100 protein-coding genes, 1 tRNA gene and 2 pseudogenes (2 of these 103 cut by a window edge) are annotated in these 115,343 nt (G+C 42.1%); 53 read left to right on the top strand and 50 right to left on the bottom strand.

Going from position 1 to position 115,343, the window contains the following annotated elements; genetic code table 11:
• From BWD47_RS11605 to BWD47_RS11620, 4 genes and pseudogenes are all read left to right on the top strand, one after another.
• A protein-coding gene (locus tag BWD47_RS11605; protein ID WP_075594018.1) for a hypothetical protein crosses the window boundary here: on the top strand, positions 1–600 show its 3' portion. The gene continues 288 nt to the left of window position 1, outside the view; the window shows 600 of its 888 coding nt (coding positions 289–888); its start codon lies off the left edge, out of view; its stop codon occupies positions 598–600.
• On the top strand, positions 593–1,921 hold the full coding sequence (qatC, locus tag BWD47_RS11610) for a Qat anti-phage system QueC-like protein QatC (protein WP_075594019.1): 1,329 nt from the start codon (positions 593–595) through the stop codon (positions 1,919–1,921). The genes BWD47_RS11605 and qatC overlap by 8 nt, the downstream gene beginning before the upstream one ends.
• The gene (gene qatD / locus BWD47_RS11615) at positions 1,918–2,649 is read left to right on the top strand and encodes a Qat anti-phage system TatD family nuclease QatD (protein ID WP_016708224.1); all 732 of its coding nucleotides are present in this window, start codon (positions 1,918–1,920) and stop codon (positions 2,647–2,649) included. Before qatC ends, qatD begins: the two co-directional genes overlap by 4 nt.
• A 51-nt stretch (positions 2,650–2,700) precedes the next feature.
• Positions 2,701–3,262: pseudogene (locus BWD47_RS11620) on the top strand (manganese efflux pump MntP family protein).
• A 1-nt stretch (position 3,263) separates the two neighbouring features.
• Here the strand turns inward: BWD47_RS11620 and BWD47_RS20260 are convergent.
• The 7 genes from BWD47_RS20260 to BWD47_RS11655 all read right to left on the bottom strand — a co-directional run bounded on the left by BWD47_RS20260 (position 3,264) and on the right by BWD47_RS11655 (position 11,323).
• The gene (locus BWD47_RS20260; protein ID WP_062566147.1) at positions 3,264–3,482 is read right to left on the bottom strand and encodes a GDCCVxC domain-containing (seleno)protein; all 219 of its coding nucleotides are present in this window, start codon (positions 3,480–3,482) and stop codon (positions 3,264–3,266) included.
• Positions 3,470–3,859 (bottom strand): organomercurial transporter MerC, encoded by a 390-nt coding sequence (merC, locus tag BWD47_RS11630; RefSeq protein WP_016708222.1) that lies wholly within the window; start codon positions 3,857–3,859, stop codon positions 3,470–3,472. Before merC ends, BWD47_RS20260 begins: the two co-directional genes overlap by 13 nt.
• A 60-nt stretch (positions 3,860–3,919) precedes the next feature.
• Positions 3,920–4,297, bottom strand: coding sequence for a MerR family transcriptional regulator (locus tag BWD47_RS11635; protein ID WP_075594020.1), 378 nt, complete (start codon positions 4,295–4,297; stop codon positions 3,920–3,922).
• A 238-nt stretch (positions 4,298–4,535) separates the two neighbouring features.
• Complete coding sequence (locus BWD47_RS11640) at positions 4,536–5,000, bottom strand: hypothetical protein (protein WP_075594021.1); 465 nt, start codon at positions 4,998–5,000, stop codon at positions 4,536–4,538.
• A complete protein-coding gene (locus BWD47_RS11645) occupies positions 4,997–7,081 on the bottom strand; it encodes a hypothetical protein (RefSeq protein ID WP_075594022.1) in 2,085 nt (694 codons plus the stop codon). Before BWD47_RS11645 ends, BWD47_RS11640 begins: the two co-directional genes overlap by 4 nt.
• The gene (locus BWD47_RS11650; protein WP_075594023.1) at positions 7,078–9,849 is read right to left on the bottom strand and encodes a hypothetical protein; all 2,772 of its coding nucleotides are present in this window, start codon (positions 9,847–9,849) and stop codon (positions 7,078–7,080) included. The genes BWD47_RS11645 and BWD47_RS11650 overlap by 4 nt, the downstream gene beginning before the upstream one ends.
• Positions 9,833–11,323, bottom strand: a complete 1,491-nt coding sequence (locus BWD47_RS11655) for a site-specific integrase (protein ID WP_075594024.1) — start codon at positions 11,321–11,323, stop codon at positions 9,833–9,835. Before BWD47_RS11655 ends, BWD47_RS11650 begins: the two co-directional genes overlap by 17 nt.
• Before the next feature lie 85 nt (positions 11,324–11,408).
• Between BWD47_RS11655 and BWD47_RS11660 the strand changes: the two are divergent.
• From BWD47_RS11660 to BWD47_RS11670, 3 genes and pseudogenes are all read left to right on the top strand, one after another.
• A pseudogene (locus BWD47_RS11660) lies at positions 11,409–11,666 on the top strand (PhoH family protein); the annotation flags it as partial.
• Between the two features lie 62 nt (positions 11,667–11,728).
• A complete protein-coding gene (locus BWD47_RS11665) occupies positions 11,729–15,169 on the top strand; it encodes a PAS domain-containing hybrid sensor histidine kinase/response regulator (RefSeq protein WP_065979679.1) in 3,441 nt (1,146 codons plus the stop codon).
• Positions 15,138–16,055, top strand: a complete 918-nt coding sequence (locus BWD47_RS11670; RefSeq protein WP_074988935.1) for a diguanylate cyclase — start codon at positions 15,138–15,140, stop codon at positions 16,053–16,055. The genes BWD47_RS11665 and BWD47_RS11670 overlap by 32 nt, the downstream gene beginning before the upstream one ends.
• Positions 16,056–16,091: 36 nt before the next feature.
• Here BWD47_RS11670 and BWD47_RS11675 read toward each other — a convergent pair whose 3' ends face one another.
• Complete coding sequence (locus tag BWD47_RS11675) at positions 16,092–16,475, bottom strand: DUF3192 domain-containing protein (protein ID WP_036966020.1); 384 nt, start codon at positions 16,473–16,475, stop codon at positions 16,092–16,094.
• Positions 16,476–16,636: 161 nt separating this feature from the next.
• Positions 16,637–17,581, bottom strand: a complete 945-nt coding sequence (locus BWD47_RS11680; protein ID WP_065979680.1) for a D-2-hydroxyacid dehydrogenase — start codon at positions 17,579–17,581, stop codon at positions 16,637–16,639.
• Between the two features lie 92 nt (positions 17,582–17,673).
• On the opposite strand from BWD47_RS11680, the gene zntR reads away from it, so the two are divergent.
• The 4 genes from zntR (at position 17,674) to BWD47_RS11700 (ending at position 21,094) form a co-directional block, all read left to right on the top strand.
• Positions 17,674–18,087 (top strand): Zn(2+)-responsive transcriptional regulator, encoded by a 414-nt coding sequence (zntR, locus tag BWD47_RS11685; protein WP_083202809.1) that lies wholly within the window; start codon positions 17,674–17,676, stop codon positions 18,085–18,087.
• On the top strand, positions 18,071–19,402 hold the full coding sequence (locus BWD47_RS11690) for an SO_0444 family Cu/Zn efflux transporter (RefSeq protein ID WP_083633664.1): 1,332 nt from the start codon (positions 18,071–18,073) through the stop codon (positions 19,400–19,402). The genes zntR and BWD47_RS11690 overlap by 17 nt, the downstream gene beginning before the upstream one ends.
• A 153-nt stretch (positions 19,403–19,555) precedes the next feature.
• Positions 19,556–20,686: a 1-acyl-sn-glycerol-3-phosphate acyltransferase gene (locus BWD47_RS11695; RefSeq protein WP_074988933.1), complete on the top strand. Its 1,131-nt coding sequence runs from the start codon at positions 19,556–19,558 to the stop codon at positions 20,684–20,686.
• A 162-nt stretch (positions 20,687–20,848) separates the two neighbouring features.
• On the top strand, positions 20,849–21,094 hold the full coding sequence (locus BWD47_RS11700; RefSeq protein ID WP_036966031.1) for a DUF1289 domain-containing protein: 246 nt from the start codon (positions 20,849–20,851) through the stop codon (positions 21,092–21,094).
• Here BWD47_RS11700 and BWD47_RS11705 read toward each other — a convergent pair.
• Entirely contained in the window at positions 21,091–21,792 is a 702-nt protein-coding gene (locus BWD47_RS11705; RefSeq protein WP_230235931.1) for a transporter substrate-binding domain-containing protein, read from the bottom strand. The genes BWD47_RS11700 and BWD47_RS11705 overlap by 4 nt on opposite strands.
• A 134-nt stretch (positions 21,793–21,926) precedes the next feature.
• On the opposite strand from BWD47_RS11705, the gene BWD47_RS11710 reads away from it, so the two are divergent.
• The 3 genes from BWD47_RS11710 to BWD47_RS11720 are packed head-to-tail and all read left to right on the top strand — an operon-like array spanning position 21,927 to position 27,076.
• A complete protein-coding gene (locus BWD47_RS11710; RefSeq protein ID WP_036966037.1) occupies positions 21,927–22,127 on the top strand; it encodes a DUF3283 family protein in 201 nt (66 codons plus the stop codon).
• A 2-nt stretch (positions 22,128–22,129) separates the two neighbouring features.
• The gene (locus tag BWD47_RS11715) at positions 22,130–22,555 is read left to right on the top strand and encodes a GNAT family N-acetyltransferase (RefSeq protein ID WP_036966040.1); all 426 of its coding nucleotides are present in this window, start codon (positions 22,130–22,132) and stop codon (positions 22,553–22,555) included.
• A 15-nt stretch (positions 22,556–22,570) separates the two neighbouring features.
• Positions 22,571–27,076, top strand: coding sequence for an EAL domain-containing protein (locus BWD47_RS11720; protein ID WP_075594026.1), 4,506 nt, complete (start codon positions 22,571–22,573; stop codon positions 27,074–27,076).
• Positions 27,077–27,111: 35 nt separating this feature from the next.
• Here BWD47_RS11720 and BWD47_RS11725 read toward each other — a convergent pair whose 3' ends face one another.
• Both BWD47_RS11725 and BWD47_RS11730 read right to left on the bottom strand, forming a co-directional pair.
• Positions 27,112–28,059, bottom strand: coding sequence for an ion transporter (locus tag BWD47_RS11725; RefSeq protein ID WP_036966045.1), 948 nt, complete (start codon positions 28,057–28,059; stop codon positions 27,112–27,114).
• Between the two features lie 15 nt (positions 28,060–28,074).
• The gene (locus tag BWD47_RS11730) at positions 28,075–30,744 is read right to left on the bottom strand and encodes a bifunctional acetate--CoA ligase family protein/GNAT family N-acetyltransferase (RefSeq protein WP_074988931.1); all 2,670 of its coding nucleotides are present in this window, start codon (positions 30,742–30,744) and stop codon (positions 28,075–28,077) included.
• Positions 30,745–30,890: 146 nt separating this feature from the next.
• Between BWD47_RS11730 and BWD47_RS11735 the strand changes: the two genes are divergently transcribed.
• Entirely contained in the window at positions 30,891–31,607 is a 717-nt protein-coding gene (locus tag BWD47_RS11735; protein WP_065979686.1) for an SIMPL domain-containing protein, read from the top strand.
• On the opposite strand, the gene BWD47_RS11740 is transcribed toward BWD47_RS11735, so the two are convergent.
• The 9 genes from BWD47_RS11740 to BWD47_RS11780 form a co-directional block, all read right to left on the bottom strand.
• The gene (locus BWD47_RS11740) at positions 31,596–32,852 is read right to left on the bottom strand and encodes a lipopolysaccharide biosynthesis protein (protein WP_036966054.1); all 1,257 of its coding nucleotides are present in this window, start codon (positions 32,850–32,852) and stop codon (positions 31,596–31,598) included. The two genes, BWD47_RS11735 and BWD47_RS11740, sit on opposite strands and share 12 nt — an antisense overlap.
• Position 32,853: 1 nt before the next feature.
• Complete coding sequence (locus BWD47_RS11745) at positions 32,854–33,540, bottom strand: hypothetical protein (protein WP_075594027.1); 687 nt, start codon at positions 33,538–33,540, stop codon at positions 32,854–32,856.
• A 99-nt stretch (positions 33,541–33,639) separates the two neighbouring features.
• On the bottom strand, positions 33,640–35,475 hold the full coding sequence (locus BWD47_RS11750) for a DUF885 family protein (RefSeq protein ID WP_075594028.1): 1,836 nt from the start codon (positions 35,473–35,475) through the stop codon (positions 33,640–33,642).
• Positions 35,476–35,518: 43 nt separating this feature from the next.
• Positions 35,519–36,655 (bottom strand): radical SAM family heme chaperone HemW, encoded by a 1,137-nt coding sequence (gene hemW / locus BWD47_RS11755; protein ID WP_036966064.1) that lies wholly within the window; start codon positions 36,653–36,655, stop codon positions 35,519–35,521.
• Entirely contained in the window at positions 36,652–37,251 is a 600-nt protein-coding gene (locus BWD47_RS11760; protein WP_065979689.1) for an XTP/dITP diphosphatase, read from the bottom strand. Before BWD47_RS11760 ends, hemW begins: the two co-directional genes overlap by 4 nt.
• Positions 37,252–37,258: 7 nt before the next feature.
• The gene (locus BWD47_RS11765; RefSeq protein ID WP_065979690.1) at positions 37,259–37,699 is read right to left on the bottom strand and encodes a DUF4426 domain-containing protein; all 441 of its coding nucleotides are present in this window, start codon (positions 37,697–37,699) and stop codon (positions 37,259–37,261) included.
• Positions 37,700–37,755: 56 nt separating this feature from the next.
• Positions 37,756–38,289, bottom strand: coding sequence for a YggT family protein (locus tag BWD47_RS11770; protein WP_036966072.1), 534 nt, complete (start codon positions 38,287–38,289; stop codon positions 37,756–37,758).
• A 24-nt stretch (positions 38,290–38,313) separates the two neighbouring features.
• On the bottom strand, positions 38,314–39,135 hold the full coding sequence (proC, locus tag BWD47_RS11775; RefSeq protein ID WP_036966075.1) for a pyrroline-5-carboxylate reductase: 822 nt from the start codon (positions 39,133–39,135) through the stop codon (positions 38,314–38,316).
• Positions 39,136–39,152: 17 nt separating this feature from the next.
• The gene (locus BWD47_RS11780; RefSeq protein ID WP_065979691.1) at positions 39,153–39,866 is read right to left on the bottom strand and encodes a YggS family pyridoxal phosphate-dependent enzyme; all 714 of its coding nucleotides are present in this window, start codon (positions 39,864–39,866) and stop codon (positions 39,153–39,155) included.
• A 2-nt stretch (positions 39,867–39,868) separates the two neighbouring features.
• Here BWD47_RS11780 and BWD47_RS11785 point away from each other — a divergent pair, with 2 nt between their 5' ends.
• The 3 genes from BWD47_RS11785 to BWD47_RS11795 are packed head-to-tail and all read left to right on the top strand — an operon-like array spanning position 39,869 to position 42,929.
• A complete protein-coding gene (locus BWD47_RS11785) occupies positions 39,869–40,909 on the top strand; it encodes a type IV pilus twitching motility protein PilT (protein WP_036966081.1) in 1,041 nt (346 codons plus the stop codon).
• A 14-nt stretch (positions 40,910–40,923) separates the two neighbouring features.
• The gene (locus tag BWD47_RS11790; RefSeq protein WP_036966084.1) at positions 40,924–42,057 is read left to right on the top strand and encodes a PilT/PilU family type 4a pilus ATPase; all 1,134 of its coding nucleotides are present in this window, start codon (positions 40,924–40,926) and stop codon (positions 42,055–42,057) included.
• Positions 42,057–42,929, top strand: a complete 873-nt coding sequence (locus BWD47_RS11795; protein ID WP_065979692.1) for a hypothetical protein — start codon at positions 42,057–42,059, stop codon at positions 42,927–42,929. Before BWD47_RS11790 ends, BWD47_RS11795 begins: the two co-directional genes overlap by 1 nt.
• On the opposite strand, the gene ruvX is transcribed toward BWD47_RS11795, so the two are convergent.
• From ruvX to BWD47_RS11825, 6 genes are all read right to left on the bottom strand, one after another.
• A complete protein-coding gene (ruvX, locus tag BWD47_RS11800) occupies positions 42,926–43,375 on the bottom strand; it encodes a Holliday junction resolvase RuvX (RefSeq protein WP_075594029.1) in 450 nt (149 codons plus the stop codon). The genes BWD47_RS11795 and ruvX overlap by 4 nt on opposite strands.
• Positions 43,376–43,402: 27 nt before the next feature.
• The gene (locus BWD47_RS11805; RefSeq protein WP_036966093.1) at positions 43,403–43,960 is read right to left on the bottom strand and encodes a YqgE/AlgH family protein; all 558 of its coding nucleotides are present in this window, start codon (positions 43,958–43,960) and stop codon (positions 43,403–43,405) included.
• Between the two features lie 25 nt (positions 43,961–43,985).
• Positions 43,986–44,939: a glutathione synthase gene (gene gshB, locus BWD47_RS11810; protein WP_075594030.1), complete on the bottom strand. Its 954-nt coding sequence runs from the start codon at positions 44,937–44,939 to the stop codon at positions 43,986–43,988.
• Between the two features lie 69 nt (positions 44,940–45,008).
• Positions 45,009–45,743: a 16S rRNA (uracil(1498)-N(3))-methyltransferase gene (rsmE, locus tag BWD47_RS11815; RefSeq protein ID WP_036966098.1), complete on the bottom strand. Its 735-nt coding sequence runs from the start codon at positions 45,741–45,743 to the stop codon at positions 45,009–45,011.
• 59 nt (positions 45,744–45,802) lie between these two features.
• Positions 45,803–46,267 (bottom strand): hypothetical protein, encoded by a 465-nt coding sequence (locus tag BWD47_RS11820; protein ID WP_036966101.1) that lies wholly within the window; start codon positions 46,265–46,267, stop codon positions 45,803–45,805.
• Positions 46,268–46,295: 28 nt separating this feature from the next.
• Positions 46,296–47,189, bottom strand: a complete 894-nt coding sequence (locus tag BWD47_RS11825; RefSeq protein ID WP_075594031.1) for a hypothetical protein — start codon at positions 47,187–47,189, stop codon at positions 46,296–46,298.
• A 73-nt stretch (positions 47,190–47,262) separates the two neighbouring features.
• On the opposite strand from BWD47_RS11825, the gene glnE reads away from it, so the two are divergent.
• Positions 47,263–50,055 carry a bifunctional [glutamate--ammonia ligase]-adenylyl-L-tyrosine phosphorylase/[glutamate--ammonia-ligase] adenylyltransferase gene (gene glnE / locus BWD47_RS11830; protein WP_075594032.1) on the top strand — a complete coding sequence of 931 codons (2,793 nt, stop codon included), beginning with the start codon at positions 47,263–47,265 and terminating at the stop codon, positions 50,053–50,055.
• Here glnE and BWD47_RS11835 read toward each other — a convergent pair.
• The 3 genes from BWD47_RS11835 to tolC form a co-directional block, all read right to left on the bottom strand.
• Entirely contained in the window at positions 50,044–50,619 is a 576-nt protein-coding gene (locus tag BWD47_RS11835) for a TcpQ domain-containing protein (RefSeq protein ID WP_036966110.1), read from the bottom strand. The genes glnE and BWD47_RS11835 overlap by 12 nt on opposite strands.
• A gap of 59 nt (positions 50,620–50,678) precedes the next feature.
• Positions 50,679–51,605, bottom strand: a complete 927-nt coding sequence (lpxL, locus tag BWD47_RS11840) for an LpxL/LpxP family Kdo(2)-lipid IV(A) lauroyl/palmitoleoyl acyltransferase (RefSeq protein ID WP_075594033.1) — start codon at positions 51,603–51,605, stop codon at positions 50,679–50,681.
• Between the two features lie 107 nt (positions 51,606–51,712).
• On the bottom strand, positions 51,713–53,053 hold the full coding sequence (gene tolC, locus BWD47_RS11845) for an outer membrane channel protein TolC (protein WP_036966116.1): 1,341 nt from the start codon (positions 53,051–53,053) through the stop codon (positions 51,713–51,715).
• 151 nt (positions 53,054–53,204) lie between these two features.
• Here tolC and BWD47_RS11850 point away from each other — a divergent pair, with 151 nt between their 5' ends.
• The 10 genes from BWD47_RS11850 (at position 53,205) to BWD47_RS11895 (ending at position 63,636) form a co-directional block, all read left to right on the top strand.
• On the top strand, positions 53,205–53,837 hold the full coding sequence (locus BWD47_RS11850) for an NUDIX domain-containing protein (RefSeq protein WP_075594034.1): 633 nt from the start codon (positions 53,205–53,207) through the stop codon (positions 53,835–53,837).
• 15 nt (positions 53,838–53,852) lie between these two features.
• Complete coding sequence (locus BWD47_RS11855) at positions 53,853–54,311, top strand: DUF1249 domain-containing protein (RefSeq protein WP_036966122.1); 459 nt, start codon at positions 53,853–53,855, stop codon at positions 54,309–54,311.
• A complete protein-coding gene (locus BWD47_RS11860) occupies positions 54,298–55,080 on the top strand; it encodes a metallophosphoesterase (protein ID WP_074988928.1) in 783 nt (260 codons plus the stop codon). The genes BWD47_RS11855 and BWD47_RS11860 overlap by 14 nt, the downstream gene beginning before the upstream one ends.
• The gene (locus BWD47_RS11865; protein WP_036966129.1) at positions 55,065–55,625 is read left to right on the top strand and encodes a YqiA/YcfP family alpha/beta fold hydrolase; all 561 of its coding nucleotides are present in this window, start codon (positions 55,065–55,067) and stop codon (positions 55,623–55,625) included. Before BWD47_RS11860 ends, BWD47_RS11865 begins: the two co-directional genes overlap by 16 nt.
• A 33-nt stretch (positions 55,626–55,658) precedes the next feature.
• Entirely contained in the window at positions 55,659–57,548 is a 1,890-nt protein-coding gene (gene parE / locus BWD47_RS11870; RefSeq protein ID WP_036966132.1) for a DNA topoisomerase IV subunit B, read from the top strand.
• Positions 57,549–57,597: 49 nt separating this feature from the next.
• Entirely contained in the window at positions 57,598–58,698 is a 1,101-nt protein-coding gene (locus BWD47_RS11875; protein WP_036966136.1) for a sorbosone dehydrogenase family protein, read from the top strand.
• A 10-nt stretch (positions 58,699–58,708) separates the two neighbouring features.
• Positions 58,709–61,006, top strand: coding sequence for a DNA topoisomerase IV subunit A (gene parC / locus BWD47_RS11880; RefSeq protein WP_036966139.1), 2,298 nt, complete (start codon positions 58,709–58,711; stop codon positions 61,004–61,006).
• A 140-nt stretch (positions 61,007–61,146) separates the two neighbouring features.
• The gene (locus BWD47_RS11885) at positions 61,147–61,860 is read left to right on the top strand and encodes a 1-acylglycerol-3-phosphate O-acyltransferase (RefSeq protein WP_036966142.1); all 714 of its coding nucleotides are present in this window, start codon (positions 61,147–61,149) and stop codon (positions 61,858–61,860) included.
• A complete protein-coding gene (rraB, locus tag BWD47_RS11890) occupies positions 61,860–62,195 on the top strand; it encodes a ribonuclease E inhibitor RraB (RefSeq protein ID WP_036966145.1) in 336 nt (111 codons plus the stop codon). The genes BWD47_RS11885 and rraB overlap by 1 nt, the downstream gene beginning before the upstream one ends.
• Before the next feature lie 223 nt (positions 62,196–62,418).
• The gene (locus BWD47_RS11895) at positions 62,419–63,636 is read left to right on the top strand and encodes an HD-GYP domain-containing protein (RefSeq protein ID WP_075594035.1); all 1,218 of its coding nucleotides are present in this window, start codon (positions 62,419–62,421) and stop codon (positions 63,634–63,636) included.
• Here the strand turns inward: BWD47_RS11895 and BWD47_RS11900 are convergent.
• Complete coding sequence (locus BWD47_RS11900) at positions 63,596–63,919, bottom strand: hypothetical protein (protein WP_036966150.1); 324 nt, start codon at positions 63,917–63,919, stop codon at positions 63,596–63,598. The two genes, BWD47_RS11895 and BWD47_RS11900, sit on opposite strands and share 41 nt — an antisense overlap.
• 334 nt (positions 63,920–64,253) lie before the next feature.
• On the opposite strand from BWD47_RS11900, the gene BWD47_RS11905 reads away from it, so the two are divergent.
• Positions 64,254–65,531, top strand: a complete 1,278-nt coding sequence (locus BWD47_RS11905) for an outer membrane protein transport protein (RefSeq protein ID WP_065979699.1) — start codon at positions 64,254–64,256, stop codon at positions 65,529–65,531.
• A gap of 127 nt (positions 65,532–65,658) precedes the next feature.
• Here BWD47_RS11905 and BWD47_RS11910 read toward each other — a convergent pair whose 3' ends face one another.
• From BWD47_RS11910 to pepA, 3 genes are all read right to left on the bottom strand, one after another.
• Positions 65,659–68,514: a valine--tRNA ligase gene (locus tag BWD47_RS11910; protein ID WP_065979700.1), complete on the bottom strand. Its 2,856-nt coding sequence runs from the start codon at positions 68,512–68,514 to the stop codon at positions 65,659–65,661.
• A 23-nt stretch (positions 68,515–68,537) separates the two neighbouring features.
• Positions 68,538–68,984, bottom strand: a complete 447-nt coding sequence (locus tag BWD47_RS11915; protein ID WP_036966161.1) for a DNA polymerase III subunit chi — start codon at positions 68,982–68,984, stop codon at positions 68,538–68,540.
• Between the two features lie 126 nt (positions 68,985–69,110).
• Positions 69,111–70,625 carry a leucyl aminopeptidase gene (pepA, locus tag BWD47_RS11920; RefSeq protein WP_036966165.1) on the bottom strand — a complete coding sequence of 505 codons (1,515 nt, stop codon included), beginning with the start codon at positions 70,623–70,625 and terminating at the stop codon, positions 69,111–69,113.
• Positions 70,626–70,947: 322 nt separating this feature from the next.
• Here pepA and lptF point away from each other — a divergent pair, with 322 nt between their 5' ends.
• The gene (lptF, locus tag BWD47_RS11925) at positions 70,948–72,060 is read left to right on the top strand and encodes an LPS export ABC transporter permease LptF (RefSeq protein WP_036966168.1); all 1,113 of its coding nucleotides are present in this window, start codon (positions 70,948–70,950) and stop codon (positions 72,058–72,060) included.
• Positions 72,057–73,124, top strand: coding sequence for an LPS export ABC transporter permease LptG (lptG, locus tag BWD47_RS11930; protein WP_075594036.1), 1,068 nt, complete (start codon positions 72,057–72,059; stop codon positions 73,122–73,124). Before lptF ends, lptG begins: the two co-directional genes overlap by 4 nt.
• 115 nt (positions 73,125–73,239) lie before the next feature.
• Here the strand turns inward: lptG and BWD47_RS11935 are convergent, their stop codons facing one another.
• On the bottom strand, positions 73,240–73,740 hold the full coding sequence (locus BWD47_RS11935; protein ID WP_036966174.1) for an RDD family protein: 501 nt from the start codon (positions 73,738–73,740) through the stop codon (positions 73,240–73,242).
• Positions 73,741–73,880: 140 nt separating this feature from the next.
• Between BWD47_RS11935 and BWD47_RS11940 the strand changes: the two genes are divergently transcribed.
• The 5 genes from BWD47_RS11940 to BWD47_RS11965 all read left to right on the top strand — a co-directional run bounded on the left by BWD47_RS11940 (position 73,881) and on the right by BWD47_RS11965 (position 79,939).
• Complete coding sequence (locus BWD47_RS11940; RefSeq protein WP_065979701.1) at positions 73,881–75,539, top strand: acyl-CoA dehydrogenase family protein; 1,659 nt, start codon at positions 73,881–73,883, stop codon at positions 75,537–75,539.
• Positions 75,540–75,709: 170 nt separating this feature from the next.
• Positions 75,710–75,794 (top strand) — tRNA-Leu (locus BWD47_RS11945).
• Positions 75,795–76,295: 501 nt separating this feature from the next.
• Positions 76,296–78,467: a bifunctional diguanylate cyclase/phosphodiesterase gene (locus tag BWD47_RS11955; RefSeq protein ID WP_075594038.1), complete on the top strand. Its 2,172-nt coding sequence runs from the start codon at positions 76,296–76,298 to the stop codon at positions 78,465–78,467.
• A 46-nt stretch (positions 78,468–78,513) separates the two neighbouring features.
• Positions 78,514–79,521 (top strand): fatty acid desaturase, encoded by a 1,008-nt coding sequence (locus BWD47_RS11960; protein ID WP_075594039.1) that lies wholly within the window; start codon positions 78,514–78,516, stop codon positions 79,519–79,521.
• Between the two features lies 1 nt (position 79,522).
• Positions 79,523–79,939 carry a GFA family protein gene (locus BWD47_RS11965; RefSeq protein WP_075594040.1) on the top strand — a complete coding sequence of 139 codons (417 nt, stop codon included), beginning with the start codon at positions 79,523–79,525 and terminating at the stop codon, positions 79,937–79,939.
• A 9-nt stretch (positions 79,940–79,948) separates the two neighbouring features.
• On the opposite strand, the gene BWD47_RS11970 is transcribed toward BWD47_RS11965, so the two are convergent.
• From BWD47_RS11970 to rhlP, 3 genes are all read right to left on the bottom strand, one after another.
• Positions 79,949–81,166, bottom strand: a complete 1,218-nt coding sequence (locus tag BWD47_RS11970; protein ID WP_075594041.1) for an MFS transporter — start codon at positions 81,164–81,166, stop codon at positions 79,949–79,951.
• Positions 81,167–81,262: 96 nt separating this feature from the next.
• A complete protein-coding gene (locus BWD47_RS11975; RefSeq protein WP_075594042.1) occupies positions 81,263–83,323 on the bottom strand; it encodes a TonB-dependent receptor in 2,061 nt (686 codons plus the stop codon).
• A gap of 76 nt (positions 83,324–83,399) precedes the next feature.
• Positions 83,400–84,218 carry a rhombotarget lipoprotein gene (gene rhlP, locus BWD47_RS11980; protein ID WP_075594043.1) on the bottom strand — a complete coding sequence of 273 codons (819 nt, stop codon included), beginning with the start codon at positions 84,216–84,218 and terminating at the stop codon, positions 83,400–83,402.
• Positions 84,219–84,478: 260 nt separating this feature from the next.
• Between rhlP and BWD47_RS11985 the strand changes: the two genes are divergently transcribed.
• From BWD47_RS11985 to BWD47_RS11995, 3 genes are all read left to right on the top strand, one after another.
• Positions 84,479–84,913 (top strand): hypothetical protein, encoded by a 435-nt coding sequence (locus tag BWD47_RS11985; RefSeq protein WP_036966195.1) that lies wholly within the window; start codon positions 84,479–84,481, stop codon positions 84,911–84,913.
• Positions 84,914–85,011: 98 nt separating this feature from the next.
• Entirely contained in the window at positions 85,012–85,332 is a 321-nt protein-coding gene (locus BWD47_RS11990) for a hypothetical protein (protein WP_065979708.1), read from the top strand.
• 18 nt (positions 85,333–85,350) lie between these two features.
• On the top strand, positions 85,351–86,424 hold the full coding sequence (locus tag BWD47_RS11995) for an endonuclease/exonuclease/phosphatase family protein (RefSeq protein ID WP_075594044.1): 1,074 nt from the start codon (positions 85,351–85,353) through the stop codon (positions 86,422–86,424).
• A 30-nt stretch (positions 86,425–86,454) separates the two neighbouring features.
• On the opposite strand, the gene BWD47_RS12000 is transcribed toward BWD47_RS11995, so the two are convergent.
• A complete protein-coding gene (locus BWD47_RS12000; RefSeq protein WP_036966205.1) occupies positions 86,455–87,831 on the bottom strand; it encodes an NAD-dependent succinate-semialdehyde dehydrogenase in 1,377 nt (458 codons plus the stop codon).
• Between the two features lie 168 nt (positions 87,832–87,999).
• On the opposite strand from BWD47_RS12000, the gene BWD47_RS12005 reads away from it, so the two are divergent.
• From BWD47_RS12005 to BWD47_RS12015, 3 genes are read left to right on the top strand one after another with little or no spacing between them, the layout of a single operon-like run.
• On the top strand, positions 88,000–89,037 hold the full coding sequence (locus BWD47_RS12005; protein WP_075594045.1) for a nitronate monooxygenase family protein: 1,038 nt from the start codon (positions 88,000–88,002) through the stop codon (positions 89,035–89,037).
• Positions 89,025–89,600, top strand: a complete 576-nt coding sequence (locus BWD47_RS12010) for a Crp/Fnr family transcriptional regulator (protein ID WP_256719365.1) — start codon at positions 89,025–89,027, stop codon at positions 89,598–89,600. Before BWD47_RS12005 ends, BWD47_RS12010 begins: the two co-directional genes overlap by 13 nt.
• Before the next feature lie 49 nt (positions 89,601–89,649).
• Positions 89,650–90,144 (top strand): YgjV family protein, encoded by a 495-nt coding sequence (locus BWD47_RS12015; RefSeq protein WP_075594047.1) that lies wholly within the window; start codon positions 89,650–89,652, stop codon positions 90,142–90,144.
• Positions 90,145–90,204: 60 nt separating this feature from the next.
• Here the strand turns inward: BWD47_RS12015 and BWD47_RS12020 are convergent, their stop codons facing one another.
• Complete coding sequence (locus BWD47_RS12020) at positions 90,205–90,717, bottom strand: NUDIX hydrolase (protein ID WP_036966217.1); 513 nt, start codon at positions 90,715–90,717, stop codon at positions 90,205–90,207.
• 220 nt (positions 90,718–90,937) lie between these two features.
• On the opposite strand from BWD47_RS12020, the gene BWD47_RS12025 reads away from it, so the two are divergent.
• From BWD47_RS12025 to BWD47_RS12045, 5 genes are read left to right on the top strand one after another with little or no spacing between them, the layout of a single operon-like run.
• Positions 90,938–92,278, top strand: a complete 1,341-nt coding sequence (locus BWD47_RS12025) for a sigma-54 dependent transcriptional regulator (RefSeq protein ID WP_065979713.1) — start codon at positions 90,938–90,940, stop codon at positions 92,276–92,278.
• A gap of 13 nt (positions 92,279–92,291) precedes the next feature.
• Positions 92,292–92,501 carry a histidine kinase gene (locus tag BWD47_RS12030; protein WP_036966223.1) on the top strand — a complete coding sequence of 70 codons (210 nt, stop codon included), beginning with the start codon at positions 92,292–92,294 and terminating at the stop codon, positions 92,499–92,501.
• A 22-nt stretch (positions 92,502–92,523) separates the two neighbouring features.
• Positions 92,524–94,002 carry an ATP-binding protein gene (locus tag BWD47_RS12035; protein ID WP_036966226.1) on the top strand — a complete coding sequence of 493 codons (1,479 nt, stop codon included), beginning with the start codon at positions 92,524–92,526 and terminating at the stop codon, positions 94,000–94,002.
• Positions 94,003–94,464: a response regulator gene (locus BWD47_RS12040; protein ID WP_036966232.1), complete on the top strand. Its 462-nt coding sequence runs from the start codon at positions 94,003–94,005 to the stop codon at positions 94,462–94,464.
• Positions 94,465–94,474: 10 nt separating this feature from the next.
• Positions 94,475–96,442 (top strand): response regulator, encoded by a 1,968-nt coding sequence (locus BWD47_RS12045; protein WP_065979714.1) that lies wholly within the window; start codon positions 94,475–94,477, stop codon positions 96,440–96,442.
• Here BWD47_RS12045 and BWD47_RS12050 read toward each other — a convergent pair.
• The 3 genes from BWD47_RS12050 to BWD47_RS12060 are packed head-to-tail and all read right to left on the bottom strand — an operon-like array spanning position 96,429 to position 100,141.
• Entirely contained in the window at positions 96,429–97,433 is a 1,005-nt protein-coding gene (locus BWD47_RS12050; RefSeq protein ID WP_036966238.1) for a LacI family DNA-binding transcriptional regulator, read from the bottom strand. The genes BWD47_RS12045 and BWD47_RS12050 overlap by 14 nt on opposite strands.
• Before the next feature lie 23 nt (positions 97,434–97,456).
• Positions 97,457–98,788: a glycoside-pentoside-hexuronide (GPH):cation symporter gene (locus BWD47_RS12055; RefSeq protein WP_036966243.1), complete on the bottom strand. Its 1,332-nt coding sequence runs from the start codon at positions 98,786–98,788 to the stop codon at positions 97,457–97,459.
• Between the two features lie 18 nt (positions 98,789–98,806).
• On the bottom strand, positions 98,807–100,141 hold the full coding sequence (locus tag BWD47_RS12060; protein ID WP_083633665.1) for a GH1 family beta-glucosidase: 1,335 nt from the start codon (positions 100,139–100,141) through the stop codon (positions 98,807–98,809).
• Between the two features lie 234 nt (positions 100,142–100,375).
• On the opposite strand from BWD47_RS12060, the gene BWD47_RS12065 reads away from it, so the two are divergent.
• Genes BWD47_RS12065 through BWD47_RS12075 form a run of 3 tightly spaced genes read left to right on the top strand, consistent with a single transcriptional unit; the run spans position 100,376 to position 105,191 of the window.
• Positions 100,376–101,641 (top strand): sugar MFS transporter, encoded by a 1,266-nt coding sequence (locus BWD47_RS12065; protein ID WP_074988914.1) that lies wholly within the window; start codon positions 100,376–100,378, stop codon positions 101,639–101,641.
• An 11-nt stretch (positions 101,642–101,652) separates the two neighbouring features.
• Positions 101,653–104,169: an exo 1,3/1,4-beta-D-glucan glucohydrolase gene (locus tag BWD47_RS12070; RefSeq protein WP_036966252.1), complete on the top strand. Its 2,517-nt coding sequence runs from the start codon at positions 101,653–101,655 to the stop codon at positions 104,167–104,169.
• Positions 104,160–105,191 (top strand): family 16 glycosylhydrolase, encoded by a 1,032-nt coding sequence (locus BWD47_RS12075; protein WP_075594049.1) that lies wholly within the window; start codon positions 104,160–104,162, stop codon positions 105,189–105,191. Before BWD47_RS12070 ends, BWD47_RS12075 begins: the two co-directional genes overlap by 10 nt.
• A gap of 65 nt (positions 105,192–105,256) precedes the next feature.
• Here BWD47_RS12075 and BWD47_RS12080 read toward each other — a convergent pair whose 3' ends face one another.
• From BWD47_RS12080 to BWD47_RS12095, 4 genes are all read right to left on the bottom strand, one after another.
• Positions 105,257–106,267: a cupin-like domain-containing protein gene (locus tag BWD47_RS12080; protein ID WP_036966259.1), complete on the bottom strand. Its 1,011-nt coding sequence runs from the start codon at positions 106,265–106,267 to the stop codon at positions 105,257–105,259.
• Complete coding sequence (locus tag BWD47_RS12085) at positions 106,267–106,992, bottom strand: SapC family protein (protein ID WP_074988912.1); 726 nt, start codon at positions 106,990–106,992, stop codon at positions 106,267–106,269. The genes BWD47_RS12080 and BWD47_RS12085 overlap by 1 nt, the downstream gene beginning before the upstream one ends.
• Before the next feature lie 20 nt (positions 106,993–107,012).
• Positions 107,013–108,554 carry a tryptophan halogenase family protein gene (locus BWD47_RS12090; protein ID WP_075594050.1) on the bottom strand — a complete coding sequence of 514 codons (1,542 nt, stop codon included), beginning with the start codon at positions 108,552–108,554 and terminating at the stop codon, positions 107,013–107,015.
• A gap of 90 nt (positions 108,555–108,644) precedes the next feature.
• Positions 108,645–111,593 carry a TonB-dependent receptor gene (locus tag BWD47_RS12095; protein WP_075594051.1) on the bottom strand — a complete coding sequence of 983 codons (2,949 nt, stop codon included), beginning with the start codon at positions 111,591–111,593 and terminating at the stop codon, positions 108,645–108,647.
• A 317-nt stretch (positions 111,594–111,910) separates the two neighbouring features.
• On the opposite strand from BWD47_RS12095, the gene BWD47_RS12100 reads away from it, so the two are divergent.
• Positions 111,911–112,522 (top strand): fumarylacetoacetate hydrolase family protein, encoded by a 612-nt coding sequence (locus BWD47_RS12100; protein ID WP_075594052.1) that lies wholly within the window; start codon positions 111,911–111,913, stop codon positions 112,520–112,522.
• Here the strand turns inward: BWD47_RS12100 and BWD47_RS12105 are convergent.
• The 3 genes from BWD47_RS12105 to BWD47_RS12115 all read right to left on the bottom strand — a co-directional run bounded on the left by BWD47_RS12105 (position 112,485) and on the right by BWD47_RS12115 (position 115,029).
• Positions 112,485–113,399 (bottom strand): hypothetical protein, encoded by a 915-nt coding sequence (locus BWD47_RS12105; RefSeq protein WP_083422886.1) that lies wholly within the window; start codon positions 113,397–113,399, stop codon positions 112,485–112,487. The two genes, BWD47_RS12100 and BWD47_RS12105, sit on opposite strands and share 38 nt — an antisense overlap.
• A gap of 136 nt (positions 113,400–113,535) precedes the next feature.
• The gene (locus BWD47_RS12110; protein ID WP_075594053.1) at positions 113,536–114,588 is read right to left on the bottom strand and encodes an aldo/keto reductase; all 1,053 of its coding nucleotides are present in this window, start codon (positions 114,586–114,588) and stop codon (positions 113,536–113,538) included.
• A gap of 12 nt (positions 114,589–114,600) precedes the next feature.
• Positions 114,601–115,029 (bottom strand): thioesterase family protein, encoded by a 429-nt coding sequence (locus tag BWD47_RS12115; RefSeq protein ID WP_036966275.1) that lies wholly within the window; start codon positions 115,027–115,029, stop codon positions 114,601–114,603.
• Positions 115,030–115,180: 151 nt separating this feature from the next.
• On the opposite strand from BWD47_RS12115, the gene BWD47_RS12120 reads away from it, so the two are divergent.
• Positions 115,181–115,343: the 5' portion of a hypothetical protein gene (locus tag BWD47_RS12120; RefSeq protein WP_075594054.1), read on the top strand. It continues 44 nt past the right edge of the window; only the first 163 of its 207 coding nucleotides appear in the window; the start codon lies at positions 115,181–115,183; its stop codon lies off the right edge, out of view.

The following is a 115,343-nucleotide window of genomic DNA, read 5'->3' on the forward strand; positions in this document are numbered from 1 at the left end:
ACTTCGGATCTAAGGCGTTCATTAAAAAGTTACTCTAGAAAAGGCTCTGGTGGAGGTAAGAGTACTAGCCGGAGACTAGCAAGCGGCATAACTGCTGGTTCTGGATTGCTTGGTTTCATGCGTGGCGACACAGTAACGGTTAATAATCAAAGCTTATCATTAGGTGATCTAACTGGGCTATCGACTGACCAAGCAATTGACAAAATTGCTAGCCATTTAGCGCCTCATAATGCCGATTCGGATGCTGTAAGAGTTGCGTTGGATTACGCACTAGAGGAAGCATTACCCGATACTGAAGAGTTTGATCCTAACAGTTTTACCGACGAAGTTATCCAAGAAGCCATAGGTTGTTATTTAACAGATCTTATATTTCAGGATGTGGTTGAAGGCATGGGCAGAGCTTGGTTTCATGTAGAGCCAGCAAGCAAGCATCATCAAATGGAAGTTGAATTAAGGGAATTAATAAAAGTGATCACACAAGAACAGTTAGACAAAGTAACTAATGGCAACCCCAGTACTATCAGTAAGGAAAATATTACTAAAATTCAAGCCGATGCTATTGCCATGACAGTTGATGAGTGGGAGAGCTTTGATGACTAATTTTTATTTTAATCATGACCCAGCTAACTTGCCTGATTTTTCTAATGATTGTCATCCTGTCCAGATGTTCCATACGCATCAAAATGACATCACTAAGCACAGCTTAGTGTCAAAACAACTACTACAAACAGTTCGTGATTTGGGATTGAATGTAGATGCTGATGCAATAGATCTGATAACAATTGCAACCGCTGTTACCGCCGCTGATACATTTGAATTGAGGGATAATGCAGAAAATGCATGGGCTAGAAAAATGCATTTACATGTTCCTGTTACCGATGAGGATATGTGGAATACTGTTGAGCCTGAACTAAGTTCTTTGCTCAACTTTCTAACGGGCGATCAATGGCAGTTTACTTTTGAAAAAACAACTATGCCGATGCCGACTCCTAAAACAAGTGAGCAAGCGAAAGCAAAATCATTAATTGGACTCAACTCAGTCTGCCTTTTTTCAGGAGGTCTTGATAGCGCAGTTGGTGCAATTGACATTTTAAACGGAGAGTCAGCCTTAAAACCGCTTTTGGTTAGTCACGCTTATCGTGGTGATGGCGCAAAACAGGAAGATATTAAGCATTTATTGTCCCCGCCATTCGGCGAATTGTCCTATTCAATGTCTCCTCATATTATCAAGCAGTTAGAAGGTAAAACTGACATTAGCATGAGGGGAAGAAGCTTCAACTTCCTAGCTATGGCGGTACTTGGTATATCAGCCTTAAGAAATGCTAATTGCGATAGCAGTATTGAAACTATTGTCGTCCCTGAGAATGGCTATATTTCTATAAATCCACCGCTTACCAGAAGACGGATTGGTAGCCATAGTACTAGAACTACTCATCCTAATTTTCTAAGCAGGCTTGAATCTTTGCTTAGAGACACTGGGTTTCATGTCAAATTTGTAAACTCCTATCAATTCAAAACTAAAGGTGAAATGTTAGCGGAATGTGTTGATCAAGACGCAATTAGAAAAGCAGTTCCTCTGAGTGTTTCTTGTAGTCATTGGCACAGAGAGCATAAACAGTGTGGGCATTGTGTACCTTGCCTTATTCGAAGAGCGTCAGTTTTTCATGCTGGTTTTACACAAGATGCGCCATACAAGACAAAGCGGTTGAGAGGTCTTATTAAAGAAAAAGATACTCGCGATGATCTCCAAGCGGTTCAAACTGCCATTATCCGGTTGAAACAGACTGACAATTATCGTTCTTGGCTTCGAAAGTCAGGACCAATACCACAAGATAAAGATATACGAGAAAAACTAGAATCAACTATTAAGCGAGGATTAGCAGAGGTTGAATTATTTCTCCAAGCGGATAAATCATCATGATGGATCTTCATTGCCATGTTGATTTATATCCAGATCATAAAGAGGTATTGAACGACATAAAAAGCAGTAATTATTACGTGCTATCAGTAACTACGGTGCCTTCAGCTTTTGAAGGTACTGTTCAGTTAACAAGTGGCATAAAACACTGTAAAACGGCTTTGGGGCTTCACCCTCAACTTGCTCATTTAAGGAAAAATGAACTACCTCTATTCGATAAGCTAGTTGATAGAACTAGATATATTGGAGAAATTGGGCTGGATGGCTCAAAAGGTTATGCTGATTACTTTGATGATCAATTAGAGGTTTTCACGCATATTTTGAAAAAATGTGAAGACTTTGATAACAAAATACTAACTATCCATAGTCTTAATGCGACAGGTGAAGTACTTGAACAACTTAAGTTATACCCCAATGCTGGTACTTCTATTCTTCATTGGTTTTTAGGTACTAAGAAGCAAGTTCTAGAAGCCGTCGAGCTAGGCTGTTTCTTTTCTATTGGGCCAGCCATGCTTACTTCAGCCAGAGCTAAAAAAGTAATATCGTGGATACCTCAAGATAGGATTTTACTCGAAACTGATGGCCCTTTCGCCAAAGTGGCGGGGAATATTCTGTTTCCTTCAAGTGTTGGCACTGTTACTGAATATCTGGCTGAAATTTGGTGTAAAAATAAGGCTTCGATAATTGAGCAACTGTCAGCAAACCTTAGGTGTTTAACATCAGTCAAGTAACTAATTATACGTCACGTAATCTTATAACAATTTTATTCAGGTTTAATCGATTTGTTTGAAGTATTTGTATTAGCTATAGCACTCAGTATGGACGTGTTTGCAGTATCCATAGGCTTAGGTTCTAAAAAAGTAGCAAATGCTGAAAAACTCTTTATTAAAGCCGTTGCTTATTTTGGATTTTTCCAAGGCTTTATACCTCTTTTAGGCTATTACAGCGGTAAAGGATGATCATCTTGGATTGAAGATTATGCACCTTGGATAGCTTTTATTTTGCTATTATTTATCGGTGGCAAAAATGATTTATGAGTCCCAATCTGAAGGAATTGAAGAAGATATTGCTAATGTTACTCATCGTGTGCTATTTGTTCTTGCTATTGCCGCCAGTATTGATGCAATGGCGGCAGGTTATGCAATCACATTGCTTGAGGTAGACATAGCCGTAGCTTGCTTGATAATAGGCGTCACGACGTTTGCCTTTAGCTAGATTGGTGTGAATATCGGCGAAAGAAGTGGCGTATGGCTGGAGTCTAAAGCTGAACTATTTGGTGGTTTAGTGTTAATCGCAATCGCATTTAAGATATTACTTGGTTGGCACAGAACCACCGAATACTAGGCTACTTACCTGAGCAACATGCATTGCCTTCTTGAATAGGAGGACACTTAACTGTTCCATAAGAGCAGTAAACGCAACAATCACCTTTGAACGGTTTAAGTAGTGCTTTACAGCTTTCGCATTCGTAATACCATTGGCAAGCGTTTGTAGGCATGGTTTCAACTTTGCTAAATCCACATTCAGGGCAAGTTATCTTAGATTTTAATTCTATACCTTGCATACTGGTTCCTTAATGGGCTTAACAATATCTAAAATAGACATTACGACCATCCAAATGATCCCAAAGTAAAATAAGTAAGTGCTCCAGTCGTATTGCCATAAAGGATAAAGGGTCAGCAATACTGCAATTGGGCCAATGACACTTAAAATGCCTCTTAATGACTCTCGATGTTGATACCAATTATAGAAATTAACTAACAACGCTAGTGAAGCAAATAATGGCAATAAGGTGTTCACCGCTATCCCTTCAAAATGTGAAAGAAAACCTAACCCAAGAGCAGATGCCAATGAGCCGAGCGCAGGAAAACATGCTGTGCAACTAAGGGCGGCTAGCCAAACGCCACCAGAACCTACTTTATCTAGAATTTTATTGATCATAACTATCTACCTCAATTTTTAAGGTAGTATAAACTCCGTACATAAGTACGGGGTCAATAGCTATTTAAGTGAATTTATTACCGGGCAGGATTGAGGGTCTTGATTGGCCTTGCAAGAATCTGTCATATCTTGAATTACTTTCTCTAACCGCTGTAAATCAGCAATTTTATTACGGATGAGATTAAGTTTTTGCAATCCCATCGATTCTATATCAGCGCAACTGCCACTTTGTGACATCAGTGATTCAATTTCTTTCAGCGTAAACCCTAATGCTTTAGCTTTCAGAATAAATTTGAGTTGATTAGCGTGTGTCTCGTCATACTTTCGATAACCTGATTCGGGTTTTGGAGGCTGCTCTATTAAACCTTGGCGCTCATAAAAGCGGATCGTTTCAACATTGATATCTAAATCTTTTGCCAGTTTTCCAATGGTTCTCATAAACATACTCTTTAGAAGCAGAGACATCATTATACAATTAATGCGGATTGCCTAAACTCAATTTTATTGCATGAACGGGGTCGCTAAGCGTCCGCTTTGTAGAATTAAGTTCACATATCCAGATCACTCTGACCGTCTCTTGTTCGCTCTTGCTGCCTGTCAGGTGAAGTCTAAGCCTAATCAACAAAACTGTAAGATGAGATATGAGCTACTACATCTAATCTTGTTAACACCAAATCTATTGTTTCGTTGAAACTAATTCAATAATTTCACCAGTAGACGTATCCACTCTTATTTCTGTATGTTGCCCTGAGTGCTGAAGTTGATTTTTTAAATCAGCATTAATCAGTTTGAGCTTATCTATTTCAGCGTACATTTCTTGTAATCGCACCAGTAGCTTTTCAAAATCCTTATCGATTTCCTTAGGGTCAATCTCGTTTTTTTGCTTTTCTTTTGCTAACTTTATTTTCAGTTCTGCGACCTTGGCTCTAAGCTCTTTAATTAGTTCGTCCTTCTTCTTTTCTTCCCAAGCTAATTCAGCTTCTTCAATCTCACCTCTTAAATTTACCCACTTTTCCTCCACTTTTGATAAGTTTGAGGTATTCCTTTTGGCTCGTTTAGCAACAGCATTTTTGGTTATTTTGCTGCCATCAGATTTCATCTCATCAAATGCACGTTTGATATCATCGTATGCGCTACTCATGCTTGTTCTCCTTGGTTTGTATGCGCTTTGCCTTCATCTAATACATAGTCAGCTGCTGCTATATTATTTTTCCAGTGAATAGCAAATAGCTCGTAATCTTCTTGCTCTTCTGTGGTTGATGCTGCATATGCCTCTAGTTTCTGGGTCGCATCTTTTTTTATCACTTGCCAATTGACCTTGTGGCGTTTGGTAATGATTTTGCTACCACAATACACACAGCCACTAGGGATTCCTGCTCCTTTTATCTTGCAAGCTTCTCCCGCAGTGCAGTACCCCGTAGGCAAGCCACGTATGTTTTTAATATTTTTGACGAGAAATTTTTTCAGTTCTTCAATTGAACTGAAATGGATCTGCTTAATCACAGTCGAATCTTTACTTTGACTATCAGTAATACCTATTATCAGATCTTTAGATGTTTTATTAATTTGCTCACCAGCACCACCTTTAAGTGATTGTGACTCGGCTTCATCTATTAACTCTTCTGCAACACGGTCAATTAAAATCTCATTAAACTCTTCAGTAGTTTTAATTAAAGTTGTTGAGGCCAAAAATGCTCTTCGAGTATAAACAAACGTCATTAGGCTAGTTAAATGTTTAAATTGATATCTAATATCATCAAGCTCACCTAATTTATTGGCAATGACAAAGTAGGCCAACGTATGTCGAAACATGTGAGCGGTTAATCTAAACGTATCGCCTTCTTCGTATGGGACACCTCTATTCTCTCCTCTAACTTCTTTGTAGTTAGATTCAAGGCGTTCAAGCTCTGCTATATCATCATCGTCTAGAGTTAAGTCAAAAAGCTCAATGTTTTCACTGTTTTTAACCTCAAATTTTGTGAATCGCCCAGCATCGCTAAAACTAACACTACAGTTACTATGTGAAACCCCGAAAAGACGGTTTCTTTCTAACCCTTCTTTCAAATTGTGTGCTTGACTACTTGTTATATTGGCTCTGCATGAAGAAAGTACAGCTTTTGCCCTTTCTTGCATACCGATCACATATTTTTCGTAAATACCAACACACTCATGTACTTCAGCGTTTGAAAACCATTCCATCTCAACCTTACTGTTGTCGGTTTTGGTCATAATTGCCGTAATGTAATAAATATCATCTTTGTAATTGGCACAGCCAACCTTGCATGTAAGTACTTCGTTATATCTCATACCTGTATAGGCCAAGATATTAATGTATGTGGCTAATTTTAAATCTTCTAATTCTTCGGATAATTGAATGAATTCCTCTTCATTGGGTAAGTTTCTTACATGTTTTTCTATTAGCTCACCTGTACTCATTTTGGGCGGTGGTTCAACGGAGCCTTCATGTAAACTATCTATTAAGCGTGCATTTAATTCTAGCCATCGTTCTATCTTATCCTTAGAGTTTTCAACTATTTTTTCTGCAAACTTCAGAATTTTTTTCATTACTTTAGTAGGAATGACAGGGTGCGAATAAGTGACTGGTCTCGGATGGTGTAACTCGTTTAGTTGGTTAAGCACATCAATAAAAACACTACACACCTTAGGGCCAAAAAGACGAAAGCTTCGCTGCACGTCAAATAGTTTAGTAAATGAGTGTGATTGTCTGTAAATAGCTATTTTCCCGACTTCATATAAATAGTCTTTTATGAGATTCCTAACAACTAAGTCAGATTTGAACTCCAACTCATGAAATGAGTGATAACCTCTTTGTCTTAAGAAGGCTGCAATTAAATTTAGATACGTTACATCATTTTGAAGTGTAGAGATTTTTAGAGGTTTACCTCCTACAACATCACCATGTGTGAGTTTAATTAGTGAATAAATTCGAATTTGATATGCTAATTCATCAACACCTTTAAAATTCACATTTCTTTGCGTTTCTTCATAGCTTATCCAAGTGTCATCGCCAAAGTGAATAGTGCCATGTTTAGCAATATTCAATGCTCTGTTTTCCCACAAAGCAATCGAATTAAAAGCGCTAGTATCATCAACTTTAAAATCTTCTAACACCTGAACCAAAGGTTTTATAGTGATTTGACCTGTATGTGTTTTTACAACAGCGATATCAAGTAGTTTTGTTTTAGTTATCTCTTTGGTCATAGCAAGCCTGTGTTTTTCCAATGAGGATGAATACCCTCTGTTCTCAATAATTCTTTTCCATCAATCACAGCTTGAGCATTAAGCTTGGCAATATCAGTTAATATTTCGTTAACTCTATTTTTCAACTGCTCTATGTTTTCCAGTTGCTCTGTTACAGAGTCAAATGTTGCGGCTGAGTTTTCCATATCAGCAACAACAAAATCCCGGTATGACAAAAGTTTCCAAACATGCAATGCGTCAGCAACACAGCGATAGAACGGACACCACAAGCATGCGTTAAAGTCGGCACATGCATGCTCGTTTGTATCTCGCTGGTCTAATAATTTCCTGTTTTGTGATTCGAATGCCACTACTGCGGATTTATCTTTTGAGTTAATGCATGTGCCATTCGGGACTTTTTTACCGTCTTCTGGTGGAGTCTGCAAAATGATTACTTTGTCGGTAACATCGCGAACAAAATAGTCTGCCATTGTTTTTGTCGCTCTGTTGATTGTCATTGCAACATCTTTGTTATCTTGCATTAAATAATGACGCAAGAACGTTTCATAAGAGTGCTTGCCAGCTTTTTGATACCACTTAAATTCTTTGGCAACTTTTCGGTAAATGTAGTTAAGCCCTGATTTTCTGATCTTTTGCGAATTAAATACGATATCACACCCAAGCTCAGTCAATATCCTATCTATAGTGGTCTTGAAACGTGATGCTGTTAATAATTGAATCTTTACTTCTCCAATACTATTTACTTTGGGAAAAACAAAAATTCTTTTTGATAGGTTCTCAATAGAAGGGCGGTAAATAGACGTAAGTTTAGTCGCAGCCTTAATATCAAATATTACTGGTTCGACAACGTCGCCGTATAAGACGCCTTCTTTTTCTAGATCTTCGGCTTGAATTTCAAATTTATGCCATTGTGTTTGATAATTAGCTCGGCGTTTAAATAAACGAAGAGCAGGAGTTTTACTTGAATGTAATGGCGTGTTAAAGAAAAATAAGTCGTCAGTATCAAGCTCTAGCGTAGGAGTTGAATTCCAACCAGTTTTCAATATGACTTTTGCTGCATAAAGTGTAACTTTGTCTTTAATTGTGAGTAAGGTCTCAGAAAGCCCTTTTTCTATGTAATATGCTAATTCTACTACTTCTCTATATGAGTAGAGCTTATCTTGATTCTGAGAGAGTTGCTCTTGATGTTGTGCAGTTAATTCGGTGTTGACCGGAAAGCTTTTAATAGTATCTAGACCATAAAACGATAGTAATTTGTCGATAGCGCTCTGATATTGATTACCAACAAAAACCGACAAGTCGCCTTGTTTTGATTTTAGTTGAATTGCCTCTCTTATAGCCTTTAGTATCTCACAGTTATTTTCAACAAAAGCATGAACCCCATGACTGGCAATAAGCTTCATTTGTTCATCTGTTAATGATGATGCATTTTCTTTCAATGCTCTAGCCATACTACCTATGTAACCTTTGAGAGTGACGATACCTATGCTCTCGCCATCAATTCGCTTTGTAAAAACTTTATGGTATTCGACTAGGTTTTGATAAAATTTATAGGCATTGTCATATACCCACTCATGCTTCTGCCATTCGGTAGTGTCACTTTCTTTAAGGTAATAGCCCAATGAGTAGGGTAATAAACTTTCCTTTGCGATTTTTTCACCCGTAACAAAGTGGTAAAGGTCCAATGCAGCGTTTAGTAGCAGTAAAAACTGCTGGTTATTTTGAGTTTCTTCTTGGTAATGCTTATAAAGGTATTTAAATCCCTGAAGGCCATTTTCTGCAAACCCTTGAATTCCACGCTCACTAAGCAGCTTAATTATTGGTGATGCTACGCTACCAGCACTATTCAACCACCTTGGAAATGATAAAGTTGAGGATCTAACTCTTGTTGTATTAGCTTCCGAAGCGCTTGCTATCTGATTTTTCAAAAAAGCATCAACTTCATTGCCAAATTTGGATGATATGCTTTGTGCATACCCTATTACTTCGGCTTCAGTTTTAAATTGATTGACTCTAGCTTTACCCCACACATCGGGTAGTATAAATTTTAAAAAAGTACGGAAGTTGTGATTGCATATAAATGATGAAACGAATTCCCTATCCTGTAATGTTGCCAATAATGGCAGTTTGACGCGTTCAGTATTCTTAAAAGTATCATGTAGACAAAGATTTATAATAGCTGTCGCAGTTTTGAGGATATTGTCCCTAATAGAAGAATCTTTGAGGCTTAATTCTGGAAGGACGAGATAGTCCAGATATTTATTTAGTAATTTACGAATCTCTTTTACTTGATGGAATTCAAGTTCGAATAATTTAGTTATGTCGATTGAAGTAGCCCCATTTACTAGCCTAAAAGGAGCGTTGATAGCGTTATCATAAAAATGAAACTTAGCTAAGTTTTCTAAGGCTTCTTCTATACGAGTAGCATAACTAGGTAGCTTGACATCATTTATTTCATTAATGCAAAAGTATTCCAGTTCTTGCCAAATTTCAAAGTCTGATAGAGCATTTAATCCCGAAGTTTGAATTGATGTCGCAGTATCTGTACTAACCTTATTAAGGGCTAGAGGAAGAGTGTGTTGTAAACTGACACAAGCATTCCGCAAGCGACTCATTGAAATAGCAGTGTCGTCATCTGCGCTAATATTGTTTTCTTTGTCATATGCCCTGTTAAATAAAACGTCTAACTGTTTGGCTAGAACAATTGAATGAGGTTTAAATCTAGCAGGAATACGATTGGACTTCCGCGTTTTAACTTGCTGCTGCATCTTCAGCCTCACGCATCAGTAATTCGTCAACATCACCGTAGATATCTTTCACCCACTCTGACATTGCTCCGTATGCATCCACTGCTACACTTTTGGCAAAGTCGATGTAACGTTTGGTTGTTTTAAAACTTTCGTGACTCATCAAGGTCATTAGTGTCTGTCTGATGGAACTCTCCGATTCACCTTTGTCAATTAGGTATTTAGCGACATAAGTAGCAAAGGTAGCGCGTAAGTCATGGAATGTGCGTAATAGTATTTCTAATCCCTGCTTCCTTTGTTCTTTTCTAACTATGGAAATAGTATTCCCCGGTGTATCTTCGCTTATCCGCGATCCTGAACTATTCATAAACAAAGGAAGCGGATGTTCACTATTGTCCATACCATGATTAGTCTCATGTTTGGTACGTCGCTTCATATTTTGAATTGTCAAAGTGTGATTGTACAAAAGCTTCATTAGAACTCGCGCTATTGTTAATCTCACTGGCTTATGTCCTTTTCGTACAATGTTCAATTTTGGAATACGTTTCTCGTTTTCTTTTTCATCAGGATCAAAAAGGTCTTTCTGGTCGATGGCTGAAATCTCAAAAGAACGAAGTCCACCTAGCAAAGCACATTGCAAATAAAGTTTATAAGTCTCTTTTTGAGCTGTATTCGTCTCCAGTAACTGTTTAAGTTCTTTTGGAGAATATGGTTGTAGACCTTTGTCTGGTGAGTCTTCTTTTTGTTTCAATGTATTTGGAATGCTCAAATTACTGACCCATTTCCATAAGCCCCCAGAACGATTGTTGCTGGTAGGTAATTGAAACAACGAACTGACACCTGATTTAGCTTTTGTTTTAATACGTACCTGTTTATATTCGAGCGAAAAAGGGAGGCTATCTATAGCCCCGCGTTTATGACTCCATATATAGAATGCTTTAACCGCTCTAATTCGTTCTTGAGCACTGTTAAAGCTTATGCGTTTAGACTTATCTTTGGTTTCGATTCTTTCACACAAATGCTCGTGATATCTCCACACAGGTAACCTAGAAATCTCATCATCTACAGACTGTTTCGAAAGTGGCGCGGCTATTACTTCAAAATAGGATGCACCATCTTTATCCAACCAATCTAAGAAAGCTTTTAAGTGCTTAGCTATACTGCGAACAGACTTAACATCTAATGGCTTTCCCGGTTGGCTGGCATGATAAGCGTCACTAAAAGCCTCATTGTCTATTTGATTCTTTTTGAGACTGAAATGACCTTCAAAGCGGTGCATTAAAAATAAGTTCATTTCTTGGCATTCTGTGAAGCGAGTCGGGTGATATAGCACTGGAAAATTAGGTTCTATTTTATCGTGCCTATATGAGTGAGTTCTGATGCCTTTTTCAGTCTTAATAGGTTGCCCTGATTTATCGAGGTGAAAAGACATTCCTTTTCCAAAGTTGACTGATGTTTTAATTATTTTAGTTTTTGTTGTATTTCGAAGTATCATTTTCGTTCACCTTTGATTCTTAGCTAGAGTATGTGTGTAAAAACTTTTTTGTTCAAGTTTATTAAGGGTATGATAGTATTATATCAATTCGGGGGTGATATTAGATGAAAGTCAAAATTTAACCGCCTCTCAATTGAAGACCATAATCACCCGCTGCGGTGAGGGCACGAAGTTAATTTGCTCAGGAAACTTAGCGCAAATCGATAGTAACTATTTAACCCCTGTTACCTCAGGTTTAACCTATATTGTTGAACGATTTAAAAATTTTGAAGGAAGTGCAACCGTTAACTTGAATGGTGTTGTTCGTAGTCGCTTGGCAAGCTTCGCTGAAGAAAATTTATAACTTGCCAGTGAATCTTTGCCTCGTTAATCTAGGTGTTACCGAGGCAAGGTACTTAAAATCGAGTGAATTTTTTACCACTAAAGCATTATTATCGTTCTCTGGCCGTGGCGCTTATTGTGCCATTGCTGGTGGCGTTTATTCTGTGTTTACACTTATATAATCTAAAGCTAGAACGCTCACAAGAAAGCCGACAAAGTAGTTTTAATAATATCTCTGCTCAGCTTGGTCATGCAATGCATGCGGCTGATGGATTGATTGATACGATGTTTAAGTTGTATGAGCAACCACTATCATATGACTTCGACCCCAACTGGGCCCGCAATGTAAATCAGTTTGATCACTACTATTATCAACCCATAAAGGGAGGAGTGGGTGAAATTGTGGGGCAAGGTAAATTTGCATCCACTGCCTTTGCTCTTACTCAGTGGCGTCAAGTGCTTGCATTAGGGCCCTCGTTCAACACAACGCTGGCATTGATTCAATCGTTGCAAGGTGTTGCCTATGTTAACGAACAGGGTTTTGTTTATATAAAGCGCCGTTCAACAGCTGAAAGTGAATTGCTGACGAGTGTGTTGGATAATAAATTTAGACCGTCGCGTTTAAATGATAAAGCGCTGGCCTCAAGTGCTGTTATTACTGTTAATGGCCACGCGTACTTTGCAATAGGAAAAAGACGAGCGTTACAAAGCGACGACTACATCATTTTAATTTATGACTTAGAGGCAATCTCTAAGTGGTTAATGAAAATTGCCCCGAGTAACGGCGAATATATTTTCATTAATCAAGATAACCAAGTAATAGCCAGCTCAAGTAAAATATTAAAAACAGCGATTAATGCCGATGATTATTGGCCCGAAAGTGAGATAAACAAAAACACAAAAAGTCACAGTCACTTAGTGCAACCATCGTCTGATTTACCAATTTATACCCGTTACTTTGAATCTCAAAAAGCACTCAGTGGGCCTGTCCGCTACGACATGTTTATAGAATTTGTGTTCTTAAGTGTTTTTTTAGTCATGATGTTCAGCGCGGTATTTTGGTTGAGTCAGCGCATATTTGTAAAGCCAATGACTCACTTGATGAATTACCTAGAAAAACATGATGAAGGCCAACATACACTGGTAAATTATCGTATTCCTGCTGATTGGCAACCTTGGTTTAGCCGAGTTAAGCGGGTTTTTACCCGTAATGAAGAGCTTGTTCAATCATTGCAAGAGGCGAACAAAGCGCTTGATTCACAAGTGCAAGTTAAATCAAAACAATTGCGCCGCAGTATTGATGCCAAAGAACGTCATTTAGCCTTACTGAACACCATGCTTAATAATGTGCCAGATCTTATTTATTTTAAAAATATTGATGGTTCATTTTTAGGCTGTAACAAGGCGTATGAGAGTTATATCGGTTTACCGCAAGAAAAACTCGTTGGCCAGCAGTTATGTGATATCAGTGACGATAACGGCGAGCTAAGTGAACTTGAGCGACAAGTATTACAAGACCGCCAAGTGTATCAAAAACGTTTAGTAACCAATGATAAAACCTATCATTTGAGTATTGCGCCTTTTTATAACGAGCATCAACAATTATTGGGAACTATGGCGATAGGCCGTGATATTACTGAGCAGCACGCGGCATTAAACGCATTACAAAGCTCTGAAGCCAAATTACGCAGTGCAATGGAGTACGCTGCTAATGGGGTTATATTACTGTCTCTTGATTACCGCGTACTGCAAATGAATAAAGCGGCGCGTAAAATATTTTCACTAGAACGCAGTGATACCTTGAGCAGCCAATATAGGTTGGATGATTTGTTTGGCGAGCAATCACTAGACACGTTAAAAGGTACCTTACTTGAATTGCTCAGCGAAAAGAAAAAAGTGTATCACTTTAGTTTGCCCCAGCAAGAACAAAAATGTTGGCTACAAATTAGTGTTTCATTGGTATGGAATGGTGAAAAAAATCCAGATTACTTTGTTGTCCATGTCCAAGATATCACTGACTTAATACAAGCTAAAAATGACGCCGAGCGTGCCACATTAGCTAAAAGCCGCTTTATTGCCAATTTAAGTCATGAGATACGCACCCCACTTAATGCCGTACTGGGGCTAATAGATGTGATTGCGTTGCAAGGCTTGTCGTTGGAGCAGCGCACACATGCTGAGCAAGCGAAGTCAGCAGCCAACAGCTTATTGTCTTTATTAAACCGTATGCTCGATTTTGCCCGAGCCGAAAGTTCGCAAGTTAAATTAACTAAAGCCCCCTTTAGCCTGTCTGATTTAATTAATTATTGCGAAGGAATCGTCGCGCCACTGTGTAAAACGAAGGGGTTGGAATTCAGCGTTGAGTGCGATGAAAAGATCAATTCTAACCTAAGGGGCGATCAAATCTGTTTACAACAGGTGTTAGGTAATTTACTGACTAATGCCGCTAAATTCACAGAGCAAGGAAGCGTTAAATTAAGTTTAAACTTAGTCGAACAAACCTCTGAACAACAACTAATTTGCTTTGCTGTAAAAGACACCGGTATTGGGATTAGCGATGCGGATCAAAGTCGCTTATTTGATGCCTTTACACAAGGTGATGAGTCACTAACGCGTTCACATCAAGGCGTTGGGCTTGGGCTTGCAATTGTAAAGTACGAAGTGGCGTTAATGGGTGGCGAAATAAAACTAGCAAGTCAACGAGGCAAAGGCAGTGAATTTAGTTTCTGCTTACAGCTAGATAAAACCAGCGAACCGGCGAAAAAGGCGGTTGTATCCCTCCCTTCTAGTGCCGATTTATCGGGTCTATTAGTGTTAGCCGTAGATGACAACCCACTTAATCTAAGCATTATTAAAAGTATTTTAGAGCAAGCCGATATCACCGTTGTGTGTGCAGACAGTGGTGAAAAGGGCATTGAGCTTGCTAATTGTCTCAGACCCGACCTGATCTTCATGGATATTCAGATGCCCCAGATGGATGGCTGCCAAGCTACGCGTATAATTCGCCAGTCATTCACGAAAGAGCAAATGCCGATTTATGCATTAACAGCGCACAGCGAAGCGGCTGACATAGAGCAATCCGTTGCGGCGGGCATGAATAAACACCTCACTAAACCCATTGTTGCCAGTACACTGTTTTTGGCGATGAGTGAGCTTGAAGTACAGAAACAGGCTTTTTTTGACCGTACGTTTGTTCTCACTCAGTTTTCAAATAATACAGAATTAGTATTAACTATGCTGTCAAAGTTTGCGACCATGGCAGCACAACAGCTATTACAAATTTCAACATTAAAGACCACCGATGAGTTGATCAGAGTTGTCCATAATGTGAAAGGGTCGGCCGGTAATCTAGGCTTTAAACGTTTGTCAGCCTGCGCTCAGCAATGTGAGGCTAAGCTTAAAGCACAAGGCGAACTCCCTGAGTTATTAAACGATGAGTTGCAGTGGCAGATTAAACAAGTCATTGCATTTATCATCGAACAAGGATCTACAGATGCTAAAAAGAGCCAAGGTACTGATTGTTGATGACGATCCGTTGAACCGTTTGGTATTAGAAAAAACATTACAGCAAGATTATGATGTTTTTTGTGTTGAAAGTGGTGAAAAGGCACTGACGTTTTTAAAAACACAGTCCGTTGATTTATTGATTCTGGATATTGTTATGCCCGGTATTGATGGGTATGAGGTACTGAGCAAAATAAAAGAAAATACCGTCACAAATATGCTGCCTGTTATTTTTATTTCTGCTAACTCGAGTCATGACGACGAAGCAAAAGGCCTCGAGCTGGGGGCGATGGATTATATAACTAAACCCTTTAGTGCTGCGATTGTTCGTGCGCGTGTGCGTAATCAGTTATTAATCAAACAAAAAAATGACTTGCTCGAAATGCTAGCGTCAATCGATGGCCTGACTGAAATTCCTAATAGACGTTATCTAGATGAAAATCTTGCCCGAGAATGGCGTCGCTGTCGTCGCGATCAAACCCCTTTGTCTGTATTACTCATGGATGTGGATCATTTTAAACGGTTTAATGATTGCTATGGCCATCGAGCGGGTGATGATTGCTTAAAACGAATTGCTCATGCGCTTGTTGGGGCCTGCGAGCGAGGCAGTGACTTTGTGGCGCGCTATGGGGGGGAAGAGTTTGCGGCTGTTTTGCCTAATACAACGGCAACACAAGCAGTCGCATTTGCTAATAAATTACGACATGCAGTGAGTAATTTAGGTATTCCCCATACCGCTTCGTTAAATTCGGATCATGTGACAATTAGTATCGGCATTGCGACCACAGAAACAGGCCAAGTATACGCTGAACAAACGCTGCTTGAAGAAGCTGACTTAGGGTTATATCAGGCTAAAGATGGCGGACGTGACCAAGTTGTGTCGAGATTAGTGAATGTGAGTGGGTAAAGAGTAGGCAAGGCCTACTCTGCCATTTTCGGCTAATTAGCCATTGCTCAGTGATTTATAAATGGTATCACCAACGCCAATTAGCTTATCGTTTTTAAATACCAGTGGTGTGCACTCATCTTTTGTCATTTTACCATCAGAGTGAATGCTATGAGTGGCATAAAACAATACTTGGTAAACATCGTCACCTTGTTTTAGTAATTCAGTGAAGTTAGGGGTGTGAAGTTTATTAAGTACCACTTGGTAGTTAGTATCAAGTGCAAGAGTCGAAATGATTTCGCGGTTATTTTTGTGCTGTTTTTGCCAGCTCGTCGATGAATCACCTGCCCAATGTGTTTCAGCTTCACCATCGGATACTGCAATGACACAGCCAGTTAAAAATGGTGCAGTAAGCGCTGCAATTAAAAGTGCTTTTTTCATTATTTTTTTCCCTAGAATTTAATGTTTACGTTGCTCTTAATTAGCAATCAGCTTGCCACATTTTAAAAAGTAAATTAAATCAAGTGATTAGCTTTTAATTGGTCAATTGGCTAGGAGCTTTTTTGCAAACCAGTTCGCTCAATTGACCAAAAAATTGCAATTTAGACCAACCTATTGCGCTCATTTCCTTGGTTAAATGCTTTGATATTTAACGCGATTTCTTTCACTAAGCGAATAATAGACTCTTTACTTGCCCAGGCAATGTGCGGCGTAAGTAATAAATTGTCGCCAGTGTATCGGGCAAGTGGGTTATCTGCCTCGGCGGGTTCTTTACTGAGTACATCAACACCCGCGCCAGCAATCACATTATTAGCAAGCGCAGATGCTAAATCAGCCTCATTAATAATCCCTCCACGGGCAGTATTAATAAGGATGGCAGAGGGTTTCATCATGTTCAGCTCATGAGCCGCAATTTGATCGCGAGTTTCTTCTGTTAACGGGCAGTGAACACTGATTATATCAGCCGTTTTTAATGCTTGCTCAAAACTAACGCGACCTTCACGCGGTGTATGTCCTTTACGTTCACTGATAATTACATGGGCACCAAATGCGGTTGCAACTTCAGCAACCGCTTTGCCCAACGAGCCGTAGCCAATAATTGCTAAGGTTTTCCCCGCTATTTCATTAAAGCTGTAATCTAAGCGACAAAACATCGGACTCTGCTGCCATAAACCTTGCTGGCAATCACGAATGTACTTGTGTGTGTTACCAAGCAGATTGGTGATCAATGTAAACGTGTGTTGAACCACTGAAGGTGTTGAATATCCGGCCACATTGGTCACGGCGATGTTATGGGCTTTTGCTGCTGGTAAATCAATATTATTGGTGCCTGTTGCAGCAACGCAAATTAATTTTAATTGAGGTAACTGCGCCATTGCTTGTTGATTTATAACTACTTTATTCGTTACTACTACATCAGCGTCTTGGCAGCGTTCAATTAATTCGTGCTGATTAGTTAGGTTATAGCAAGTGAGTGAACCTAATTGTGCCAGCTCATCTAACGAAGTGTCTGCTAATGTGGCGGCATCAAGGACGACGATATTCATATACTTTCCTTATTAATTTTTGCTTGACCTTAGGGTGTACTCCAAGGTTTATAGTGAGCATAATAAATAAACGCTTCACAATGGAGACAGTGATGAAAATAGGTGAGTTTGCCCGTCAATTAGGCGTCTCAACAGATACGTTAAGGTACTACGAAAAACATGGTTTGTTAACGCCAAGTTCGCGTTCTGAGGTGGGATATCGGTTTTACTCTGATGCAGATTACAAGCAAATGTCGTTCATTTTGCGGGCAAAAAACGTTGGTTTTAGTCTGTCTGAAATAAAAGAGTTATTGCAAATTAAGTTTCATAAAAATCAGCATTCATGCCATGAGGTTAAAGCAATGACATTACAAAAACGTGATTTAGTGGCCGCACGCATTGCTGAACTCACGCGTTTTTATGACTCTCTTTCATTATTAGCAGATAAATGTTGTGGTGGTGAAGAGCCCGCTGAGAACTGCTCGATACTGACGACACTGGAGGATATTGATGGACTTACTCAATAATTTTTGGCAGTTATTCTTATTATCTGCCCCATGGCTAATGTTAGGTTTATTGATTGCTGGTTTATTAAATGTGTATTTACCGGCCAATTTTCTCAATCGTCACTTAGGAAAAGAGGGGCTTTGGACAACCATTAAGGCTGCTTTTATTGGTGCGCCTATGCCATTGTGTTCGTGTGGTGTTATTCCAGCAGCAATAGGGCTTAGAAGAGCGGGAGCATCGAAAAGTGCGACGACGGCATTTTTAGTTTCAACACCCGAAACAGGCGTTGATTCAGTGTCAGTCTCGTATGTTTTATTGGGACCATTTATGGCCATTATACGCCCAATCGCAGCGGTGTGCAGCGCGATAGCTGCGGGTGTCTTGGTTGGGAAAGACCATGAAATTCATTCACAGCATAAGCATCAAGCCGCCACTGCAGATGATAATAGTGCAGGCTGTTGCAGCAGTAATACCGCAGCTGAAGTTAAAAAAGAGCCGAGCTGTTGCAGCAGCAATACTTCGGCTGAAGTTAAAAAAGAGTCGAGCTGTTGCAGCAGTAATACTTCGGCTGAAGTTAAAAAAGAGCCGAGCTGTTGCAGCAGTAATATCGCAGCTGAAGTTAAAAAAGAGTCGAGCTGTTGCAGCAGTAATGCTTCGGCTGAAATTAAAAAAGAGCCGAGCGGCTTTAGCACTGAAGATTCTGCATCGATAAAAGCAGACCGTTGCTGTAAAAGCGAAAAGCCCAGTCTTTCGATAGAGAGCCGTGTTGCTAAATTTAAACGCGCTATTCGTTTTAGCTGCAATAAACTGTTAGAAGACACCATGGTGTGGCTGGTGATTGGTCTCTTTTTCGCGGCGCTAGTGCAAACGTATGTTCCTGAGTCTTATTTAAGTCAATGGGGAAGCGGTATTTTTGCGATGCTGGTGGTGATACTGATTAGTATACCAATGTACATTTGTGCGACTGCCTCGACCCCGATAGCAGCAGGGTTACTGTTAAGTGGCGTATCCCCTGGTGCGGTATTGGTGTTTATGCTTGCAGGTCCTGCGACGAATATCGCCACCTTGGGAGTGGTGGGAAAGGAGTTAGGTAAACGCGCGGTGTTTGCTTATTTAACTGGGGTAATCGGAATGGCTTTACTGTTTGGCTTTTTAACGGATTACTTAGTGGATGAATTTGGCTTTGTAGTGGCTCCCATGATGGGCACTGAACACGAGGTTCTACCGCATTGGTTAAGCCTTGCTTCGGGTATCATTTTGGCTATTTTAATGCTGAGATTAGTGTTTAAAATGGCATTAAAAAAGTTCGTTGATACTGGTAAGAGCATTGCCTAATTAATTGTTGTAAAAATAAAAATTTTATCAGTATAAGGAAATATTTAGGTTAACTATCGCGTCTCGGTTCGCATTTAAAATTGCCTGAGTTATAATCCGCCAACTATTTAAACGGTACGCCATGCGTGCCGTTTTTTAACTTAAGCAGTTTTTATGAGTGAATGTGTGGATAAATACGCCGATATTAGACCTTACAATGATGACGAAGTCGCTGATTCAGTCGCCCGATTAATTGCTGATAATGCCTTTGTGGATGTTATCGCCAAGTATAATCTGCCGCGCTTTTTATCTTATTTTCCATTTATAACTCGCCCATTAGTGCGCCAGCAATTAAGAAAAAAGTGGGGAAATACGCAATCTGTTGAGCAAGTTCAACAAGAGGTGGCCAGCTATTTAAATAAACTGATCACCCGTACCACATCTGAAGTGACATTTTCGGGTCTTGATAAACTGGATCCAAAACAAGCGTATTTGTTCATTTCAAATCACCGCGATATTGTCTTGGATCCTGCGTTAGTTAACTGGGGTTTGTTTAAACACAACATGCCGACAGTGCGCATCGCCATTGGTGATAATTTGCTGCAAATTCCGTATATCACTGAGTTAATGCGCTTAAATAAAAGCTTTATAGTGAAACGTTCAGCAAAAGCACCCAAAGAAATGCTCAAAGCGTTATCACAACTCTCAGCCTATATTTATGATTCATTGTCAGAGGGCCATTCAATTTGGATTGCACAAAAAGAAGGGCGTGCAAAAGATGGTTTTGATCAAACGGATCCTGCACTGCTTAAAATGTTGCAGCTACAAGGTCGTAAACAGAAAAAAGAATTTGCTGATTACGTTCGCGAATTAAAAATAGTGCCAGTCTCTATCTCGTATCAATATGAACCGTGTGCGATTGCGAAAGCGAAAGAGCTTTATCACAAACAGCATCACGGCCAATATGTAAAGCAACAAGGTGAAGACATTGCCAGCATTGTTGAGGGCTTTAGCACAGCAAAAGGGCATGTACATTTAGCGTTTGGTGAGCCAATTGAATCTGGCTGCGAGTCACCAGAAGAGCTTGCAAAAACGATTGACCAGCAAATTGTTGATTCGTTTTTCTTACACCCAGGTAACTATATTGCGGGGGGGTGTAAGCAGGCCGTGATTGATAAAAAAGATGCTGAAGCGTTTAATGCGCGTTTAGCTAAAGTACCTGAAGAGTTAAAGCCACTGGTTTTAGCAATGTACGCGAAACCTTTTCATCGCAAAGCAGAACTTTCTACGAGCGAATCAGATTAAATAATCTAAAGTTGATAGAATGCGTTCGCATTTAAATCAATGTGCTAATTACTTTTTTAAGCAATGTTTTGATTCGTTAAATGAGCCACTTTTTGAAGTGGCTTTTTTTATGATTAATTTTCGGGCTATACTTCTAAGATGATTAATTAACTGGCAATTGTGATGCAACAAATTGAAATATTTGAGATCCCAAGCCCTTGCAAAGGGATTTGTCAGGTTAATAATCGGGGCTATTGTAAAGGCTGTTATCGCAGTCGCGATGAACGGTTTTACTGGAATCAGCTGAGTAATGCTGAAAAACGCAAAGTAATCAGCTTATGTCAGCAGCGTTATAAGCGTTATTTACAGAAAAAACAGTTGGCAGAAAATAACCAACCGACACCTGAACAAGGCGGATTTGATTTTTAAAACTCGGTGAGATTGTATTTCGTTTTTAGCGTGCGCACCGTGCCATCGGCTTCAAGCTTTTTAAGAATATTTGTCAGTTGCGGAATAAGTGCTGCGTGGCGTTTATGCACAAAGTGAAAGCTTTGCATCGACATTAAAATCTCTTTATTAAAAGCCGCTTGGTTAAAGTCAGGGTGTTTTGTAGAGAGTAAAAAGTCTAATAAAATGGTGCCTTCAACGCGTTTTTGAGTCAATAAATTCAATTGAGCCGTGACGTTTCTTACCTTTATCACATCACCTTTAATGGGATTTTCTTCTATGTAGCTCTGTGCTGCGGGATAACTTGACTGAATAGCGAGTGACTTAAGATCACGATAATTGCATTGCTTGCAGTTTTTTAATAACACAAGGTTAAATTCGAACAGGGGAAAGTCGACCTTTAATAAATTTGGATAATCGCGGGTAACAAAATCAATACGCCCTAACTGTCCATCAAGCACACCTTGGTTTGCAGCTGCTAACGAACCTTGATGATTAAAATCAATAACGTGAAGCTCATAACCTATCTCTTTATAAGCGGTGCTCAATAAGTCAACCACATAACGTGCTTGCGGTGTGTCGGCTGGGCGATTAAAAATTAAAATATGAGAATTTGCGCTGCTAGGAAAGCAAAAAAACAGCAGAATAATGGTCAAACTAGGTATCAGAAATTTTGGCAACGTGCGTTCCTTGCGAGCATGTATTCGGCGTTAATTTACTGTTATGTGTTTCCAAAATCAAGGTTTAAAATAGGCGATTAATTTGAAGCAACTTTGTTATACTTCATAAATCAATACACTGTTGCTGAGAAAGTATGAGCTTTAATTTATGTAAATTGCCTCGAGAGCAAAAATATCAAATTCAATTAGACTACGAAGCCTCTTTTTGGGCCTACCAGATTAAGCGTGGAAAAAATACCCGCGAAGGGGTGTATACAGCAATTAATAATCGTCCTATGTCAGAGCAAGCCTTTTTAAAACAACAGTTTGAGCATTATTTATCCTTAATGAGTTAATCATGACGGAGCTGAAATTTTGTTTACTTGACGCAATCAAAACCCCGTTGGTAAATAAGTTTTACGATAAACACAATGCGCGGGGGCGTGCCACTAAAGCTGATCAAGTGTGGGTGGCGTACCATGGTTTGAATATCGTTGCGGCATGTCGGGTTCAAAATAAAGCGGGCTTTTTATTTTTATCAACTCTGTATGTTGATGCTGCATGGCGAGGTAAAAAAGTAGCCTCACAGTTACTCACCACGCTTATTGCTGAACAAAAAGGGACAGTTTTTACCTTTGCCTATGAAAATCTGATTGATTTCTATCTAGTAAATGGGTTTAACTATACATTAACATTACCCAATTCTTTGCAATCGTTGTTTGAGGTATATGCGCATCGCAATATCGTCGCGATGCACTTTACGTGTGACACCGCGCCAAGTTAGTAATTTGGAACGTCAATGACTAAGTTCTTTTCTTTATCAGCTCTACTCATTATTGTGATTTGTGGTTTGTTTAGTCATTCCAGTTTTGCGCAAGTGAAACGCTTGTCAACCAGCGAAGGGTTGTCGCAAAGTTATGTCAACACGATGCTTATCGATAACAGTGGCTATTTATGGTTATCCACTGAGGGCGGTTTAAATCGTTATGATGGCTATGAGGTTGTGCATATCAAAGGCCCTAATGGAGAGCTTGAAGACGCCATCATTGACCGCATTTATCAAGACCCCCAAGGTTATATTTGGATAGCATCTTTGCAAGCAGGGCTATTCCGTTATGATCCGAGTACTGACAGCTACCAACAATTTATTGCAAAGCCCACCACCGAAGAGCAAATTTTTATAGAATCTGTGTTTAGTATGGTTGCGGTTGATGACAAAACGCTCTGGCTAGGCCGAGGCTGGGATTTTGCAAAACTCGACTTAGAAACGAAGCAAGTCACGTCTATTTTTGAAATACCCGATCGTGTAAAAAGCAGCGTTATTCGTGAGTTGTATCCTTATCAAGGTTACATATTTATGGGCACGAGTAATGGGGCGTTTGTTTATGAAATCGCATCGGGCCACGTAAGAAAGCTTGAGCATCTAAGCCAAGCGCCAACACACATGTATCAAAACTATGTGAAGTCGTTTGCCGTAATAGATGAGCATACTTTGTTGGTCGGGGCTGTTCGGGGTTTATACGAAGTCGATATTAGCAACTTACCAGAGATGTTTAATACGCCTGAGGTTCAGTTTAAAAATAAGACCCTAATTAGCGACTTAAATATTTGGGAAATTATTCCACAAAATTCAACGATTACCTTGGGAACCGATAAAGGCTTATTTAACTTTACTCGGGCAACCGGCGACTTGGTTAAAAGTACACGCTTAAAAGACAACGGTTACACCCTTGCTGATACAAGTATCATTGATATCGTAAAAGATCGCTCCGGAGGCATGTGGTTAGCCACCAAGAACGATGGCGCTTTTTATCTCTCGTATGATAATTATAACTTTGTAAATGTGGTGGCCAATTCGATTAAGGGTGACGGCTTATCGCATCATTCAATTTGGGGTATTGCAGAGTTTCAGGGCAGGCTGTGGCTTGCGACCCACAATGGTCTAACGGCCGTTGACTTAGACACGTATGAAAGCGAAGTCTTTTTAAAAGACTACCAAATAGATTTAATCACGACCGAATTCACTGTTTACCAAATAATGCCTTATAAAGCGCAACTTTGGTTGCACACGAATCGGGGAATTTTTAGCTTTAATCCAAAGACGGGTGAAGTAACTCCCGTTAAAACGGCAGACCCTAAGCAGCAAGAACTCATTAACGATTGGGTGCATGGGGTTCTATTAATGCCGTCGGGCGATTTGTATTACGTTCACCCCGATTTCGGTATGTTTGTTTACAATATTGATAGCCAAGAGGTGACACGTTTAGGCGGTAAATTTGATGAATTTGAGCCTTTCTTAGCCTATGGGTTCTTGCCGGCCTTATCAAGCAAGCCCGATGCACCGTTATTTTATAATGCGGGGATCTTATATCAGGTTGATCCTCACAGTTATGAACTGACCACCATTTATACGGTGCCTGAGCAGCATGAAAATGTTGCTGTGAATGTGATGTCTTACATTATTGATAACAATAATGTCTTGTGGTTATCGTTATCGAATTTTGGCTTGATTGGTCTAGATGCCACAACGTACGAGCATATCTACACCATTGATCTTGAAAAAAATAAGCTAGGCACTTTATTGTACGATATGGTGCTTGATGAAGCCGGAATGATTTGGATGAGTAGTCATAAAGGGCTGTGGCGACTCAACCCCGATAATATGCACTTTCAACAGTTTACTGGTTCAGAGGGGCTTTTTTCTACCGAGTTTAATAGTGGCGCATTTACCAAATTAAAGTCTGGGCAAATTGTTTATGGCACCCTTAAAGGCTTTACCTATTTTTACCCGATGGATAACCACTATCAGCAAGCTTTGATTGATCACGTTAATATCACCAACTTGGATTTAATGTCTCGTGACTTACCTGCTGAGCTTAAACAGCCAATAGACAGTGTGGTACTTGAGCATGATGACATCGGTCTCGAGGTTGCTTTCTCAGCCATGGCGTTCAATTACCAAGAGCGTATTATTTATGAGTATCAACTTGGCGATGGGCAAAAAACCTACACGCGAAATAATAACCGTGTTCTTTTTCCAAAATTAAGTGCAGGCAAGTACCACCTTAAAGTGTGGGCAAAAGACCCCTTAACGGGAGATTTAACCCCGCCGGCAACATTAAACATCGAAGTAAAATACCCACCATGGCGTGCGCCACATTTTATTTTGCTTTACCTTATATTAGCGGCGCTACTTGTAGCTGCTTGGCTCTTTAGACGTAATCGTATGCAGCAAATTTTGCTTGCCGCACACAAAGAAAGTAAAGAAAGTGAGGCGCGACTAAAACTTGCATTAGAGGGAAGTCATTCTGGTGTTTGGGATTGGTCGTCGCAAAGCCCGATTATTTATCAGCCTAGGCTGAAAAATGAACTGGGCTATGACAGTGACAGTGTTAATCTAGATGACTATTTGGCAAAGATTCACCCACATGATAAACAAACCTTTCGCTTAGAGTGGCTGGAGTTTTTATCAACTCAAAAAGGCTATTTTAACTGCACGTATCGTTTACGACACGCCGATGGTCAATGGCGTTGGTATAAAGATTTCGGCAAGGTGGTTGAATGGCAAGACAACACGCCTGAGAAAGTGGCTGGCACCTACACGAATATGACCCGAGAACTGGTATTTGAAGAAAACGCCCGTTTATTTGGTGCGGCGTTTGAACAAACCCGAGACTGGGTGTTTATTATGGATAAAAACTTGCGTATTCGTGCTACCAATCAGTCGTTCCAAAGTGCCTTTGGCTTTCCTGCTGATCCGCGTTCGAGTCGTTCTTTAACTCTCGGGTTGTCTATTCCGGCACGTATTCACTATTTACGAGTAATGCAAAAACTGCAATCAGGTGAACACTTTTCAGCAGAAGATGTTGTTGAAGTTGCCAACGGCGAAAAGCGTCAAGTGCTCATTAAAATAAGTGCTGTTGCGGGGAGTAATCGTCAACTCGACAGTTATGTGATTATTGTCACTGATATCAGCGCGCAAAAGCTGGCTGAGAATGAACTGCACTTATTAGCCAATTACGACACGCTCACCGGATTGCCGAACAAAACATTATTCAGTGACCGTGTAAGCCATGCTATCGAGCAAGCTGATTACCATCAAACGAAAGCAGCCTTGTTAAATGTAAATATTAAGCGATTTAAATACTTTAATGATTCATTGGGTCACGAAGAGTCTGATGAGCTTATCAAGCGAGTTGCAAAGCGATTGAAACAAGTGCTGCGCCCGCAAGATAGTTTGGCAAGGTTTGAAGGTGATGAGTTTGTGATCCTCGCTGAAGATCTCAAACAGGTCGATGAGCTATTATCGCTGTGCGCGAAAGTTATGGACTGTGTTGAAAGCCATATTGAGCTTAATCAACAAGCGGTAAAAGTGAACTTAAGTGTTGGGGTTGCTGTGTATCCCGACGACGCCCTCGATACAAAAGCGCTGTTAAAAGCGGCGAATGTTGCCCTCTACCATGCTAAGCGGTCTGTGGAGGGACGTTATCAGTTCTATAAGCAAGAGATGAATTTACAAGTGCAGCGGACTCTGCATTTAGAGTCACAATTAAGCAAAGCGTATCAAGAGCATGAATTTTGTAATTACTATCAACCCATTGTTAGTTCAAAAACACGTCAAGTTGTAGGGTTAGAGGTGTTATTACGCTGGCCTAGTAATGATGATTATCAGCCTGAAGACTTTGCCAATGCTGCTGAAAGCTCAGGGCTTATCACCAAAATTATGCTGCAAACTTTATCGCGTGCATTAATCGAGTTACGACAATGGCGCGTGTCGCACCCCGATTTATATATCTCTATTAACTTATCGGCATTTGATTTTGAAAGTACTCATTTAGTCGAAAATATTCATCAAGCTTTAACACTCAGCCATGTACCCGCCAGTGCTGTTGTATTCGAAATTACTGAATCAGTGATGATGCGAGATTCAGAGAAAGCCCAATTAAGCATGAATAAATTAAAAGCATTAGGCTGTAAAATTTATATGGATGACTTTGGCACGGGCTACGCTTCTCTAACGTATTTAAAACGGTTCCCGGTTGATGTTTTAAAAATAGATAAAAGCTTTGTGCACGATATCGGGGTTGATAAAGATGACGAAGCTATTATTAATTCAACACTCACATTGGCGAAAAGCCTAGGCAAGGAGTGTGTTGCTGAAGGGGTTGAAAATACCACCCAGCTTCGCTTCTTACACGCTCGTGGTTGTGAATACTTACAAGGTTATTTGTTTAGTAAAGCTGTTCCGGGGGATGAAGTAAGCCCCTTGTTAAATGCGCAGTGGCATGCAGAATTTGATGACTAAACCAGATAAAGCCGCGGGCTTTATCTGTTTTACTGTTAATCTTGGCGCTTACCGCAGTGACGGCAATAAAGATTACTGTGGCGATTTTTAAGTTCGTTATGAATCGCCTTGTTTGCTTCTTGCTTACTTAAACCGAGCTTGTAACGCAGATTCTCAAGGTGTTCTTCTTGAATCGCTGATAAATGACCATCTTCCATTGCTTCATGCACCGCATCAGTAAACAACAAACGGCGCTTACGAAGTTGCTCAGAAAAGCTGGATGCTAATAAACCGGTAGGAATTGCCACCATTCCCATACTGACTAAGGTAATGGCACCCCCAAATAATCGTCCAAGCGGAGTAACAGGCACCACATCCCCATAACCTACAGTCGTCAGAGTGACCATGGCCCACCACATAGCCGATGGAATAGAGCCAAACTTGTCGGGTTGCACATCGTGCTCAATTAAATAAATTCCGCATGATGCAATGATCAGCACAACCGCCATAATGAAAAAAGCGGCAAGCAAAGAGCTACTTTCATCGCGAAATGACTGTAACAACAGCTGCATAGCTCGAGAATAGCGGGTGAGTTTAAAGATACGCATTAAACGTAGTACCCGCAAAAAGCGCAAATCAACACTGACGAAAACCATTAGCAAGGTCGGTAAAATGGCAATAAGGTCGATGAGTGCTAAGGGAGAAAAAAAGTATTTAATACGAATTTTTGAGTTGGTTAGCGGGCTCTCTTTATGGGCACTTTTATCGACACATGACCAAAGGCGCAAAATGTATTCGAGCGTAAAAATACCGACAGAAATAAGCTCGAGCATTAAAAACTCATGCTTATACTGTTTAGCGAGGTGACTTACAGACTCTAAAACAATGGCCACCACATTGATCATGATAAGTGACATTAAGAACACATCGAGTGCTCGTCCTAGGCGTCGGTACTTGCCGTTTCCTTCAAAAACACGGGCGGTATAAGTTCTTAAGCGATGCAACGTTCTAATCCGTTTTTAAGTTAAATTTAACAGCATATTGATGCTGCCTTCTTCAAAGTCGCGGGTAATTTTAAAGCCCAGTTTACGCGCAAGTTCGATCATGCCGGTGTTTTCGGGTAATGTTATTCCGGCAATGCGTTTAACCCCTTGGCTTTTGCAATGTTCAATAGCGGCATTCATGAGTATAGTGCCAAGCCCTAAACCTTGACAGTCAGAGCGTACCACAATTGCAAATTCGGCTTCTTGTTTATCAGGATCCATTAATACGCGAGACACGCCTAGCGTGCATGCAGAGCCATTTTGCTCTTGGCTAACAATGAACGCCATTTCACGGTCGTAATCAATTTGTGTCATTTTTGCCAGTTGGTCGTGATTAAACTGTGGCAGTTCGCCAAAAAAGCGTTTGTAGCGATCTTCTTTTGTTAACGATTGATCAAACTCAAGGTGCGCCTGTTCATCTTCGGGTTTTATTGGTCTAAGTTGAGCTTGAGTATTGTTTTTTAAAGTTACTTCTTTGACCAACTCAATGGGATAAGGGCGTATACACAAGCGCTTGCGGTTTGCTTTTGCTTTGTAGCGGCTTAAGCTTATTGTGGCATCAAGAACTAAAAATTGCCCGTTGCTAGCAAGGATAGGGTTGAGCTCTACGCTGGTAATATCAGGCTGGTCTATTACCAATTGTGAGATACGAGTGAGTAGGGCACATAAACGGTATTTATCGACTTTTTCCGGTAATACGCGGTCTTTTAACACGCCTTTGTCGTGGGCTGCTGCAATTAAATATTTCGCAAGATTCATATTAAGAGGAGGAAGCGCGACCGCCGCTTGCCCAAACTCAAGGCCTGTGCCTGCTTCGCCAAGTAAAATAACAGGGCCAAAGTTTGGCTCTGTTTTAATGGCGATACGCAGTTCATTTGCGCCGGCACGGGGGGCCATTTTTTGCAGTGAAAATCCTTCTATATGCGCATCAGGATAGGTGTTTTTAATTCTAAGCAGCATCGCAAAGGCGGTTTGCTCTACTTCTTGTGCATCGTTTAAGTTAAGTACCACACCGCCTACTTCTGATTTAGACGGAATACTGGGGCTAATTAGTTTTAACGCCACTGGAAAACCAAGCTCAATGGCTTGTTCTTTCGCCTCTGTAGGCGTGTAAGCAACTTCGGTTTGAATACAGTCAATACCATAGTGGGTTAAAATTTGGCTTGCCTGATGTGTTGATAAGTAGCTTTGCTCATCGAGCAGAAACTCATTGACCAACGCCTTGGCAGCTTCTTTATTTATTTTCGCATCATCTGTATTTGATTCGGGTGTCTGTGTTAAATGTTTTTGATTTCGACGATAACTTACTAAGTGCATAAATGCCCCCACCGCGCCTTCAGGAGTACGGTACGTAGGAATCGCATTATTGGCACACACTCGACGCGCAGCGTAAGCAGCATCTTCTCCCATAAAATTGGTCATCACATAAGGGCGCGCCATTTTGGGAATTTTTTGCAGTGTTTCAACAATAATTTCAGCGTAATCTTCGCTAGGGGCAAGGGCCGAAGGAGTATGAATAATCAAAAGATTTTTAACTTCTTTTGCTTGCAGCAATATCTCTAGAGCTTGTTGATAACGTTTAGGTGCTGAATCGCCAAAAATATCCACTGGGTTTGAGGTCATCTCTGATTGTGGAATAACTTTATTAAGCGCTGCGCGTGTTTCATCGCTAAGCTCTGCTAACTTACCTGAACTTTGTAATAAGGTATCAACGGCCATCACACCAGGCCCACCGCCATTGGTGAGAATAGTGAGTTGCTCAACTTTTAGAAGTTTTGGGTGCATTGCCAGCGTTTGTGTGGCTGCAAATAGCTCCCGCAAATCGTTAACGCGAAGCATCCCCGCACGTTGAAAGAGTGCATCATACACAGCATCTGAACTTTGTGTTCCACCGGTGTGGATTTCGGCGGCCAGTGCCCCTGCGCTAGTTTTACCTGTTTTTATGGCAATAACAGGTTTGCTGAATGCTGCAGCACGGGCTGCTGAAATAAAATTGCGAATATCTTCAATGTTATCAATATATAAAAGAATGGCTTTGGTTTTAGCATCACGGCCTAAAAAGTCGAGCAGCTCATCAAAGTCAATATCCAGACAGTCACCAACAGAGACAAAATACGAAAAGCCAATTTCTTTGTTTTTAGCCCAATCAAGTATGGTTGAACACACCGCGGCTGATTGCGAAACAAAAGCGAGCTTACCTGGGCTTGCAATTGTGTGCGAAAAGCTTGCATTTAAGCCAATATGCGGAATTAATAAGCCAAGGCAATTAGGCCCAAGTAAAGATACATTTGCCGTTAAAGCGGCTTCTTTTAGAGCCAGCTTTTGCTCAGGGTTAAGCCCCGCAGCAATCACCACCGCGTGTTTACAGCCTATTTCACCCAGCTCATTAATAATATTTATTAAGGTATTTTTGTTAGTACAAATAACAGCAAGGTCTGGTATTTTTGGTAACTCGGCAATACTTGGGTAGGCAAGTACACCATGCACCGCCGTGTGATTTAGACTCACGGGCATGATTGGACCTTTAAAGCCTCCTTGCAAAAGGTTACGCATTACCACAAAACCGGCTCGGTTAGGGGAATTAGAGGCGCCAATAACAGCGACTGACGTTGGATTAAAGAATTGGCTAATGCGTTTAACGCTCATGCTGTGTCCTTTGCTTGCGCATTGTTGTAAACATTTCAGGGTCTGTTAAGTTTATATACATAAGATAACCCTTTTATACATATAAGATAACCTGTTTACTGTGACTTTTCGAGTCGAAAACAGTGACCTATATCAAGGAGAAAGGCATGAGTAAAGCACAGCCATTTAATATTGTTATTGCTGCTGTGGCATTGGCAATAGGTTTACTGGGACTTGGCTTTATATTGAAAAGTGCGGCACTTGATGTCAAAGCAATGGAGCGCACCGTCAATGTTAAAGGGCTTGCTGAAATGGAAGTGGCTGCAGACACCGTAATTTGGCCATTACAATTTTCAGATGCCGATAATAACCTAGAGAAGCTTGTTGCACGCATTGAGAATAAAAATGATGCGGTGGTGGCATTTTTAAAATTACACGGCTTTAATGACGAAGAAATTAGCAATGGCAGCCAATCAATTATTGATAAACAAGCCCGAGAGTATGGGGGAGAAAATCAGCAATTTCGCTACATTGCTCGCTCAAATGTGATTGTATATTCTAGCGATATTGAAAAAGTTCAGCATGCTTTGGGTCAAGTTAGTCAATTAGCCAAGCAGGGCATTGCCGTGGTACAAGATAATTACGAAACACGCATTCAATATTTGTTTAATGGTTTAAACGAAATTAAACCAAAAATGGTCCAAGAAGCGACCGAGAAAGCACGTGAAGTCGCCATGAAATTTGCCAAAGACTCACAGTCTAAATTGGGCAAAATAAAAACGGCGCATCAAGGCCAGTTTTCGATTAATGATAGAGATTCAAACACACCACAACTTAAAAAAGTACGCGTGGTGACCAGTGTTGAATATTATTTATCTGACTAAGCCAAATACAACAGCAAGAGGCAGTCGCATGTGAGTGCACACAATCACCATGCGACTCAGAGCACCTAATATAAACCCACCACTAAATGCGATGGCAACTCCCAGCAAACCCCACTGATCTTTTAAAATGAATGCCATTAAAATTGTCACGCTGGTCGCCGCTAATAATACGTATAAATTAATCAGCGGATTGCCTTTTAATTTTATAAGACTGCTTGCGAGTATGCGTGCAGGCAGAAAAAGTTGCCCGAGTAACATGAGCATAAGCACCCAAAAACCTTGTTGTAATTGTGTTTCGCCATACAGGCTCAGCAGTGGCTTTGCTAATAGTGCTAGGATAATGATTGCGCCAAAATTAAATCGCCACAGTACACTCATTAATTCACTAACGGCTTTTGAATTATCGTTTTCGGCCATTAATATCGGTTTTAAATACTGGTTGGCGGCATTGCCTAAAATAGTCAGCAAGCCTGCAATCACAACCGCAGGAAAAAACACACTTACGCCCTGCGCGCCAAACCAATGATGAACAAGAAGTACATCGAGCTTGGCAACCAGCACTGTGCCAGCACCGCTTGCTAACATGATTAAGGAATCTTTACACCACTGTTTCGTTTGATAGCGTGCGATACGTGGTTCAATTATGCCTTTGATGAGCCAGTATTGATAACACACTACGCAGAGCATACTGCAAAACAACAACACACAAATACTGACTAGTGATAATTCGCCATAGCTAAAATAAAGCAAAAGACATAAAAGTGCGCTGAGCAGTTCAAAAATGCATTGCTGGGTGATAAGGCCGATTTTAGGTTTATTTAAAGCCACTAAAAAAGCAGACTGACTTTGCATAATGGCACCAATCGGGACTAGTAGCAGTAAATAAATAACGTGTTCTTTGGCACTTTGATGCGGTGAAATTGCTTGAAAGCTAATAACGATAGAGGCCACAAAAAGCACCCCAAAAATAGCCGACGCTGCTAAATAAACATGCCTTAAACCACGTAATAAGTCATGTTGTTGGTGTGTGTATAGCGGGTAGCTAATGCGCATTAATGATGAGGAAAAACCCATGCTGGCTGGCAGTAGAAGAATTTCACACAGCGCTAATAAAGCAGCAAAAGTACCAAATTCATCAGTGGTAAGTAACCGTGCCAAGCACAAGGTAAGAATGATACGGCTGCCATGGTTAAGGGCCGTAAAACTACTTAAAGACAAAAAGCCTTTGACGACATCTTTGTTCATATTACGACTGTTTAAGTGCCGTGATTAATTGACTCGTTGATACTTGTAAATAGGCTGCACACAGCAAAACTTTACAGTCTGCATTTGTTGGCAAATGCGACGCGTAAAACGCTTTTAGTTGAGAGATTAATGCATTTACGGCGGAAGGACTGTGGCGTTGGTCAACTTCCATCATGGCCAGCAGAGCTGAAAACTCATGCTTTGCCAGCATTTGGGTATTTTTATTACACGCGATAAAGCAGCCAATTGGCGTTAACTGATCATGGTTTAGGGTTGTTAGAGCATCAGCTAAACTTTCGTTACTTTCAAAGAGCATGAGTGAGCGTAGGTAGTTAAATGGTAGCGCGTCTGCTCTACATTGACTAAAAAGGTGATGTAACAGGGTATTGCCTTGCTGATCGGTGATACTAAACGCGTTTTGAAATTTCAGACCGGGCGTGAAAAAGCTAAGCTTATCAATATCATCTATAAAGCTCACCGCTTCGCGAGGCAAAGGGCTTGCCTCAAGTAAGTGCGCTGCAACATTTTGTAAAAACAGGTATTTTACTTCACTACTGCACGCTAGTTGATAGAGGTGTTGTAATTGCGCTGCCTGCAAAACCCCCGATAAACGTTGGTAATCGCTAAGCAGTTCTTTTAATTGATGATGCTGAAGTCGGCTGTTCAATTGATCAATAGCGCTTTGCATGAAAATACTCGTTTTTTATTATTTATACATTTATAGCTCAACGACTTGTTTAAATAAATAAAAAAGGCCGCTGAGCGGCCTTTTTAAAGTCTATTTAGTTTAAGCAGCTTGTTTTTTTGCAACCCACTGGTCAACAAATTTCTCAAGTACATTTAATGGTACTGCACCATTTTTAAGTACAACATCGTGGAACTCACGAATATCGAATTTATCACCCAGCTGTTCTTTTGCAGCTTCACGCAGCTCTAATATCTTTAACATACCCACTTTGTAAGCGGTTGCTTGAGACGGCATTACAATGTGACGCTCAACCATTTTAACGCCATCAGACGTTGCGTTTGGTGTGTTATTAACGTAATAGTCAATACCCTGTTGGCGTGTCCATTTCATCGCATGGATACCGGTATCAACAACTAAGCGACACGCACGCCATAATTCCATTGCAAGGCGACCGAAGTCTGAATATGGGTCTTCATATAAGCCCATTTCTTTTGGTACTAGCTCAGAGTATAAGCCCCAGCCTTCAACATACGCAGTGTAACCACCAAACTTACGGAACTTAGGCACGCCTTCAAGTTCTTGTGCGATGGCGATTTGCATGTGGTGGCCCGGAATACCTTCGTGATAAGCAAGTGCTTCCATTTGGTAAGTTGGCATTGCTTCCATATCGTAAAGGTTTGCGTAGTAAATACCTGGGCGAGAGCCATCTGGCGCAGGTTGTTGATAGAACGCTTTACCTGCTGCTTTTTCGCGGAATGCTTCAACAGCTTTTACTTTTAAATCGGCTTTTGGTTTAACAATGAAAAGCTCATCTAAGCGAGATTTCATGTTATCAATGAGGGCTGTCGCTTCATCAAGGTAGCGCTGTTTACCTTCCGCTGTATTTGGGTAGTAGAACTGCTTATCAGTTTTCATGAATTGCATGAATGCTTTTAAGTCACCGTCAAAGCCTACTTTTTCTTTAATCGCGCGCATTTCGTCGTGAATACGTGCAACCTCAGCTAAACCAATTGAGTGGATTTCTTTTGCTGTTAAATCGGTTGTTGTTGTGCGTGCAAGGGCATTGTTGTAGAACGTTTCACCATCTGGGAATTTCCACGCACCATCACGCTCGTCAGCGCGTTTTTCTAACTGCGCTAAATAGTTAATTAACTTCGTGTAAGAAGGCTTAACAGCCGCTTTAAGTGCTTTTTCTGCATCGCTGATAAGCGCTGATTTTTCGCTTTCACTAATCTCTAATGCGGCAACTTTACGTTTAAAGTCAGCTAAAAGAGTTGAGTCTTCACCTGTATCAAATGGTGCACCATGTAGAATGTTCTTGCTTGAATCAATGACATGTGGGAATACAAATTTAGGTGCGATGATACCTTTATCAGCACGCACGTCGAGGTCTTTGATTAGTTGATCAATAACCATCGTTACGCCGTTTAAGCGAGAGATATACGCTTTCGCATCTGAGACATCAGCAATTTGATGTTGGTTAATTAAAAATGCAGGGATCATCGAATGAACACCAAACATTTGATTTACAGGGTAGTTGTAATGACGCCATTTGAAATCTGCAATTTCATTTTCAAGTGCTTGTTTTTTTAGGTCGTAGCTTACTTTTGTCGCGTCATCTAATAGTTCGCGGTTAATTGCTTTTAAAGCGACAAGATCAGCTTTGGTTTGCTCAAAGTCTGCAAGAACGCGTTCTTCGCTACCATCATCCCATTTATCGTAATCTTTTTTGATACCCATGTATGTTTGATAAACAGGGCTTTTCATTACATCACGGTTAAACGTGTCTTCAAAAAACGCATTCGCTTTATCGATTTCACTTTGTACAGGTTGGGTTTGTACAGTGGGCGCTGGGGTTGGTTGTTCTTGCATTTGTTGGCAACCGCCAAGTAATGCAACACTTACCGCTGCAGCGATGAAGGTCAGTTTACGCATTATCGTTCCTTTCTTGTTAGAAATTTAATTATTAATAGAATTCTTAAACGAACAATTCTAGCAGGTCATTTAAAAAGCGCTGGCCTTTTGCACTGACTTGCCAATTGTTTTTATTATCTGTTAGTAAGCCTTTTTTAATTGCTTCGTTCAAGGCTTGTTCTTGGCTTTGCAGTGACAAATTTGTAAGCAAAGATAAATCACCTTTTGGGCAAGGCTCAACTAAACGAAAACGATTCATAAAAAATTCAAACGCTAAATCATCGTCAGCAACCTGCCATTGTTCGTACAAATAAGGCTTTGCGAGATCCATATAACCACGCGGATGTTTAACTTTTACTGTACGCGTGATGATCTTCGTATTTGCGTCAGTCACCTTACCATGGGCCCCACAGCCAATACCGAGATAATCGCCAAATCGCCAATAATTTAAGTTATGTTGACATTGGTAGCCGGGTTTCGCATAGCCAGAAATCTCGTATTGCTGATAACCTGCATCTGCAAGGAGTGCTTGTCCCTGTTCTTGAATGTCCCACAATATATCGTCGTGCGGTAACGTGGGGGGTTTTGATGCAAACTGAGTATTAGGTTCAATTGTTAATTGATACCACGAAATATGCGGGGGATTTAATGCGATGATTTTTTCAAGGTCACTAAGTGCATCTTCAAGAGATTGCCCTGGTAAACCATGCATTAAATCTAAATTAAAACTGTTGAGCCCAGCTTGGTGTGCTTGTTTTGCTGCATAGCTTGCTTCATCCGCGCCATGTATACGACCGAGGGCTTTCAGCTTGTCGTTCTGCATGCTTTGCACACCAATCGAAATTCGGTTTATGCCAGCCGCGACATACTCTTTAAAACGGCCTGTTTCTACAGTGCCAGGGTTGGCCTCTAAAGTGATTTCGCAGTTTTCACTCAGGCCAATTAATCTATCGACCTCGCCAAGTAAGCGGGTGTATGCCTCACCTGTGAGTAAACTTGGCGTGCCGCCACCTATAAAAATACTGTGGATTTTACGCCCTTGTACTAAATGTAAATCCGCTTTTAAGTCATCAATTAGGTGTTGAACATACTCTTTCTCGGGGATCGTACCTTTTTGACCATGGCTGTTAAAGTCGCAGTACGGACACTTTTGCACGCACCACGGTACGTGCACATATAAACTTAACGGGGGTAAACTCACAGGCCGCCTTTTTGCTGCAATTGCGCAAGTAGTTGCTTAAGTGCTTGGCCGCGGTGGCTCAGGGCATTTTTTTGCTCTTTTGTCAGCTGTGCGCTGGTGCATTGTTCTGAAGGCACATAAAAGATGGGGTCATAACCAAAACCGCCTTGGCCATCTTGGCTGTGCGTGATTTCACCTTCCCAGCTCGCACTGCAAATAAGCGGTGTCGGGTCATCAGCATGGCGCATTAAAACCAGAACACACCAAAAACGAGCGCTACGTACAGGGTTATCAGCCAGCTCGCTTAAAAGTTTATCAATGTTGTCTTGGTCACTGGCATTTTCGCCAGCAAAACGTGCAGAATAAACACCTGGTGCGCCATGTAAGCCATCGACTTCGAGGCCAGAATCATCTGCAATTGCAGGCAGCCCAGTAATCTTTGCTGCATGACGCGCTTTTATTATCGCGTTTTCAACAAATGTAGTGCCTGTTTCTGGCACGTCAGGAACCTGAAAATCGCTTTGTGGAACCACATTAATGTTAAGCGGGCTAAGCATGCTCGCCAGCTCTTTTACTTTGCCAGGGTTACCCGTGGCTAAAACTAAAGTGTTGTTCATAGGGGCATTAATCTACGTAAAATTTTTGCTGAAATGTCAGTGTTTGTACTTTGCCGTTTTTATTAATCTCGATATTAAAACGGTAAATTTCTTCATTGCTGTAGTCGATTTGTGCAAGGTAATAAATCGCATCGCCTTCAACAACTTCTTTAAATTCAAGTTGTTTACTATTGCCGAGTAGGTTACGTGCCGTGCCTGTTAGTGTGGCAGTTTGCGCCGTTTTATCGCTGTTTTTTAGCACCGAAATATTAATAATTCCTTTGCTTGGGCTGCGCACTAAATCGTAGTTTTTGGCAATGTCGGGTTGTATAAAGGTTGAAGGAAAAGCGATGTAATGTACTTCAAATGGACCAAGTATTTTATATTGTGCGCCGGCTTGTTGTTCAGCCTTCGCTGCTGTTGTGAATAAACTGAGGGCAAGTAAGGTAAAAAGAATAATCTGTTTCATGGTATTTCTCACTTAATAAAAGAGGCCTTACGGCCTCTAAATTAGATACTCAATGTTTAGCCAATCAAATCAATTAATAAAAATTGTAAGAACTGCAAGGCAATGATCAGTACTAAAATTGACAAGTCTAAACCACCCAGTGGTGGTATAACTTTACGAATAGGGCGTAACATAGGTTCAGTTAGCTGGTGGAAAACCGCTTCAATAGGGTTGTAGCCTTGGCTTACCCAGCTTAATAAAGCACGAATAATTAACACCCAAAATAGTAAGTTTAACCCTTCTTTTATTACCGTGATTAACGCAGTCACAAAGACAGGCGCGGCAGCCCAACCACCATAAAACAGTAAAAAGACGGCACTAAGCTTTGCCACTGCGACTAAATACGCAAGGACTAACGACGCGATGTCAAAGCCACCCAACCCTGGAATGATTTTACGTAATGGGTTTACTGCAAACGATGTAGCTTTTACCACAAACTGGCTAATTGGATTATAAAAGTCAGCTTTTGCCGCTTGTAACCAAAAGCGTAAAAGGACCACCATTAAAAAGAGATCAAAAATAATCTCAACGAGGAATTGCATGGCTTGCATAGTTTTACCTTCAACAAAGTAAGCTTAAAGTTCTTTTTCCATTTCTTCTGCGCGGGCAATACAGGCATCCATTGCATCGGCAACGGTACCAACAAGGCCTTGTGCTTTCAGGTGCTCAACGGCTGCGTGAGTTGTACCGCCTTTTGATGTGACGTTTGCACGCAGCTGTGAAATACTAATGTCTTGCTGAGAAAGCGCCATTTCAGCTGCACCTAGCGCCGTTTGTTGTACTAAGCGGCGTGCATCTTCATCACTAAAGCCAAGTGCTTTTGCCTTTTCTTCGATGGCTTCCATAAATAAGAAAAAGTAAGCGGGCGAAGAGCCGGTAACGGCGATGATATCGTTTATTTGCGACTCTTGCTCGACCCAGACAACAATACCTGTACATTCAAATACTTGCTGTACAAACTCATGCTCTTCTGCGGTTTCGTCAGCGCCAAATAGACCCGACACGCCACGACCAAGTAATGATGGTGTATTTGGCATACAACGAACCATTTTTACCTTTTGGCCCAGCATTTCACGTAAACGATTTACGGTTAAACCTGCCGCGACAGAGATAAATAGCTTGTCGCTAAAATCAACGCCTGAATCTTGGAATGATTGGCATAAATCGCCCATCATTTGTGGTTTAACAGACAATACAATCACATCTGCATCACGAAGTGCCGCGTTGTTATCCGCGGTGGTTTGCACCCCGAAATCAGCAGCAACCTTAGCTAATTTCTCTTGGTTGCGATTGGTTGCAATGATGTTTTTTGCTGCAAAACCGTTCTTTACCATGCCGCCAATAATGGCGTAGCTCATGTTACCCGTGCCTATAAATGCGATTTTTTTATCTGACATATGTCTGTTATCACCTTTTAATTTCGTTGGCCAAATATATCCGTGCCAATGCGTACCATGGTTGAACCAGCTGCAATTGCTGCTTCAACATCGTTACTCATACCCATCGACAAGGTGTCTACTTGGGGATATTGGGCCTTTAGTTTATCAAAGCAAGCGCTTAATTGCTCAAAATATTGTAATTGTTGCTGTGCATCGTCGGTTTTGGCTGGGATAGCCATCACGCCACGCAAACATAAATTATCGCAGCCACTAATAAATTCTGCCAGTGACATTAGCTCATCAGGGTGGCAGCCTGACTTAGCCTCTTCTAAACTGATATTAACTTGGATTAATACGTTCAGTGGTGTTTTGTCTTTTGGTCTTTGCTCGCTAAGACGTTTGGCTATTTTTGTACGGTCGACACTTTGTACCCAGTCAAAATGTGTGGCCACTTGGGCGCTTTTATTGGACTGAATGGGGCCAATAAAGTGCCAAACTATGTCTGTTAAGTGGGCAAGTTCAGTGACTTTTGTCACGGCTTCTTGCACGTAAGACTCACCAAATTGGCGTTGGCCGTGCTGGTAGGCAGCCACAATATCTTCGACTGGTTTAGTCTTTGAAACTGCTAACAAGCTAATAGCGTGTTCATCGCGTTGATTATTTTTTGCAGCTAGGGCAATTCTTGCGTAGGCGGATTTGAGTCGTTCTGCTATTGTAACCATATAATTATCAGTTGGTTGTGGAGTCATAAATGGATATTACCGAATTATTGGCCTTTAGTGTGCAACACAAAGCCTCGGATTTACACTTATCATCGGGTGTGTCACCTATGATACGCGTTGATGGCGATGTGCGTCGTATAAATATTCCAGCATTAGAACAAAAAGATGTAAATAGTCTGGTTTACGATATTATGAACGATAATCAGCGTAAGGACTATGAACAAAACCTAGAAGTGGATTTTTCATTTGAAGTCCCTAATCTTGCGCGTTTTCGTGTTAATGCATTTAATTCAAACCGTGGTCCTGCGGCGGTATTCCGTACTATCCCCAGCGAAGTATTAACGCTTGATGATTTAGGTGCGCCAGATATTTTTAAAACCATTTCCGATAACCCGCGTGGTTTAGTGTTGGTTACTGGGCCTACGGGTTCGGGTAAATCAACTACCTTAGCGGCAATGGTTGATTACATTAATCAAACTAAGCATCATCATATTCTCACGATTGAAGATCCTATCGAATTTGTTCACGATAACAAACTGAGTCTGATTAACCAACGTGAAGTGCACCGTGATACTCACAGTTTCTCGAATGCGCTGCGCAGTGCGTTGCGTGAAGACCCAGATGTTATCTTGGTTGGTGAGCTACGTGACTTAGAAACTATCCGTCTTGCTATGACCGCGGCCGAAACGGGTCACTTGGTTTTTGGCACCTTGCATACGACCTCGGCACCAAAAACAATCGACCGTATTATTGACGTTTTCCCAGGTGAAGAAAAAGACATGGTGCGCTCAATGTTGTCTGAATCATTACGGGCTGTTATCTCGCAAACACTGCTTAAAAAAGTAGGGGGCGGGCGAGTGGCTGCACATGAAATCATGATTGGTGTGCCTGCAATACGAAACCTGATCCGTGAAGATAAAATTGCGCAGATGTACTCATCGATTCAAACGGGAGCATCTCATGGTATGCAAACCATGGATCAATGTTTAGCAAATCTAGTGAACTATGGGATTGTTACAAACGCGGATGCGCGCGCGAAGGCGCAAGATAAAACCCAATTTGGTGGCTAACGGAGAAAGTTGACATGTCTTTACCTTTAAATCATTACTTAAAAGTGATGATTACTAAAAACGGCTCTGACTTATTTGTTTCAAGTGAGCTGCCAGTAAGTGCGAAAATTAATGGTGAACTCATCCCGTTAAGTGACGAGAAACTTTCTGATGAAAGCGCACTTGCTATGGTTGAGTCAGCGATGAACGAGAAGCAGCGCAAAGAGTTTCACGACACCAAAGAGTGTAACTTTGCGATTGCTAACGATGAAGGCCGTTTCCGTGTTTCGGCATTTTGGCAGCGCGATCGGGCTGGCATGGTTATTCGTCGAATCGTGACCACCATCCCTGATGTTACTGATTTAGGCTTACCCTCTATTCTTACCGATGTGATCATGGCGAAACGGGGTTTAGTTCTGTTTGTAGGTGGCACGGGAACGGGTAAGTCAACCTCGCTTGCGGCACTGCTAGGTTATCGTAATCGAAACCAGCGCGGGCACATTTTAACTATTGAAGACCCGATTGAATTTGTCCATGAACATCGTAAAAGTATCATTACTCAACGTGAAGTGGGCCTTGATACCGAGAGTTTCGAATCGGCGTTGAAAAGCTCACTGCGTCAGGCGCCAGATGTCATTTTGATTGGTGAGATTCGCTCGCAAGAAACCATGGAGTACGCATTAAGCTTTGCTGAAACAGGGCATTTATGTGTGGCAACACTGCATGCTAATAATGCTAACCAAGCCATTGACCGTATCATGCATTTAGTGCCAAAAGAAAAGCACGATAAGCTTAAGTATGACTTAGCACTTAACTTACGTGCCATCGTCGCGCAGCAATTAGTGCCGACCTCTGATGGGGAAGGGCGCGTTGCTGCCATTGAAATTTTACTTAATTCTCCTATGGTTGCGGAGCTTATTAAGCGCGGCGATATTGGCTCAATAAAAGAGACCATGGCAAAATCGAAAGAAATGGGAATGCAGACCTTCGACCAAGCTTTGTTCGAACTTTACAAGCAACATCGCATCAATTATGCCGATGCCTTGCATCATGCTGATTCACCAAACGACTTACGCTTGATGATTAAGCTGCAAAATAATGAACAAAAGGGCGCTGGATTCTTACAGGGCGTCACCATTGATGGCCTTGATGGTAAGAGTGAGGACTGATGTTGTTGCGAATAAATTTAATCGCTGTGTTATTGCTGTTGAGTTGTGCGCTGCCCGCGCACAGTATTGATGCAAATGAAGTGGTTATATTTATTCGCGATGATGTGTTTGATGATTACAGCCGGTTTTTAAAAGGGCGAGAGCCTATTGAAGTAAAAGACTTTAGCGGCGCGTATATTCGTCGTGATGTGGTTGATATGATCATTGCCCAGCAAGCTTTGATATTGGGGGGATTTACCAAGCCTTTTCGATATCACAAAGGCAATATCAATTACCGAAACACCAAACTGTTAGAAAATGGTAAGTTGCTTATTAGTTTTGACAGTGTGTGGTCACTCGATGCAAATAAGTTGACACGGGATGTGTATGTGTCAGCCCCGGTGATCCGCGAAGGGGAGTATTTTGCGGGGGTATATACTTCGCCTCGTAATGAAAAAGTATTTAAGATAAACCAGCTGTCTGACTTTTCTCAGTTAACGGCGGTTTCTACACCACGCTGGCAAACCGATTGGCAGACACTGTCTGCGTTACCGCTAAAAGAATTACTGCGCGAAGATGAGTGGCTGAGCCAAGTCCGAATGGTATCAATGCAATGGGTTGATTTTGTGATGATGCCCTTAATGCCAAGTTTAAATAATCGCTATATTCTGGAAGATATTAACCTTGTCGCGGTGCCTGATGTGCTACTGCAGCTAAATGATAGTCGTCATTTTATTATTTCGAAGAAACACCCCGATGGCAAAGCAGCGTATACGGCTTTGCAAAAAGGCTTGCAGCAATTACGCGAGGCGGGTGCAATAGAAAAAGCCTACCGCGAGGCAGGCTTTATTCCTGATTTAACACACTATACGGTTATTAATAAACAACCTTAGTCGCCATAAAACTGTTCAAAGAAACTTTCAAGAATAATCACCGCAGACATATTATCCACGTTACCCTTACCTAGATTTTTGTAACCGCCTTGTTCAAATAAGCGCGCTTTGGCATCTGCCGTGGTGAGTCTTTCATCCTGGGTTTCAACCGGAATCGCAAAGTGATTGTGTAGTCGGTTTGCAAACTTTTTGGCTTTGAATGTGACATCTTGCGTGGTGCCATCCATATTGAGTGGCAAGCCAACAACCATCAAATCAGGTTGCCACTCATCGACCTGTTTTTTAATAAGTTGCCAGTCTGGGATGCCGTCTTTTGCTTTCACTGCTTGTAAGCTAGAGGCTGTCCCTGTTAACTCTTGACCTATGGCGATACCAATGCTTTTGGTACCAAAGTCAAAGCCCATTACAGTGCGTTCACCGATGGGCTTAAAAGTGCGTTTTGTCATAGTTGCCGTTTAATTAGTGCGTTTAGGTTAAGCGTGACCGGCTTCAGAGCTTAGTTGACTGACATCAAAACCCAGCATAGAAACCGCTTTTTCCCAGCGTTTTTCTACGGGGGTATTAAAAATAATCTCAGGGTCAGCTTTAATGATTAGCCACGCATTTTCAAGTAGTTCTTGTTCAAGTTGTCCTTGATCCCACCCGGCATAACCTAAGGTGATAATAAACTGCTCGGGTGCTTGCGCTGTGGTGAGAGTTGCGAGCACATCTTTTGAGGTGGTGATCATAATATCACTACTGAGCTTTTGACTCGCCGTGTAGCCCGGCTTAGGCGAGTGCAGTACAAAGCCGCGATCCGTTTTCACGGGGCCGCCGGCGAACACTGCGCGGCCTGCGGCTTGTTGCGTCTTGTCGTTATCAATCTCGATTTTATCGAGTAACTCACCCACCGTGATATTGATAGGCTGGTTAATCACCAAGCCCATCGCACCATCTTGATTATGCTCACAAATATAAGTAACAGCACGCTTGAAAAAAGGGTCTTGCATGCTTGGCATCGCGATTAAGAAATGGTTCTCTAATGACTGCATAGGTCGCCCCTTTTGTTAGGTTTAATTAAGTATGGCTCAGTTTTCTCTCAATGGCATCAAATAAGTGACCAGTAATTGAAATGTCGTAAGCGGCTTCAATTTCTTTGACACAGGTTGGTGCCGTCACATTGATTTCTGTTAGGCGGTCGCCAATAATATCTAAACCAACAAAAATAAGCCCTTTCGCTTTTAGTGTCGGTGCGACAGCTTCAGCAATTTTACGGTCTGAATCACTAATAGGACGTGCTTCGCCACGCCCGCCAGCCGCAAGATTGCCGCGCGTTTCGCCATTTTGAGGAATGCGAGCAAGGCAGTATGGCATGACTTCACCATCAACGACTAATACGCGTTTATCGCCTTGTTTTATTTCTGGAATATAGTTTTGTGCCATGGCAAAACGGCTACCATGTTCAGTCAACGTTTCGCAAATAACACCAATATTCGCGTCATCTTCTTTAACGCGGAAAATTGACGCTCCCCCCATACCGTCCAATGGCTTTAAGATAATGTCTTTATGCTCAGCTAAAAATGCACGAATATCGGCTTGGCTTCGTGTTACGAGCGTATCTGGAGTGTGCTCACTAAACCAAGCGGTGAACAGTTTTTCATTGGCATCACGTAAACTCTGTGGTTTGTTGATAACCAAAGTGCCTGCTTGTTCTGCACGCTCTAAAATATAAGTTGCGTAAATATATTCGGTATCGAAAGGAGGATCTTTACGCATTAAAATTACGTCTAAATCAGCAAGGGCAATGGAGGCTTTTTCTTCAAGCTCATACCAATGATTTACATCATCAAATACACGGGCTTTTGCTGCTGTGGCATAGCCTTGACCTTGGCGCAGTGACAGGTCGTCCATTTCCATGTAGTAAAGTTCGTAACCGCGTTTTTGTGCTTCTATCATCATTGCGAAGCCAGTGTCTTTTTTAATATTAAAGCCACTAATAGGATCAGAGATTATGCCTAACTTAATTGCCATGTTTTTGCCTTTCAATGGTATTGCCATACTGTGGTTAGTGATCTTGATATATGGGTGTTTTTACGATTTTCAATTCGCTAAATCACCAAACTGTAATTGCAATGCACTCAGTACCGTTAATGCCGCGGTTTCGGTGCGCAGTACACGTGGGCCTAAACGAATATCAACGAACGCTTGTTGTTTCGCAATCTCAAGCTCTTCATCGGTAAATCCTCCTTCAGGGCCCACTAAGAACCGCACGCCTGACGAAGGAACTTGAATGGTCTTAATGCTGTGCTCTGCACGTGGGTGCAAGGTTAACTTTATGGCATCGCTGCTTTGTTCTAACCACTCTTTGATATCAATTGGAGGGTGCACCACAGGGACAAAATTTCGTCCAGACTGCTCAGCAGCTGCGATGGCTATTTTTTGCCATTGTTGGTGTTTTTTAGCTAAACGTTCACCGCTGAGTTTGACACCACATCGTTGACTAAAAATAGGAGTGATTTCAGTGATCCCCAGCTCCACTGATTTTTGAATAGTAAAGTCCATTTTGTCACCTCGTGAAACCCCCTGACCTAGGTGGATTTTAAGTGGAGACTCTACGTCATGATCAATAAACTCGAGTGGTTGTACAACGACGTTCTTTTTACTTACTTCAATGATTTCACTGAGGTATTCGCCACCTTCACCATTAAATATTGACACCTGCTCACCGACTTTCATACGAAGTACGCGACCAATATGGCCAGCAGCATCTTCATCAAGGGTGACGGGGTTATCTAATGTGATAACAGAAGGTTGATAAATATGAGGAACTCGCATGGGCTGTCACTTATAAAATAATTTAGCGATATGGTAAGTAAGCAGCGGCTTAGGTGCAATTATTTATTTAAATCTTCGCTTAAAGTGAGGATTTCAGCGCGTGTTTCGGCAATATCTGTTTGGCAAGATAGGTGGTTAATATGTGCGGGATCAGGGCAGGGAATGAAATCAAAGCCTTGCTCGTCTTGGTTTACTAAAAAGCGTACTTTATGCAGTGAGTTATAAATAAATTTTTGCGCGTCGTCTGCTAATTGGTAATCGGTTTGATTAATTAAAACACCTTGAATGTTATGGTGTTCATGTAAATAGCTGGCAAGCTCAGAGACACTTATTTCATTACTAAAATCACAGTAGCAATAATCTTTGATGAGTTGTTCAAACATCAGTTTGACCATATGACGGCTATTCGCACCTGCTACCACAAGGGTAGACCCTTGTGCGTTGGCAAAGTAATGTTGCGTAAATGCGCGACTAAAGTCACTGTCTACATCAACAAGTAAGTAATTGTTTACTTTAAATGGCATGGTGCCTCACGATGTACGTACTTCCGTATCAAATTGAAAACATACTAATTAGTAAATAGCCTATCGCGCCGAAAACGGCAAACTCTATGCATGCAATACCTATGTTATCTTGGTGATCCACTTCTAATGATGTATCTATATTGGGTAGTGAAATATATTTAATTATGTAGCTTAGCACATATAACAATACCCACATCGCACCACAGTGAGACACTAAAGTAAATAAGTTTTCAACCATCTTACCACTAATAAATGAAGCACTGGCAAGACCAGCGTAACCCGCCAATGCAAGGCCAATAGACTTACCCGCATAGCGAATACCAATAGAGGTGTTTTCTAAATTAAAGTTACTTTGTAATGAGGCACCTTGGTTTGCTTTAGCAAAGCGGTATTCACGAATTTTACTGTCCAGCGCAAACATCCCTTGTAATACAAAGAAGCTGACCGTTGCGATTAATAAACTACTGTATCCTTGAGTATGGCACCAGTTGTAAAGTCCTAAACTGATAATACAGTTTGCGATTAACATACCGGAGTCAACAAGCGCGGCACACACGTTTTGCTTGAGAATGGCGGCCTCTTCGTTAAAGCGATGTAGAATCCATTTGCGATGAATTAAGTGGCCGACTTTAATAAAGGCGAATAATAACACTATTAAAATAACCACCTTGAGTGGGTTAGACTGGGCTGCACTTAGACTAATTTCATCAAAAATGTACGCGATAGTTGCGATCACTACTAAGATTTCACTGGCAAAGCTGATCCCCATTGCAAAGTTATCATGCTGGGCTAGTTCTTCCTTAAGCGCTTGTTTTGCCTTGATTTGCGTTAGGATGCGTAGGAGCACGATGGTGATGCAAATTACAGCGAAACTAATGGCAATCGCAAGTAAACTAGTGTTAGATAGTGATAAATATTGCATGCAGATCCCTGCTAAAAAGATTCTTTGATAATCATTCTAGTACGGTTACAGGTAAGTTAAAAGAGAGTATTTAATGAGTAATTTACACCCGCTTCCAGAAGCGCTTCAGCAGCTAGGTCAGACACGCTTTGCTGATTTGTATCCAGGCCAAGATGTTGAACCAAGTATTGTTAACTTATTGTCTTTAAGTGACTTTGCCTGGAGCTGCTTACAATCGCAACCAACATTAAAAGCGTGGTTGTTAGATACCGATGAACTTGCTAATCGCACCACAGAACCGCCCCTCAATAGCAATGAACTCTCAACCCTTGATGATGCGGCGGCAATGGCAAAATTGCGTGTATACCGAGAAAAATATTGGCTAAAAGTCGCCTATTTAGACTTATGTTGCCAAAACCCGATTGATGACAGCATTGCTTATATCTCCGAGCTTTCAGATCAACTTATCGACAGTGCGAATCAGTGGGCATTTGCACAAGTAGCAAACGTGAGTGGCACACCGCTGAACAGTGCTGGAGAGGCCATTCCTATGATGGTACTTGGCATGGGGAAATTAGGGGGCAAAGAGCTTAATTATTCGTCTGATATTGATTTGATTTTTTCATACCCGCGAGATGTCGCAACCCAAGGTGGACGTCGCTCTGTCGAAGCACAGGTCTTTTACACAAAGGTTGCCCAAAAGCTTATTATGGCGCTAAATCAAACCACCGTTAATGGCCAAGTTTTTCGTGTTGATATGCGTCTGCGCCCATTTGGCGAAAGTGGCCCTCTGGTCATGAGCTTTCAAGCACTTGAAGATTATTACCAAGAACAAGGGCGTGAGTGGGAGCGCTACGCCATGCTTAAAGGGCGTTTAATTGGCGCTGAAAATTGTTACTGGAAAGAGTTTTATGAGCTACTAAGGCCCTTTGTATACCGACGTTATATCGATTTTTCGGTGATTGAATCTTTACGAAAAATGAAACAAATGATCGCACAAGAAGTACGCCGAAAACGTTTAACTAATAACATAAAACTTGGCGCAGGCGGAATTCGTGAGGTGGAATTTGTGGTGCAAGCACTGCAAATGGTTCGCGGCGGGCGCGAAGCTAACTTGCAAACTCAGTCGCTCTTATTAGCTTTGCAAGAGCTTGTTAATAATCAAGTGATTGAGAAAAAAGAAGCTGATTTACTTAAGCATAATTACTTAGCGCTTCGTCGTATTGAACAGTACTTACAAATTTTCGCAGACAAACAAACACAAACATTGCCAGATGACGCGCAAAATCAGCAGCGTTTATGCTACTTACTTAAGCAGCCCGATTTTGATAGCTGTCTTGTGGCTATTAATAAAATAATGGCCGACGTGCACGGTGAGTTTGAGCAGGTGATAGGCTTTGAAAGTGACAGTGCAGACCCATGTGAAAGTGAATTTATCAGTGCATGGGAAATGACCGACGTCAGTTTGATGTGCGAGCCTAATCTAGATTGGCAGACTGCGCTTGATGATTTTAAAGCACGCTTAACGAAAGCCAAAATAGGCACCCGTGGTCGTGATATTCTCGATAAACTCATGCCACTATTGCTTAAGCAACTTACGGTAACGAAAGCGAGTAGCGATGCCTTTACCATGATTTGCCAAGTGCTGAATAAAATTATCTCGCGAACGGCTTACCTAGAGCTTTTATATGAAAACCCAGGTGCACTTAATCAATTGGTTGCACTGTGTTGTCATAGTAAATGGATTGGCGAACATATTTCTCGTTATCCAATTTTGCTTGATGAATTAATTGATCCCCAGGTGCTTTACAAACCAACGCCGTTATCTGCTTACAAAGATGAAATTAGGCAGTATTTTCTACGCATTGAGCATGGCGATCTTGAGTTACAAATGGAAGCTTTACGCCAGTTTAAGCAAACTCATCAATTGCGGATTGCCGCGGCCGATGCCACAGGTGTTCTTGATGTCATGAAAGTAAGCGATCACTTAACTGCGCTTGCAGAAGCGATTGTAGAGCAAGCGGTTAATATTGCATGGCATGCTTGTGTTGAGCGTTTTGGCCGACCAACAAATACCTCGGAGCAAGAAAAAGGATTTGCAGTTATTGCTTATGGAAAAACGGGGGGATTTGAAGTGGGCTACGACTCTGATCTCGATTTAGTGTTTGTTCACAACCACGATGGCAGTAGCTACACCGATGGCGACAAGTCGATTGATTCGCGTCAATTTTATTTAAAACTCGCTCAGCGATTAATGCACTTATTTAATACTCGTACAGCATCAGGCATTTTGTATGAACTGGATACGCGTCTGCGCCCTGAAGGGGCGTCGGGGTTACTCGCAATTAATCTTGAAAGCTACTACCACTACCAGCAAACGCAGGCCTGGACATGGGAGCATCAAGCCCTTGTACGCTCGCGTATGATCTACGGTCAGGCATCGTTGAGTGAACGTTTTGCAGAAATTCGTCAAGATGTATTGTGCCAAGCGCGTGAAGCAGACAAATTACAAAAAGACGTGGTTGAAATGCGCGAAAAAATGCGTGCCCATCTTGCCAAGGGGACCGAAGAGTTATTTGATTTAAAGCAAGACCAAGGCGGTATAACCGATATTGAATTTATCACTCAATATGTTGTGCTCAAAAATGCGCATCAGCACCGTGCGCTGACATGTTGGTCTGATAATGTGCGCATTTTGGCTGATGCCGCTCGTTTTGGGTGTATTTCAGAACGTATGCAGCGCGATTTAGTCGCTGCATACATTGAGTATCGCTCGCGTTATCATATGATGAGTTTAAATCAGCAAGGCCGTTGTGCCCCTCGTGCTGAGCTAACTCAGCACATAGCACTTGTAAAGCAGGTGTGGCAGCAAGTATTAGCTTTTTAAACGACGGCAGTTTTCACGTACATAAGCAGAGGGCAGTTCAGTGATCACCGCTGCTCTTTGCTTAAAGCAGAAAAATGTATACACCTCGCTTTCAAAGTCGTCGTTAATTGCCCTGCCTACTTGGTACAGGGCAGAGACAAAATTACTATCAACACGAAAGTGATCTTTAACAACGTAATCTTTGCTTAAATACCAATACAACACAATGTCTTCGTTACGTGCGTAATCGGACAACACATCCTTGAGGGTTGTGCCGTTTTCAAAGCGACGCGGTTGCACATCACCCGTCCAGTTAGGTGAAGAGGGCTCAACGACTTTTTCTCGTTCAAACAACGCCATATCAAGGCTTGTTTCAGGTGCGGGCAACTTGAGCACGTATTTATCACGCTCGTTGTCTTTACTGTTCACTTGATTTCTAAGGGCAGCGTAAAAACGGGATAGTCCCTGTGCTGCAGCATTCTGAGTATCCTTGATATCAAGAACTGGCCCGCTGCCAAATAAAAAATAAATCGCAGCAGCAATTAAAATTACAGCTAATGATAAATGCTTAACCCAAAACCACATTTCTAATTCTCTTGTTGTTTACTCGTTTAATAAAACCATACAAATTAAAAATTGTCACTCTACTTATAATAAGAAGGGGCGTTCTCGTCAGGGCGTGTTTTAAAACGACGGTGTAACCACATGTATTGTTCGGGCGCTAAGTCGATTGCCTGTTCCATACGTTGGTTAACACGCGTCACATCTGTCAGGTTATCGCCAGATGGAAAATTTTCAAGAGCCGGCAGTACCATTAAATGATAACGCCCTTGCTCATCTCTGCGACTGGTCAAGCTCACTGTTTCACAGTATTTACTGCTTGAAAAAAGTAATGTTCCCGTGGTTGTTGCTGCATCTTGAACAGCATAAAAGGGCGCAAACTCACAACGGTTACGGCCATAATCTTGATCAGGTAAGTAATAGCATACTTTTTTGTTTTTAAGCGCTTGTAGTAAGCCTTTTACATCGCGTTTGCCAATTAGGTATTCGTTAGAACGCAACCGCCCGTTGGTGGTGAAGTATTCCATCAATGGGTTATTGTGTGGGCGATAAAAGCCTATGCCTTGGTGCTTTATTCCCATGATTCGGCTGGCCATTTCTAAATGCAAAAAATGTGGAACCAGTAACAAAACTCCTTTACCCGATTGCTGCGCTTTTTCAAAGTGTTCAAGTCCTGTTACTGAACCAAACACTTTTTTAATTCGCCACTCTGGCCACCACCAAGCCATGCCTGTTTCCATCATGGCTATGCCGGTGTTTTCCATGTTTTTTAGTACCAACTCACGTTGCTCGTGTTCAGGCATATTAGGAAAACATAACCGAATATTTACTTCTGCAATATGGCGGCGGCGCTTCATAAAGCGATGCACTAAACGGCCGATGAGTTTGCCGAGAAATAATTGGAATTTATGTGGTAACCAAGAAATTAAATACAGAAAAAATACGCCAACCCAAGTAAGCCAATAACGAGGGCCTAAAAAAGACGCTTTAAAGGGAGATGAACTAACCACAAAAATTATCTCTAAAAATAAAAAAGCTAGTTTAACTGTAAGTGTTTAAAAATACAAAAAGCCAGCAATAGCTGGCTTATAGAATCGTCAAGAATGATAAGAAATACTTAGATTTCTTTTAATCCTTGATTAATCGCGACGAGGTCTTCACCTGTTAATGTACCCGCAGCTTGCTTCAAGCGTAATGTAGAAACAACATAACGGTAACGTACGTTGGCAAGGTTACTTTTCGCGTTATAAAGATTTTGTGTGCTGATCAGTACGTCAACAATGGTACGTGTACCGACTTCAAAACCTGCTTCAGTCGCTTTTAATGCACTTTCGGCTGACACAACCGCTTGTTGAAGTGCTTTGTATGTAGCGATATCTGAAACCACTTGGTTATAAGACGTAATAACAGAACGTGTAACTGCACGTAAGCTTGCTTCTAAATCTTCGCTTGCTGCAACGTAGAATGCACGCGCTTGATCTGTCGCAGCTACGGTTGCTCCGCCAGAGTAAATTGGTACACTGAAATTAACGCCCACTCTGGCCGTATCTGTGCGTGGCTCATGTGAGTTTTTATTTAAATCTTCTAGGCCGTCACTGTACGATGCGTTGAGTGTCAGCTTAGGGTAGTGTCCTGCTTTTGCTAAGTCGATTTGATCTTTTGCAATATCGACAGTCACTTTTGACACTTGCAGATTTAAGTTTTTCTCTTCAGCGATTTTTATGTAATCAGTTGACTGTTTACTAGGTGCAACCGTTGAAAAAGTGTCCGTGTTCAACATGTCTAATTTAGCATGATATTTACCCGTGATTTCACGAAGTTGCTCACGCGCTGTTTCGACACTGTTCTTAGCAACAATTTCTTTTGCGACTGAGTTATCAAACTGAGCTTGAGCTTCATGAACGTCAGTTATCGCGGTTAAACCCACTGCATAGCGCTCTTTTGTTTGTTGAAGTTGGCGCTCAATGGCACGTTTCTCAGCTTGCACAAACTCTAAGTTATCAATCGCGCTCAATACATTGAAATAGCCTTCTGCCACACGCACGATAAGATCTTGTTTTGCAAAGTCGTATTGTGCAGATGCTTGTAAAGCCTGTTTATCAGCAATACCTAGGGTATTCCAAGCACCTAAATCAAATAATGTTTGGCTTAAGCTGATGCCACGGCTGAATACATCTGTATCGCGACTAAACTCAGCATAACCTGTCGCATCAGTGCCTTCGTATAATGTTGAATCTGTTGATTCATAGCCAAGGCTAAGACCAATTTGCGGTAATAGTGCACTTAACGCGCGATCGCTCTCATAAGCTTGCGCATCTGCTTGGGCTTTTGCTTTAAGTACGGTAGGATCGTTTGCTGTTGCAATCTCGTAAACTTGAAGTAGGTCTTCAGCGTAACTTGCTGTTGCAGTCAATGCGCTTGAAAAACCGATAAGCGCAGCGAGTAGTGTTTTTTTCATTGTTCGTTCAGTCCTTAGACAATTTTCGTACTGTCACCATGGTACTCTTTTTTAATGAATAACCAAAAAAAAAATACGTAAATCTGCATGTCCAAGTGTAACAGAATATAATTGGCCGTATTTTTTACGCATAATGTATAGGAAATAGAGAATGAAAATAACCGCAATCTCACAATTTAGCCATGACGACATAGAGTTAAAGCCTATTGAACGTGTTTATGATGGTTTTTTTAAGATCAATTTATATTGCTTTCGTCATGCACTGTTTGCCGGTGGACAGTCTGTCGAAGTAAAGCGTGAAATATTAGAACGAGGCCATGCGGTTGCCGTACTTCCTTATGATCCGGTGACTGATCAGGTGCTGTTAATTGAGCAAATACGCATTGGGGCATTGGCCTCAAAACACTCTCCTTGGTTACTTGAATGCATAGCGGGTATGGCTGATGGCAGTACTGACTATGAAGAAGTCGCCAAACGCGAAGCGTTTGAAGAGGCGGGGATTGAGCTTGATAAACTTGAATTCATGATGTCGTATCTTTCAAGTCCGGGTGGAACAACAGAGCGTTTGTTCTTGTATTTAGCCTATACTGACCTATCTCAATACCAAGGTGGTATTTTTGGTCTTGATAACGAAGATGAAGACATCAAAACACATATAATGTCATATGATGAATCCATGCTGCGATTGGAGCAAGGTGAAATAGACAATGCTGCAACGGTTATTTCGCTACAATGGTTAGCACTGAACAGGCAACGTATAGTGTCTGATTTGCAAAACGACTAACGAGTAGGGGGCATTTTGACGTACGTCACGGCTGAACAACGTTACATTCAGAGCTTACCTAAGTACTTAACTTTGTGTGAGCACAATTATGTGCGTGCATTAAAGTTACTTCCTCAAGAGCGTCAAGTTGACCAAGAACGCAAAGTTCAGTTGGGAAGTAGTACCTTTGTTGTCAAAATTGACAATACAGCAAAGTACACCATGGATATCTCGATTAGTCAGGAAGCGGGACACGTACATTCGGTTAAACCGCTGTATTTAACCGTTCGTATGTACCATGATGCGAAAGTCGCCGAAATAATTCATCATGATTTTCATCAGCGCATTAAACCTTCGTATGCTTATCCTAATCCAAATATGCATCAAAAAGACGAGAAATATCAGCTGAATGCTTTTTTATATGACTGGTTAGTGGCTTGTGTTGAAAATGGTCGCGCAGTATTAAATTGGGATGTTAACAATGGCTTGGTTTAGCGACGCTTACCATTTTGAAAAATCGCAGTTAACGGTTGCCCATGTTACAGATTGTCACTTATTTAAAGATCAAAGTGGCGAGTACTTTGGGGTTAATACCGCAGAGTATTTTGCACGTTGTTTAGCCGCAATTGCAGAGCATCAAGTCGACTGCGTTGTATTTGGTGGTGACTTAACGCAAGATCATAGCCGCGATTCATACCAGTTATTCGCTAAACTAATTGCGGATTCACCGCTGTTGTGTCCCGTATTTTGGTTGCCGGGTAATCACGATGAGTTACAGGAATACCATGCGATTGCGGGTCCTCACATTTTAAGCCATAAGCGAATTACTTTTCAGGGTGGGCAATTATTGTTGGCTAACTCGAAAGGCGCAACACCTGCGGGATGGGTAAAACAGGCGCATTTAGAGGAGCTTAGTAAGGGAGTGGATGACACACCTAGTGTGGTGTTTTGTCATCATAACCCATTACCTATAAACGGTTATCTTGATAAACACCTTCTTGAAAATGGCCCGCAATTGTTAAATGCGTTGGTGAACACTCATCACTGCATCGCGTTGTTTCATGGTCACGTTCATCATGATTATAAGTATGCATTTCGCGGCTTGAATATATACGCAACACCCGCAAGCTCCATCCAGTTTACCAAGCAAACTACACAGTGGCAGCAAGAGGATTTAGGGCCTGCTTTTCGTTTAATTACCCTAAACTTTGATGATACGCATAGCGTGCAGTTAACAACGGATGTAGTATGGCTAAACGGGTAATTTATATTCATGGTTTTAACAGCTCTGAAAAGTCTTATAAAGCGGTGCGTTTTGGTGAGCATATGGCGCAATTTGATGTTGACTATCAAGTGCCTCGTTTAACCCATGAGCCATTGCATGCCATGCTACAGCTAGAGCAGCTCATCACGGCAGATACCGTGTTGTTAGGCAGTTCGCTTGGTGGGTTTTATGCGACGTATTTGTCGCAGCGTTATGGCCTCCCTGCTGTTGTCATTAATCCCGCGGTTCGTCCTTTTGAGCTGCTTGATAATCTCTTGGGACCAAACTATAACCCGTATCAAAATGTTCATTATGAGCTTGATAAGCGGCATATGGATGCATTGCGCAGCTTGTATTTAGCGCAAATAAAAACGCCGTCATTACTCTATTTGTTACAGCAAACAGGCGACGAAGTACTGCCTTATCAAGAGGCGGTTAAATATTATTCTCAGTGTAAGCAACGCGTTGAATTTGGAGGCGATCATAGTTTTATCGGCTTCGAACAAACCTTTGCAAGTATTGTAGATTTTCTTAAAATCACGTAAAACATAGCTAAGCGCATAAAAGATATAAAAACTATGAGTCAGCAAAATTATAACGCCGAAGCAATTGAAGTCTTAAACGGGTTAGAACCTGTTAAACGCCGCCCTGGTATGTATACCGACACGGTGCGTCCTAATCACTTAGGCCAAGAGGTTATCGATAACAGTGTCGATGAAGCAATGGCAGGCCATGCAACAAAAATAGATGTCATTCTTCATGAAGATAACTCATTAGAAGTCATTGATGATGGCCGAGGGATGCCAATCGATATTCACCCTGAAGAAGGAATTCCCGGGGTAGAGCTTATTTTTACCAAGCTACATGCAGGTGGTAAGTTCTCAAATAAGAACTATCAATTCTCAGGTGGTTTGCACGGCGTAGGTATTTCGGTTGTGAATGCGCTATCTACTCGTGTTGAAGTGACTGTTCGCCGCGATGCGCAGCAATTTAGAATGGCCTTTGAACACGGCGATAAAGTCGAAGACTTAAACGTTATTGGCACGGTTGGTAAGCGTAATACCGGGACAACGGTTCGTTTTTGGCCTGATGCCAGCTATTTTGACTCAGCGAACTTTTCGATCACCAAACTTAATCACTTATTAAAAGCCAAAGCCGTATTATGCCCAGGTTTGCGCATCAAATTTACCAATAAGCAAACTAAAGAAACACTCGAGTGGTACTACGAAACAGGCCTAAAAGACTATTTAAATGAGGCTGTAAAAGGCTTTGATGTCTTGCCTAAAGAGCCGTTTATAGGTGAGTTTGCCAGCTCAACAGAAGGCGCTGATTGGGCAGTTGTGTGGTTACCTGATGGTGGTGAATCGATTGCCGAGAGCTATGTAAACTTAATTCCAACCGCACAGGGCGGAACCCATGTAAACGGCTTGCGCCAAGGGCTTTTAGAGGCGATGCGTGAGTTTTGTGAGTTCAGAAACTTACTGCCACGTGGTGTAAAACTAACTCCAGATGATATTTGGGAGCGTTGTAGTTATGTGCTGTCAGTTAAAATGCAAGACCCGCAATTTGCAGGTCAAACAAAAGAAAAGCTGTCTTCGCGTTCATGTGCTGCATTTGTGTCTGGTGTGGTGAAAGACTCATTTAGTTTATGGTTAAACGAGCACACCGAAACTGCCGAGTTACTTGCCGATTTATGTATCTCTAATGCGCAACGTCGTTTACGTGCAGCCAAAAAAGTAGTGCGTAAACGCATTACCTCAGGCCCTGCATTACCTGGTAAGTTAACAGATTGCAGCGCGCAAGATAATGACCGCACTGAACTGTTTTTAGTTGAGGGTGACTCGGCGGGTGGTTCGGCTAAACAAGCACGTGATCGCGAGTTCCAAGCGATTATGCCGCTGCGAGGTAAAATCTTAAATACGTGGGAAGTAGAGTCTGGGCAAATTTTGGCATCGCAAGAAGTTCACGATATTTCGGTAGCACTCGGCATTGACCCTGATTCAAGTGACCTATCTGGTCTGCGCTACAATAAAATCTGTATCTTAGCGGATGCTGACTCGGATGGATTACACATTGCCACCTTGTTGTGTGCATTGTTTGTGCGTCACTTTCCTGCGCTTATCAAAAAAGGCCATGTGTACGTGGCAATGCCCCCTTTATTTCGAATCGACATTGGTAAGGATGTGTATTACGCCCTTGATGAAGACGAAAAAAATGGCATTTTAGCCCGGATAGAAGCAGAGAAAAAACGCGGTAAAGTTAATGTACAACGCTTCAAAGGTCTTGGTGAGATGAATCCGCTGCAATTACGCGAAACCACCATGGATCCTAATACACGTCGCTTAGTGCAGCTAACACTTGATGAGGAAGAGCAAACCATGGAAATGATGGACATGTTGCTTGCTAAAAAGCGTTCTTCAGACCGTCGTCAGTGGCTAGAAGATCACGGTAATCGTGCACAAGTTTAAATATAGAGCTGCAACTTAGTTGCTGAAAATGAATTAAAAGGCAAGAAAAATGAAAAAAATACTGACTTCATTATTATCACTGAGCTTGTTGTCAGCGCCAGTGATGGCAAAAGATATTTTAGATAAACTAACGGTTGCAGATGGCTTTAACGTTAGTTTATTTGCAGATGATGTTGAGAATGCGCGTCAAATTGCCGTTTCTAAAAAAGGCATTGTGTATGTCGGCTCGCGAAAAGCGGGCAATGTTTATGCGCTTATCGATCATAACAGTGATGGTGTAGCAGATAAGAAAATTGTGATAGCCAAAGGGCTCGAAATGCCGTCGGGTTTAGCAATAAAAGACGGCGATTTATACGTTGCTGAAGTGTCACGTATTATTCGTTTTAAAGAAATTGATAAACATTTAAAAGCACCCAAATTTGAGGTGGTTTACGATAAGTTCCCAACCGATCGTCACCATGGCTGGAAGTTTATTAGCTTTGCGCCAACGGGGGAGTTAATTGTTCCTGTTGGTGTACCGTGTAATATTTGTGCAGAAGATGACAAGTACGGCCGTATTTTCTCTTTGGATGTTGATACCAAAGAAATTAAAACGATTGCCAAAGGTGTACGTAATTCAGTGGGCTTTGATTATCACCCAACTACCCATGCTTTTTGGTTCAGTGACAATGGCCGTGACATGATGGGCGATGACATGCCTCCATGCGAGATTAACCGAGTAGGTGAAGGAGAAGAAGGCGCTCATTACGGTTTCCCTTATGTGCATGCAGGGGCTATTTTAGACCCTGAATTTGGCAAAGGTAAGCGTATTGCTGATTACAAATCACCTGCACTGGCGCTGGGGGCGCATGTTGCACCACTCGGTATTCATTTCTACAACGGTAAGCAATTTCCGGCCAACTACAAAGAACAGTTATTTGTTGCTGAGCATGGTTCGTGGAATCGTTCGAAAAAGTCGGGTTATAGAGTCATGCTAGCCAATGTTGAACAAGGCCGTATTACAAAGTACACCCCATTCATTACTGGCTTTATGCAAAATGAAGAAACATTTGGTCGCCCAGTTGCATTTGCAGAACTTGCAGATGGCAGCTTATTGATCTCAGACGATTACGCTAATGCGATTTACCGCGTTAGCGCTAAGAAAAAATAGGTAAGCGTTAATGAGTGATACAGATACCTTGCTGATGCAGGGCATAGAACAACAAACAATGGGGCGCTTTACTGAAGACGCCTATTTAAATTATTCGATGTACGTCATTATGGACCGCGCCTTACCGCATGTAGGCGATGGTCTAAAACCTGTACAGCGCCGTATTATTTATGCGATGAGTGAGCTGGGCTTATCGGCACAAGCAAAATATAAAAAATCAGCGCGTACCGTGGGTGATGTTTTAGGTAAATACCATCCACATGGTGACAGCGCATGTTACGAAGCCATGGTCTTAATGGCGCAGCCGTTTTCTTACCGTTATCCGCTGGTGGATGGGCAAGGTAACTGGGGGGCAGCGGATGATCCTAAGTCATTTGCTGCAATGCGTTATACCGAAGCACGATTATCAAAGTTCTCAGAAGTTTTACTTAAAGAGCTTGGGCAGGGAACTGTTGATTGGACGGCTAACTTTGATGGCACATTAGATGAGCCGATGGTGCTGCCTGCTCGTTTACCGCATATTTTACTTAATGGTGTGACGGGTATTGCGGTGGGGATGGCAACCGATATTCCACCACACAATGTGCGAGAAGTGGCGAGTGCATGTTGTTTATTACTCGATAAACCAAAAACTGAAATCGAAGAACTGCTAGAATTAGTGCATGCGCCTGATTACCCAACAGAAGCTGAGATCATCACACCAAAAGACGATATTCGTAAAATTTATCAAACTGGTCGTGGTTCAATTAAAATGCGTGCAATCTACACCGAAGAACATGGTGATATTGTTATTACGGCGCTACCGCACCAATGTTCAGGTGCTAAGGTACTTGAACAAATAGCTGCGCAAATGAATGCGAAAAAGCTGCCAATGGTGGCAGATTTACGTGATGAATCTGATCACGAAAACCCAACGCGTATCGTTATTGTACCGCGCTCAAATCGCATTAAAGCAGAGCCATTAATGGCTCACTTATTTGCGACAACCGATTTAGAAAAGAACTACCGCGTAAACTTAAATATGCTGGGTTTAGATGGACGCCCACAAGTAAAAGATTTACTCAGCATTTTAACTGAATGGTTAACGTTCCGCCGTGAAACAGTACGTCGTCGTTTACAGTACCGTTTAGATAAAGTACTTGCGCGCTTACATATTTTAGAAGGTTTATTAACTGCTTTCTTAAATATTGATGAAGTGATTGAAATCATCCGTACTGAAGATAAGCCAAAGCCAGTGCTGATGGAGCGTTTCGCAATAACAGACACGCAAGCCGAAGCGATTTTAGAATTAAAACTACGTCACTTAGCGAAACTTGAAGAGTTTAAAATTAAAGGCGAGCAGGATGAGCTTGCCAAAGAGCGTGATAAATTAGAGCAAACGCTAGGGTCAGATCGTCGTATGTCGACGTTAATGAAGAAAGAAATTCAAGAAGCTGCTGAAATGTACGGAGATGATCGTCGTTCGCCTGTTGTTGAGCGTGTTGAAGCAAAAGCGTTGAGCGAGAAAGATCTTATTCCATCAGAATCAGTCACTGTTGTGCTGTCTGAAAAAGGCTGGGCACGTGTCGGTAAAGGCCATGATTTAGATGTGGAAGGACTCAGCTATAAATCGGGCGATAACTACAAAGCATCGGCGCGAGGTAAGAGCAACCAGCCTGCGGTGTTCCTTGACTCAAGTGGTCGAGCATTTGCCACGGATGCGCACAGCTTACCGTCAGCGCGAAGCCAAGGTGAGCCAATGACAGGGCGCTTTAATTTAAGCTCTGGGGCTAACTTTGAACATGTGGTGATGGCAGAAGACAATCAAGTATTATTGATGGCTTCAGATGCAGGTTATGGCTTTATTAGCGACTTTAAAGATCTTGTTAGTAAGAATAAGAATGGTAAAGCGCTGGTTAGCGTGCCTAAAGGCGGAGAGCTACTTGCTCCTATCCGTGTGAGTGATGTTGCGACAGATTACTGTATGGCGATTTCAAATGAAGGCCGTATGCTGTTATTCCCATTACGTGATTTACCTAAGCTAAGCAAAGGCAAGGGAAACAAGATTATTTCTATTCCTAGTGCAAAAGTACAAGCCCGTGAAGAGTTTGTAAAAGTACTTGCGGTGGTGCCAGAGGGCAGCAGTGTGACACTTCATGCAGGCAAGCGTAAATTAACCTTAAAACCAAGTGATCTTGAGCATTATCATGGTGAGCGCGGTCGACGAGGTAATAAGCTACCACGCGGGTTACAGCGTGTAGATGAAGCGGTGGTAGAAATAACACACACCGATGAACCAGACGAATCCTCAACAGATTTGAGTGAATAAATTAAGAAGGCCTGCTAAGCAGGCCTTTTTTATTGCAACGAAAAGAGATTAATATCTTAGCGCACACATGTACGCCAAAAGCTATGGTAATGACATATTTCACGTTATAATGCGCGCTGATTTACTCGAGGAGAATCCGTTTGTTAGCTGTTTTTCGTATTATTATCATGGCGTTATTTATTGTTTTAAGCTGTGTGTTTGGTTTGCTTTTATGCATTTTTAAACCATTTCACAATAATAATGTGCACATTGTTTCAGGTTGGTTTAGTAAAATGGCGGTGTTGCTAGGCGTCAAGCTTGAGCTGACTTATCACCCTGACGCTAAAAATGTGGGTCCAGCAGTGTATGTAGCAAATCATCAAAACAACTACGACATATTCACCTTACCCGCGATGGTGCCAGAAAATTGTGTCAGCCTTGGTAAGAAAAGCTTAAAGTGGATTCCGTTTTTTGGTCAGCTATACTGGCTTTCAGGTAATATTTTAATTGACCGTGCAAACCGCTCAAAAGCAGCGGGTACCATTTCTAAATCAGCCGAAAAAATAAAGCAAAAAGGTCTGTCTGTGTGGATGTTCCCAGAGGGAACTCGGAGTTATGGTCGCGGTTTACTGCCTTTTAAAACGGGGGCATTTCATACCGCAATGAGTGCCGATGTCCCCATTGTGCCTGTTTGTATGAGTACCACGCATAAAACTATTAAGCTAAACCGCTTAGACAATGGTACAATTTACCTTGAAATGTTAGCGCCGATTTATCTTGATAAAGACGTAACTGCACGTGAGCATGCGTCGCATGTTCATAATATTATGGCTGCTAAAATAACTGAATTAGATGCTCAAGTGAGAAATAAATAATGGAAAATTGGCGCGAAATTAGTGAAGACATTGTTACTTCACTCCTTGAAGATGGCTCAGATCCTGAAGTACTGTATGAAGTTGAACATCACTTCGTAAGTGAAAACTTCGAAAAATTAGAGCAAGCTGCGCTAGCCGCATTTAAACTTGGCTACGATGTTGAAGAACCTGCAGAACTTGAGCTAGAAGATGGCCAAAAAGTATGGAGCTTTGACGTCGTTGTTGAAGCTGAGCTTGACGTTGAAGTCATAATGGAAGATGTTGATAAATTAGAAGCTCTTGCACAGCAATGTGACGTTGAGTATGACGGTTGGGGCACATACTTTCAGGAATAAAATGTAGCAGCGGGTTTACCCCGCGTTACTGTCTGAATTATGGCGCGATATACAATCGCGCTTATAATTTCCTAACCTCTAACCTCTAACCTCTAACCTCTAACCTCTAACCTCTAACCTCTAAAATTAACTCATACCTATTTCGTATTCGAGACTTGATCTATAGACATTTTTTTCGGTTGGGCGATAATGAAAACTCGATTTTTTATGCACTAACCTTTTTATGTTAATCACCTTACCGATTGCCGAACTTGTACCAGGGATGTTTGTTGACAGTGTCAGTAAGCAACAAGAACACATAAACAGTATTAAAATAAAAACGCGTGGTTTAGTGCGTGATAAAACCATTATTAAGCGTTTAATTTCTGAGGGCGTTGAAGAACTCCTTATCGATTTTGCTCAGAGTGATGTTGCGCTTCCTAAAAAATACCAACCAGTTGCAGAACCAAGCAAACCAATTGTAGAGCAAACTGACGCCCTTAATACTAAGTCGCACGCTGTAACGGTTGAGCAGGAGTTTCTTAAGGCGAGTGTTCACTACGAACAGTACAGCCGTAAATTACAAGCACTTTACTCAGACATCACCGCGGGTCTGAAAATGAATATGAGTTTATTAGATGATATTGCGGTTGATATTGTCGGCTCTGTGTTTCGAAATCACAATGCGCTGACGATATTAACGCGTCTTAAAGACAAGCATATCTATAATTGGCGTCATATGATTAATACCGCAATTTTAGTTAGTGTGTTTGCTAAGTATCTAGGCTACAAAGAAAAAACGATAAAAGAGCTTGCTATGGGGGCGCTTTTGCATGATATAGGGCAAGCAAAAATGCCGCAAGGAGTGCTATCAAAGCCCAGTGCATTGAATGACACAGAAATGCAGGTTGTTAGAAAACATGTCGCACAAAGCTTAGGTGTGATTAGAGGTGAAAAGGGAATTAGCCCTTTAATGCTTGATATGGTCGTTAATCATCATGAACGCTTAGATGGCAGTGGCTACCCGCGTGGCATTGGCGCTGAAAAGCTGAGTCGGCCAGCGCGAATGATGGCCATAGTCGATGTGTATGATGCAATGACAGCAGACCGCCCTCATCAATTAGGCGAAGAGCCTATCTCGGCATTACGTTACTTGTTGGCTAATAAGCACCTGTTTGACTCAGAACTTGTACAGCGGTTTATTAAGTGCTTGGGAGTACATCCAGTTGGCACAATTGTTAAGCTTAACAATGAACGTCTTGCGTTAGTGATGGAAGGGAATCACGAGAACCCTATAAAGCCTAAAGTAAAAATATTTTATAATGCTAAACACAAGCACCATATTACCGCTAAAGATGTTAATTTAAGCGAAAACCATGAATTAAAGATTGTTGCTAGTATCAAACCGCTTGATTACCAGCTTAATTTGGCTCGTTTGTTAAAAGAGCATTTGCTTGTTTAGCTTTAGTGCAGCGCTTTTTGGCATTACGTTTAGCTGAAATAAATGCACCACTAAAACAACTTACCATTAATACCAACCACAATAATGTGCCTTTTTCGACATGCAAAGCAACACAACACAACAATAACGACAGAACCGCGCTGCACATCGCACCTAACCAATACTGATTAACGGGGTTATCGCACTCACCGGCTTTGGTGCAAGCACAGTAGTTTGCTTTACAGAAGTAGTAAACACTGACTCCACATAAGAGCAATGCAGTAAAAATAAAAGCGATTTCCATAACCATGCCTGATCCATTAACACACTGTTTTTAGTCTAAAGCGATGCTAAAAAGATGTCAATGCAAATGATAATTGATATCAATTACTATTTGTTACCAGAGATCTGATGAGTTTTAATAAGTTGTTATCCTGTTGTTAAAATGTGGGTTTTTTACCTATTTCTAACGAAAAATTACAGTTTTTTGATCTTAATTAAGGTAATGTTCGAAAGTTTGTAATTATTAGAATAAAACATCTAATACCAACATGTAGCGCTAACTTTAAAAGCTAACTAGCTGGTTGCACTATAAATTGGTATCGCTAACGCATTAGATTGCAAGAGGACACAGATTTATGAAGTTCACTAAAACATTAATTGCAGCATCACTTGCTGTTGTTTCTGCTGACAGCTTTGCTGCAGCTTTCCAATTAGCAGAGCAAAATGTATCGGGTTTAGGCCGTGCATACGCAGGTGAAGCAGCCGTTGCTGATGATGCTTCAGTTGTAGCTCGTAACCCTGCACTTATGTCTTTATTCAAAGACAAGCAAATTTCAGTGGCAGGCATTGCTGTTATTCCAGACGTAAGCTTAAAAGGCCAGAGCGCTGCATATGGTTTAGATGCAAACTCAATTGATGATGATAGCATCGCTCCATCTGCATTTATTCCTGCAGGTTACTTCACCATGCCATTAAATGACAAAGTGTCGTTAGGTTTTGGTGCTTTTTCTAACTTTGGTCTTTCAACTGAGTTTAATGACGACTATGCGGCAGGCTCGATTGCGGGTGAAACTGAAATCGTAACTGTTAACATGAATGCCAGTGCATCGTACAAAATCAACGAGCAGTTCAGCGTAGGTCTTGGCTTAAACTATGTTTACGCTGATGCAAAAGTAGTTCGTAATGCCGGTGCTAACCCATTTGGTATCCCTGCGAATACGCAAATTGCTCACCTTGAAGGTGACGATTACGGTTTTGGTTGGAACGTGGGTGCAATGTACCAACTTGATGAAAATAACCGCTTTGGCTTTAGCTACCGCAGCGAAACAGATATCGATTTTGAAGGTGAGTACTCAAACCAATTACCTGCAGCTGTGGGTGGTTTAGCGGGCATGACTGTACCTGGCGAGCTAAAATTAACATTACCAGCGATTGCTGAGTTCTCTGGTTCACACCAATTAGACAAAAAGCTAGGCGTACACTACAGCATTTTATGGACTGGTTGGGATAGCTTCCAGAAATTAGAAGCGTATACACCAAGCCGTGAAACGCCTGTTTTCTCTAAAGAAGAGAATTTCTCTGATTCAATGCGTTACTCAATTGGTACTGACTATCAGTACAGCGATGCGTTATTACTTCGTGCAGGTATTGCTTACGATGAATCGCCAGCTGAACAATCACACCTTTCAATCTCTATTCCTGATACAGACCGTTTCTGGTTCTCGTTCGGTGGTAATTACGCATTCAGCGAAAACTCAAATATCGACTTAGGTGTGAGTATTCTTCGTGGTAAAACACAAAACTTCACTGAAAAAGATAGTTTAGCAGCGTCACTTGGCCAAAATGTTTCATGGGAATATGAATCAAAAGGTCATGCTGTACTATTAGGTGCTCAGTATAACTACACATTTTAATATTTAAGGCGATTTTTATACTGTGTAAAAATCGCTGATACTTATTAGAAATTAAAAAAGCCGCATCATGAAATACCATGATGCGGCTTTTTTGTAAGCGCGAATTAATCGCGCTTAGTGTATGGCGTTATAGGCTCTCTATTTTCGCCTTTTGCGCTAATAGTTTGTCTTTTGCATCTGTAAACTCAGCAAGCTTAGCGTGCTCTTTAGCAAGAACTGCTTCAGGTGCGTTGTTCACAAACTTTTCGTTGGCAAGTTTATTTTGTACTTGCGCTAAGCCTTTTTCAGCTTTTTCTAGCTGCTTAGCAATACGACCAAGCTCAGCTTCAACATCAATTAAGCCAGCCATTGGGATCATGATTTCCAAGTTGCCAACATACGATGTTGCACACGCTGGCGCATCGTCTTTATTTTCAAGCAGCGTGAACGCTTCAAGCTTAGCAAGTGATGCTAAGAATGCTTCGTTATCAGCTAAACGGCGCGTGTCTTCATCTGATGCATTAGCCAGTAAAACCGACAATGGTTTACTTGGGCTAATATCCATTTCACCACGGATATTACGGATAGCTAGAATGAACTGTTTAACCCACTCTAGGTCGTCCATTGCTTGGCTGTCGACGTTTGCAGCTGTGTATACAGGGAAAGCTTGCACCATAATACTGGTGTTTGCAGTTTCAATACCCGCCAGCGGAGCAACACGTTGCCAGATTGTTTCTGTGATATAAGGCATCATTGGGTGCATTAAGCGCAGTAAGCTTTCTAATACCGTGATAAGAGTATGACGCGTACCACGTTGTTGTGCTTCGTTGCCTTTGAATAATACCGGCTTAGTAAGCTCTAAATACCAATCACAGAACTGGTTCCATGTGAACTCGTAGATAGTGTTTGCAGCAAGGTCAAAACGGTAGTTTTCTAGGTGCTCTGTGTAGGTTTTAACCGTGGCTTCAAATTGACCTAAAATCCAACGGTCAGCCAGTGAATACTGCTTTTCAGCCTCAGTATTAAAACCACAATCTTGCTCTTCCGTATTCATTAATACGTAACGGCTCGCATTCCATAGTTTATTACAGAAGTTACGATAACCTTCAAGGCGGTTCATATCCCAGTTTATGTCACGGCCTGTTGAAGCCATTGCCGCTAATGTGAAACGTAGGGCATCTGTACCGTGTGCTTCAATACCATTTTCGAATGTTTTACGGGTATTCTTTTCAATCTTCTTCGCAAGCTGTGGCTGCATCATGTTGCCAGTGCGCTTTTCAACGAGACTTTCAAGGTCGATACCGTCAATCATATCGATAGGGTCAAGTACGTTACCTTTTGATTTAGACATTTTGTCGCCGTTTTCATCACGGATAAGACCGGTGACATAAACGGTTTTAAATGGAACTTGTGGCTTGCCGTCTTCATCTTTGATGAAGTGCATGGTCATCATGATCATACGCGCAACCCAGAAGAAGATAATGTCGAAACCGGTTACCAATACATCTGAAGGGTGGAAGGTTTTTAAATCATCTGTGTTTGCAGGCCAACCCTGTGTTGAGAAGGTCCACAGTGCTGATGAAAACCATGTATCAAGTACGTCTTCGTCTTGTTTAAGCGCCACGTTATCAGCAATGTTATTGTCGCGGCGAACTTCTGCTTCGTCACGGCCAACATACACGTTACCTTCGTTGTCGTACCAAGCTGGAATACGATGACCCCACCAAAGTTGACGTGAAATACACCAATCTTGTACGTCGTTCATCCACGAGAAGTACATGTTCTCATATTGTTGTGGTACAAATTTAATGTCGCCGTTTTTAACGGCTTCTTTGGCTGGTTCTGCAAGCGGTGCTACACGCACGTACCATTGGTCTGTTAGTAGAGGCTCAATTACCACACCAGAGCGGTCACCGTAAGGAACCGTTAGGCTGTGGTCTTCAATTTTTTCTAATAAACCCAGTTCTTCAAATTCGCTCACAATTGCCTTGCGTGCATCAAAACGGTCAAGACCGTGCAAGCGTTCAGGAATAGGTGCATCAAGCGCCAGCTCTTTACCGTCGAAAGTATAGCTTTCGCCTTGGCTTAATACTGCCGCATCTTTGTTGAAGATGTTGATCATAGGCAGTTGATGACGTTTGCCTACTTCGTTATCGTTAAAGTCGTGCGCTGGCGTGATTTTCACACACCCCGTGCCTTTTTCCATGTCGGCATGTTCATCGGCAACAATAGGAATACGACGATTGACGATAGGCAGTAAAATTTCTTTGCCGATCAGGTCTTGGTAACGCTCATCATCAGGGTTAACAGCCACGCCAGTATCACCTAACATGGTTTCTGGACGCGTTGTTGCTACGATGATGTAGTCTTTACCGTCTTGTGTTTTTACGCCATCAGCGAGTGGATAGCGAAGGTTCCACATATGGCCTTGCTTGTCTTTATTTTCAACTTCAAGATCAGAGATGGCTGTGTGTAACTTAGGATCCCAGTTTACTAGACGCTTACCACGGTAGATTAAATCGTCTTTATGAAGACGTACGAACACTTCTTTTACGGCTTCAGATAGACCTTCGTCCATAGTGAAACGTTCACGGTCCCAATCGACTGACGCACCTAAGCGACGTAATTGTTTGGTAATTGTGCCGCCAGAGTGATTTTTCCACTCCCAAATTTTGTCGATAAATGCATCACGACCTAAGTCATGGCGTGTTTTACCTTCTTCGGCAGCAAGCTTACGCTCAACCAGCATTTGTGTTGCGATACCTGCGTGGTCGGTACCTACTTGCCATAATGTGTTGTTGCCTTGCATACGCTTTAAACGTGTTAGCGTATCCATGATAGTGTCTTGGAATGCGTGGCCCATGTGTAAGCTACCCGTGACGTTTGGTGGCGGGATCATGATTGAGTATGCGTCACCTTGGCCAGATGGTTTAAAGTAGCCTTTTTCTTCCCAGTCTTGATATAAAGACTGTTCAATATCTTGCGGATTGTAGGTTTTATCCATTACACAGAACCTTAAATAAATGCTTAAATGTCAATTTCTTGCGTTGCAATATGGGCGCCCAGTTGGCGAAGCTTTTTAAACCGCTCACGGGCAGCTTGTTTAGCGGTTGGCTCAACGGGAACAAAGTCAAAAACTTGCTGAAAACGGCGAATAAAATCCGGCAGGTGTTCAGCTAAGTTGATTAATATCTTTCTGTTGCCGACAGGTGGCGTCATACCAATTTCTACTGGAGCGCCGCCTTTAGGGCCTTCACCTTGTAGGTTGTGTGGTATGAAACTATCTGGTTCAAATGACCAAATGATGTCGTCGATTGTGTGGGCCGTGTCGATGTTATCGGCGTAAATAAATACGCGATGACCAAGACGATACTGATCCGCAGCGATTTTAGCGGCAAGATCAAAACACGCTTTATCAGCTTGTTGGCTGTTATCATCTTGTTTTAGAACGTAAAATTGTGCGTTCATGCTCATTGTGACGGGCGTCCCCACAGATACACAGATCAAAGCAGAGATTTTGACATAGAACGCGTATTGCTTCAATTAATAAGGCGCCATTTGGCGCCTTATTTAGCGTTACTTACTCTGTAAATAACCTGCTTAGTCGTGGCTTGCTTCGCTAATGCCAGCACGGTTTAGTAAATACTGTGTCAACATTGGCACCGGACGACCCGTTGCACCTTTGTTTTTACCACCACTGCGCCATGCTGTACCGGCGATATCTAAATGGGCCCAATTGTATTTTTTGGTGAATTTAGACAAGAAACACGCAGCAGTAATTGTCCCAGCTGCACGGCCACCTAAGTTGGTGAAATCAGCAAATGGGCTTTCAAGTTGTTCTTGATAATCATCCCACAGTGGCAACTGCCATGCGCGGTCGCCACTTTGCTCAGATGCTTTAAGTAAGTCATGGGCAAGCGGGTTATGATTTGAAAGTAACCCCGTTGCATGCGAACCAAGCGCAATAATACAGGCACCCGTTAAGGTGGCTACATCGACCACGGTATCGGGTTCAAAGCGCTCAACATAGGTGAGTGCATCACACAGCACTAAACGGCCTTCTGCATCGGTATTTAACACTTCAACAGTTTGACCTGACATTGTCGTTAAAATATCACCCGGACGATAAGCATTTGAACCAGGCATGTTTTCACAACCAGCAAGCACACCAACCACATTAATAGGTAACTGCATTTGAGCCAATGCGCGCATTGTGCCAATAACCCCAGCTGCACCGCCCATGTCGTATTTCATTTCATCCATGGCTTCGCCTGGTTTGATTGAAATACCGCCAGAGTCAAAGGTTAAACCTTTACCAACGAGTACGATAGGGGCTTGGTCTTTGTCGGCACCTTGGTATTTAATCACCGACATCACAGACTCGTTCGCACTACCACGGCCGACAGCAAGGTATGAATTCATGCCAAGCTCAGCCATTTTTTCTTCACCAATAATTTCAACCGTGACATTGTCAAAGTTGTCGGCAAGCTCTTGTGCTTGCTCACCTAAATACGCTGGGTTACAGATATTAGGTGGCATATTGGCAACGTCTTTACATAATTTACTACCGGCTGCGATAGCTAAACCATGCTCAATTGCACTTTCGCCAATCGTGAGTTCACGGCGTGTCGGTACATTGAAGACAATTTTGCGTAATGGTCGACGAGGATCGCTTTTTTTACTTTTAAGCTGATTAAATGTGTATAAACAATCTTGTGTCGTTTCAACGGCTTGACGTACTTTCCAATAAGTATCACGGCTTTTAACGTGCTGCTCTGTTAAAAAGCATACCGCTTCCATAGAGCCTGTCTCGTTCAGCGTGTTAATGGTTTTAGAGATGATTTGTTTATATTGTTTGTCGTCCAACTCTCGCTCTTTACCACAGCCTACAAGTAAAACGCGTTCGCTCAGTACATTGGGTACATGATGCAACAACAATACTTGACCAGGCTTACCTTCAAGGTCGCCACGGCGCAGTAAATTTGAAATATAACCATCGCTGATTTTATCTAGCTGTTCACCAATGGGCGATAAACGACGTGGCTCATAAACGCCAACTACAATACATGCGCTACGTTGTTTTTCTGGACTACCACTTTTTACGCTAAATTCCATTGTCACTCCTGATTTTGAGTCGTATAACCTTAGTAAATAAGGGTAAGAAATTCATTTTCGAGTCCTTTCTTACATTTTTTAGTTTATTAACACTAATATTAGCTCATAAACTATGACTCTATTTACGTGTTTTTGAACTTTATCTTATTGTGAATATCAATATCACATAATAGATGCCATCTGTACTATAAATGCAAGATTATATGTTCTTGCTAGGTATGATATTTAATTGTGATGGCATATAATAAAGTGAGTAAAATAACTAGTTTACTCAAAATTTCTTACTATTCCAGTGAAACACGATGTTTAACAGGGGCGAGCATTGCTAATTTTCCGTTATTTGACCACTGAAGTCTTAAAGTCGCAGGTCGCCGTATTTTTAACTTTAATGACCATTTTTGTGTCGCAAAAGTTTGTGGTGATTTTAGGTGATGCCTCAGATGGAGGGCTTCCTGCAAAGCTTGTGCTTTCGATGATCGCGTTAAAACTACCGCAGCTTGCGTCGCTTATTCTCCCTTTGAGTATCTTTTTAGGCATTATTTTGGCCTATAGTCGTATTTATGCCGATAGCGAAATGACGGTGTTTAGAGCCTGTGGCGTCAGTGAATGGTATGTTGTGCGCGTCACGCTTATTTCAAGTACAGCGATGGCCATTCTTGCGGGTGCCTTAACACTGTACATTGCACCATGGGCGAGTGAGCAAGAGTATCAATTAAAAGAACAAGCAAAAGCCGATGCTGGTTTGTCTGCACTTCGAGCGGGTCGTTTTCAGCAAACAGGCAACGAAAAAGCCGTTGTCTTTATTCATAATATTGAAAACGGTGGTAAAGAACTTCACAAAGTTTTTGTTGCCCAGTTACCTGACCGTGAGAAAGGTGATTTGGCACGGTTAGTCTACGCAGAGCGTGGTGTCGTGATTGAACAAGATAACGGTGAGCAACAACTTATTTTGAATGATGGTAAGCGTTATGAAACAGACGGTGAATCTGCGGCGCTTAACCTGACAGAGTTTGATGGTTATAGCGTACAAATCCAAGACCAAGAAATTGAACATCAACGCCGTAAATTAGAAGCCGTACCAACGTTTGATTTATTTAAAATGAAAAGTGTAGAAGCGGTTGCTCAGTGGCAGTGGCGTATTGCAATACCGCTTTCGATTCCACTGCTTACTTTACTGGCCGTTCCGCTTAGTGTGGTTAACCCACGACAAGGTAAATTTGCTAAATTAGTGCCTGCAATCAGCTTGTATTTAGGGTATTTCATCCTTCTAAATGCCGCTAAATTTGCCGTTGAAGATGGTAAAATACCACCTTCAATTGGGCTGTGGTGGATTCATTTATCTGCCTTGTTTATTGGTGGTTTATTGATTATTAAAGGCCGCCCGCTCGGCGCATGGTTAAAAGCAGTGGTGACTAAGCGGGAGTTAAGCGCATGATGAAAACACTCGACTGGTATTTAGGCCGCAGCATTATTCAAACTACAGGATTTGCATTAATGGTGCTGGTTGGTATCAGTACCCTTATTAAATTTATTGAACAGTTAAAATCGGTAGGGCGTGGCAGTTATGATATTGCGACAGCACTTATTTACACTGTGTACAGCATGCCGGGAGACTTGGTTATTTTCTTTCCGATGGCAGCGCTCATTGGTGGCTTAACGGGACTCGGTGCTTTAGCATCAAACAGTGAGTTGGTGGTGATGCAGGCCGCGGGCATGTCGCGTTTACAGATTATTGCGTCGGTAATGAAAACTGCCATGTTTATGGCTATCTGTATGATGGCGCTTGGTGAGTGGGGAGCGCCCGAAGCACAGCTTAAAGCGAAAGAAATACGCAACCACGCTATTAACGGGGGCGATGTCTTTAATGCCAAACAAGGTGTATGGGCAAAAGATGGCAGCAACTTTATAAATATAGAAGATGTTGATCAGCAAGGCGTATTGCGTGGTGTACATATGTATCATTTTGATAAGTCATTGCAATTAACTCAAATAACGAAAGCAAAAGAAGCCGTAAACCAAAAAGATGGTTGGCTGTTGCGTGGCGTTAATAAAGTTAAAATCACGCCAGAACAGATTAGCACTGAACAGCAAACTGAAGAGTTTTACGATTCACAGTTAACAGCAGAAAAGTTAGGGGTTGTATCGGTAAAACCAGAAGCGTTATCGTTTACTGGGCTTTGGTCATATTTGAGTTTCCTAAAACAAAATGAACAAGATACCAGCACCTATGAGTTAGCATTGTGGCGCAAAGTAATGCAGCCTGTGTCTATCGCGGTGATGTTATTAGTGGCGTTGTCGTTTATATTTGGCCCACTGCGAACCGTTACAATGGGCGCTCGAATCATTATGGGGGTTATAACCGGCATTACCTTCCACTTAACCAATGAAATATTTGGCCCTGTGGTGATGGTATATCAAATTCCAGCGGTTGTCGGTGCGGTGTTGCCAAGCATTCTATTTATTGGTTTTGCGACCTACTTGCTAAATAAGCGTGTGTAGTAAACGTACTTAAATTACAAAAAAAGCGTGACTATCTAGTCACGCTTTTTTGTATCTACTGTCTCGCTTTACCAATCAGTGATTACACCAATAAGCTTAATTAAGCGAACTGCGCCTAATCCAATGAGCGATAAATGCGTTTATTTTCTTCTTTTGTGAGCGTAATTACTTCTGTTTTAGCTATGTAATCTTGCAGTGCACGCTTGTTTTTAAAATCAATCAGCACCACTAAATTACCCAAACCTAATAAAGCACAGATTGCTCTTAGCGCACCTTGTTGCCAGCTAATCAGCTTACCATCGAGGGTTTGTACTTTTAAGCGCCATGCGCGCATGCCTATGGTTTGCCCGCTTTTAGCCCAAAAGTAACTAAAAAATGCCACGCTCACTAACACCAGTAATCCACTACGGATGCCATAAAGCAAAGGGGAGTTTTGAATATACGCTGAGACATCCTCAGCATTGCCAATACTCAACACATCAAGTGAAATAAGTCCCTGAACAGCCAGTAGGTATAGCACAGTTGTGAGCATTGCAAAGGCAATCACAACCAAGGTGTCGTAAATTAACGAGGCAAAACGGCGCCAAAAACCGGCACGAGGAAACTCAGCTGACATAAACACTCTCATCCTATTAAATTGCGCTGTAGTTTAGCAAAGTCCTTAGCAAACAAGAAATACTTAGCGAGGGTTTCGCTTGTCGACAAACAGGTCTGACCTGCTATAGTTGAAAAAATAATAAAAAAGAGAGCCCTTCTATGTCTGTTTCTTCGAGTGAAACCCACGTGGTATTTAATCAACCCAAACCGCTTGAAAACTATAACGCGTACGAGGCTGACGACGTGTTGCAGTATTGGCAAAATTGTTTTGCGGGACAATGGGGAACAGCGCATCTTTCTGCTTTTGGGCAACAGGTGGGAGGGGAACTGTTACAAGCTGGGTTCTTGGCAAATAAGCATTTGCCTGAACTTAATACACATAACCGCTTTGGTGAGCGTATTGACCATGTTGATTACCATCCAAGTTATCATCAGCTTATGCAGCATGCCATAGCGCAAGGACACTGTGCCTTACCTTGGCAGCAAAAAAAGCAAGGCAGTCATGTTGTACGCGCGGTGATGGCTGTACTACATAATCATGCTGACCCAGGGTCAGGTTGCCCGCTAACGATGACCTTTGCGAGTGTGCCCGCTATTGCCAGTCAAGCCAATATCGCTGAAGTTTGGCTGCCAAAAATACTGGCCAATCATTATGATGGCGACAACAAGCCGTGGTTTGAAAAACAAGGTGTTACGATTGGTATGGCCATGACCGAAAAGCAAGGAGGCACCGATGTACGAGCAAATACCACCAAAGCAACACCACTAAATGAAGGCGGTGCAGGGCAGCTTTACGTGCTTGAAGGACACAAATGGTTTTGTTCAGCCCCCATGAGCGATGCTTTTTTAGTGCTCGCCTATGCCCCGAATTCGCAATTGTCGTGCTTTTTAGTGCCGCGCTGGCTTGAAAGTGGTGAAAAAAATGCCGTCTATATTCAGCGTTTAAAAAATAAATTAGGAAATCAGTCAAATGCCAGTTCTGAAATCGAGTTTAGATCAGCGCATGGCTGGATGTTGGGCGAACCAGGCAGTGGTATTAAGACGATTATTCAAATGGTCGCACTCACACGGTATGACTGTATGCTCGGCTCAAGTTCATTGATGATGCAAGCAGTAAAAGAAGCGGTATGGCACACATCAGAGCGCGCTGTTTTTGGAAAAAAACTGCATCAACAGCCATTAATGCTGAATGTCTTAGCTGATTTAGCCTTGGAAGCAGAGGCAGCGTTGGCAATCTCGATGCGGATTGCCCACGCACTTGATAAACAAGACGATGATAGCGAAGCTGCACTCGTTCGCAGTGCGACTGCGATTGGAAAGTACTGGATTTGCAAGCGTGCAGTTCAGCACACCTTCGAGGCGATGGAATGCATTGGTGGAGTAGGTTATGTGCAAGACAATATTGCCAGTCGCCTTTATAAAGAAGCCCCTGTTAATTCAATTTGGGAAGGGTCAGGTAACGTGCAATGCTTAGATCTAATGCGCGTGTTTAACCGCGAGCCAGAATCGTTAACGGCGCTTATGAAGGAGCTTGAAAAAGCACGTGCACTAAACAGTGATTACGCCGATAAGCTTGATGAATTGCAGGCATTACTAACCGATACGTCACATTTAGAAATACAGGCTCGGCGGATCATTGAGCGCTTAGCACAGCTTTGGCAAGCCGCAACGCTCTTGCAGTTTGGTGAACCCATTATCGCACACGCATTTGTAACAAGCCGTTTGAAAGGTCCTCACTTTTCGCAGTATGGTTGTTTAAGCCATGAAATAGACTGTCAGGCCATTGTTTCTCGAATGATGCCAAAGCACACTGGTTAACAACTTGTTTAATAATTGTGCGGTTGATTCATCAGGCCGCATAAAACGCTTGCTGCCTCACCCATTCTTTGTATAATGCTTGGCATAGAGACAAAAGCAGTTAAAAAGCTTATTGCTCTAAAGTGGTTTTTCTTTATCTTCTCGTGTTTAGAAGGTTAAAGAAAAATGAAGCCAGTGTGATGGAATTGGTAGACATGACGGATTCAAAATCCGTTGCCTTCGGGCGTGGCGGTTCAAGTCCGCCCACTGGTACCACTTTTTAACCTCAGCACCTTTTGCTGGGGTTTTTTTATGCCTGAAATAAATCAGTTATGTGTCTTATGTTGTGTGTTCGTGTTTTTGAGTAACACACGGGGTGTGGCAATTAGGCAAGTAAAGTCTGCGCATCGTGTCTTTTTGCCTGCGTACCTTTTAACCACTGCATCTTTTAACCAACGTAACTTTAAACATTCGTGCCTTTTGCAAGAGGGGGCATAAAGACAGCTTTCAGTATAATTCCATGGCTAACCTTTCATTCATTTTCTTCTGGCATGCTCTGATTGCCCCTATAAAATCCTTTTTGTTCTATTATTAATCACAGGTGTTCAAACAATGTTGAGTAATTAAATAACCCCTGATTTTGTGTGTCTACTTGATTGAAAATTAATCATAATGGACTAGAGTAGCATGGTATTTATAGGCTTCATGTAATACAATTTGAAACCTTAACTTTAAGTTAAGTCAAACACTTAGTGCATATAAGATAAGGCGGGAAGCGTGGGTACATTCGACCTAAAACGTATTGTTGAAAGTATATCTAATCTTAAAAGTGAAAACTTTTATAATGCTATATGCCTCTCTTTGTCAGAAGTGGTAGGGGCGTCACACGTTTTTTTAGCTTATGTTGATGAAGACACCATGCAGGCAACAACGCTAACGTTGGTGGCCAATGACGAAATCGTTGAAAACATTAGTTATGATATTCGCTGCACGCCTTGCAACGATGTAAGTTGCGGCGGTATCTCGAGCTATAGCTCAGGCGTACAGCAATTATTTCCAGACGATAAATTACTCGTTGATATGGGTATTGAAGCGTATGTCGGGGTGCCCTTGCAGAGTATGTCTGGTAAAACAGATACCATTCTCGTTGCACTTTTTCAGCATGCAATCAGTGATGCCATGCAAATTGAGTCTTTCTTTTCCTTATTTACAGGCCTTATTCAACGAGAGATTGAAAAAGATCGCTTTATTGCCAAGTTAGATTTTGCCAATCAATTGATAGAACAAAGTCACGAAGCTATTTTTATCTGCAATGAAAATGTCGAGATCATATACGCAAATACTGCATTTACGAATATGACTGGCTATTCGTTCGACGAGATTATAGGAAAAAATCCTAAAATATTGAGTTCGAATAAGCATGCATCGCATTTTTATCGTGCCATGTGGCATCACATTGATACCGAAGGTAAATGGTCTGGTGAGATCATGAATAAGAACAAGCAAGGGGACTTATACACCCAGTTTTTATCAATTACTAAAATGGTTAACAATGGTGAGGTGTGTTACGTCGCCTTCATTCTCGATATCACAGAGAAAAAAGAAGCTGAGCGGAAAATTTATTTTCATGCAAATCATGACCAACTGACGGGCCTCACAAATCGCTTTTATTTTAAAGAACGGATTTGTGATTTAATTTCGGCACCGTCGCATCAAAATGATGTTAATACGCACTTGGCAGTGATTTATTTTGATGTTGATCGATTTCAAGACATTAACACCGTATATGGCTTAACCTTCGGGGATAAACTGCTATGTGAAATAGCAAATCGGCTGGCATATACCTTTAAAGAGTGTGCATTTTCACGTATTGATGGAGACAGCTTTGCAATATTACAGACCTATCAGGATAGCCATGAGCTTGAACTTGTCTGTAAACAAATTAATGCCTTATTGATTGAGCCTTTTTCTATTGGCGGTATTCGTCAGCATGTAACAGTGACACTGGGTATCAGTCATTATGAATATAATAATGTACTGACATCGCAGGTTAAAATTGAAAAAATAGCCCGTCGTCTTATTAGGCAAGCTGAGCTGGCTAGCTTAAACGCAAAACAAACAGCGGATCCATATTTACACTTTTGTACTGAAATGGACGACAAGGTTAAAAAACACAATTTACTGGTAGAGCAACTGACACAGGCTGTTAAGAACAACGAGATAGAGGTTTATTTTCAACCAATTATTGATATTGAAAATAACACAGTTGCTAAATTTGAGAGTTTAGTCAGGTGGCAAAACCAAGGGCAGTGGGTGTCGCCTGTAGAGTTTATACCATTAGCTGAAGAGTCGCGTGTCATAATTCCACTCGGTGAATTGGTGTTAATAAAAACGTGTCAGCAAATTAAGGCACTTGAAGCACAAGGGTATGATAAACTGGTATTTAATGTTAACCGTTCATTATTTGAGTTTGCAGAGTACAACCCTGAACGCAATGTGTGGATTGACATCATAAAGAGTCAAGGTGTTAAGCCTTCGCAAATATCGTTTGAATTAACTGAAAGTGTACTTGCCCCCGAAAATACCAATCACCTCGACGTGCTTACTCAACTTAAAGCTGCAGGCTGTTTAATTTCGTTAGACGACTTTGGTACTGGTTACTCATCGTTAAGTTACCTGCGTCGTTTTCCGGTTGATGTGCTCAAGCTCGACAAGTCGTTTATTGATGAAATACATGTTGATTTAGCTGACGAAGCCTTAGTTAGGTCAATCATTCAAATGAGTCGTGTACTGGGTATTAAAGTGGTTGCTGAAGGGGTTGAAGAATACGCTCAACTTGAAGTGTTAACGGATGCTGGTTGTGACTATATTCAAGGTTATTACTTTTCAAAACCTTTGCCACCCAGTGAGATACTTCCTTTTTTAGAGCAATTTGCTAGAGACCGCTGAGTATTCGCGGTATGATTTTGGTATACACAAACGAGCAAACGTAACTATGCCAAAATTAACCGCTAAGCAAAATATTAAGGCGATTGTCAGTGCTATTAAAACAGAAGAACAAGCACTGAGAGCGAAATACCCTGTTCTTAATCAACAAAATAGTATTGCTTTGGTTATTTTGTTGTTGTCACTATTGTCATTAATTGGTGTCGCGTCACTTTATTATATGAGCCTCATTCCCGCGTGGTTGTGTATTATTTTAGCGGCTGTGATTACGTCTATTTCTCACGAACTTGAACATGACCTTATTCATAAGCAATATTTTAGTAAGCGTCCTTGGCTTCATAATTTTATGATGCTGGTTGTGTGGTTAATGCGACCAAATACGGTGAACCCGTGGTATCGACGTAAAATTCATTTGCACCATCATAAGGTCTCAGGAACCAATCAAGACTTAGAAGAACGTTTGGTCGGTAATGGCATAAAAAACCCGTTTGTTAGGGCTGTGGTGATTGTTGATGGTTTGTTGGGATTAGTAATCAACAGTAAGCGCTTTAATAAAGAAATTAAAGGCTTTAAGTTTTTGACCGTATTTAACGCGGGGTTTCCAATTGCGACCGCCTATTTCGTTATTTTATATGGGGTAATCGCGTACTACTTACTGCAGTTATTTATGCCGTTAGAATCTATGTTACCTAGTTGGGGGGGAGATGTGCTGGCGGTTGCTGAGTTTTTGATGGTGGTGTTAATAATACCAAATATTATTCGTTCATCATCGCTCAATTTTATTACTTCATCGATGCATTACTACGGTGGTGTAAACAATGTGATTGAGCAAACTCACGTGATTAATAGTCGCTGGTTTATACCTTTTCAATTATTTTGTTTTGACTTTGGTCGTACCCATACTATTCATCATTTTGTGCCAAATCAGCCGTTTTATATTCGCCAACTTATTAGTCAAAAAATACTGCCTATTATGGCGCAGCACGGGGTAAGATTTAATGACTTACGCAGTATCAAGCGTGCGAATCTATACGAAACTAAACAAGAGGGAGTTTAATATGCAAATCACGGGTCGTTGTCACTGTGGTGAGGTAACTTATCAAGCACAAGTTGATGAAAATAAAGTATTTAACTGTCATTGTACCGACTGTCAAATAATTTCAGGGGCACCATTTCGTACCGTTGTTATCTCAATGCCCGATGCTGTTATATTCACGGGTGCTACACCAAAAGAATATATAAAAATCGCTGAAAGCGGTAATCAAAGAGCACAGGGGTTTTGTGCTAATTGTGGTACTGCTTTGTACGCGACCTCAGTCGGTGAAGGCGAGCGCATTTATGGCTTACGTTTAGGGGCTGTTGAGCAAGCCGCTGAGCTTATCCCAAACACACATATTTGGTATCGTTCTCATAAACCATGGCTTGATAACTTAGCGGATATGAGCACATTTGAAATCACGGCAGCCAGTCAATAAGGGGCTGTACTATTTATTGTTGATAGTTACGTCATTGTTGATAGTCACGTCATTGATAGTCACGTTTCGGCCACTCAAGTAACCAAATAGCGCGCATAACAGGCTTGATACAATACATAGCCAGAGCGCGCCAGCCCAATTATTAAAAAAGCTATGTAATGTACCGGCCAAGATTGGCCCTGTTGCGGCCAGTAAATAGCCGATACATTGCGCCATACCTGATAAAGCAGCAGCTTGCTGCGCATTATGAGTACGTAAACTCACAAACGATAAACCTAAAATAAAACAAGCACCAGAGCAAAATCCTAAGGTGACAGACCAAAGCATAGCGAAGCTTGGGGCGTACAATAATCCAAATGAACATAGCGCACCTAATAAGGCCAAGCTAAAAGTGAGTATTCGCTGATCATTTAGTTTTGCTAATAAGGGAATAAGCACGATACCGGGTAATGCTGAGGCAACTTGAAACGCACCTTGCAAGGCTCCAGCGTGTTCAGCTGTATGACCAAACTCAATCAAAATACTCGGCAGCCAACCAAGCATAATGTAAGTAAAAAATGAGTTAAAACCGAGTAATAGTGTTATTTGCCACGCTAATGGTGAATGCCAAACTTTCGCCTGAGTGGTGTGCGATACCTGTGCTTTGCTAGGCATCGTATGCTCTTTTAACTGAGGAAGCCAAACAACAATGGCCAGTAACACCAGTAATGAATAACTGGCTAAAGCCACTTGCCAGCCTATTTCTTTGTATTCTGCAAGGGGAGTGATCAGTGCTGAATAACTCCCGCCAAATATGCCCATTGCAAGTACGTAGCTTGACGTCATTACCGCCACTTTATGCGAAAAATCACGCTTAATAAGACTTGGCAATAATACATTACCAATCGCAATACCAACGCCAATCACGGCGGTGCCAATAAATAAAACACTTGCAGAATCAATCAGGCGAGACAAAACACCCACGCCAATCAGGAGCAGAGCGATAAACAACGACAGTTCCAGACCATATTTTTTAGCCAAGCTTGCTGCCATGGGGGAGGCAATGGCAAAGGCTATCAGGGGTAAAGTGGTCAACATACCGGCTTGCGATGCTGTGAGCTTAAATTGCTCAATAATCTGTTCAAGTACTGGCGCAATGCCTGTGATGGGCGCGCGTAAGCTGGCTGCAATAAGAAAAATGCCAAGCACTAATAAAAGGGTGCGAATTGCGTTTTGAGAAGATGGCACGCTGTTTAGAAATCTAAGTAAGAGATAAAACTATCATACCTAAATACTAAACAGCGTGGGTGAACTATGAGATAGCTCACCAAATAATGCGGTCACTTAAAACTGATAACGTGCTGATAACATTGCGTTACGGGGTCTTCCTGGAAAATAGCGATCGCCGTTAAAGCTCGTGTAGTCTGCTCGTTCAGCATAGTGCTCATCGGTTAAGTTGTTCACGCGCAGAGTGATAGCAAACGTAGGGGTAAGCTGCCAAGCTGCTGTTAAATTAACCAGCGAGTGGCCTTCGTAACGATGAAGATTTTCAGGGTCGGTAAAATAGCCGCTGGTGCTGTAAAGCTCTAGCGCTACCCGTGTCATATCATTAGCCTGCCAAAGTAATTGTAAGTTAGCGATATTACGCGGGGCGGTATCGACCTCATTGCCATTGATATTAACCTCACCTAATAGTTGGTCATAGCTGTAGGTATGTTTAGCGTGCGTTGCAGCTAATTGCATTGAGATAGTGGGCGTAATGGCGTAGGCGAGTTCAAGCTCAATGCCGCGATGCTGGGTTTGCCCATCATTGACATAGAAAAAGTCACTGTCGCGGAAAATCGTATTTTCTTTATTCATAGCATAAGCACTTATCACGTAATGGAGTTGTGCTTGCTGACCTTTGAAGCCAAATTCCAGATTTTTTGCAATTTCTGATTTTAACTCAGCAACGCTTTGTTCACGCTGAAGCTGATAAAGCTCAGCCGCTTGCGGCGCTCGAAAGCCTTCAGACGCATTGGCATAAATAAAGTGATTATTGGTAAATTGGTAGCTTATGCCAAGTTTAGGTGAGAAATTAGCAAAGCTATTAATACCGCTTTCTGGGCGAGAATAGCGACAGCCACCCATTCCGCACGGGGTGCCATCTTCTTTCGTGCGCCCTGCGAGCATATGGTTCGTGTAATCATAACGCATGTGTTCGTATCGGCCCCCTACAGTGACTAATAGTTCATCATATTGCCAGTCTAGGTTTATAAATGGTGCCAGTAAGCGACTCGTAACCTGATAGTCATAATGTTTACCCTGAGGGACTGTTGCGACCAAAAAAGCAGAACCCTCTGTTGGCTTATCTTGGTATTGTAAAAAATCGGCATCGGTAAGCTCACCATCAAAGCCCACGGTAAGCGTACTTGCGTTTGCAAATTGGTGCTGCCACATTGATTGTATACCTACGCCTTGTTGCGCGTTTTCTTCCAAAGGCGTGCCGGGTAAAAAGTGTTTAAAAAAGGTCATGCTTTGGTCGCGCAGGTAAGGGGTTAGCGTGAAACTATTGTTGTCGTCTTTTGTCCAATTTAACTTGGACCACACACGCATTGATTGTGCTTTTCTAAAGGCATCGGGGTTTGGATTTGACTGTGCAATGTCTTCATCTTTGTAGCTTTCAAAGCCTTCAATATAGCCTGCGGTTTGTTGATCTAAATGCGTATAAGTAAGGCCGCTATTGAGCGTGAAATTGTCAGCATCATAACGATGACGCATGGTCACTTTTTCTTGGTCAACCCCTTCATCATCACGGTAGCCTGTGTCGCGAGTGATACTCACATTAATACCAAGGCCTTGTTTGCCAAAGTCGTGACCTTGCCCCAATTTATAGCGGCTATAGCCAAAAGAACCGTAGTCTAAACCAAGTGTGGTGTGATCATAGGTTGTATCGGGCGTAATAACGTTAATAACCCCATGGACTGCATTGGAACCATAAAGAGCTGAGCCTGGGCCTTTTAATACCTCAATGCGCTCAGCCATTTCTGTGTGCGCTTCAAATAATTCGTTGATATTACAAAAACCAGCGGCACGCAGGGGAATACCATCTTCTGCTGTGAGTATCCCACCGCAGGCCCCTGCGCCCGATAGCACTGGCGAGCGAAGAGCGGGTAAGTACTCTTGTCCATTACCATGTTGTAAGTTTGCACCTGCAACCTGTTTAAGGGCTTGTTGAATATGCGTGGGCGCAATGAGTGATAATTGTTGTTTAGAAATACTGCTTACAACCACAGGAAGTGGATCAGCAAGCACTTCAGTACGAGAGGCGGTGGTAGTGATATGCTCAAGTTCATTTGTTGCGGCAAATGTATGGCAGCTAATTGAAAGAGAGCCAATAAGCGCTGAGATTAATGACAACTTCATGAAAACCCTTTGATTAAACAACGACAACGAGAATCAAAGGGTAACTGCTTTTAACGGTGTGTAAAAGCTTTCGCGATTAATGAATTGCTTTTCGTCGCAGACACACAGCCCCCAAAAGTAAAGCGATAAGCCAAAATAGGCTACTGCCACTGTGCCCCTTTTTATGGCTGACATTGGCAATTTTCTCGTCTTTAACGCGAATTTTAAATTGACCTAATTCGGTATCTAGATTTCCTAGCATGTCGTCAACAGCAGCATTAAAACTTGCTAGCGATTGCTGTTTCGCGACCTCATCGATACCAATTGCTGTACTTCGTTTCTCTGCTTTATGGATGCCTGGCGCACGGAACAACATTTTTCGGCTTTTAATATCAAATACCGCGGTATCGACGAATGTTTGCACCGTGTTTTCATTACCCGGAATGACATAGAGACCAACAATGGTGAGGTATAAGAAGGCTGCATTATTTTCTAAACTTTGTGACACTTGGTCATAAGACACCAGCGCCATAATGTCCACATCGTATAAACGTGATACCTGCTCTAAAGTAGTAAACCCCTCGCCTCCCTTTAAGTAGGTACTAGGGATGACTTCGATACGGTCAATATAGTCATACTGCATAAATTGTTTTTTAACTTTGTTGAGTAGTGCTATTTCGTCACTATGATGGAGGCCGTTGTTGTATTTGTTAGGAATAAAGGCAATACCCACTGTGGCGGGTAAGTTTAGAGTGGGCACACTGATTTGTTCGGCTGCTCGTTGTTGTTGATCTGGATATAAATAGTCAACCAATGAGCTAGATTGAGTTTGCTGATTACCGTGTTGACTCAACATGGTACTGCAGCCAGTTAGCGTAAATATCACAATGATCAAACACCACTTTAATGAATTCATAAACGATCCTTTTTTATAACGTGTTCGAAAACAATGGGTGTAATTTTGGTTTTTTAATCACAGTCATTGTTCCTAATTGAAGCTTTCATTCAGACAGAGAAAGTCATGAAAAGTGCCAAAGAAGTTTAAAGAAATGTAAAGATTGTTTTTATAACGTATTGTTATTTATGAGCTTGTTATTTTTAATTGTAACCCTTCATCTATGATTCAGGCTTGCTTGATAGGCTTTTCAACAAGAGCAAATGCAGAGGGTCTCTATTATGAATAAAATAATTACTATCTCGTTAGCCGTGCTAGGTTTGAGTTTGGTGCCTATAGAAGCGAGTGCTAAACATGATCGTGACCATGACAGATACGAGTACAAACACGAACGTAAAAAGCACCATAAACATAAAAAGCATCATAAGCATCATCGCCATGACCGTGATTGTCATCACGATAGGTATGACCGCTATAGCTACCGTGATTTACCACCCGGTTTATACAAAAAAGTAGGTTATGGCGGTGGCTTACCGCCAGGTTGGTACAAACGCTATCATCATGGTGATATTCTCGACAGAGATATTTATCGCCACGGCCGAGTAATAAAGCGTCGCGATAGAAATGGCATTATTGCCATTGAAATTGATGATCGCTTAATACACTTAGTACATGACACACGAGAAATTTTATCCATCGTGTCGCGTCATCGTTAATCCTGTTTAAAGCCGCTTTGCGGCTTTTTTATACTCTTTCATTCCCAGTTCAGAAATAGTTGCTACGCTTAGTAGAATACATAAAAAGGAAAGTTCGTATGAAAATATTTTTAACAGTGGCTGTTTTAGGGCTTAGTATTGTTGCGACAGGCGCTTTAGCAAAGGATAAAGATAAGGACAAAGACAAAGGAAAAAGCTTACCGCCTGGTCTAGAGAAAAAACTTGAAAATGGTGGAGATCTTCCGCCTGGTTGGCAAAAGAAATACCGAAAAGGTGACATACTTGACCGCGATATTTATCGTCGAGGTAAGGTGATTAAATCGCGTAATAACGACGGATTAATTTCAATTCAGGTTGATGGCACCATTGTTCGTTTGGTAGAGGATACCCGCGAAATAGTCTCGATTCTGAGCCGATAAATTGTGCCAATGAGTTATATGAGCCATGCATTGAGTGTACTGTCTGTACTTTTGCTTATTGTCTCACTATTGCCATTTTCGTACTCCCAGCATTATTTAATTCGAAGTTGTGATTTTGTGCGGCTGCAAGCAGCGTATCTTGCAGGAGCATGTTTGCTGGGAGCAAGCGTGTTATTTTACCTCTCCAACAGCCATTATTTACTCGGTTGTATTGTTATAAGCTTTGTGGTTTTGCTACTGCAAGCGAACTGGATTTACCCCTACACATGGTTCGCTAAGAAAGAAGTTGTCTCAAGTAGTAAAGATGATGCTCACAGTATTCGCATAATGTCTGCGAATGTGCTGATGTCGAATACGCACTACGGCAAACTTATTAAACTGGTAAAAAACCACCAACCAGATTTACTCATCACGCTTGAATCTAATGAAACGTGGCAACAGCAGCTCAGTTGTCTAGAAGCAGATTACCCATATCGTATCTATTGCCCTAAAGATAATCGTTACGGTATGCATTTATACAGTAAGTTTGAAATTAAACACCAACAGGTATGTGAATTAATCGAAGCGGATATTCCTTCGATTCATATCGTATTTGTAGATGCCAATAACACAGAAGTCGAGGCGCACTTTATTCACCCAGCTCCTCCAAGTCCCACCGAAAAAGACACCTCGCGTCCTCGTGATACCGAGCTTATTATTCTGGCCAAAGCCCTTAAAAATAGAACGCGTCCTTGCATCGTTGCAGGCGATCTGAATGATGTTGCTTGGTCACGGAGCACGCGTTTGTTTATGCGAGTTTCTAAGTTGTTAGACCCGCGTAAAGGACGCGGCTTTTTTAATACATTTCATGCGGGTTACTTTTTTATGCGTTGGCCGCTTGATCATTTATTCCACAGTGATGAATTCAGTGTAAAACGAATTGAACGCCTTGCTAAGTATGGCTCTGATCATTTTGCACTATTAACCGAATTGACTTATGACCCCGCTGCTTCAAATCAAAAACAACATGAGGATATTGATAAAGATAAAGCGATTAAAGAGTTAAAAATGCCTATGGCATCTAAGCAGCAAGTTCCGACCTTTGATGAATGAGAAGGGCTCAATGAGCCCTTTCAGTGAGTATTATTGGTTGATCATAATGGTTTTAATATTTACAAATTCGCGTAAGCCAAAACCACCATGCTCTCGGCCATAGCCGCTGTCTTTCACTCCACCAAACGGCAAGTTTGGCTGAGCGAGTCCATAGCCATTTATATTTACCATTCCTGTATCAAAATGCAGCCTAGCCAGTTCAACAGCCTGTTTCTCGTTGCTAGAAAAAATACCTCCTCCTAATCCATAGCGCGAGTCATTGGCTATACGCATTGCGTCGTCATTATCTTTGGCGCGGATCAGAGAGGCCACGGGGCCAAATAGCTCATCATCGTAGGCTGGCATTCCTGGTTTTACATTTTCAAGTAAGGTCGCTGGGTAGTAAAAACCAGTGCCTGTTGGCATGCTGCCACCGACAATCGCCTTCGCTCCAGCATCAATAGAGTCACGTACTTGTTGGTGAAGCTGTGCGCGTAAATCTTCACGTGCCATTGGCCCAAGCCCTGTGTTTTCATCATTAGGGTCACCCAGTTTTACTTGCTCAAACTGTTCTTTAATACGTGCTTTAAAGTCATTATATACTGCGTCAACCACCACAAAGCGTTTCGCCGCGACACATGTTTGGCCATTATTGATAAGACGACCTTGGGTACATGCTTCAATGGCGGTATTAAGGTCGGCATCATCAAGGACAACGTAAGCATCATTACTGCCAAGCTCAAGCACGGTTTTCTTGACATGCTTACCGGCACGCTCTGCCACTTTTTTACCCGTGCTGTCACTGCCAGTAAATGTGACCCCGCGAATAGCGGTATGCTCAATTAATTCGCTGGCTGTTTTACCGTCGATTAATAAGTTTTTAAAGCAATGGGTTGGAAAACCAGCTTCGTTAAATAACTGCTCAATTTTTTCAGCCATTCCAAATACGTTACCGGCGTGTTTTAGCACGGTTGTGTTACCAGCCATAACATTAGCACAGGCATAACGAATAACCTGATAAAGAGGGAAGTTCCAAGGTTGAATACCTAAGATAACACCGATAGGTTGGTAGCTAATGATGGCGCGGCCACCTTGCATATCGCGTTTTTCTTCGCCGAGGACCTCAGGGCCTTGGTCGGCTGTGTAGCGACATATAGCAGCACAAAGTTCCGTTTCTTGTAGGCCTTGTTGATAAAGCTTGCCCATTTCGTCAGTCATTAACTGTGCTAATTCATGTTTATTATCGTCAATCAATTTTGCAAGTTGATTAAGGTATTTAGCTCGCTCTACTAAAGATGTCTCGCGCCATGATAAAAAGGTTTTATGGCATTTATCTATTTCAGCCTTAGCTTCTTGTAAAGACAAGAGAGTGTAGGTATTTAAAGTTTGCTCGTTTGTTGGATTGATTGTAGTTACTGTATCAGTCATCATTATCTCCTTACAAAATGTACATGACCTTGTGCAAAGCTAACACCAGCTTTTTAAATGTTTTTTAGGTTTTTGTTTTTATTGGCTTTTATTTGTTTTTATCTGGTTTCTGTGTGTGTGGAAATATGTAAAAACTGCAAGAGGCTGCAAAACTTACAAGGATAGGCTATGAGTAATACATTGTTTAATACAGAGCTTGCGATTATCCAAGCGCCCATGGCGGGGGTGCAAAATGCACAACTGGCGGTTGCGGTGTGTGAAGCGGGAGGTTTGGGGTCGTTACCTTGTGCCATGCTCTCGAAAGAGCAACTGATTAACGAGTTAGACTATTTAACGCACCATACTAATAAGCCATATAATTTAAACTTCTTTTGTCATCAAGTCAGCCCGTACAGCGAAGCTGAGCAACAGCAGTGGCATGAACTATTAAGTCCATATTTTGCTGAGTTTGAAATAGATGCATCGCAATTCAGTCGCAAAGCCTCACGACAGCCCGTTGATCAGCAGGTAATTGATACAATTGCGACTTATAAACCTCCCGTGGTTAGTTTTCATTTTGGCTTACCTAATCAAGAAATTATCGCGCAAATCAAAGCATGGGGTGGCAAGGTTTTGTCATCAGCAACGACTTTAGACGAAGCTCGTTGGTTAAAAGAGCGTGGTGTTGATGCAATCATTGCACAGGGCAAAGAAGCGGGTGGACACCGAGGATGCTTTCTATCGATGGATTTATCGTTACAGCCCAGCACAGAACAGCTCGTTCATGATTGTTTATGTTTGGATATACCGATAATTGCGGCTGGGGGCATTAGTACGCCAGAACAGGTAAAAATGTTTAAAGAGCTCAACGTGGCGGCAGTACAAGTTGGCAGTGCCTACTTGTTATGTGAAGAAGCAACGACAAGCGCATTACACCGTGAAGCATTAAAAACGACAGCGGCAAATAATACTGAGCTCACCACTCTTTTCTCGGGTCGTCCTGCGCGCGGGATACGAAACAGAATTATGCAAGAGCTTGGCGCAATGCCAACGCAAGCGCCTGCTTTTCCTTATGCCTCGATAGCCTTAACAGCACTGCGCTCGAGAGCAGAAGCACAAGGAAACAGTGGTTTTTCACCGCTGTGGTGTGGTGAGCGTTTCAAAGCCAGAGAAGGCATTAACGCCAAACAAATAACCGCGCTATTAATGCAAGGGTGGCAATCTTGACGGATACTCAGTTACTGCCCTTGGGTGATAGTTACCATCACCTTGCTAATGAGTTTCGTAATAAGCTTGCGGGCATGATTGCACTCAAGCGATACGCTAAAGAGCATGTGCTGCTACAGCAAGGTGAGCAACAACAAGCGGGGTATTTAATTGTATCTGGAGTACTTGGCGCATTACATGTATCAGAGCAGGGCGCTCAAAAGTGCAAAGAGTTTTACTTTCAGGATGAGTTTGCACTGCTTTATGGCAACTGGCTAACCGGAACTAATGCGTTTTACCAACTTAAAGTAATGCGGGACGCTGAACTTATCAAGGTGCCACTGACTTTATTTGATAACCCAGATTGGCAAGCAATGAAGCATAAATTAATCACTCAACAGCTATTATTTAAAGAGGCAAAAGAAGCCTTTTTATTACTGAATACGCCAGAGCAAAGGTATAAATATTTGCTGGATAACAAACCGCATTGGCTCGCACAATTGAGTTTAAATGAGGTCGCAATGTATTTAGGTATTTCAGCTATTTCATTATCGCGAATTAGAGGGCGTCTTAACTTAAGTTAATGTGCGCGATTTTAAGGAACATTACACTGCTGATTTTTCAGGAGTTGGTATGTTTATTTTATCGCAATGCTTGGTCGCTATTGCCACATTACTCGATTTAGCGTCATTTCAATTTAAGCAAAGGCAGTTTATTTTAGCCTGTTTGTTTAGTTCTGTGTTGCTCACTTCTGTGCACTTTTTTCTACTTGATAACTTAAGTGCCGCAAGCTTAATGCTCATAGCCGCAGTGCGCTACGTATATTGTATTTTTGCCCGTAAAACCAGGATGATGGTTGTTTTCATGTTGCTGAGTATGACTGCTGTAAGCCTGACTTGGTATAACTGGGTGAGTGTTATAGCCCTCGCCGCAACCTTAATTCAGACTTATGCTTCGTTCCAAAGTAAAGACTTATCATTACGGCTGATGATGGTATTAGGTACGCTATGTTGGATAACACATAACGCGCTCTTGTTTTCGCCAGTCGCAGTGGTGATGGAAACGGTATTTTTATTGAGTAATTTAGTCGGAATATGGCGCTATTATGCGCCGCCTAAAGCTGTATGAGTATCAGTAAGGTATTAGCACGACATTATAGGCATACCGTGCTTTTCCATCGAAAAAACCTCAAAGCGTGTTAGCAATCAGCTTGAGTAAGTAGGTTTCTCGTTGAATAGATAAACCTTGTTTTTCGCTCATAGCCAAGGTGGTCTCGTTATGAGCGATGGCGTCATAAATATTAATCCACTTTGGTTGCATGCCATTTTGTACTTCGTAGTGCTCCATTTTGGGCGCGGCTAGCTCACCGTTGATCTCGCAAAAGTAGCAGTAAGATTTAATATGCACACAATCAAAATCATCTTTATACCACGGCCTAATTTCTTCGTATAAGCCTAGTGGGTGCGTTATGTTTATCTGTTGTGCACCGGTTTCTTCTGAAAGCTCTCTGTACAGGCCTTGTTCAATACTTTCACCGTTATCGACCCCACCACCCGGTAGACTATAGTCATCATAGCGTGCGGTGTATAAAAGCAGTATGTGTTCACCTTTTAGCACGATTGCACGCGCGGTGTTGCGAATAAATACCGAACCATAATCATTACTTAGGCTTGGATGAATAACTTTTCTTAATAATTTCATTTAATTACAACGTAGCAACTTCGCTAAAGTACAGCTTAGCTTAATATTTGGTGAGTTATGATAACGTGTTATGAATATTTAATTCATTATAATTACCCCAAATTGAAACTTAATGCGATAATATAGTTGTAATTAATAATAACTTAGCTACCTAACGCTCGTTGTTTTATTTTCGGAAAAACTGTGCGTAGAATGGTAAAAAAAGGCTTAGGGAAAGAATATGTTAAATGTGCTTTTAGTTGATGATGACAGTGAGTTTAGTGATGTCGTGTGTCACATTGTAGAATTCCTCGGGCATAATATAAATACAGCTGCAAACCTTGCAGAAGCAGAGCAATGGTTCGAAAACAATACATTCGACCACGTCTTTTTAGATTTTATGTTACCAGATGGCAGTGGTCTGCACCTACTTGAACACCTTAAAAAAATTGGTCAATCCCCGCGAGTGACACTCATTTCTGGCCACCCTTCGGTGAAGGGGAAATTAGCAGAAATGTGTGAGGCGAATGTAGGGCACTTAGTTAAACCCCTTCAGCGCGAAGACATCGAAAGGGTTCTCAACCCTAAAAAAGCAAATACAAAGAAAAAGTCTGCACCGAGTATTAAACGTCATTTTGGCACGCTCATTGGTGAATCTGATGTTATGCATAAGCTTTACACCATGATTGAACGTGTCGCAGCAACCTCTGCCAATGTCATGCTCATGGGGGAAAGTGGTGCCGGTAAAGAAGTCGTCGCACAAGCGATTCACAATGCGACATCCTGCGATGGCCCACTTGTTGCCACAAACTGCGGTGCATTTTCTAAAGAGTTGATTGGCAGCGAATTATTTGGCCACGAAAAAGGCGCTTTCACAGGGGCTGTTGCACGCAAAGAAGGGGTGTTTGAGCAAGCTGCTGGTGGTACGTTATTTTTAGACGAAGTCACCGAAATGCCCATTGATATGCAACCAAATTTATTGCGTGTCCTCGAAAATAAACGAGTGACCCGTGTCGGGGGGACAAAAGAGCAAGCGGTGAACTGCCGTGTGATTTCAGCAACCAACAGGACGTTGGATGACCTTGCGCAGAACAACGTGATCCGTGAAGATATCTATTTTCGCTTAGCTGTTTTTCCGATTGATATTCCTGCGCTACGTGAGCGCAAAGAAGATATCCCGCTACTTGCGAACGCATTTTTAGAGCAACTAAACGAAGAAAATGGCACAGACTTTAAATGGCAAGCAAGTCAGCTAAAAGAACTTGAAAGTCATGATTGGCCCGGTAATGTGCGAGAGCTTCGCCATGCTATTCACCGTGCTTTTATAATGAGCGACCCTAAAGGCAGTGCTATTACTTTACCTGAATCGCTCGAATCACCATTTTCTCGCGTCAATAAAGAAACACAGACCAGCCAGGTTATGGCCGGACAAACCATAGAAGAAGTCGAAAAAGAGCTGATCCACGCAACCTTGGATAAAGTACAAGGTAATAAAACCATCGCAGCACAAATGCTGGGGATCAGTACTAAAACACTCTATAACCGTTTAAATGCTTATGGCGGCATCGGAGAATACAAATAAGAAAGGATAAAAAATGAATAATCACGAGTCTTTACGTCAGTTGGTACACGATGCTCGCGCACCACTTAACCGTATTTCAATGAATGCAGAGTTAGTTAAGCTCGTATTAGAAAACGATATGCCTAAAGAAAAAGCATTGGCCGCGCTTGATAAGATTATCGCCAATTGCCAGCAATGTAGTGAGCAACTTCAGCAAATTAGTGATACGCATACCAGCGATTAACGAATAAGCCATTGGGAAGAAAATGCATAAACAAAAGGGAAAAATCACATTAAATTGGGCAGGCTTTATAGCGATTGTGCTGTGTATTGTGATAGCCAATGCCATTTTGGCAGTAAACACGATTCGCTCACTGACAGAGACACAAAATAGTCTTGATAACACCAATTCGCTAAATACTGCCATTGAACGATTACATTTATCGGTGGTGCAAGCTGAGTCGGGTCAACGAGGTTACTTACTGACAGACCGTGAAGATTATTTGCTGCCATACAATGATGCGATTGCGTCTATGCAAGCGCAAATTATGCTGGTTAAAAGTTTACATTCAGAGATACCCGGTCAGGCTGAGCGTATTGCGCGGTTTATTTTTTTAGTGAATGACAAAATCGCAATAATGAGCCAAATTACGGATCTTGCTTTGGCCGATAAAAACGTGAAAGCTCGGCGTTTGCTTTTAACAGATAAAGGGCGCGAACTTTACAAAGACATTCGCGCTGCTGTTGATGAAATTCATATGCGCGAACTTAATTTTAAAGTCGAACAGTTTGCTAAATTATCGCAAATCAAAAACGACGCAAAACTGACTTTTGTGATCACTGCGGTGACCAGTACGCTATTGATCATTGGCATGTTTATTTTGACGCGGATCAACTCACTTAATGCAGCAAAATACCGTGCAGATTTAGAAGTGCAAAATGAAACATTGGCCGCTAAAGTGTCAGAACGTACCCAAGAGTTAACCATTTATTCAGACGAATTAAGTCGCTCGAACCGAGAGCTAGAAGAGTTTGCGTTTGTCGCCAGCCATGATTTACAAGAGCCTCTGAGGAAAATTCAGGCGTTTAGTGATCGGCTCGAAAGTATGTTCAAAGACGATTTGGGTGAAAAAGGCCTCGATTATATTAATCGTATGAAAAATGCGGCGCAGCGCATGTCTAATTTGATTAATGACTTATTAGAGTTTTCTCGAGTTACAACCCGTGGCAAAGACTTTATTGATACAGACCTTAACGAGGTCGTTCATGAAGTGTTAGATGACCTTGAGATTGCCATTAAAGAGTCAGAGGCAACGGTAAACTTAGATACGTTACCGCATATTCAAGCTGATCCGAGTCAGATGCTGCAACTGTTTTTAAATATTCTTTCTAATGCCGTTAAATTTAGACGTGAAAATGTGCCACCTATCATTACCATTTCCTATCAACGGACTGAAGAGTTTAGCCCTGCACACAACAGCGATGTTGCGTGGGAAATTATTACTATTTCAGATAACGGTATTGGCTTCTCTGAAGAGTACCTAGAAAAAATATTTGTTCCATTTCAGCGCCTTCATGGTCGTTCGCAATACAAAGGCACTGGAATTGGCTTGTCTGTATGCCGACGAATCGTAGAACGCCACGGTGGTGAAATTACAGCAACCAGTCAAGTGGGTGAGGGTGCAAGCTTCACTATTAAACTACCTGTGGAAACATCACTTTTCACATTGCAAGGAGAGGCTTAGATGCCACTTAATAAAGTAAAACCCATAACTATTTTAATGGCAGATGACGATGAAGACGATCGTTTATTAACCCAAGACGCTTTAGCTGAAAGTCGCGTACTCAATGAGCTGTTTTTTGTTGAAGATGGTGTTGAGCTACTTGAATACCTTGAACGAAAAGGCAAGTTCAGTGAGAAAGAAAACTCGCCGCGTCCAGGGCTCATATTGCTTGATTTAAATATGCCTCGCATGGATGGACGTGAAGCGTTACAAGCGATTAAGTCTAACCCTAATTTAAAAGGGATTCCGGTTGTTATTCTTACTACATCAAAGCAAGAGGAAGATATGATCAAAGGCTACGACTTAGGTGCAGCCTCTTATATCACCAAACCGGTTACTTTTGATGGATTAGTCGAGCTCATGAAAACCTTAGGAAAATACTGGGTCGAGTTTGTTGAACTACCGCCATCAAATAATGATTAAAGGATAAGCAATGTTAGATAAGGTAACCCGATTACTGTTAGTAGAAGACGATGAAGATGATTATATTCTGACCTGTGATTACTTAGAGCAACTGGGTTCCCATACATTTGATGTTGAATGGTTAAGCTGCCCTGAGCAGGCGATTGGTGTACTGAGTGAGAACAAACATGATATTTGTTTGTTAGATTATCGCTTAGGGGCATCGGACGGATTAGAAGTGCTAAAACGGGCTGTTGCGAATGGTTTTCGCGGCCCGATAATTATGCTTACGGGGCAGTCTGACGAAATGCTTGATTCCGCAGCGCTCGATGCGGGAGCTGTTGACTACTTAGTCAAAAGCGAAATGAGCTCAGGGCGTTTTGCGCGCGCGATACGTTACGCACTAGCGCGACGAGAAGTCGAAGATGAGCGTGTTGAGCGTTTAAAAGCCGAAGCTGAAAACCGCTCGAAAGACCGTTTTTTAGCGCACTTAAGTCATGAGTTACGCACCCCTTTGTCGTCAATTCTTGGCTACACTGAGCTATTAATGCAAAGTGAAAAAAACCAGCATGCGCAGAATGAGCTCGGGGTGATTTACAGAAACGGTAAGCATCTTTTGAGTTTGTTAAACGATGTACTTGATTTGTCTAAAATTGCTGCAGATAAACTTGAGTTGAACTGCAGTGATGTAAACCTTGATAGCTTGATGGCTGATGTGTACACGCTGATGCGGGTATCTGCGATTGATAAGGGGTTATCATTGCGATTTGAATCGCAGCAAGCCCTGCCTTTGATCATTAATTCAGACGCCACGCGCTTACGACAGATTTTAATTAATATTATTAATAACGCGATTAAGTTTACGAACCACGGTGAAATTGTCGTGCGCGCATGGACTGCGTGGGTTAATGAGCGCGAAATGCTGTTTTTTAGTATTAAAGATACAGGGCTGGGTATTGCACCAGAAAAGCAAGCTATTATCTTTAAACCGTTTGAACAAATTGCCGATGTTGAATCACGCGATGTGGGCGGAGCAGGCCTAGGCCTTGCTATTTGTTCTGAGCTGTTAACGCGTATGCAGGGGTCAATCAGTTTGGAGTCAACTCAGGGAGTCGGGTCTGAGTTCACCTTGTCGATTTACCCTGGCAATATTCGCGATGTTGAACGCCAACGACTTCGCTTTGATTCGAATCCAGATTACCAACAAAAGTTAACGACCTTGACCACCCATGGCCGTGTGTTAGTTGTAGATGATTTAAAAGATTTGCGTATTTTAGTGGGCCATATGATCGCCAGCACAGGGGCTGATGTTGAATACGCTGAAAACGGCAAACAAGCGATTGAAAAAGTGGCCGCTGCTGAAAAAAATGGTAAGACGTTTGATATTGTTTTTATCGATTTACACATGCCTGTTATGGGCGGCAAAGAAGCAACTATAGAGCTCAGGAAAATGGGTTACCAAGGTCCTATTATTGCGTTAACGGCCGCCACAATGAAAGGCGTTAAAAGCGAACTTACCGCGCTTGGCTTTAATGACATGATAGCGAAACCCCTTGATTCAGGTCTACTTTACCATGTGCTTAACCATTATATTTGCCAAGGAAAAACCGACCCCGTCGTGGCACGTGATGATTGCCCTGCCATAACACAACAAAGTACACGCTACTTGCTGGTGGAAGATGATAGTGATGCCGCGCAAATTACGCAGCTATTGTTAGAAAGCTTGGGTGTCGAAACGGTGATTGCAGCCAGTTATAAGGCGTGCCTACAAACCTTACACACGGACCAACACTTCGATAAAGTGTTACTTGATATGCACCTGCCTGATGGTGAAGGACTTGATTTAGCACGCGAAGTTAAACAGCTTTACCCCAACTTAACGTTAGTTATTGTCAGTGGGGCTGAGCCAGAACCAGAAAAAATTGAACAGTTAGATATTGATCAAGTGCTGTTAAAGCCGATTAACTTAGGCTTGTTAACCCAGCTTATTGAGGGTTAGTGGTTATCGACTGCCTTACAACCAGCTCAGGTTCAAATACGGTTTGCAAAGGAGCCGTTTGCTTTTGATAAACGTGGCTCAACACCCAATCTGCCGCCATTTTGCCCATTTCGTTAATAGGGTAGTTTATGGTACTGAGAGGGGGGTAAACATGGCGTGTAAAAAACACATTATCGTAACCCATTATAGAAAGTTGATCAGGGAGTGTGAGTCCGAGCTCTCTGGCGCTCGCCATAGCACCGGTTGCCATCTCGTCGTTGGCACAAATAACCGCACTAAACGGCTTAGCGTGTTGATAAAGCGTTTTTAGGCCTGTAAACCCGCTGGCTTCCATAAAGTCACCTTGATAAAGTAATTGTTCATCAAAGGGTAACCCATACTCTGCGAGTGCTTTTTTATGGCCTTCAAGACGGTCTTGCGCGTCTTTTTTCCAAAGTGGACCACTAATATATGCAATCTGTTTATGGCCTTGTTCAAGCACATGTTTCGTTGCAAGGTAGCCACCTTTAATGTTGTTTAAAATAATGCACCGATCGCTTAATTCACTAATAAAGCGATTGATTAGCACAAAGGGTACTTGGCTTTTACTGAGTTTTATAAGGTAGTCATCACTTACGGCTTCAACATGTAAAATAAGCCCGTCACAATTACGACTAATAAGGAATTCAATGCCTTGTTTTTCACGCTCTTCATTACTGTGGCCTGCGGCGATAATTAAGTGCTTTTTTTGATTGCGAAATGTATTTTCTATACCGCTCATCATCGGTCCATAAAAGGGACCATGTAATTCAGATACCAAAAGGCCAACACTGTTTGAGCAATTCGACGCTAATGATTGAGCGATTGAGTTAGGTCTATAACCAAGTTCATCCATCGCTGCGGTGACTTTTTTGCGAGTGGCATCACTAACATTAGCGTTGTTATTCATTACTCTTGAAACAGTCGCAAGTGATACACCCGCTAGTTTCGACACCTCGTAAATGGTGGCCATGTTATTCCTTTTTAAAATCCAAATTATGGATGATTTTTCAGTGACAAGTCAGCACTGATCTGCTCAACTGTTTTATTATCGAGAATATACCTTTTCATGATTAAGGCGACAAGCACGCTGCCAATTGCAGGGTATAGCGTAAATGAAATCAAAATTCCCGACAGTGTTTGATTACTCAGCGTTGTGTTTGCTTCGTAACCGTAAAATGCGAGTAACCAGCCAGCAATAGCCCCACCCAAAGCAAGGCCAAGCTTAATGAAAAACACCACACTGGCATACACTAGGCCGGTTAATCGCTCACCGGTTTTCCATTGACCATAGTCAATCGTGTCGGCCATTTTGGCCCACAGTAACGGGGTGGCCATTTGGGTGAAAAAGCACCATAAAAAGTAAATAATAAAGGCAAGTGCTAACTGTTCGCTCGGTAACCAAAATGCCACGCAACTAATGATGGCCGAGATGTATTGTAAGCGAATATAGGCCGTTTTTTTATCGACACGTTTACTGAGTGGTTGCGCACAGGCACAGCCTAAAATATTACCTATCATGCCTATTGTAATAAAGTAAGTGACCAGTTCAGCTTCGCCAAGAACATACTTGACGTAATAAATTGCCAAGGTGGTGCGAAGTACCATACTGGTTAAAAGCATAACGGCGGCAAAACAAAGTACCTTAAACGGGCCGTTTTGCAATAAGGTGCTCATGCGGCTTTTCCAGCTCAGAGAGCTGTTATGCTCGGCTATAACACGCTCTTTGGTAAAGCGAAAACAGATTAAAAATAACACCACACCCAAGCCACTCATCAGTGCCATAGTAAGCTGATAACCTAGGGCGTTATCACCTTTACCTAACCAATTTACCAGCGGTAAAGTACAGGCACTGACAATCAATCCTCCTAACATACCGAATACAAAGCGATAAGACTGTATAGATACGCGTTGCTTAGGGTCTGGGCTTAATACGCCCCCTAAAGCAGAGTAAGGGATATTGATAGCGGTATACACAAGCATAAGGAGTGTGTAGGTGATAAAGGCATAAATGACCTTGCCCGACTCGGGTAAATCGGGGGTTGTGAAGGTGATCATACTAATCACCCCAAATGGCACAGCCAGCCACAGCAAATAAGGCCGGTAACTGCCATATTTAGTGCGTGTCGAGTCGGTTAATGCGCCCATAAGTGGATCGGTAATCGCATCAACGACTCTTACCACTAAGAACAAGGTGCCGACAACTGCTGGCGAGATACCAAAAATATCGGTATAGAAAAAAGTTAAAAATAACATCACCGTTTGAAAGATAATGTTACTCGCTGTATCTCCTAAGCCATAAGCTATCTTTTCTTTTGTTGTCAGCATGTGTGTTCTCGTTTGTTATTATTTTTTTCGCTGCTTTAACAGTGCGCGATACTGCTTTGCACTTTCTTTTAAAATGCGTTGTTGGCTTTGATAGTCGATATAAACTAACCCAAAACGTTTTTCATAACCATACGCCCATTCAAAGTTATCCATTAAGCTCCATGCAAAATAGCCTTGAATATTAACGCCTTGGCGAATTGCATTACACACAGCATTTAAATGAGTGTGATAATAATCAACGCGTTCAATATCGTATACTTCACCATCTACTAAACTATCAGCCATAGCTGCACCATTTTCGGTGATATACATTTTGGGTAAATTATAGTGCTGATGTAATGAAACAAGCAGCTCAGTCAGGCCTTCTGGGTATACTTCCCAGCCCATATCTGTGACACGCACATCGGTCAGCGGGGCTTCTTCAAACCAGCCATCAGGCGTGTTTTTGTAGTGTATGCGGGTATAGTAATTAACGCCAATAAAGTCGACAGATTGACTAATAATTGCCATATCATCGGCTTCGATAATGGGTTTTACATCCGCCGCTAAGTCATCAAAAAGCGGGGGATAGCATCCCTCTAAAACCGCTTTAATGTACCACTGATTATGGTATTGGTCAGCAAGCTTTGCTGCGTTGCAATCATTCTTTGTCAGTGGGTAGGTTGGACTGAAGTTTAATACGATACCTGCCTCGGTATTAGGGCAGTTTTTGCGTAATACTTGCATAGCCAAACCATGAGCCAGTAATAGATGATGAGCCGCTTGACGACCTGCTTGCTGGCTTTTTATGCCCGGAGCATGAACACCAATTTCGTAGCCTAAATACGCACTACAAAACGGTTCGTTCAACGTGGCAAAAGAGTCAACCAAGTCACCTAAGTGACGACTGACTTTGTCGGCATAGTCTTGGAACTTGTAGGCTGTTTCGCGATTCAGCCAGCCCCCTTTGTTTTCAAGGTGCTGGGGTAAATCCCAGTGGTATAAGGTGACATATGTTTTGATATTGCGTGCTTTAAGTGCGCTGAGTAACTCAGTATAAAATGCCATGCCTTGTGAGTTTACAGAGCCATCCTCGTTGATTACCCGAGGCCATGAAATAGATAAACGATAGGCATCAACGGCTAAATCAGCAATCATCTCAATATCGTGTCGCCAATGTGTAACATGATCGCATGCTATATCACCGTTACTGTTATCGGCAATGGCGGAAGGTTTTTCGCAAAAAGTGTCCCAAATACACGCTAAGCGTGTATCCCGTGCGCCTTCAATTTGAAATGAGGCAGTAGCAACACCAAAGGTAAACTCGGGCTTGAGTAAATACGAGTCGGGCAAAAGAGAAATAGTTTTAAACACAGTGGATAGTCTTCCTTCGCATTGATTGTGTAAGGCGGCTGGCATACAGCATAGTAGTCAGTTGTAAGCGCTTACAGTTTTTCTGCAAATAAATTGCTTAATATGATTTATATGTTATAAATGTAAGCGCTTACATTTTATGTTGCAACACTTTTTTGTTTTTTCTTTAACCATGAAAAAGCACTATATTTGCTGTAACAAACTGATAAATATAAATAACTAGAGAATAAAATTATGGCTCATGTTTCAACGCCTGTTGCGGCAACATCAAGTCAAGTGGCGATGCCCAAGCAAACTTTTGCACTGGCATCATTAACCACTTTGTTTTTTATGTGGGGATTCATCACGTGTTTAAACGACATTCTGATCCCGTATCTAAAAGGCATGTTTTCACTTAACTACACGCAAGCGATGCTGATTCAGTTTTGCTTTTTTGGCGCGTACTTTGTGATGTCTATTCCCGCCGGTAAGCTTGTAAGTCGTATTGGTTATCAGTTTGGTATTGTTGTAGGGCTGGTTGTAGCAGCAATTGGATGCGCACTGTTTTACCCTGCGGCTGTCGCACATGTGTATGAGTTGTTTTTACTTGCCTTGTTTGTGCTTGCATCAGGCATCACTATTTTACAAGTCTCTGCTAATCCGTATGTCAGTGTACTTGGACCACAAAAAACCGCGTCTTCACGTTTAACAATGACCCAGGCATTTAACTCGCTAGGCACCACGGTTGCACCTATTTTTGGTGGGTGGTTAATTTTAACGGAAGTGAGTCATGCGACTGCGGAACAAGTGAAGTTTCCTTATTTAATGTTATCTGCCAGTTTGCTGGTTCTTGCCCTCATTTTTGCATTCTTAAAATTACCTAAGTTAGGCAGAGAAGCTGATAACGAAGCGGAGCATCAAGACCTTGAAGACTTTGTTGATTTAGGCAGCGTTTGGCAGTATCGCCATTTGATTCTTGGTGCTGTGGGTATTTTTGTTTATGTCGGTGCTGAAGTCGCCATTGGTAGCTTTTTAGTCGGCTTTTTAACCCTTGATAACATTGCAGGCTTAACTGATAAAGAAGCCGCTCATTACATTAGCTACTATTTTGCTGGCGCCATGATCGGCCGCTTTATCGGCGCGCTGGTAATGCAAAAGTTCAATGCAGGTAAAGTGCTTGCGTGTCATGGATTACTGGCTGTTGTATTGATTATTGTTGCAATGACCGGCGAGGGCAGCCTTGCAATGTGGGCGATTTTACTGGTTGGGTTATGTAATTCAATTATGTTCCCAACCATTTTTAGCTTGGCACTGCATGGTCTGGGTAAATACACCTCAAAGGGGTCAGGTATTTTATGTTTAGCGATTGTTGGCGGCGCCATTATACCGCTTATGCAAGGTATGCTGGCTGATTCAATCGGTGTACAGCTCGCGTTACTACTGCCAATCGCTTGTTATTTATATATTACTTACTTTGCGCTTTCTGGCTCAAAAGTAGTGTCTCAGAACCGTCATTCTTAAAGGTGCAGACTATGACAATAAAAAAACCATTAACGCTGTGTTCGATAATGATTGCCAGCATCAGCATTCTTGGCTGTACAGGGCAAGATAAGGTGGCAAAAATGAACGCTGAGAATGAAATCTGGCCTCGTATCGAAACGGGCATTAACGCAGACCCAGAAATGGAAGCGCAAATAGCAGCTCTTTTGGCAGACATGACGCTTGAGCAAAAAGTGGCGCAGATGATTCAACCTGAAATTCGAGATATCACGGTTGAAGATATGCGTAAATACGGGTTTGGTTCTTACCTAAATGGTGGAGGCGCATTCCCTAATAATGATAAACATGCCAGCGCCGCTGATTGGATAGACTTGGCTGAAAAAATGTATCAAGCATCAATTGACGATTCACTTGATGGCAGCAAAATCCCTACTATGTGGGGCACCGATGCTGTGCATGGTCACAATAACGTAATTGGGGCGACCTTATTCCCACACAACATTGGCTTAGGGGCGACAAATAACCCCGCCTTAATTGAGAAAATTGCAGCGGCAACCGCACAAGAAGTGATGGTAACGGGTATCGACTGGGTGTTTGCACCGACCGTTGCCGTGGTTCGTGATGATCGCTGGGGACGCACATATGAAGGCTATTCTGAAGACCCTGAAATCGTTAAAGCTTACTCAGCAGCAATTGTAAAAGGATTACAAGGCGCAGTTGATGAAGACTTTTTATCGGATAAGCGCGTGATCAGTACCGTTAAGCACTTTTTAGGTGATGGAGGGACTGAAGGGGGTGACGATCAAGGTAATAACACGGCATCTGAGCAAGAGTTATTTGATATTCATGCCCAAGGCTATGTCGGTGGACTAGGTGCCGGCGCACAAACGGTGATGGCGTCGTTTAATAGCTGGCATGGAGAGAAAATTCACGGCAGTAAGTACCTACTTACCGATGTGTTAAAAGGTAAAATGGGCTTTGATGGCTTTGTTGTTGGAGACTGGAATGGTCACGGCCAAATTCCGGGTTGTACAAATGGTAATTGTGCACAAGCTGCGAATGCGGGTCTTGATGTTTACATGGTACCAACAGATGCGTGGAAGCCATTGTATGAAAATTTAATCAAACAAGTTAACAGTGGCGACATAGCCCAAAGCCGAATTGATGATGCAGTAACGCGTATTCTGCGCGTTAAAATGCGTGCCGGTTTATTCGATAAACCAAGCCCGGCAAACCGTCCGCTTTCAGGCAAAACAGACATCATTGGCAGTGCTGAGCATCGTGCAATTGCCAAGCAAGCGGTGCGTGAATCGTTAGTGTTATTAAAGAATAAGCAACAGCTGTTGCCATTATCGCCTAAAGCAAATGTGCTTGTCGCGGGTCTGGGTGCTGACAACATTGGTATGCAGTCGGGTGGCTGGACAATTACGTGGCAAGGCACTGGTAATGAAAACAGTGATTTTCCGGGTGGATCATCAATTTACGATGGTATTAAACACACGGTTGAGCAAGCTGGTGGACAGGTTCAATACGATTTAAACGGTGAATATACAACAAAACCTGATGTGGCCATTGTGGTGTTTGGTGAACAACCATATGCAGAAGGCAATGGTGACCTAGATAACCTTGAATATCAGCGTGGTAATAAATCAGATTTAGCCTTACTTAAAAAGTTGAAACAAGCCGGAATTCCAGTGGTATCTCTGTTTATTAGTGGTCGCCCAATGTGGGTGAATGCTGAGCTTAATGCCAGTGATGCGTTTGTAGCAACTTGGCTTGTAGGCAGTGAAGGTGATGCCATTAGCGATGTCATCTTTAAACAGGCTGACGGTTCAATTAATCATGATTTTAAAGGGAAATTATCGTTCTCTTGGCCAAATAATCCGGTAGAAAATTATAATCGTGGCGATAAAAACTACGCACCTCTGCTGCCGTATGGCTTTGGCTTAACCTACCAAGATGCCAATACCTTAACTGATGAACTAAACGAGGTATCTGACGTGGCCACTAAATTAGAAGATTTAGTGTTATTTGAACGCGCAGTAAAAGCCCCTTGGTCATTGCAACTGCAAAGCGGCAATGAGCAACAAACAATGACAAGTAGCCGTGCATCACTCAATGCGGTAAGCGTAAAAACCTTTGATAAAGACGTACAAGAAGACGCGCGTGCGATTACCTTTAATGGTAAAGAGCCTGCTGCGGTACGTTTAATGGCTGCGTTCCCGTCAGATTTGCGTTCATATGTTGAAAAAGCGGGTCAGCTTGAAATGCAAATTAAGATAGACCAAGCAGCAGATGCACCATTGATGTTAGGGATGCAGTGTGGTGAAAATTGTGACGGTCAATTTGATATTAGCAAACAGCTAACACGCACGTCTGAGTGGCAAACACTCACGGTTGATTTGAACTGTTTTGTTGAGCAAGGCGTTAACCTTGGACAAATATTCTCACCATGGCAGCTTGCAACTGACGGTGCGTGGCATGTATCTGTTGCTAAACTTAGTGTGAGCAGTTCACACGCACAGGACTCAACAATTTCATGTCAGTAAAAACCTATGCTGTTATTTTGCTAACAGGCGCATTGAGTGCCTGTCAGCAAACAGCAGAACCCATTAAAGCCAGCCTAGGTGAAGGCTGGCAGCTTGTTTGGCACGATGAGTTTGAACAAAACACCATTGACCCAACTAAGTGGCAGCACGAAGTTAATTGCCGTGGTGGTGGTAATGATGAGCAGCAATGCTATACCGCCAGAAGCGAAAACAGCTTTGTTGAATCTGGCTTGTTGCATATTGTTGCGCGTAAAGAGCAATACACTGGGCCTTTACATAACGCAGATGAAGTTACTCGCGATGCTGAAAGGGCGTTGGTGGCTACTCAGCCTTTTACGTCGGCACGGCTTCGTACTAAGCACTTAGGTGATTGGCGTTATGGACGCTTTGAAGTTCGCGCTAAATTGCCAGCAGGACAAGGGGCGTGGCCTGCTATTTGGATGCTGCCTACGGATTGGCACTATGGTCGCTGGGCGTCATCAGGCGAAATTGACATTATGGAAGCGGTTAATTTAAACACTCAAACTGATGATAAAACAGCCCCAGCTGGTAGCTTAGAAACACGCGTGCATGGCACCTTGCATTACGGTGGACCTGCTCCTGAAAATGTTTACAGTGGCACGCCTTATCGTTTTAGTGATGCAGATAACCCCGCTGATAATTTTCATGTTTATGCGCTTGAATGGCAGCAAGATGAAATTCGTTGGTATGTTGATAATGTGCACTATGCAACGTTTCGCCATGACCAGTGGTATTCAACATCACAGCAAGCCGATGGCTCATTTGTAGAAAATAGCGGTTTTGCCCCTTTTGATCAGCGTTTTCATTTATTACTCAACTTTGCAGTTGGGGGTAATTGGCCCGCCAATGTGAATGATAAAGGGGTTGATATGAGTGGTTATCCAAAGCAAATGCTAGTGGATTATGTGCGTGTTTTTCAGTGTAGTCAAAACAGTGAAACGGGCAAGGGGTGCGCTTCTGTGCAGCCATCAGCAGTGCACATAAAAGGCAAACGTCAGTGAATTATGAGCCAAGAGCCTGCAGGTGTTTCGCCGAACTCGTTGCATCTGCTGGCTTTTGGCTCATTCTATCGGTTGAGCTTTTGTAGTAATAATTGTCTTATTTTTCTTGCGGTTAATTCATCAATATCAGCCAAAATACCGTGTGCAGGCTGTGCAATATGGCTGGTTAAATCGACCTCATCAGCAAATACATAGTGATTAAACAATTGCTGCCATTTTTGTTTATGCTCTTTTGGTAAGTCCTTTATCGCCAACATGCTATGCAACATAGCATCAAAGGGGTTGGCCAAATACTCCGGAGCTTGTCGCCACCAATAATTAACTAACACATTAAATGGCTGTGTTGCACTGACTTGGTGCCACCAAAGTGCAGGAATATAAATAGCATCCCCAGGTGTTAATGTCGCTGTTTGCGCCTTTTCTGCTGCCTCTTTGAAACGTGGAAAACGCGTGAAATCAGGGTTATTAAAATCGACTAAGCTAATAGCCTGACCCGCGGGTGTAAACTCAAGAGGCCCAACATATAAATTATTTACCTGCTCAGTGGGTAGTAGGGTAAAGGTGCGCTTACCCGCAGCAACACACGCCAAGTTATCGGCATTGTCGTAATGAGCCGCAATATGACTGTGATTTCCCACCCAGAGACTTGTTAGGCAGTTATAATCGGTCACCTCTAATGGGTTGTCGAGGCTAAAGCCCGGCGCGCAGTATTCCACAGCGGTTGACCCCATATACAGCGAGTCAGCCTGTGTGTGCGCTAATTTATCGACTAACTTGTCTAGCACGCTTTTAAGTGAGTCGGCGTGTTGTGAAAAATTAAGTCCCGATAAATCAGCATTATAAAAATAGCGGCCTTGATGCATAGCATCGGCACTAAAACTGCGAACAGGCGCATTATTGGCCAGCTCTAAAAGGTAGCTTAATGCCTGTTTTTCGCCTTTTTTGGCTGCTGCAACCTGAGGCCAGTGAGCACACAGCTCCCTTATCACCAAAGGCTCAGTTAAGTCGGCTAAAAACGCTTTGAGGTTGGTAATCTCTGAGGCATTGCACTCATTAATTGGCGCTGCGCTAAACATTACTGCTGCGCCCACTTCTTATTCAGTAAGTGTGGGATCTGTTCCATTGATGCAAGTACCATATAAATGGCTTGTAAGTCGCCTTGCTGTTGCAACTGCTTTAACTGTTGCGGTGTTAAATCATTTAGTGCGTGTTGATTAATGGTATAAAAACCTGTCACTGTGACTTTTTCGCCATTCTTTTGGGCATATTCGATACTGAATGCTTCCAGTAGGTTGGCGGCAAGTAGGCGCTCAAAAAAACCATTAATTGTTTGATGCTCTTGATGTAGGGTATTCAGTACTTGAGCAATGTGATTTAAGTAATCACTGTTACCGCCATGCTCAAGGAAAATGGCTTCCCCCTGACTTGTACTAACACGAGGGCTGTCTAAATCAATATGCACCACTAATGATTGCTCAGGAATTCCATTGTTATATTGCGTCTGTTGGCCTATTAAAAACGGTTGGCGCAGCATGCTAAGCGGTAAGTAACTTAGTTTTAATTCGCCTTTTTCATCAAGCAGTAGGTTTTCACCATTTTCAAAACCAAATAATGCCAATGCTTCAAACTGGCCTGTTTGTGGCTGCTTACGAAATACGATCGGTTGGTTTGCTTGTATTTTTGCAAACTCGCTTGGGAAAATAGTGGCGCAGCTAATTTTATCGCCCCAGTCGGCACCGCGTGCGGTGATCACTTTCAGGTCTTTATGGCTAATATTATCAAGTAAAACGTGATTGGCCATTGGGCCTCCTAATGCTGATATTAAATAGGTTGAATACCAAATTGCTGAATATGGTTTAGCAGCTCACGATTTGTTGGTAGCTGCTGTAAAGCATGTTTGGCATGTTGTTGATTAGCAGTAAAGTGCTCAACAATTGCAGCAGGCATTGCCATGCTTGGAAATTTAGGCAGCTGTTTCATGCCATAGAGCACATACTGATAACTGGCCGCAGAGAATACCTCTTGGGCACGATCAAAATCGTTGAGCCATGGACTTTGATACTGCCACAGCGCTAAATTCTCTTGCAGTTGCGCCGGTACACTTGCGGCTTCTTTATGTGCTTGCCAGTATGGACTGGTCCGTTTTGATAACACGTAATGCAGTTTTAAAAATTCGATTATGCGCTGCCAGCGATAATGGCATTGGTCATCAAAGCGTTTGGCAAGCGTAGGCATCGCTGCACGGTGTGTGGGGAAATTAGCCAGTAAATTATTAAGACCAAGCTCCACCATCACGAGTGCAGAGGCTTCTAGCGGTTCAATAAAGCCTGCTGACATTCCGATTGCTAAACAGTTTTTATGCCAAAAGGTGCGCCTGTAGCCGGGTGTAAAACGAATCTCGCGAAATGTTAATTGGCTTTGGTCTGTGCCTGGCTGGGTGCTTTCAATGTAGCGGCCAAGCGCTTGTTTGGCATCATCACTGTTGGCAAAACGACTTGAGTAAACCATACCAAGCCCACGACGACTTTGTAGGCCAATATCCCAAATCCAGCCCGCATCTTGAGCGGTGGCTTTGGTATAAGACAAAATGTCTTGTTGTGGACTTGCATAAGGTACTTGCACTGCCACTGCGCGGTCGTTAAATAGCACATCTTGTTGCTCGATTAATTCAACGCCGTAATGTTGATGTAAGAGCTTTGCGTGTGTCCCCGAGCAGTCAATAAACAAGTCGCCGGTAATTATTCCATGATCGCGTGTTTCTAATGAGCTGATGTAGCCTTCATCATCGTTATTAATGCTTTCAACATGGCTTACAATATGCTCGACATTAAGTTGAGTGGTGCAGTGAGTTTGCAATAACATCGCAAACTTTCCAGCATCTAAATGATAACCATAGTTTGCTTCGCCTTGGTAGGCGCTGTGTAGGTGGTTTTTTGGGGCTTTGTGGTGATCGCATAAGTAGGTTTGACTTGCGACGGCATGGCTAAAACTTACGGCCTCTTTATTGGCGAACCAATAGGGAGCAATGTTTAGCTGCTGATAGGCAAAAGGCAAACTAAACGGGTGGTAATAATGGGTGCTGCCATCATCTTCGCACCAGCCATCAAAGCGTGAACCTTGTTTAAATGAAGCATCGCAGGTTTGAATAAAGTCACTTTCACTAATGCCGATGGTTTTCAGTGTTTGGCGCATTGTCGGCCAGGTACCTTCACCAACACCAATGGTGGCAATATCAGGGGATTCAATGAGGGTGATCTGTGCGTTATGGGTTAAATGTGGCTGTGCGGCAATTAAACCCGCGGTTAACCAACCGGCAGTTCCCCCTCCTAAAATGACCACTTTTTTTACATTATTCTGTTGCATGTTCAAAGCTACCTTAAACGCTATAAAGACAAACTAGCATATTTGTGAAAAAAAAAGCCGCTGTTGAGCGGCTTTTTTGACAACAAAATGCTAGAACGAGTAGCGGAAGCCGATGTTGTAGCGCGCACCGTACTGGTTTGCACGTAACAGCTGCTCAGAGTAACGAACGTAGGTACGCTGCGTTTCATCTGTCAGGTTTAGACCTTCAACAAACACCGTTAGCTTTTCGTTCACGGCGTAGTTCACGTTGATATCCCACTGGCCATAAGACTCAGTAAAAACAGGTGATGAGTGTTGATCAAAGCCTGTTAAGAATTCATCGCGCCAGTTATATGAAATACGCGCCGATAAGCCGTTTAAATCATAAATAGCTGAGAAGTTTGCTGAATCACTTAAGCCCGGTAAGGCAAATTGATAACCGATAGCATCTCTGTCTGCTTCAACATCACCAAATACAAACGTTGCGTTGGCTGCGATACCAAATCCAGTTTCACCAAACATGTGCTGTGCAGCAAGCTCCCAACCCCAAAGGTTAGCGGTCTCAACGTTGTTATCGCGAGATACAAAGAAGTTTGCCAGTGGGTCAGTGCTATTGCCCACAATCGGTGTGCCTTCTTCAGTGCCTTGGTTTTCGTTGATTTTATCGTGAATTGCTTGGTCAGACGGTTGCTCACCTGCTGCAGCTAGGTCTTCACGCGCTTGCTCAGCACGGTCACCAATGAATGGGTCTGTGATGCCGTCAATTGTTTCTTCTGTGGTGATGTTCACTAAGAAGTTATCAACTTGCTTACGGTAGTAACCAGCAGAAACATAGCTGCCTTCACCGTAGTAGTACTCAAGTGATAAGTCGATGTTATCGGCTGTATAAGGTTTTAAGTTCGGGTTACCTACCGCAACTTTACGTTGACCCACTTTGGGGTTACCCAAGAAAGACGTTGTTGAACGCAGTGCGCCAACAGGTGGGCGAGCTAGGGTACGACTATATGAGAAACGAGCAATCACATCTTCAACCACTTCGATGTTCATATCGATATTTGGTAAAAATTCTTTCGTGCTGCCTTCACCGTTTGAGAAGGTACGCTCATCAGCATAAATGTATGACCATTCGTTGCCGTTTACCCATTCCATTGCAACAGCAGGACGCTCTAGGCTGTTTGCTGTAACATCTGTCGATTCGTAGCGTAAGCCTGCGGTAATGTTAATTGGCATGCCGTTGAATTCTGTTTCGAAGTTAGCTTGTGCATAAAATGCCGTCGTTTCTTCGCTAACACGGTGGTCATCATCAATTGGACCCGCTTGCACCTTGCCGTTTACTTCCGCTGGCCAACTACATGCACCAATGCCGCCATCTGGGTGGTCACAGTCAATGCTTTCGGCGATTGCAACGATTTCATCAAAGTCAGCATCGTAGTAGTAGTTTAATAGCTTGTCGCTACCGCCACCAGAGAAGCCATCAAGTAAACCAGAGCTGTCAACGCGCGTAAACATGCTGTCATCATACCAATCAGCAGAATTTAGCCACCAACCAGCCGCTAACTGACCTGAATAAGCCGTGGTAGTACGGAAATCAACTTTTGTATGTGATACACCAAAGTTAATGCTTGAAAGCGCGCCTGTGTTTTCATTGTACCAAGTACCTTTTAACTGGTACTGGTCTAGATCGTTAGTGTTCGTGTCTTTATTAACACCAGCGAATAGGGTTCCCATATCGCTTGGTAATAGCTCTGCTTGACCGTTGGTCAATGTCATATCGATCAGTGGGATTTCGCCTTGGCTGAAGTCAGCCATTTTCTCATCAATATTCACTGTTGGGTTTTCACACCATGAACACGATGTATTACCAATGATCATAAATGCATCATGGCCAAGACCAACCCCAGCACTTTCTGCTGATGAGTTGTGAGCATCAAACTCGATGTTTAAGTTATCAGTTACTTGCCAATCAATGTTTAAACCCAGTGATTTGTTTTCGTTTTCTGTGGCACCACGGTTAAGGTTTGTCGAATAATCACCACCAATTTCAGTAACTTTTGTGTAAGTGCCATTTTCGTTGATGTTCGCTGAACTTACGTTACCACCATTATTGAACCACACACCGAAACTACGACCGTCTTTTTCAAATTCAAGTTTTGAGTAGGTGTAATCGAGTGTTGCTGTAATACGGTCTGTTGGCGCGTATTGCAATACAAGTTGACCGTTAGTACGTTTACGTGTGTTGTCCGAGAAGGCATAACCGGCATTTTGTGGATACCATGTTGCCCCATCGGCACGTTGATTGTTGTCTGTTAATGCTAAATCTGGAGATGACGAAATATCAACATTCGGGATCCAGTTATCAACCGCCATTGCTTGCTCGCGGTTGTTACGCTCTTGCACTGAACCTGAAATTAAAACACCAAAACGGTCATCATTGAAAGTGTTGCTGTAAATGCCAGAAACTTCAGGTGTAATATTATCGCCAGTTTCGTTTGATGTATCATGAACCGCTTTTGCACCAATTGATGCCTTAAGACCAGGGTTCGATAATGGTTTTGCTGTAGTGATATTAACGGTTGCACCGATACCACCACTAGGTATGTCTGAACGAGCTGTTTTGTAGACTTCAACACCGCTGACGCTTTCAGTCGCGATATCACCAAAATCAAATGAGCGGCCGCCCGTTGTTGGCATTTGGCGGTTGTTTAACGTGACTAAGTTAAACTCAGGACCAAAACCACGTACAGTGATTTTACTGCCTTCACCGTTACTGCGGTCTATAGACACACCTGTAATACGTTGCAGAGATTCTGCTAAGTTTGTGTCTGGAAACTTACCGATATCTTCTGACGTGATTGCATCAACAACACCTGCAGATTGACGTTTGATATCCATTGATTTTACAAGGCTACCGCGGATCCCCGATACTTGTATTACTTCAATATCACTCGCTTTCTCGGATTTTTCTTCGGCAGCAGCTGAGTGAGGAACTAGCGTGCTTAATCCCATTGCCATGGAAAGGCTAATGGCAAGCTGCTTTTTCTTGAATAGTGTGTGGTTCATGCAAATCTCCAGATTTGGTTTTATTTTTCGTGTTTGTTGTCTAAATGTAAGCGCTTACATTCTATTGCAAAAAAAATCGCCGAACCCGATTTTTATAAATGTAACCGCTTACAATAAGTTATTAGAAAGTTAAACAATGGTCAATATAAATCACTTTTTAGTTGGCAATTAATATGTATGTTCATGTTATTATAAGGAATAATTAAGTGTAACTTTTTGGCTTTTTAACGGGTTTTGCAGCTGTTTTAGGTAAAATTAGATAATTCAATTAATGTTAATATAGTACAAAAGGTGTTGTAGATTATAAGGAACCCACAATGCACTCAGTCAAATTTGTTAACGAAATAGTGACACCAAGTAAAGTGGTGTGTGTTGGTCGAAACTATGCCGCTCATATCGCAGAGCTCAATAACGAAACACCGACCAGTATGGTGTTATTTGTAAAACCGAACAGCGCATTAACGCAGTCGCTGTATGCTAAGCATGGTTCTGAGCAATTACATTACGAAGCAGAGTTGTGTTTTTTAGTTAAAAATAAACAGCTTGCTGGTGTTGGCCTTGGACTTGACTTAACCAAACGCGATTTACAAACTCAGCTAAAACAAAAAAGCTTACCCTGGGAGCGTGCTAAAGCCTTTGATGGAGCGGCACTTTTTACAGAATTTGTGCCAGTCAATGAGTCAGGGCAGTATCAATTTAGTCTACACATTGATGGTAAATTAGCCCAGCTTGGCGACACTCAGTTGATGATCCACACTGCTCAGCAGATTTTAGCTGAGATCAATGAATTTATGAGTTTACAGGATGGTGACATCATTATGACAGGCACCCCTGAGGGAGTGGGTAAAGTTATTTCAGGTGCCACTTTTAATGTGGCGCTAAAAGATGACACTACTCAAGTTCTAACCCATCAATGGCAGGCGATTTAAGTGGCGCTAAGATAAATCGTTGGTAGTAATTTAAAAAATCAGGAAAACTTTCCTCTAACCAAGCTCGTTGGTTTTGTTGATATTTTTCACTTGGTAATACGGTGTTTTTAAGCGCGTTATTAATGTCGACTAGCACGCGTTGTGCATAATTATTGGGGGCGCTGGTTGAGCAGCCAATCGCACCCAGCACAACATGTTGTTCAGGGTCACCGATGGCGAGTTTCTTTATATCTTGCTGGTATTTTTTATTGTAATAGTCTGCCACAAATGGGTAATCAATGGTGTAGTCAATATAGCCGTGCTCAAGCTGCGTGAGTAGTGCATAACTTGCTTGACTGCCGGTACTGCTCAGTGCTGCATAGTCATAAAGCTTAATGTTTTTTGCAATGTTATCCAGGGGGTTGCCAAACTTGCGTGCATCATTTTGACCATACATAAAGTGTGCATCCGTTAACAGCGAAATTAATGACACGGGATTACCGTGAGCTTTATAAATTTTTTCAGCTTGTTCGCTATTACTTAAGACAGTAAACGGCGGGTAAACCGTGGTCGGAATAGAGTAAGTAACGCGATGTGTTTTTTGTTCACGATGAATCATACACGCATAACAAGCCATGTGGCCTTCATCTAAATATTTATTTGCTCGCTTTTGTGGGATTGTCACCTTGGTATGTTTTATGTGTGGCAGGGCGGTGATGAGTAAATCGGTTATTTCGTTACATAAACCCGCGTGAGGAGTTGTTTCATTTTTTTCGATATAAAAAGGCCCGCTATCGTTTTCGAGCCATGTAATTGATAGTTGTTCAGAAGCATGCACATACGAGCCAAGTAATAAGCTAGAAATAACATAGAATGCTTTTTTTAGATGTTTTCTCATCGTTTACCTTACAACTCAATAACGATGATTAACTATACACCAAAGTATTGAAAATAAAATAAACAGCAATTAAAAATGGTCATATAGTATCGGTTTTGGCGGGATTAAAGCCTATCAAACGATAGGCTTTACAGCATTAAAATGGCATTGGGTAGCGATTAAATACCTGTGCTATTTTTTCAAGTGCCTCATCGGTGAGCGTCACTGAGAAAGCATCAATATTTTCTTTTAACTGCGACATTGACGTGGCACCGATGATGGTTGAACTGACACCATCGACCTGATCACACCATGCAAGCGCAAGTTGTGAAGGGGTTAGATTAAAGGCATTTGCTATCTCTACATACTCTGCGATAGCTTGTTGCGACTGAGGCGTGTCTCTAAATAGGCCATTGCGTTGTACCAGTGTCCAGCGGCTACCTTCAGGGCGCGCACCATTAAGGTATTTACCACTTAACATACCACCACCGAGGGGTGACCAAGGTAAATACGCAATATCTTCGTGAATACATTGCTCGATTAAGTAAGGCCAGTCTTTGGCATGCAGTAGACTAAATTCGTTTTGAATAGACACCATGCGCGGCAAATTATGTTGCTCACTTAAACGCAAGTATTGGCTAATACCCCATGGACTATCATCAGAAAGACCACAGTGTTTAATTTTACCAGCTTTAACACAGTCATTCAGGCCTTCAAGAATATCGAGCATACCTGCAATATTTTGCTCGGTGTCGGCATCTGAAAAACGCACAATGCCGGGCCATTGTTTACCAAAATGCGGCGAGATGCGGTTAGGCCAATGAAGCTGATATAAGTCGATAACATCGGTTTGTAATCGTTTTAATGAGGCATCAACGGCGTTAACCACCGCTTGACGAGTGATATCTTCGCCTTCACGAACCCAAGGTAAACCATTACCGGCAATTTTAGTCGCAATAACGAGGTTTTCACGTTTATCTTTATTACGTGCAAGCCAATGACCAATAATCTCTTCGGTCTTACCATAGGTGTCGGGCGAGGGCGGTACGGCATACATTTCTGCCGTGTCGATAAAATTAACGCCTTTATCTAACGCATAGGCAATTTGTTCATCGGCATCAGCTTGGTTATTTTGCATACCCCATGTCATGCTTCCTAAGCAAACACGGGAGACGTCAATACCACTTCGGCCAAGTGGGCTATAAAGCATATTAGTTCCTTGTTAATCGTTAGAGTGGGCTTTAAGTGCAGCTAAAAGCTCATCGCTTAGCTCTGCTTTTTTACCCGTAGTAAAGTTAAACATGACAACGTGTGATGAGCCAACAGTGGTAACTGCCTTTTGGCTTTCACTGAATACGGTGTAGTGCATCATAAAGCGGTCTTTTTCAATGTCACTTATGGTTACACCAACATGCACGGAATCTGGAAACGTCACGGGGCGTTTATAGCGAGCATTGTTCTCGCTGATCACCGGACCCACGCCTGTTGCTTGTAAATCTTTAAGAAAGCCTAATTGTGTAAAAAAGTCGATACGTGCGGTTTCAAAGTAACGAAAATAGACCACATTATTCACATGCTGAAGGGCGTCCATTTCACCCCATGCTACATTAATTTTTGTTCTGATAGGGTGTTGTTCTATAAACGATTGCATAGCAAATCCAGGTTAATTGTGAGAAAAGCTAGGTTAGCAACATGCTGCTTTTAGCTCAAGAAAATTAGAAAACTAAGTATATTGTGCTAACTTTATAAGTTCACGCTTACGTAAAGTGTGAGTAAATCGAACACACATGAAGGACCTAGTTATGCAGCAACTAACAGCGAAAATGATAAAGTGGGCAGTATTATTCATCTTACTGGCTCTGGCTCTACTGTGCTACAGTATGGGCACAATGTCTGGGTTTATCGTACTAATTGTCTTGGGACTTTTTCTCGAAGCCGCCTTTTGGTTATTTGGAGCACGGCTGT

Source organism: Pseudoalteromonas sp. PAB 2.2 (assembly GCF_001938575.1).
Classification (GTDB): domain Bacteria; phylum Pseudomonadota; class Gammaproteobacteria; order Enterobacterales; family Alteromonadaceae; genus Pseudoalteromonas; species Pseudoalteromonas lipolytica.

What these genes read in the sequence shown, in the direction of transcription:
- BWD47_RS12065 (WP_074988914.1), top strand. Translation starts at nt 100,376, where the DNA reads ATGGCTCATGTTTCAACGCCTGTTGCGGCAACATCAAGTCAAGTGGCG.
- BWD47_RS12025 (WP_065979713.1), top strand. Translation starts at nt 90,938, where the DNA reads ATGTTAAATGTGCTTTTAGTTGATGATGACAGTGAGTTTAGTGATGTC.
- BWD47_RS11635 (WP_075594020.1), bottom strand. Translation starts at nt 4,297, where the DNA reads ATGAGAACCATTGGAAAACTGGCAAAAGATTTAGATATCAATGTTGAA.
- BWD47_RS11910 (WP_065979700.1), bottom strand. Translation starts at nt 68,514, where the DNA reads ATGGATAAAACCTACAATCCGCAAGATATTGAACAGTCTTTATATCAA.
- BWD47_RS20260 (WP_062566147.1), bottom strand. Translation starts at nt 3,482, where the DNA reads ATGCAAGGTATAGAATTAAAATCTAAGATAACTTGCCCTGAATGTGGA.
- BWD47_RS11790 (WP_036966084.1), top strand. Translation starts at nt 40,924, where the DNA reads ATGTCTTTACCTTTAAATCATTACTTAAAAGTGATGATTACTAAAAAC.
- BWD47_RS11990 (WP_065979708.1), top strand. Translation starts at nt 85,012, where the DNA reads ATGAAAATATTTTTAACAGTGGCTGTTTTAGGGCTTAGTATTGTTGCG.
- BWD47_RS11770 (WP_036966072.1), bottom strand. Translation starts at nt 38,289, where the DNA reads ATGCAAGCCATGCAATTCCTCGTTGAGATTATTTTTGATCTCTTTTTA.
- BWD47_RS11900 (WP_036966150.1), bottom strand. Translation starts at nt 63,919, where the DNA reads ATGGAAATCGCTTTTATTTTTACTGCATTGCTCTTATGTGGAGTCAGT.
- BWD47_RS11875 (WP_036966136.1), top strand. Translation starts at nt 57,598, where the DNA reads ATGAAAAAAATACTGACTTCATTATTATCACTGAGCTTGTTGTCAGCG.
- BWD47_RS12105 (WP_083422886.1), bottom strand. Translation starts at nt 113,399, where the DNA reads ATGAGAAAACATCTAAAAAAAGCATTCTATGTTATTTCTAGCTTATTA.
- BWD47_RS11865 (WP_036966129.1), top strand. Translation starts at nt 55,065, where the DNA reads ATGGCTAAACGGGTAATTTATATTCATGGTTTTAACAGCTCTGAAAAG.
- BWD47_RS11940 (WP_065979701.1), top strand. Translation starts at nt 73,881, where the DNA reads ATGTCTGTTTCTTCGAGTGAAACCCACGTGGTATTTAATCAACCCAAA.
- BWD47_RS11960 (WP_075594039.1), top strand. Translation starts at nt 78,514, where the DNA reads ATGCCAAAATTAACCGCTAAGCAAAATATTAAGGCGATTGTCAGTGCT.
- BWD47_RS12080 (WP_036966259.1), bottom strand. Translation starts at nt 106,267, where the DNA reads ATGTTTAGCGCAGCGCCAATTAATGAGTGCAATGCCTCAGAGATTACC.
- BWD47_RS11695 (WP_074988933.1), top strand. Translation starts at nt 19,556, where the DNA reads ATGAGTGAATGTGTGGATAAATACGCCGATATTAGACCTTACAATGAT.
- BWD47_RS11670 (WP_074988935.1), top strand. Translation starts at nt 15,138, where the DNA reads ATGCTAAAAAGAGCCAAGGTACTGATTGTTGATGACGATCCGTTGAAC.
- BWD47_RS11795 (WP_065979692.1), top strand. Translation starts at nt 42,057, where the DNA reads ATGTTGTTGCGAATAAATTTAATCGCTGTGTTATTGCTGTTGAGTTGT.
- BWD47_RS11715 (WP_036966040.1), top strand. Translation starts at nt 22,130, where the DNA reads ATGACGGAGCTGAAATTTTGTTTACTTGACGCAATCAAAACCCCGTTG.
- rsmE (WP_036966098.1), bottom strand. Translation starts at nt 45,743, where the DNA reads ATGCGAGTTCCTCATATTTATCAACCTTCTGTTATCACATTAGATAAC.
- BWD47_RS11710 (WP_036966037.1), top strand. Translation starts at nt 21,927, where the DNA reads ATGAGCTTTAATTTATGTAAATTGCCTCGAGAGCAAAAATATCAAATT.
- BWD47_RS12035 (WP_036966226.1), top strand. Translation starts at nt 92,524, where the DNA reads ATGCATAAACAAAAGGGAAAAATCACATTAAATTGGGCAGGCTTTATA.
- qatD (WP_016708224.1), top strand. Translation starts at nt 1,918, where the DNA reads ATGATGGATCTTCATTGCCATGTTGATTTATATCCAGATCATAAAGAG.
- BWD47_RS12100 (WP_075594052.1), top strand. Translation starts at nt 111,911, where the DNA reads ATGCACTCAGTCAAATTTGTTAACGAAATAGTGACACCAAGTAAAGTG.
- BWD47_RS11850 (WP_075594034.1), top strand. Translation starts at nt 53,205, where the DNA reads ATGAAAATAACCGCAATCTCACAATTTAGCCATGACGACATAGAGTTA.
- BWD47_RS11895 (WP_075594035.1), top strand. Translation starts at nt 62,419, where the DNA reads ATGTTAATCACCTTACCGATTGCCGAACTTGTACCAGGGATGTTTGTT.
- BWD47_RS11835 (WP_036966110.1), bottom strand. Translation starts at nt 50,619, where the DNA reads ATGTGGTTTTGGGTTAAGCATTTATCATTAGCTGTAATTTTAATTGCT.
- BWD47_RS11645 (WP_075594022.1), bottom strand. Translation starts at nt 7,081, where the DNA reads ATGACCAAAGAGATAACTAAAACAAAACTACTTGATATCGCTGTTGTA.
- BWD47_RS12020 (WP_036966217.1), bottom strand. Translation starts at nt 90,717, where the DNA reads ATGAAATTATTAAGAAAAGTTATTCATCCAAGCCTAAGTAATGATTAT.
- BWD47_RS12090 (WP_075594050.1), bottom strand. Translation starts at nt 108,554, where the DNA reads ATGCAACAGAATAATGTAAAAAAAGTGGTCATTTTAGGAGGGGGAACT.
- lptG (WP_075594036.1), top strand. Translation starts at nt 72,057, where the DNA reads ATGATGAAAACACTCGACTGGTATTTAGGCCGCAGCATTATTCAAACT.
- gshB (WP_075594030.1), bottom strand. Translation starts at nt 44,939, where the DNA reads ATGGCAATTAAGTTAGGCATAATCTCTGATCCTATTAGTGGCTTTAAT.
- zntR (WP_083202809.1), top strand. Translation starts at nt 17,674, where the DNA reads ATGAAAATAGGTGAGTTTGCCCGTCAATTAGGCGTCTCAACAGATACG.
- BWD47_RS11965 (WP_075594040.1), top strand. Translation starts at nt 79,523, where the DNA reads ATGCAAATCACGGGTCGTTGTCACTGTGGTGAGGTAACTTATCAAGCA.
- BWD47_RS11640 (WP_075594021.1), bottom strand. Translation starts at nt 5,000, where the DNA reads ATGAGTAGCGCATACGATGATATCAAACGTGCATTTGATGAGATGAAA.
- BWD47_RS11690 (WP_083633664.1), top strand. Translation starts at nt 18,071, where the DNA reads ATGGACTTACTCAATAATTTTTGGCAGTTATTCTTATTATCTGCCCCA.
- BWD47_RS12040 (WP_036966232.1), top strand. Translation starts at nt 94,003, where the DNA reads ATGCCACTTAATAAAGTAAAACCCATAACTATTTTAATGGCAGATGAC.
- BWD47_RS11905 (WP_065979699.1), top strand. Translation starts at nt 64,254, where the DNA reads ATGAAGTTCACTAAAACATTAATTGCAGCATCACTTGCTGTTGTTTCT.
- BWD47_RS12030 (WP_036966223.1), top strand. Translation starts at nt 92,292, where the DNA reads ATGAATAATCACGAGTCTTTACGTCAGTTGGTACACGATGCTCGCGCA.
- BWD47_RS11760 (WP_065979689.1), bottom strand. Translation starts at nt 37,251, where the DNA reads ATGAACAACACTTTAGTTTTAGCCACGGGTAACCCTGGCAAAGTAAAA.
- BWD47_RS11740 (WP_036966054.1), bottom strand. Translation starts at nt 32,852, where the DNA reads ATGAACAAAGATGTCGTCAAAGGCTTTTTGTCTTTAAGTAGTTTTACG.
- BWD47_RS11750 (WP_075594028.1), bottom strand. Translation starts at nt 35,475, where the DNA reads ATGCGTAAACTGACCTTCATCGCTGCAGCGGTAAGTGTTGCATTACTT.
- BWD47_RS11780 (WP_065979691.1), bottom strand. Translation starts at nt 39,866, where the DNA reads ATGACTCCACAACCAACTGATAATTATATGGTTACAATAGCAGAACGA.
- BWD47_RS11860 (WP_074988928.1), top strand. Translation starts at nt 54,298, where the DNA reads ATGGCTTGGTTTAGCGACGCTTACCATTTTGAAAAATCGCAGTTAACG.
- BWD47_RS12110 (WP_075594053.1), bottom strand. Translation starts at nt 114,588, where the DNA reads ATGCTTTATAGCCCACTTGGCCGAAGTGGTATTGACGTCTCCCGTGTT.
- parC (WP_036966139.1), top strand. Translation starts at nt 58,709, where the DNA reads ATGAGTGATACAGATACCTTGCTGATGCAGGGCATAGAACAACAAACA.
- BWD47_RS11985 (WP_036966195.1), top strand. Translation starts at nt 84,479, where the DNA reads ATGAATAAAATAATTACTATCTCGTTAGCCGTGCTAGGTTTGAGTTTG.
- pepA (WP_036966165.1), bottom strand. Translation starts at nt 70,625, where the DNA reads ATGGAATTTAGCGTAAAAAGTGGTAGTCCAGAAAAACAACGTAGCGCA.
- parE (WP_036966132.1), top strand. Translation starts at nt 55,659, where the DNA reads ATGAGTCAGCAAAATTATAACGCCGAAGCAATTGAAGTCTTAAACGGG.
- BWD47_RS11700 (WP_036966031.1), top strand. Translation starts at nt 20,849, where the DNA reads ATGCAACAAATTGAAATATTTGAGATCCCAAGCCCTTGCAAAGGGATT.
- BWD47_RS11655 (WP_075594024.1), bottom strand. Translation starts at nt 11,323, where the DNA reads ATGATACTTCGAAATACAACAAAAACTAAAATAATTAAAACATCAGTC.
- BWD47_RS11675 (WP_036966020.1), bottom strand. Translation starts at nt 16,475, where the DNA reads ATGAAAAAAGCACTTTTAATTGCAGCGCTTACTGCACCATTTTTAACT.
- rhlP (WP_075594043.1), bottom strand. Translation starts at nt 84,218, where the DNA reads ATGAATTCATTAAAGTGGTGTTTGATCATTGTGATATTTACGCTAACT.
- BWD47_RS11650 (WP_075594023.1), bottom strand. Translation starts at nt 9,849, where the DNA reads ATGCAGCAGCAAGTTAAAACGCGGAAGTCCAATCGTATTCCTGCTAGA.
- BWD47_RS11730 (WP_074988931.1), bottom strand. Translation starts at nt 30,744, where the DNA reads ATGAGCGTTAAACGCATTAGCCAATTCTTTAATCCAACGTCAGTCGCT.
- BWD47_RS11765 (WP_065979690.1), bottom strand. Translation starts at nt 37,699, where the DNA reads ATGAAACAGATTATTCTTTTTACCTTACTTGCCCTCAGTTTATTCACA.
- BWD47_RS11820 (WP_036966101.1), bottom strand. Translation starts at nt 46,267, where the DNA reads ATGCCATTTAAAGTAAACAATTACTTACTTGTTGATGTAGACAGTGAC.
- BWD47_RS11680 (WP_065979680.1), bottom strand. Translation starts at nt 17,581, where the DNA reads ATGAATATCGTCGTCCTTGATGCCGCCACATTAGCAGACACTTCGTTA.
- BWD47_RS11785 (WP_036966081.1), top strand. Translation starts at nt 39,869, where the DNA reads ATGGATATTACCGAATTATTGGCCTTTAGTGTGCAACACAAAGCCTCG.
- BWD47_RS11825 (WP_075594031.1), bottom strand. Translation starts at nt 47,189, where the DNA reads ATGCAATATTTATCACTATCTAACACTAGTTTACTTGCGATTGCCATT.
- qatC (WP_075594019.1), top strand. Translation starts at nt 593, where the DNA reads ATGACTAATTTTTATTTTAATCATGACCCAGCTAACTTGCCTGATTTT.
- BWD47_RS12055 (WP_036966243.1), bottom strand. Translation starts at nt 98,788, where the DNA reads ATGCTGACAACAAAAGAAAAGATAGCTTATGGCTTAGGAGATACAGCG.
- proC (WP_036966075.1), bottom strand. Translation starts at nt 39,135, where the DNA reads ATGTCAGATAAAAAAATCGCATTTATAGGCACGGGTAACATGAGCTAC.
- BWD47_RS11720 (WP_075594026.1), top strand. Translation starts at nt 22,571, where the DNA reads ATGACTAAGTTCTTTTCTTTATCAGCTCTACTCATTATTGTGATTTGT.
- BWD47_RS12050 (WP_036966238.1), bottom strand. Translation starts at nt 97,433, where the DNA reads ATGGCCACCATTTACGAGGTGTCGAAACTAGCGGGTGTATCACTTGCG.
- merC (WP_016708222.1), bottom strand. Translation starts at nt 3,859, where the DNA reads ATGATCAATAAAATTCTAGATAAAGTAGGTTCTGGTGGCGTTTGGCTA.
- BWD47_RS12085 (WP_074988912.1), bottom strand. Translation starts at nt 106,992, where the DNA reads ATGGCCAATCACGTTTTACTTGATAATATTAGCCATAAAGACCTGAAA.
- BWD47_RS11975 (WP_075594042.1), bottom strand. Translation starts at nt 83,323, where the DNA reads ATGAAGTTGTCATTAATCTCAGCGCTTATTGGCTCTCTTTCAATTAGC.
- rraB (WP_036966145.1), top strand. Translation starts at nt 61,860, where the DNA reads ATGGAAAATTGGCGCGAAATTAGTGAAGACATTGTTACTTCACTCCTT.
- BWD47_RS12045 (WP_065979714.1), top strand. Translation starts at nt 94,475, where the DNA reads ATGTTAGATAAGGTAACCCGATTACTGTTAGTAGAAGACGATGAAGAT.
- tolC (WP_036966116.1), bottom strand. Translation starts at nt 53,053, where the DNA reads ATGAAAAAAACACTACTCGCTGCGCTTATCGGTTTTTCAAGCGCATTG.
- BWD47_RS11995 (WP_075594044.1), top strand. Translation starts at nt 85,351, where the DNA reads ATGAGCCATGCATTGAGTGTACTGTCTGTACTTTTGCTTATTGTCTCA.
- BWD47_RS12115 (WP_036966275.1), bottom strand. Translation starts at nt 115,029, where the DNA reads ATGCAATCGTTTATAGAACAACACCCTATCAGAACAAAAATTAATGTA.
- glnE (WP_075594032.1), top strand. Translation starts at nt 47,263, where the DNA reads ATGAGTAATTTACACCCGCTTCCAGAAGCGCTTCAGCAGCTAGGTCAG.
- BWD47_RS11745 (WP_075594027.1), bottom strand. Translation starts at nt 33,540, where the DNA reads ATGCAAAGCGCTATTGATCAATTGAACAGCCGACTTCAGCATCATCAA.
- BWD47_RS11935 (WP_036966174.1), bottom strand. Translation starts at nt 73,740, where the DNA reads ATGTCAGCTGAGTTTCCTCGTGCCGGTTTTTGGCGCCGTTTTGCCTCG.
- BWD47_RS11805 (WP_036966093.1), bottom strand. Translation starts at nt 43,960, where the DNA reads ATGCAGTCATTAGAGAACCATTTCTTAATCGCGATGCCAAGCATGCAA.
- ruvX (WP_075594029.1), bottom strand. Translation starts at nt 43,375, where the DNA reads ATGACAAAACGCACTTTTAAGCCCATCGGTGAACGCACTGTAATGGGC.
- BWD47_RS11915 (WP_036966161.1), bottom strand. Translation starts at nt 68,984, where the DNA reads ATGAGCATGAACGCACAATTTTACGTTCTAAAACAAGATGATAACAGC.
- BWD47_RS12070 (WP_036966252.1), top strand. Translation starts at nt 101,653, where the DNA reads ATGACAATAAAAAAACCATTAACGCTGTGTTCGATAATGATTGCCAGC.
- BWD47_RS12095 (WP_075594051.1), bottom strand. Translation starts at nt 111,593, where the DNA reads ATGAACCACACACTATTCAAGAAAAAGCAGCTTGCCATTAGCCTTTCC.
- BWD47_RS12005 (WP_075594045.1), top strand. Translation starts at nt 88,000, where the DNA reads ATGAGTAATACATTGTTTAATACAGAGCTTGCGATTATCCAAGCGCCC.
- BWD47_RS11735 (WP_065979686.1), top strand. Translation starts at nt 30,891, where the DNA reads ATGAGTAAAGCACAGCCATTTAATATTGTTATTGCTGCTGTGGCATTG.
- BWD47_RS12075 (WP_075594049.1), top strand. Translation starts at nt 104,160, where the DNA reads ATGTCAGTAAAAACCTATGCTGTTATTTTGCTAACAGGCGCATTGAGT.
- BWD47_RS12015 (WP_075594047.1), top strand. Translation starts at nt 89,650, where the DNA reads ATGTTTATTTTATCGCAATGCTTGGTCGCTATTGCCACATTACTCGAT.
- BWD47_RS12000 (WP_036966205.1), bottom strand. Translation starts at nt 87,831, where the DNA reads ATGACTGATACAGTAACTACAATCAATCCAACAAACGAGCAAACTTTA.